This is a genomic window from Cupriavidus sp. UGS-1 (assembly GCF_021213615.1).
In the GTDB taxonomy this organism is placed as follows: Bacteria; Pseudomonadota; Gammaproteobacteria; order Burkholderiales; family Burkholderiaceae; genus Cupriavidus.
Genome location: NZ_JAJQJF010000014.1, coordinates 56304 through 143441 on the forward strand (window position 1 = coordinate 56304; position 87138 = coordinate 143441).

The window sequence follows — 87138 nt, forward strand, 5'->3', positions numbered from 1 at the left end:
CCGGCGTCGATCAGGCACAGGTCGCCGTCACGCAGTTCGGCGGGGCCCGCGCGATAGTGCAGCACGCAGGCATTGGGACCGGCGGCGACGATCGAGTTGTAGGCGACGCTCTGCGCGCCGTTGCGGCGGAATTCGTACAGCAGCTCGGCTTCCAGATGGTATTCGCGCAGCCCGGCGCGGCTGGCCTGCATCGCACGCACATGCGCCTGCGCCGAGATCTGTGCGGCGCGGCGCATGATGCCGAGTTCGCCGGCGTCCTTGAACAGCCGCATCTCGTCGAGCAGCGTGCGGATATCGAGCGCGCTGGATGGCGCCACCACGCCGGCGCGGCCCTGCGTGCGCACGGCATCGAGCCAGCGGCGCACCTGCATGTCGATGCGGGTCGACGCGGCCAGCGGATAGGCGATCAGATTCTGGTTGGCCAGCAGCTGCGGCAGCTGCGCGTCGATCTCCTCGATCGAGTGCGCCTCGTCGAAGCCGAACACCTCGCGCGCGGCTTCGGGGCCGTAGCGGAAGCCGTCCCAGATCTCGCGTTCTTCGTGCTTGGGGCGGCAGAACAGGATGCTGCGGTCGCTGCCGCCGGCCGGCGCGGCGATCAGCACCAGCACCGCCTCGGGCTCGGTGAAGCCGCTCAAGTAATAGAAGTAGCTGTCGTGCCGGTACGGGAAGTCGCTGTCGCGGTTGCGCATCGCTTCCGGTGCCGTGGGCAGGATCGCGACGCCGCCGCCGGCGGCGCGCAGGTGATCGAGCACGCGGGCGCGGCGCGCGCGACAGGCCTGGAGAAGGGCGGAATCTGGTGCGGACATGAGGGGACCGACTCGCATCGGGCAGGCAGTGGGCAATGGCCCGATTCTAACGCCGTCGTAACTGGCGTTGGCCGGCGCGCCAGGCAAACCGGCCATGCCATCTCCCCGTCGTCCCCGCGCTGGCGGGGACCCAGTGACTTCCGGGACCGCTGTTCAAGCCGCTGGGTCCCCGCGTTCGCGGGGACGACAGCATTGGCGACCGCGGCGAGCCCCTACCGCGACAGCGCGGCGTCCAGCGCGGCCAGCTGCGCCGGCGTGCCCACGTTCTCCCAGCGGCCGGCGAAGCGCTCGCCGGTGGCCAGGCCCGCCGCGATGGCGGCGCGGTAGAACGGCGTCATCGCGACCTTCTGCCCAGGCGCGATGCCGGCGAAGGTGCGGGTGTCGTACAGGCCGATATTGCCGAAGGTCAGGCGGGCGGCGCCATCGGCCAGCGGCGCATCGCCGGGCAGCGACAGCTTGCCGTCGGCGCCGAGCGCGAAATCGCCCTCTGGGTGGAACGGCGGATTGGGCACCATCACCAGGTGCATGCGCGGCTCGGGCGCGCCGGCCATTGCGGCGGCGCGCGGCAACAGCGCGCGGAAGTCGTAGTCGCAATAGATGTCGCCCGATACCGCGACGAAGATCTCGCCGCCGCCACCGTTCTCACCGCCACCACCGTCGCCGGCGCCATCTCGCAGCAGCGGCAGCGCCTTGGCGATGCCGCCCGCGGTCTCGAGCGCCTCGCCCTCGGCCGAGTACGCCAGCCGCACGCCAAAGCGGCCGCCGTCGCCGAGCGCCGACTCGATCTGCTGGCCGAGCCAGGCATGGTTGATGACGATGTCGGTCAGGCCCGCGCGGGCCAGCGCCTCGATGGTCCAGACGATCAGCGGCTTGCCGCCGACCTGCAGCAGCGGCTTCGGGCAGCCATCGGTCAGCGGGCGCATGCGCTCGCCGCGTCCGGCGGCGAAGATCATCGCTTTCAAATCAGGGTCTCCAGGACGAGCAGGGTGGCCATGCCGCCGGCGATGGTCCAGCCGACGCTGCGCGTGCGCGCGGCGATCGCGATGGCGACCACGCCGGCGATCAGGCGGGCATTGTCGAGGCCGATGGCAAGCTGGCCATCGCGCATCAGCAGGTCGGGCGCGATGAGCGCCGACAGCATCGCCGCCGGCACGAACTGCAGCGCGGTGCGGAACCACGCGGGCAGGCGCACCTTGCCTTCGACGGCGATAAACGACAGGCGGATCAGATAGGTCGCCAGGCCCGCGGCCGCCATCACGCCGAGCAGCATCCACGGGCTCATGCGGCGTGCTCCTTGCCGGCGGGGCCGCTGCGGCGCGGCAGCAGCAGCATGCCGACCGCGATGCCGCCCAGCGCGGCGGCCATCAGGCCGAGCTTGTGCGGCACGCCAAAGCACAGCACCGCCAACACGCTGGCGGTCACCGCCGCGGCGACGTGCGAGCGATGCTTCAGGCCGGGCACGATGATGGCGATGAAGGTCAGCGGCAGGAAGAAGTCCAGCGGCCAGTGGCGCGGCACCTGCGCGCCGACCAGCACGCCGGCCAGCGTCGACAGCTGCCAGCTGGTCCACAGCGCGACGCCCGCGCCGAAGAAGTACCAGTGGCGGTAGCGCCGTTGCGCCGGGTCGTCGCCGAGCCGCCGCGTCATCGCGGCAAAGGCCTCGTCGGTCAGCAGATAGGCGATCAGCGCCTTCCAGCGGCGCGGCAGATGCGCCAGCGCGGGCGCGACGGTGGCGGAGTAGAGCGCGTGGCGCAGATTGACCATCGCCACCGTGGTGGCGACGATCGCCGCCGGCGTGCCCGCCGCCCACAGTTGGGTCAGGATCATCTGCGAGGCGCCGCCGAACACGATCGCGCTCATCGCGCAGGCCAGCCACGCGGGCATGCCGGCGCCGACCGCCAGCACGCCGTAGATCAGGCCGAACGGCACCACGCCCAGCAGCATCGGCGACAGCGCGCGCACGCCGGCCCACCATTCGCCGCGCCGGGTAGGGCTGCTGGCAGGATCCATCAGAAGGTGTAGCCGGCCGGGCGCTCGACGCCTTCGAGCGTATCGAACAGGCGCACCAGCTTGCGCAGCTCGCCGTAGCGGCCGGCCACCGCGCGCGCGTACTTCAGCACCAGCGGCATGTTGGCGAGGTAGCCGTCCTTGCCGTCGCGGTGGTAGAGCCGCGCGAAGATGCCGAGCACCTTCAGATGGCGCTGCAGGCCCATCCATTCGAAGTCCCGATAGAAGTCACCGAAGTCGGCCGCCACCGGCAGGCTCGCCTTGCGGGCGCGTTCCCAATAGCGGATCAGCCAGTCCAGCTGCAGCTCCTCGTCCCATTCGATATAGGCGTCGCGCCACAGCGAGACCGCGTCGTAGGTGATCGGGCCGATCACGGCGTCCTGGAAGTCGAGGATGCCGGGGTTGCCGCGTTTGTCCTCCCCGTCGAGCACCATCAGGTTGCGCGAATGGTAGTCGCGGTGCACGTAGACCTGGGGCTGGGCCAGGTTGTTGGCCAGCAGCGTCTGCATGACCTCGGTCAGGTCCGCCTGCTGGCCCGCATCGAGCTCCACGCCGAGATGGCGCGCCACGTACCACTGCGGGAACAGGTCCAGCTCGCGCTGCAGCAGCTCGCGGTCATAGGCCGGCAGCGTGCCGGGCCGGGTCGCGGCCTGGATCCTGACCAGCGCCGCGGCGGCGTCGCCGTACAGCGTGCGCGCGGTCGTGATGTCCAGCTTCGACAGATAGGTGGTGTTGCCCAGGTCGGCCAGCAGCAGGAAGCCCTGCGACAGATCCTGCGCCAGCACGGTCGGCACGGTGACGCCGGCCTCGCCGAACAGCGCGGCGACATGGATGAAGGGGCGGCAGTCCTCGCGGGCGGGCGGCGCATCCATCGCGATCACGGTCGGATGCGCCGGGTTGTCGGTGCGCAGGCGGAAGTAGCGGCGGAAGCTGGCGTCGGCCGATGCCGGTACGCACGATTCGGGATCGATGGACCAATCCGGAGCGAGTCCGGACACCCACGCTTTGAGCTGGTCCTGGCGCGGGTCGAGGGGAAGTGCTGCCATGCCGGAAAGGGTCGATAAGTTGCCCCGTATAATACCCGACCAGACCCGGGCGCCGGGCGGCTCCCGGGTGGGCCGTCCTGTGCCTGGCAGCCTGTTTGGACGGTGGCTGCGGCGGTTCCGCGCAACCGTCCCGCCGTCCGACCGACGACCCGACGCATGACCGAACAACAACGATCACCGAATCACACCGCAATCCAGGCGCCGGGCCGCCAGCCCGCGCGCCGGCCAGTCCGGGCCCTGCGCCCGCTGGTGCTGGCCATGGCCGGCTGGTCGCTGGGCGCCCATGCGCAAGGCCAGGCGGTCGGCTCGGCGATTCCCGCGCTGCCGGCTGCGGAGCCGACGGCCGAGGCGGCCGACCCGCGCCAGCCGCCGCGCCCCGGCGAACTGATCCCCTATCTGTCGGAGCCGGCCACCTGGCGCGGCGCGCCGAGCGATCCCAGCGCGCCGACCTATGTCTCCGGCGACAGCATGACCGGCTACAACGAGCGCGGGCTGGAACTGCAGGGCAATGCCGAACTGCGCAGCGACGGCGCGGTGATCAAGGCCGACAAGCTGACCTACGACCAGGACAGCGACGAGGCGCTGGCGACCGGCAATGTCCGGCTCTCGCGCGAAGGCACGCTGGCGGTCGGCCCCGAGGCGAAGCTGCGCGTCGAGGCCAACGAAGGCTACATGCTGTCGCCGGACTACTACTTCCAGCAGACCGGCGGTTCGGGCACGGCCGAGCGCATCGACTTCCTGAACAAGAACGAGAGCACCATCCAGCGCGCCACCTATACCACCTGTTCGCCGGACAACGCGGACTGGTATTTCAGCGCGCGCCAGCTCGATCTGGACAGCGACCGCCAGGTCGGCACCGCGCACGGCGCCGTGCTGCGCTTCTTCGACGTGCCGATCCTGGCGGCGCCGGCGGTGACCTTCCCGCTGACCGACGAGCGCCGCAGCGGCTTCCTGGCGCCGCTGATGGCCTACAGCTCCCGTTCGGGCTTCGACCTGACGGTGCCGTACTACTTCAACATCGCGCCGAACCGCGACCTGACGCTGTATCCGCGCGTGATGAGCGAGCGCGGCGTGCAACTGGGCGGCGACTTCCGCTATATCGGCAACGGCTACGCGGGCCGGATCCGCGGCGAGTTCCTGCCGAACGACCAGAAGACCAACTCGGACCGCTGGCTGTACTCGATCCAGCATACGCAGAACCTGGCCAAGGGCCTGAACGCCTATGTGAACCTGAACCGGGTATCGGACGACCGCTATCCGGACGACCTGACGCGCACGGTCGCGCAGTCGACGCTGCGGCAGTACACGCAGGAGGGCGGGGTCACCTACAACTGGCAGGACTTCTCGCTGCTGGCGCGGGTGCAGACCTTCCAGACGCTGGCGCCGAGCCAGCCAACCTATGAGCGCGTGCCGCAGTTGAACGGCAAGTTCACGCGCTACAACTGGGGCGGCTTCGACGTGCAGATCGAGGCCGACTACACGCGCTTCCGCATCCCGCTGACGACCACCGGCTTCCAGCAGCCGCAGGGCGAGCGCGTGTTCATCCAGCCATCGATCAGCTATCCGATCGTGCGCCCGGGCTGGTTCGTGACGCCCAAGGTCATGTTCAACGCGGCCCAGTACCAGATGGAGCCGTCGACCAACACGCCGGGGGCCAACAACACGCTGACGCGCTCGGTGCCGACCTTCAGCATCGACAGCGGCATGACGTTCGAGCGCGACGCGCCGACCATCAGCCGGCTGTTCGGCACCAAGTACCTGCAGACGCTGGAGCCGCGGCTGTTCTACGTCTACACGCCGTTCCGCGACCAGAGCGCGTTCCCGCTGTTCGACACGGTGCAGTCGGACTTTGGCTACGGCCAGATCTTCAGCGAGAACCCGTTTACCGGCTACGACCGCATCGCCGACAACAACAAGCTGACCGCGGGCGTGACCACCCGACTGATCGAGTCCGAGACGGGCATCGAACGCTTCCGTGGTACGCTGGCGCAGCGCTTCGACATGAGCGGCCAGCGCGTGCAGTTGACCGGCACGCTCGACGATGCGGAGAAGGGCTATTCGGACCTGCTGGGCGCCACCACCATCCAGCTGTTCCGCGGCTACTACATCAATGCCGGGATGCAGTACAACCCGGAAAACGACCGCGTGATCCAGTCGAACATCGCGTTCGCGTGGCGGCCGGAGCCGCGCAAGCTGCTCAATGTCGGCTATCGCTACCGGCGTCCGACCACGGTCACCGACAATACCGCGATCGACCAGTTCGAGATCTCGAGCCAGTGGCCGATCACGCGGCGGACCTACGGCATCGGGCGTGTCGCCTACGACATGAGCGCCAACCAGCTGGTCGATACGCTGCTGGGGCTCGAATATGCCGCCGACTGCTGGGTCGGCCGGGTCGCTTACCAGCGATTCCGCAATACCACGCAGGGCTACACCGGCCGCGTGTTTCTGCAGGTGGAGTTCCGCGGCCTGTCGAAGATCGGCTCCAATCCGCTGGATATCATGAGGTTGAACGTGCCTGGCTACGAGCCTGTCTCGGCCGCGCCGATCCCTCAGACCCAGTTCGACCATTACGAATGACGGACCATGATGAAGCGTCAAGCAGTCTCCGTATTTTCCGTTGCCGCGGCATCGTCGCGGCGTTCGCGCGGCATCGTGCTGTCCGCATTGCTCGCCTGCGCGGCCGTTCCGGCGGCCGCGCAGCTGAAGGCACCTGGTGGGTCCGGCTCCGCGCCGCGCGCCACCGGCATCTTCGTGCCGCAAGGTTCCCAGGCCACGCCGCCGACCTCGCCGACCCAGCCGCGTCTGGGCTCGGGGCAGCGCACCGGCCGCTCGCAGCTGGTCGACGAGGTGGTGGCGATCGTCAACAACACCGTGATCACGCGGCGCGAGCTGCTCGATAGCGCCGACGAGATCGAGAACCAGCTGCGCACCGCCGGCCGCCCGATTCCGCCGCGCGAGGAACTGCTCGGCGAAGTGCTGGAACGGCTGGTGATGGAGCGGGTGCAGACCCAGGCCGCGCAGGACGCCGGCATCCGCGTGACCGACCAGGAAGTCGACCGCGCGATCGAATCGGTCGCGCAGCAGAACCGCATCAGCGTGTCCGACCTGCGCGCGCAGGTCGACCGCAGCGGCATGACGTGGGACAAGTACCGCAGCGAACTGCGCAAGCAGGTGCAGGTGATCCGGCTGCGCGAGCGCGAGGTCGATTCCAAGGTGCAGGTGTTCGACGGCGAGATCGACAACTACCTGGCCGCGCGCGCCGCACGCAGCGGCGCCGCGCCGACCGGCGAGGCGCAATATGACGTCGCGCAGATCTTCGTGCGCGTGCCGGAGGGCGCCAGCGACGCGCAGAAGGCGCAGCTGCGCGCCAAGGCCGAGGGGCTGCTGAAGCAGGCCCAGGGCGGCGCGGACTTCGCGCAGCTGGCGCAGAACAATTCGGACGGCGCCGAGGGTGCCAAGGGCGGTTCGCTCGGCTATCGCGAAATCGGCCGCCTGCCCGCGCAGTTCGCCAACGCCGTGCTCGATCTGCAGCCCGGCAAGGTGGTGCCCGAGGTCGTCGAAAGCCCGGCCGGCTTCCATGTGCTGAAGCTCGCCGGCAAGCGCACCGCGCCCGCCGGCGGCGATGCCGCGCCCAGCCGCATCACGCAGACGCAGGTGCGCCATATCCTGATCCGCACCGGCCCGAACATGCCCGAGGCCGAGGCGCGCCGCCAGCTGTCGACGCTGCGCGACCGCATCCAGCACGGCACCAGCTTCGCCGATATCGCCAAGCGCTATTCGCAGGACGGTTCGGCGCAGAACGGCGGCGAACTCGGCTGGGTGTCGCCCGGCGAGCTGGTCCCCGAGTTCGAGCAGGCGATGAACCGCCTGCGCCCGGGCGAAGTATCCGAGCCGGTCACCAGCCAGTTCGGCGTGCACCTGATCCAGGTCGACAACCGCCGCGAGGTCGAGGTGTCGCCGGAGAAGCAGCGCGACTTCGCCCGCGCCGAGGTGCGCGAGCAGAAGCTGCGCGCCGCCTACGAGGATTGGCTGCGCCAGTTGCGCGAGGCCGCCTATGTCGAATACCGGACCAACCGCGAGGCGACCCGCTAAGGGTCCCACCAGGGCTCCCGCCACGGGAACCGTTTCGCCACCACGATGACCGCGCCGTCTGCCACACCCTCCGCCCCATCCGATGTATCGGATCCGGCCGCATCGGTGCCGATCGCGATCACGACCGGCGAGCCGGCCGGCATCGGTCCGGACATCACGATCCGGGCGGTGCTGGAGCTGGCGGGCGGGAAGGCGGGTCCGCGCTTCCATGTGCTCGGCGACGCGCGGCTGCTGGCCGAGCGCGCCGCGGTGCTCGGATTGGCGCAGGCATGGCAGGACAAGCTCGTTGCGGGCGAGGTCGTCGTCGACGATATTCCGCTGGCGGTGCCATGCCAGCCGGGTGTGCTCGACGCGCGCAACGGCCGCCATGTGCTGGCGCTGCTCGATGCGGCGCTGGCCGGCCTGCAGCCGCCGCCGGGGCAGCCCGCGCGCTATGCGGCGGTGGTCACCGCGCCGGTGCAGAAGAGCACGATCAATGACGCCGGTGTGCCCTTTACCGGCCATACCGAATATCTGGCGGAACGGGCCGGCGTCGCGCGCGTGGTGATGATGCTGGCCGGCCCCCAGCCCGCGCATGCCAATGCGATGCTGCGCGTGGCGCTGGCCACCACGCATCTGCCGCTGCGCGCCGTGCCCGATGCGCTGGACGTGCCGATGCTGCTCGAGACGCTGACGATCGTCGACACCGATCTGCGGCGGCGTTTCGGGCTGGCCCATCCCCGCATCCTGGTGACCGGCCTGAACCCGCACGCGGGCGAGAGCGGCCACCTCGGCCGCGAGGAGATCGACATCATCGCGCCGGCGCTGGCCAAGGCGCGCGAGGCGGGCATCGACGCGCGCGGCCCCTATCCGGCCGACACGCTGTTCCAGCCGCGGCTGCTGCGCGACGCCGACTGCGTCCTGGCGATGTACCATGATCAGGGCCTGGCGCCGCTGAAATACGGCACCTTCGGCCATGGTGTCAATATCACGCTCGGCCTGCCGTTCATCCGCACCTCGGTCGATCACGGCACCGCGCTCGATCTGGCCGCCACGGGCCGCGCCGAACACGGCAGCATGATCGAGGCGATCCGCTGCGCGATCGGCATGGTCGGCCATGCCGCGCAGGACCTGCGCGGCGACCCGCCGGCCGGACACTGAAGAGACATCGATGCGTTCCCCTGTGCACCAGGGCCATACGGCCCGCAAGCGATTCGGCCAGAACTTCCTGGTCGACGACAGCATCATCCACGGCATCGTCAATGCCATCGACCCGCACGCCGGCGACCTGGTCGTCGAGATCGGCCCCGGCCTGGGCGCGCTGACCGAGCCGCTGCTGGAGCGGCTCGATCATCTGCACGTGGTCGAGCTGGACCGCGATCTGGTCGAACGGCTGCGCCGCCGCTACGGCGACCGCATGACGATCCACGCGGGCGATGCGCTCGCCTTCGATTTCGACCAGCTGAAGCAGCCCGGACGCCCGCTGCGCATCGTCGGCAATCTGCCGTACAACATCTCGAGCCCGCTGCTGTTCCATCTGATGGAGTTCGCCGATCACGTGCGCGACCAGCATTTCATGCTGCAGAAGGAGGTGGTCGAGCGGATGGTGGCCGAGCCGGGCAGCAAGGCCTTCGGCCGGCTGTCGATCATGCTGCAGGTGCGCTACCACATGGAGTACGTGCTCGACGTGCCGCCGGAGTCGTTCAATCCGCCGCCCAAGGTCGATTCCGCGGTGGTGCGGATGATTCCGTGGCCGCGCCACGAGGACGGCCGGCTGCGCTCGCCGTACGCCGCGTGCGACATGACGGTGCTGGGCGACCTGGTCACCGCGGCGTTTTCACAGCGCCGCAAGGTGCTGCGCAACACGCTGTCGATGCTGCGCGATCACGTCGACTTCGACGCGATTGGCTTCGACCTGGGCCGCCGCGCCGAAGAGGTGCCGGTGGCAGAGTACGTCGAGCTGGCCAATCGCATCGGCGGGTAAGCCCGATTTTTCTTCCCTTTTCTTCCCTCCGCGGGCCGCTGCAGTCGGCACACTGTGTCGGCGCACTGTGTCCGCGCGCTGTGTCGCCGGCCTGCGCAAGAACTCCACCCGAATGCTAAAGCGCGCCTTCCGGCGCGGATGAGAATCGCGCCGCGACCGGCCCAGGGCCGCGTCGCGCGATCTCTCAACCGCAAAGGAGCGCAGCATGCATGCTAGCCGTATCACGAGCCAGGTCCCGCTGTTCCAGTCCGGCCCCGTACCCGACACCGTTCACGGCGCGCGCCGCGCCACCAGCGATGAACGCACCGGCAGCGCCGACCCCCACCACGCAGGCCGCGAACTGACACTGGCGCTGCGGCGCCACGACGGCCCGGCGGTGCGCGAGTGGCTTCAGCGCGAACCGGCCGCCATTGGCTGGCGCGACGAGCAGGGCAACACGCCGTTGCACACCGCGATCCAGTCGCGTTGCGAACCGGCGCTGATCAATACGCTGCTCGCCCATCGGGCCGATCCCGCCATCGCCAATCGCGACGGCGACAACTGCATGCACCTGGCGCTGGGTCTGCGTCCGACCATGCCCGCGGTGGTGCAGTCGTTGCTGGACCACGGGCGCTGGTACGGCGGCGGCATCGGGCTCGGCGCCCTCGGCAAGCCGAACCGGCACGGCAGGAGCGCGCTGGAGCTCGGCAAGGACGTGGGGGGCGCGCCGGCACTCGGCCATGCGGCGATCCTGCCGGCGCTGGAAGACGCCCTGGTCGACTGGATGAATGGATTTCGGACCAGCGTGCTGTCAGGAATCGAGGCCGACGATGCGGCCGCCGTGCGGCATCTGGTGACCAGCGCCGACTGGAGCCTCGACATGCCGATCAAGGACGGGCTGGACCTGTTGCAGCTGGCCTTGCGCAACAAGGCGCCGCGCGTGGCCTGCGCGCTGATCGACCTGGCGGCGGCGGTCGACAACCGCGCCGTGCTCGAACAAGCGGAGCCCGCCATGGGCATGACGCCGTTGATGACCGCGATAGCGCTCGGCGCGGACGCGCCGTTCGCGCGCTTGCTGCTCCATGGCGTTCCCGTCGATGCCCGGGGCCCACTAGGCATCACGGCGCTGCATCTGGCCGCCGCGTTGGGCCAGCTGCGTGCCGTGCAGCAGTTGGTGGCCTACGGCGCCGACCCGGATGTCCGCGACGATGCCGGCACCTCGCCGATGATGGTGGCGGCGTCGGACGGATACCTGGACATCGTCAAGAGCTTGCGCGATGCCGGCGGCAACATCAATGGCCGCGATACGCTGGGCCGCACGCCACTGATGTACGCGCATATGAGCGACCAGCCGCCGGGCTTCATCTTCAAGATCATCGTGGCGGGGGCGCGGACCGACATGGTGGACGGCAAGGGCGCGACCGTCAGGGACTATCAGCTCGAAAGCAACATGCGTCGCGTGGCGAACGGCAAGAGCGTTTGCACCATCCTTTGAGACCGCGCCTCGCCGCGGTGCGCGGACGGCGCAGCCCCGAGGCCCTGGGGGCCCGGATAGCCCGTTAGGGCCGGCTGGCGTCGCGCGTCGAGTTGCGTTCGATCAGCTCGATCTTGTAGCCGTCCGGGTCTTCGACGAAGGCGATCACCGTGGTGCCGCCCTTCACCGGGCCCGCCTCGCGCGTGACCTTGCCGCCGGCCGCGCGGATGCGCTCGCAGGCGCCGGCGGCATCGTCCGTCTCCAGCGCGATATGGCCGTAGGCGGTGCCCATCTCGTACTTGTCGACACCGTAGTTGTAGGTCAGCTCGAGCACCGCGGTTTCGCTCTCGGGGCCGTAGCCGACGAAGGCGAGCCGGTACTTGTATTCGGGATTGTCGCTCTCGCGCAGCAGTTGCATGCCGAGCACGCGGGTGTAGAAATCGATCGAGCGCTGCAGGTCGCCGACACGGAGCATGGTGTGGAGGAGTCGCATGATGAGCCTCTGTTGGGGATGTTCTATTGACGTCTTGTTGGGGGGTACTGCGGGGTTCCACGCAGGTGTTGCGGGAAAGGCGTTAGTGTAGAACGGATCGGCGCAGCGATCCGAGGGGACGCCGCCGGTGCCCGCCGCGTCAGAACGCCGGCAACGCTTCCGGCGGATGGCTGCGCAATTGCGCGCGCGCGTCGCGGAACTCGGGGAAGATCGATGCCACCGTGTCCCAGAAGCGCGGACTGTGGTTCATTTCCTTCAGGTGCGCCAGCTCGTGCGCGGCCACATAGTCGATCACCGACAACGGGAAATGCATCAGCCGCCAGCTCAGCCGGATCTTGCCGTCGGCGGTGCAGCTGCCCCAGCGCGTATTGGCCGAGCTCAGCGCGAAGGCGCGATGCCGCACGCCGAGCTTCTCCGCATAGATATCGAGCCGCTCGGCCAGCAGGCGCTTGGCCTGGTGCTGCAGCCACGCCTGCACGCGGTCCTTGATCTGCTGTTCGTCGGCCTGCTCGGGCAGCGCCAGATGCAGCACGCGCGCCTGCCCATCGAACAGTAGCGTGCCGGTCGGCGAGTCCAGCCGCAGCGTGATCGGCTTGCCGAGGAAGGGCAGCGTCGCGCCGTCGCGCCACTGCACCGCCGGCAGCACGCGCTGCGCATCGCGCTGTTGCCATTCGGCCAGCTTGCCGAAGATCCAGCGCTGTTTCTCGGCGATGGCCGCTTCGATGTCGGCGATCGTGACCCAGCGCGGCGCGGTGATCGACAGTCCGCGGTCGTCGATGACGAAGCCGATGGTGCGCCGGGACGAACGCTTCAGCGTGTAGTGCAGCGGACGTTCGCCCAGCCGCAGCAGCCGGGCGTTGGGCTGCGGCGCCGGCCACGGCGCCGTGGCCGGGCCGGCCGACGTGGTGCCGTCCAGCGCGCTGGCTGGTGGCCGCGAGCCCGACGTGCCGGCGCCGCAGTCCATCAGCGGCAGCTCCATCTGGCCGTCCACGGGTTCCGGGGCGCGGCGGGCCGGCTTCATGCAGGCTGCCCTCGGAGATAGCTCTCCGGATCGATGCGGCGCATGTCGCGCTCGATCCATTGCTCGACCTCCTGGTTCAGCATGTCGGCGGTCTTGTGGGCCGACGACAGCGGCGGGCCGATCGAGATCGTGATGGTGCCGGGGTACTTCAGGAACGAGTTGCGCGGCCACAGGCGGCCGGAATTGACGGCGATCGGAATCACCGAGGCGCCGGTCTCGACCGCCAGGCGGGCCCCGCCGCTCTTGTAGCGCGGGTTTTCCATGCCGGCCGGGGTGCGCGTGCCTTCCGGGAACATGATGATCCAGGCGCCCTCGGCGAGCCGCTCGCGGCCCTGGCGCACGGCGGAGGCGAACGCCCGCGAACCGTCCTTGCGGTTGATATGGACCATCTTCAGCATGCCGAGCGCCCAGCCGAAGAACGGCACGAACAGCAGCTCGCGCTTGAAGACGAAGCACAGCGGCTTGGGCATCGTCGCCACCAGCGCCACGGTCTCCCACGCCGACTGGTGCTTGGACAGCAGCACCACCGGCTTGTCGATCATGGCCTGCAGGTGTTCGCCGCCTTCGATGCGGTAGCGGATGCCGCAGATCAGCCAGGCGGCGCCGATCACCAGCTTCGGCCAGCCGCGCACGAAGCGGTAGCGCCGGTTGGCGCTCATGAACGGGAAGGCCAGGAAGCAGGCGCAGGCGTAGGGAGGCGTCAGTACCAGCAGGTACAACGCGAACAGCAGGGAGCGTAGAAAGATCATCGAGGGTTCGTCGAGTCAACCGGAGACGTGGCGCGGCCGGCGGATGCCACGGCCGCCGCGCCCGCGTGCGAGGCCGCCGCGGCGCCGTGCCGCGCGCCATCGCCTTCGAGCAGCCAGCGCGAGAACGCGCGCAGATCGTCGTGGACCAGCGTGCCGGGCGGCAGGCCGCCCTTGGCCAGCGTGCCTTCGCCCTTGCCGGTGCGCACCAGGTGCGGCGCGCAGCCGAGGGCGACGCCGGCCTCCAGGTCGCGCAGCGAATCGCCGACGATCGGCACGCCGCGCAGTTCGATGCCGAAGCGTTGCGCGGCCTGCTGGATCAGGCCGGGCTTGGGTTTGCGGCAGTCGCACGCGTCCGCGGCGGTGTGCGGGCAGAAGAAGATCGCCTCGACGCGGCCGCCCAGGCGCGCCAGCGCCTTGTACATCTTCTCGTGCATCGCGTTCAGCGCGCTCATCTCGAACAGGCCGCGGCCGATGCCGGACTGGTTGCTGGCGACCACGACGCGGTAGCCGGCCTCGTTCAGCGCGGCGATCGCTTCCAGGCTGCCGGGGATTGGAATCCATTCGTCCGGCGTCTTGATGAACTGGTCGCTGTCGAGGTTGATGACCCCATCGCGGTCCAGGATCACGAATTTGGGCGGTGTCTGCGGCATGGCGGCGCTTCGGTAACGGGTACGGTCGGTGCGGCTGGTGCGGTGCGTCCGTGCAGGGCGCGGCCGATCAGGCGGCCAGCTTCGAGATGTCGGCGACGCGGTTGGCCAGCGCATGCAGCGAGGCCAGCAGGGCGAGGCGGTTGGCGCGCAGCTGCGCATCCTCGGCCATCACCATCACGCCGTCGAAGAAGCGGTCCACCGCGTCGCGCAGCCGGGCCAGGTCGCGCAGCGCGGCGGTGAAGTCGCCGCGCGCGAACGCCGCCTCGACCCCGGGCCGCACGCTGTCGATGGCGGCGTGCAGCGCGCCTTCGGCGTCTTCCTGGAACAGCGCCGGCGCGACCTCGCCGACCGCCTCGGTATTCTTGCGCAGGATATTCGTGATCCGCTTGTTGGCGGCCGCCAGCGCGTCCGCCTCGGGCAGCGCGGCGAAGGTGCGCACCGCTTCCATGCGGCCAAGGATGTCGTCGAGCCGCTGCGGGCGCAGGCTGACCACCGCCTCCACCTCGTTGGTGGTGTAGCCCTTGTCCTTCAGATAGCCGCGCAGGCGGTCGTACAGGAAGTCGGTGATGTCCTCGCGCGCGGGCTTGACCGCCGGCACGCCGGCAAAGGCCTGCTCGGTCAGCGCCAGCAGCGCGTCGATGCCCACCGGCAGCGGCGTCTCGACCAGCATGCGCAGGATGCCCAGCGCATGGCGGCGCAGCGCGAACGGATCCTTCTCGCCGGTCGGCTGCAGGCCGATGCCCCAGATGCCGACCAGCGTCTCGAGCTTGTCGGCCAGCGCGACCGCGATGCTGACCGGGTTCGACGGCAGCGCATCGCCGGCAAAGCGCGGACGGTAGTGTTCGGAGCAGGCCAGCGCGACTTCCTCGGCCTCGTCGTCGTGGCGTGCGTAGTAGGTCCCCATCGTGCCCTGCAGTTCGGGGAATTCGCCGACCATATCGGTCAGCAGGTCGGCCTTGGCGAGTTCCGCGCCGCGCATCGCCGCCGCCTTGTCGACCGGCACGCCCGCCTTGGCCAGCGCATCGGCGATATGGCCGGCGATCTGCTGCAGCCGCTGCACGCGGTCGAGCTGGGTGCCGATCTTGTTGTGATAGACCACGTTGGCCAGCTGCGGCACGCGCGAGGCCAGCGTCTTCTTGCGGTCCTGGTCGAAGAAGAACTTGGCGTCGGCCAGGCGCGGGCGCACCACGCGCTCGTTGCCGCCGATGATCGACTGCGGCGTGTCGGTGGCCAGGTTCGACACGATCAGGAAGCGGTTGCGCAGCTGCCCGTTGGCGTCGGTCAGCGCGAAGTACTTCTGGTTGGTCTGCATCGTCAGGATCAGGCACTCCTGCGGCACGGCGAGGAAGGCCTGCTCGAAATGGCAGGCGTAGACCACCGGCCATTCGACCAGCGCATTGACCTCGTCGAGCAGCGCCTCGGGCATGATCACGCGATCGGCGCCGGCGGCGGCCAGCAGCCCCTCGCGGATGCGCTCGCGCCGCTGGGCATAGCTGGCCAGCACCTTGCCCTGGTCCTCGAGCACGGCGGCGTAGCGCTTGGCGTGCGGGATCTCGATCTCGCCGGCGGACAGGAAGCGGTGGCCCAGCGTGCGCTGGCCCGCGGCCAGCCCGAGCGCGGAGACCGGCACGACCTTGTCGCCATGCAGCGCGATCAGCCGGTGGGCCGGACGCACGAAGTTGACGGTGCTGCCGTCCGGGCGCTGGTAGCTCATCACCTTCGGGATCGGCAGCTTGCCGATGGTCTCGTCCAGCGCGGCCTGCAGGCCGTCGGCCAGCACCGCGCCACGCGCGGTGTAGCGGTAGAACAGCGCCTCGGCCTTGCCGTCGGAGGCGCGCTCCAGCGTCTGCCAGTCGATCGAATCGGCGCCGACCGATTTGGCCAGCGCGGCCAGCTTCTTGGCCAGCGGCGCGGTCGGCTCGCCGGCCGCGTCGAGCGCCACCGACACCGGCAGCACCTTCTCGCGCTGCTCGCGGTCCGGCGCGCTCTGGCGCACGCCGCTGATCAGCGCGGCCAGGCGGCGCGGCGTCGCGTACGGCGTCACCGTGCTGCCGTCATCGAGCAGGCCGCGCTCGGCCAGGCCGGCGAACAGGCCCTGGGCAAAGGCCTCGCCCAGGCGTGCCAGCGCCTTCGGCGGCAGCTCTTCGGTGAACAGTTCGATCAGCAGCGAATCGGTCAGGGGTTGCGACATGAATCGGTTCCAACGGTTTGTGGCGCACGCCGGCATCGGCGGCGCCGGAAAGGTTCAGCGGCGCTCAACAGCGCGGTTCGACGCCCGACAGCAGCCATAGCCCATGCTGCTGGCGAAACTGCAGCGTGGTCGAGCGGCATGCGGACTGCGTGCTGCCGGCCAGCTTCTCGCTGTTCGCGGAGAAGCGCGCATACAGCCGGTGATGGCGGCGATCGTAGCGGATCTCGTCGATGCGGCCGCCGATCCAGAAGTCGATCCGCGGCGGCAGTTGCGAGGCCGAATGGTAGGTCCGCACCAGGCGCCGTTGGCGGCCGTTGCGGTGCGTGGTCTCGACCCAGGTCAGCGGATAGCGGATCGCGCTCTCGTAGGCGCGCAGCGGCACGCGCCGCCAGCCCAGGTCCCTGGACCCGGACAGGTCGCACGACATCGAGCGCACCAGCTGCGTCCACTGGTCGATCGCGTTGGCGCTCGGCTGCAGATGCTTGTTGATGGACTGCTGCAGCGCCTGCGAATCGCCTTCGCAGACGTTGGCCTGCTCGGCCGACGGGTAGAGCACCTGCGAGGCCTGGGCATAGGCCGAGGGCACGATGGCGTGCGCGCCGCCCGCGGCGGCCACCGCCAGCGCGCAGCACAGCGCACGGCGTGCCATCGAGTTCATGCGGCGGCCTCGGCGGCGGCGGTCCCGGCGGCCGCGCCGCCGGCCGGCCCGCACATCGGGAAGCCCAGCGCCTCGCGCGATTCGTAGTAGGCCTGCGCGACCAGCCGCGACAGATTGCGGATGCGGCCGATATAGGCGGCGCGCTCGGTCACCGAGATCGCGCCGCGTGCGTCCAGCAGGTTGAAGGTGTGGGCGGCCTTGAGTACCTGTTCGTAGGCCGGCAGCGCCAGCTTGGCGCCGGCCGCCTGGGTTGCCGGGTCCGCGCCGGCCTCGGCGCCGACGCCCATCAACCGCTTGGCCTCGCTCTCGTGTTCGGAGAAATGGCGGAACAGGATGTCGGTGTTGCTCTGCTCGAAGTTGTAGGTCGACTGCTCGACCTCGTTCTGGTGATAGACGTCGCCGTAGGTCAGGCGGCGCGTCTTGCCGTTTTCTTCCCACTCGGTCCAGACCAGGTCGTAGACGTTCTCGACGCCCTGCAGATACATCGCGAGGCGTTCGATGCCGTAGGTGATCTCGCCGGTGATCGGCTTGCAGTCGATGCCGCCGACCTGCTGGAAGTAGGTGAACTGGGTCACCTCCATGCCGTTGAGCCAGACCTCCCAGCCCAGGCCCCAGGCGCCCAGCGTCGGGTTTTCCCAGTCGTCCTCGACGAAGCGGATGTCGTTCTGCTTCAGGTCCAGGCCCAGCGCCTCGAGCGAGCCCAGGTACAGCTCGAGAATGTTCTCCGGCGCGGGCTTGAGCACGACCTGGTACTGGTAGTAGTGCTGCAGCCGGTTCGGGTTCTCGCCGTAGCGGCCGTCCTTCGGGCGGCGCGACGGTTGCACATAGGCGGCGCGCCACGGCTCCGGGCCGATCGCGCGCAGGAAGGTATGCACGTGCGAGGTACCGGCGCCAACCTCCAGATCGATGGGTTGCAACAGCGCGCATCCTTGCCGGTCCCAGTAGGACTGCAAGGTCAGGATCATTTGTTGGAAGGTCAGCATAACGAAGACGACGGTTCGCGGAGTGTTGGCCCGGCGGCGGGCCACCGAAGCGGAAGCGGGCAGGGACGGCGGCCGGACAAGCCGGCCCCGTCGTTGCCAAACCCAGAATTCTAGCGGTTTTTTGCCCGGCAGCCGCCGAAGGGAAGGGCACGGCAGCCGGGCGAGGACTTCGGGTAAATCCCGAGGGATCTCAAGTTCCGGAAGCGCCTGCCGTTATCGATTTTTGTATACATTATTGAAAAGCTGTTCGACAGAGGCAGCGGACGGCGCCGCGCGGGCGCCCGTCGGCGCCAAGACAACGGGGACAACAACATGTCGTTTCTTTCGCACAAACCCTATCGGGTCGCCCTGGCGGTGATGGCGGCGGCTGCCGCGGTATCGATCGTCGCGAGCGTGATCCAGTAAGGCTCGGCCGCCCAGGCCGGCGAAACGCTCAGGCGCCGGCGCCGCGCCGGCCCGACGCCGCGCGCCAGGCCACCACCAGCAGCACCAGCAGGCAGCCGAGCACCGCCGGCACATTGCCGACCCGCACATAGGGCGTCAGCCCGCGCGTGCCCTGTACCTGTGCGCTGAGCGTGCCGGTGGTGAAGGTCGCCAGCCGCGCCGGCACGCTGCCGTCCGGCGCGACCACCGCCGTCATGCCGGTATTGGTCGAGCGCAGCATCGGCCGGCGGGTCTCCAGCGCACGCATCCGCGAGATCTGCAGGTGCTGATCGAGCGCGATGGTGTCGCCGAACCAGGCCAGGTTGGTGACGTTGACCAGCACATTGGCCGGCTGCGGCTGGCCGCGCAGCGTGCGCGCGATTTCCTCGCCGAACAGATCCTCGTAGCAGATATTGGGCGCCACCATCACGCCGCGCACCGGCAGCGGCGCCTGCGCCAGTCCGCCGCGGCGGAAGTCCCCCAGCGGCATCTTCATCATGTCGACGAACCAGCGGAAGCCCCAGGGGATGAACTCGCCGAAGGGCACCAGGTGGTGCTTGTCGTAGCGGTACAGCCCCTTCATCTCGGGGCCGATGCCGAACACGCTGTTGGTGAAGTCGACCGGCGAGTCGGCGCCCGCGGCGCCAAACAGCAGCGCGGTGCCGGTGCCGACGCTGAACTGCCGCAGCGCCAGCGCGATCTCCGGCGGCATGTCCTGCAGGATCAGCGGGAACGCGGTCTCCGGCGTGACCACCAGGTCGGCCGGGGCCGCGGTGATCATGTCGCGGTACAGCGCGTTGGAGCGGGCGATGCCGGCCGCCTCGAACTTGATGTCCTGCGGCACGTTGCCCTGCAGCAGCCGCACCGACAGCGGTGCGCCGACCGGCTCGGTCCACGCCCGCCCCGCCAGCAGCCAGCCGGCGCCGAGCAGCATCGCCAGGCCCAGCGGGACCGCCAGCCTGGCCGACAGCGCGGCGGCGCGGCCGCCGGCCGGCATTTCCGGCATTTGCGCCGATGCCGGTCGGACGAGGCGCGCCAGCGCCGCCAGCCAGGCCGCGCACAGCGCGGCCAGCGCGCCGATGCCGTAGACGCCCAGCAGCGGCGCGTAGCCGGCCAGCGGTCCGTCGGTATGCGCATAGCCGCTGCCCAGCCACGGGAAACCGGTGAAGATCACGCCGCGCAGCCATTCGGTCAGGCCCCAGGCGGCGCCGAACGCCAGCGGCGCGGCCACCAGCCCGAACCAGCCGGCGGGGTCTGCGGAAGCGGCGGAAGCGGTGGAAGCGGCCGGACCGAAGCGCCGCGACGCGGTGGCGCGATGCCACGCGGCGGCCGCCAGCGCGGGATAGAGCGCGAGATAGCCCGAGAACAGCAGCACCGCGAGCGCGGCCATCCAGGCCGGCATCTCGCCGTAGACATGCATGCTGATATAGAGCCACCAGATGCCGGACAGGAACCAGCCCAGTCCGAAGGCGTAGCCCAGCGCGGCGGCATCGCGCACGCGGCGGGTATCGAACAGCAGCGCGGCCAGTCCCGCCAGCGCCAGCAGCTGCAGCCACCACCAGTCGCGCGGCGCGAAGGCCTGGGTATGGGCGACGCCAAGCACGCCGGCCAGCAGCAGGCGGCCCCAGCGCGCGCGGCCGCGGCGGGTGTCGGTCAGTGGTGTCTCAAGTTCGGCGGCGGCGGCGCCGTTCCAGCCCTGCGCCAGCCGCTTCATGCGTTGGCCACGGCGTCGGTGACCGCGGGGGCTTCGCGCCGGACCAGCAGCAGATGCAGCTGGCGCGCGTCGGCGCGCAGCACCTCGAAGCGCAGCGGCGGCAGCGTGATGATTTCCCCGCGGTGCGGCACGTGGCCGACGTGGTTGGTCAGCAGGCCGCCGACCGTATCGACGTCGTCGTCGGGAAACTGGGTGCCGAAGGCCTCGTTGAACTGCTCGATTTCGGTCAGCCCGTGCACGCGCCAGCTGCCGTCGGGCAGCGGCACGATATTGTCGTCATCCTCGTCGAGATCGAATTCGTCCTCGATGTCGCCGACGATCTGTTCCAGCACGTCCTCGATCGTGACCAGCCCGGCGACGCCGCCGTACTCGTCGACCACGATCGCGATGTGATTGCGGTTGTTGCGGAATTCGCGCAGCAGGATGTTCAGGCGCTTGGACTCGGGGATGAACACCGCGGGCCGCAGCATCTCGCGCAGGTCGAACTCGCTGTCGGTGTAGTAGCGCAGCAGGTCCTTGGCGAGCAGGATGCCGATGATGTTGTCGCGGCTGCCTTCGTAGACCGGAAAGCGCGAGTGCGCGGTCTCCTGCATGAAGGGAATGAAGGCTTCCGGCGCGTCGGCGATATTGACCGCGTCCATCTGGGCGCGAGGCACCATGATGTCGCGCGCGGTCAATTCCGAGACCTGGAACACGCCCTCGATCATCGACAGCGACTCCGCGTCGATCAGATTGCGGGCGTGGGCATCCTGGAGGACTTCGAGCAATTCGGCCCGCGATTCGGGCTCGGGAGAAATCAGATCGCTCAGTCGTTCGAGCAGGGACCGGGGCCGGTCGACTGGTTTCGAACTAGGGTAAGGGTCGTTCATGGCGCAAGGTGCGCGTGGTGGATACCGGAGCAAGCATACACCAATTGTTTTTCGGTTCCGGCCGGGTGGCCGGCGGCCGGAGCCACCAACCGGGTCCGATGCGGCGCAGAGGTCGCACTGGCTGGTTTCTCCCCTCGTCCGCTTGCGGGAGAGGGGCCGGGGGAGAGGGCAAGCGGGGCCGCACGCCCATCCCCTCGCTGATCATTCAGTGCCCCAGCCGCGGCCCCCCGTCGTCGCGGTACGGGTCGGCAAACCCCAGCGCCAGCAGCGTCTCGGTCTCGATGGCCTCCATCTCCTCGGCCTCGGCGTCGTCCTCGTGCTCGTAGCCCTGCGCGTGCAGTGCGCCGTGCACCAGCAGATGCGCGTAATGCGCCTCGAGCGGCTTGCGCTGTTCGCGCGCCTCGCGCTCGACCACCGGGCAGCACAGCACGATGTCGGCGGTGACCGGATCGTCGTCGTGCTCGGCATAGGCGAAGGTCAGCACATTGGTCGCGTAGTCCTTGCCGCGGAAGCCCCGGTTCAGCGCGCGGCCCTCGTCCTCGTCGACGAAGCGCACGGTCAGCTGGGCATCGGCGAACAGTGCCGAGCGCAGCCACGTCTGCAGCCGTGCGCGCGGCGGCAGCCCGCGCCGGCCGCGGACGCCGTCGCCGTACTGCACGTCCAGCGTCAGTTCGGGCGGCGTGGCCGGCGTGCCGGTGGTGGTCAGCAGCGGCGTGGCGGTGACCGCCACCGCCAGCGCGTCGTGGCTGTCGGGGCGGGCCAGCAGGCCGGCGCGCTGGCGCGGGTCGCTGTGCTCGGCCAGCAGCGACACCACGCCGTCGGCGGCCTGCGACAGGTCCACGGTCAGGCTGCGGCCGTCGGGCAGCTGCACGCGCAGCGCGTGCGCGGCGCTCTTGCGGGCCCGGCCTTCGCCGTCGAACAGGATCAGGCTGGGGGCGGCGCTGGGAGCCATCTTCTTGCTGGTCAAATCAGGTGTCCTTGTGCTGGGCGTGGTATTCGTCGTAGGCCTCGACGATGCGCGCCACCAGCGGATGGCGCACCACGTCGATGCTGGTGAAGCGGGTCGCGGCGACGCCGCGCACGTCGCGCAGCACGTGCTGCGCTTCGATCAGGCCGCTCTTCTGGCCGCGCGGCAGGTCGATCTGCGTGGTGTCGCCGGTGATCACCGCCTTGGAGCCGAAGCCGATCCGGGTCAGGAACATCTTCATCTGCTCCGGCGTGGTGTTCTGCGCCTCGTCCAGGATGATGAAGGCGTGGTTCAGCGTGCGGCCGCGCATATAGGCGAGCGGCGCGATCTCGATCATCTGGCGCTCGAACATCTTCTGCGTGCGGTCGAAGCCGAGCAGGTCGTACAGCGCGTCGTACAGCGGGCGCAGATACGGATCGACCTTCTGCGCCAGGTCGCCCGGCAGGAAGCCCAGCCGCTCGCCGGCCTCGACCGCCGGACGCGTCAGCACGATGCGCTTGACCGCGTCGCGCTCGAGCGCATCGACCGCGCAGGCCACCGCCAGATAGGTCTTGCCGGTGCCCGCCGGGCCGATGCCCAAGGTCAGGTCGTGCGAGACGATATTGCGCAGGTAGTCGCGCTGCGCCGCGGTGCGGCCGACCAGGCCGGTGCGGCGTGTATGCAGCACCGGCGATTCGTCGTCGGCATCCGCGCCGGCGTCGTTGTCCGCCCCGGGCGGGCCGGCGACATGCGCAGCGTACTGGCGCGTCTCGATCAGGCCGAGCTGCACGTCGTCGATCGACAGCGGCGTGCGGGCCTGGTTGTAGAAGCGCTCCAGCGCGGCGGCGGCCTCGTTCGCATTGGCGCCGCGCACCGTCATCTTGTGGCCGCGCCGCTGGATCGTGACGTCCAGCGCCTGTTCGACCTGGCGCAGGTTTTCGTCCAGCGGACCGCACAGGTTCTGCAGCCGGGCGTTGTCGTCCTTGGGCGCCACGAATTCTGCGGAAGGAATTTTCATCGGGAGAGCGCTCCGTTGTTGTTCGTCTTCGGCCGTCGCCGTGCGCGCGGCGCGCCGGGAATCGCGCCTATCCGCGCACCAGGATCTCGCCGCGCAGCGAATGCGGGAAGGCCTCGGTGATCGTGACCTCGACCATCTGGCCGATCAGCCGGTCGCGGCTCGCCTGCGGCACGCCGGGCAGCGCGAAATTGACCACGCGGTTGTTCTCGGTGCGGCCGTGCAGCTCGTTCGGGTCCTTGCGCGCCGGGCCTTCGACCAGGATGCGCTGCACCGTGCCGACCATGCCGCGGCTGATGCGCTGCACGTTCTCCTCGATGGTCGCCTGCAGCCGTTGCAGACGGCGCAGCTTGACCTCGTGCGGCGTGTCGTCGTGCAGGTTGGCCGCGGGCGTGCCGGGGCGCGGGCTGAAGATGAACGAGAACGAGGTGTCGTAGCCGATCTCCTCGACCATCGCCATCAGCTTGTCGAAGTCGGCGTCGGTTTCGCCGGGAAAGCCGACGATGAAGTCCGACGACATCGACATGGTGGGCCGGATCGCGCGCAGCTTGCGGATGATGCTCTTGTATTCGAGCACGCTGTAGCCGCGCTTCATCGCCATCAGGATGCGGTCCGACGCGTGCTGCACCGGCAGGTGCAGGTGGTCGACCAGCTTCGGCACGCGCGCGTAGACGTCGATCAGCCGCGCGGTGAATTCCTTCGGATGGCTGGTGGTATAGCGGATCCGCTCGATGCCGGGGATCTCCGCCACATATTCGATCAGCAGCGCGAAATCGGCGATCTCGCTGGTATCGCCCATGCGGCCGCGGTAGGCGTTGACGTTCTGCCCCAGCAGCGTGACCTCGCGCACGCCCTGGTCGGCCAGGCCCGCGATCTCGGCCAGCACGTCGTCGAAGGGGCGCGAGACTTCCTCGCCGCGGGTGTAGGGCACCACGCAGTAGCTGCAGTATTTCGAGCAGCCTTCCATGATCGAGACGAAGGCGCTCGGGCCTTCGACGCGCGCCGGCGGCAGGTGGTCGAACTTCTCGATCTCGGGGAACGAGATGTCGACCTGCGAATGGCCGCTCTGGCGGCGGCGCGCGATCATGTCGGGCAGCCGGTGCAGTGTCTGCGGGCCGAACACGACGTCGACATACGGCGCGCGCGAGACGATCGCCGCGCCTTCCTGGCTCGCCACGCAGCCGCCGACGCCGATCACCAGGTCGGGTTTGGCGGCCTTCAGCGCCTTCATCCGTCCCAGTTCCGAGAACACCTTCTCCTGCGCCTTCTCGCGCACCGAGCAGGTATTGAACAGGATCACGTCGGCGTCTTCGGGATTGTCGGTCTTCTCCAGCCCCTGGCTGGCGTGCAGTACGTCGACCATCTTGTCGGAGTCGTACTCGTTCATCTGGCAGCCGTAGGTCTTGATGAAGACCTTCTTGACGGGCGTGGCGGGCGCCGCCGCAGGCTGGGTGGCCTCGGTGGCTTGGGGACGTGGATTCATGGTGCCGATCTCAGTGGTTGACCTGGGGGCATCGGATGCTTCAGGGGGCGGAACATGGCCTGCCGCGGCGGCCGGCGCTGGGCGGAATGCCAGGCGGGCGGGGCAAGGCGGGACAGCCCGCTATTCTACCCGCTCGGCTCATGGGGCGTCCGGTGCGAATGCGCCGAGGCTGATACACTACGGGCCTTCCGAACCTGGAGGCGGAGGCAGTCGTTCCGCTTCCCCGGCACCCCGCGTCCCGCCCATGCAGGCGATGACGGCGGCAGCCGGCCAGTCGCCACAATCCATGCCGGCCCCGACGATTGGCGCATCCGTGCGCAAGGGGCGGCCGAAACGAATTCCATGTCTTTTTCCGAACTAGGCTTGTCTGACAAGCTTGTCCGCGCCGTGGCGGAGCAGGGCTATACCACGCCCACGCCGATCCAGGCGCAAGCCATTCCCGCGATCCTGAAGGGCGGCGACCTGCTCGCCGGCGCCCAGACCGGTACCGGCAAGACCGCCGGCTTTACGCTGCCGATGTTGCAATTGCTGTCGCGCGCCGAGCCGCCGGCCCGCGGCGAACGGCCCCGCATCCGCGCGCTGGTGCTGACGCCCACGCGCGAACTGGCCGCGCAGGTCGAAGAGAGCGTGCGCAACTACGGCAAGTATTTGCGCCTGCGTTCGATGGTGATGTTCGGCGGCGTCGGCATCCATCCGCAGATCGATCAGCTCAAGCGTGGCGTCGATATCGTGGTGGCCACGCCGGGCCGTCTGCTGGACCACGTGGGCCAGCGCACCATCGACCTGTCGCATGTCGAGATGCTGGTGCTGGACGAGGCCGACCGCATGCTGGACATGGGCTTCATCCATGACATCCGCAAGATCCTGAACGTGCTGCCGCCCAAGCGGCAGAACCTGCTGTTCTCGGCGACCTTCTCCGACGAGATCCGCGCGCTGGCCGACCGCCTGCTCGACAATCCCGCGTCGATCGAGGTCGCGCGCCGCAACACCACGGCCGAGACCGTGGCGCAGCGCGTCTATGCGGTCGATCGCGAGCGCAAGCGCGAACTGCTGGCGCACCTGGTGCGCGAGCACGACTGGCACCAGGTGCTGGTATTCACCCGCACCAAGCACGGCGCCAACCGGCTGGCCGAGCAGCTGAGCAAGGAAGGCTTGTCGGCGCTGGCGATCCACGGCAACAAGAGCCAGTCGGCGCGCACGCGCGCGCTGTCCGAGTTCAAGGCCGGCACGCTGCGGCTGCTGGTGGCGACCGACATCGCCGCGCGCGGCATCGATATCGACCAGCTGCCCCACGTGGTCAACTTCGACCTGCCGAACGTGCCGGAAGACTATGTGCACCGGATCGGCCGTACCGGCCGCGCCGGCGCCGAGGGCGAGGCGGTGTCGCTGGTCTGCGTCGACGAGCATGGCCTGCTGCGCGACATCGAGCGTTTGATCAAGCGCAAGCTCGAGCAGATCGTGCTGCCGGGCTTCGAACCGGATCCGACCATCGCGCCCGAGCCGATCCAGAAGGGCCGCCAGGCGCGCGGCCAGAATGGCGGCGGCGGACGGGGGCGTCCGCAGGGTGCCGGCAATCCTGGCGGCAATGGTGCCGGTAACGGTGCCGGCAATGGCGCCGGCAATGGTGCCGGTAAGGGCTCAGGCGCACCGTCGGGCGAGCGCCGTACGGAAGCGCGGCCGCCGCGCCAGCCCCGTCCCGCACGGCCGCAGGAAGCCGGCGCCGCGCCGCAGCGCAATGGCAAGCCGGGCGGCCACGCCAACGGCCAGGCGAAGGGCGGTGGCCGCCCGGCCGGCAATGGCGAACGTGCCCAGGCGGCGCCGCGCCCGGCGTCCGAGCCGAACGGTCCGTCGCGCAACCGCCGTCCCGGCCCGCAGGCCGCGCTGCTCGGCGGACAGCGTTCGCGGCAGGGGTCCTGACGCGCGCGTTGTCCTAAGCTAGCGCTTAGCCATGGTGATGTCGCCCGATTCCGCCGCCTCGCCGGACATTCCGTTCGCGGGACTGACGCCCGACCTGATCCTCGATGCGCTCGAGGTTGCCGGCTTCATGCCGGACGGCCGGCTGCTGGCGCTGAACAGCTACGAGAATCGGGTCTGGCAGGCGGGGGTCGAGGACGGCGCGCCGCTGGTGATGAAGTTCTACCGTCCCGGGCGCTGGAGCGACGCCGCCATCCTCGAGGAACATGCCTTCGTACGGCAGCTTGCCGAGGCCGAGATCCCGGCCGTGCCGCCGCTCGACTGCGGCGGCAGCACGCTGCTGTCGCATGGGGGCTTTCGCTTCGCGGTATTCCCGCGCTGCGGCGGCCGCGAGCCAGAGCTCCATCGCGCCGACACGCTGGCCTGGCTCGGCCGTTTCATCGGCCGCATCCACGCCGTGGGCGCGGCCCAGCCCTATCTCCACCGGCCTGCGCTCGATGTCGAGACCTTCGGCGTGGCGCCGCGCGACTGGCTGCTGGCGCACGACTGCATCCCGGCCGATCTGCGGCCGGCCTGGCAGGCCGCGGCCGATCTCGCCATCGATGGCGTGCGGCGCTGCTACGAGCGCGCCGGCGACGTGGCGATGCTGCGGCTGCATGGCGACTGCCATCGCGGCAACCTGCTGTGGATCGAGGCCGATCAGGCCCGTGGCGGCAGCGCCGGGCCGCATTTCGTCGACTTCGACGACAGCCGGAGCGGGCCCGCGGTGCAGGACCTGTGGATGCTGCTGGAGGGGGACCGCGCCGCGATGCAGAGCCAGTTGGCCGATATCGTGGCCGGCTACGAGGACTTCGCCGAATTCCCGATGCGCGAACTGCATCTGGTCGAGGCGCTGCGCACGCTGCGCCTGCTGCACTACAGCGCCTGGCTGGCGAGCCGCTGGAACGATCCGGCCTTTCCGGCCGCGTTTCCGTGGTTCGGCACGGCGCGCTACTGGCAGGACCGCATCCTCGAACTGCGCGAGCAGATCGCGCTGATGGACGAGCCGCCGTTGTGGTCGGCTTGATCGCGGGTTAATCGCGAGTTGATCGCGACTGGATCGGCCGAGCTGCCGATCGTCCCGGGCGCGACCGCGGCGCTCGTCACACTGTGGGCCTTGAATGGCCCGCATCATCAGGCCATCAGGCCATCACACCATCACGCCTTCTCCGGTGCCTTCACCAGGATCACCGGGCACGACGCATGCGCGACCACGCGGCCGGCGACCGAGCCCAGCACCGCGTCGAAGAACGAGCCGCGGCCATGGGTGCCGATCACGATGGCATCGGCGTTGACCGATTTGGCCAGCGCCACGATGCGGTCCGGCGGAAAGCCGCTGAGCGCATGCTTTTCCACGCGCAGTTGCGCGGCGGCCAGGATGTCGCAGACCGAGCGCATCGCCTTCTCGCTTTCCTCGCGATGCCAGTCGTCGATGGCGTCCTTGCTGACGAAGGCGCGGACCTGTCCGGTGACCTCCGGGGCGACGTGCACCACATGCACGGTCCGGTCGCCCTGCAGCAGCTTCCCTTCGGCGATAAAGCGGGCGGCGGCGTCGCTGAAGGCGGAGCCGTCGGTGGCGAGCACGATATGGGTCATGGCGAGGGTTCTCCTATCAGGGCCTTGCAGGCGTTGTCGACGGCCAGGCGGTCGGCGGAACGGCTGGCGTTGCCTTGCCTGGCTGAATTCATGATGGCAGCTAGGCGGCGATCTCGCCATGATTCCGGTCAAAAACTCGGCACTTCGCCCAATTGCATGCCTGATCCGGCACTTACTGCGACAGCAGCATCCCCGTAAAGGTCACCAGCCAGCCACTGGCGAGGCAGGCGCCGATCCACGCCGCCACGATCAGTGCATTGTCTCGAACGCTCATCGCTTGCTCCTTCGCTTCGTCACAACGGGCCGGCTCATTCGCCGATCGGCGCGGGGTAATCGCCGCGGGTGCCGGTACGGGCGCCCTCGCTGTAGACGTCGTGCGTGCGGGCGCCGTCCGCGTAGACGTTGAAGGCGCGCGCGCCACCGGCGAAGCGGTCCACCGAGCGGAACGTGTAGCCGTAGTCGTCGCCGGCATGCGAAGCGCGCACCGGCGCGGCGAACACGCTGTTCAGCGACAGCAGCGCGGTACCGGCGATGGCGGCGCTGAGAACCAGGCGGGTGGTGGTGATCTTCATGATTTTCTCCATTTGTTGAATTTTTGAGAATCGTTTTGCGGCCCGATGTCGTCAGCCGATGTGAGAAGAATAGGCTCACATCCGGGCGGTGACGCGACGCTGCCTCGTATCAGTTATTCAAAGTTTTTAACAATGCGAATGCGTGTGCCGCGCCGGCCTGGGCCTTGCCCACTCCGCGTGCCGGCGGGCATCGCATAGGCTGTTGCTCGCACTTTCGTTTCGGAGGGCCGAAGTGCGTGCCGGGAACCGTCGTTCCTTGTCCATTTCCTTCATTTCCGGACGCCCCGCTTGATAGGCTTCGCTCTCCCCACGGATGACCAACCTCTGATTGCGCTTTATGGCCCAACAGTTCGATTCGCAACTCGACGTTTCCATTCTTTCCGTCCTGCTTGACGACGGCGGTCCCCGGCGCTGGCTGAGCGCCGAGGACGTGGCGCGCGGCCTTGCCGCCCTCGGCGTCGCCGAACCGCCCGCCGAGGTGCTGCAGCAGCGGCTGGTGCTGCTGGTCGCCGACGGCTCGGCAGAGTGCCGCGCGCAGGGGCGCGGCCTGATGTGGCGCCGCGCCGAAGGCGCCGGCCGGATGCTCGCCAACGCCGGCACCTGGCTCAGCGACGAAGAGGCGCTGGCGCTGCAGGTGCTCAAACGGTTCGCCGGCCGCCAGATCACGTCGGTGATGGCGACCCTGCTGCGGCCGTTGTTCGATGCCGCCGAGTCGCAACTGCGCCGGCGCAGCGGCGAGGGCGCCACCGGGCGGATCGCCTGGCATCGCAAGGTATCGGTGGTCGAGCGCAGTTCGCCGCTGGTGCCGCCGCGGCTGCGCGAGGTCGTGCTGCTGCCGGTACTGACCGCGGTGTTCGAGGAGCGTTGCCTGGAAGTCGTTTACCGGCCGCGCTTCGAGCCGGAGAGCAAGCGCGTGTTGATGCCGCTCGGCGTGGTCGAGAAGGCCGGCATGGTCTATCTGGTCGGACTGGAAGACGAGGACCCGGCGCCGCAATGCCTGCGGCTGGACCGCGTCCACGCGGCGCACGCGCTGAAGGAGCGCTTCATCTATCCCGACCATTTCTCGCTGGCCGACTACGTCGAGGAGGCGGCCGAATTCGGGCTGCACGGCGACGGCAATATCAAGCTGGCGGTGCGCTTCGCCAGGGGCTGCGGCGACATCGTGCGCGACGCGCCGATGGCGCCCGATCAGACCGAGGAGATCGGCCCCGACGGTTCGCTGGTGGTTCGCTGCACGGTGGAGATGGCCGACTGGCTGGTGCGCTGGCTGCGCTCGTTCGGCCCGCAGGTCGAGGTGCTGGAGCCGGTGGCGCTGCGCCGCGCACTGGCGCTCGAGGTCAAGACGATGGCGCGGGCTTACTGTCGGAACTGAGGCGGGAACTGAGGCCGCAACTGAGGAGGCGGGGGGTGGGGCTCCCGGCAGCAGCCCCGATCGGGACCCTGGAGGGCGGCGCCAAAACAAAAAGGGGTCAGCTTGCGCTGACCCCTTCGAAATACTGGTGGCGAATCAGGGACTCGAACCCCGGACCTGCGGATTATGATTCCGTCGCTCTAACCGACTGAGCTAATTCGCCGACGAAGACCGCAATTATACGGGCCGTTGGATCGCTGTCAACACTTTTGTGCGGCCCTCCGGCATCCGAAGGAAAAAAAAACCGGCGGCCCTGCCGGACCGCCGGCCTCGCCGCCGGCATCGTAGCCGGCGGGGCGCGATCGAAGATCAGTCGCGCGCGTAGATGTCCACGTCTTTGGTCTCGCGGATGAACAGCGAGCCGACCACCAGCGTGATGCCGGCGATCACGATCGGGTACCACAGGCCGTAGTAGATGTTGCCGTTCTGCGCGACCAGGGCGAACGAGATGGTGGGCAGCATGCCGCCGAACCAGCCGTTGCCGATGTGGTAGGGCAGGGACATCGAGGTGTAGCGGATGCGAGTCGGGAACAGCTCGACCAGCATCGCGGCGATCGGACCGTAGACCATCGTCACGTAGATCACCAGGATCACCAGGATCACCAGCACCATCACCGTGTTCATCTCGGCGGGATCGGCCTTGGTCGGATAGCCGGCGGCCGTCATGGCCGAGGCGACTTCCTTCTTGAAGGCGTCGATCTTCGCCTTGCTGGCCGGATCGAAGCTGTGTCCCTGCGGCACCAGCGCGGCATTGAAGGCCGGGATCTCGCGATCGCCGATCTTGACGGTGGCGGTGGTGCCGGCCGGTGCCTCGACGACTTCATAGCTTGCCGACGACTGCGCCAGCGTGCGCTTGGCGATGTCGCAGGAGCTGCGGAAGTCGATCTCGCGGGCGATCGGGCTGCCCTGGAACGAGCACTGCTTCGGATCGGCGGTGACGACGATCTGGGCCGACTGCTGGGCGCGCTCGAGCGCCGGGTTGGCGTAGTGGGTCAGCGCCTTGAACAGCGGGAAGTAGGTCAGCATCGCCAGCGCGCAGCCGGCCATGATGATCCACTTGCGGCCGATCTTGTCCGACAGCACGCCGAAGAACACGAAGAACGGCGTGCCGATCACCAGCGCGCCGGCGATCAGCAGGTTGGCGGTCTTGGCGTCGACCTTCAGCACCTGGGTCAGGAAGAACAGCGCGTAGAACTGGCCCGTGTACCAGACCACGGCCTGGCCGGCGGTCAGGCCCACCAGCGCCAGGATCACGATCTTCAGGTTGCGCCATTGGCCGAACGATTCCGTCAGCGGCGCCTTCGAGGTCTTGCCCTCGGACTTCATGCGCTGGAACGCCGGCGATTCGGCCATCGACAGCCGGATGTAGACCGACATGCCGAGCAGCACGATCGACAGCAGGAACGGAATGCGCCAGCCCCAGACCTCGAAGTCCGGACCGGTCAGCTGACGGCACACCAGGATCACGATCAGCGACATGAACAGGCCGAGCGTGGCCGTGGTCTGGATCCAGGACGTGTACGAGCCGCGCTTGCCGTGCGGCGCATGTTCGGCGACGTAGGTCGCCGCACCGCCGTACTCGCCGCCGAGCGCGAGGCCCTGCAGCATCCGCAGCGCGATCAGGATGATCGGGGCGGCCCAGCCGATGGTGGCATAGCTGGGCAGCAGGCCGACGATGAACGTCGACACGCCCATGATCAGGATCGTCACCAGGAAGGTGTACTTGCGGCCGATCATGTCGCCGAGCCGGCCGAACACCAGCGCGCCGAACGGCCGCACGATGAAGCCGGCGGCAAAGGCGAGCAGCGCGAAGATGAAGGCCGAGGTCGGATCGAGGCCGGCGAAGAACTGCTTGGCGATGATCGCCGCCAGCGAACCGTACAGATAAAAGTCGTACCACTCGAACACCGTGCCGAGCGACGAGGCGAGAATGACCTTCCTCTCCTCGCGCGTCATCGGCGCATTCTGCGCACTGCCTCCCGGCACTGCGACATTCTGGGCGTTAGCCATTTTGTCTCCTCCTACTGTTCAGGGGTCCTTTCGCACGGCCGCGCTACGCGGGCGGCAACGCCGCGTACCGGCGGAGGCCGTCGAATGTGTGTGGATTCTGGGAGGCGAAACTTACGGTGTTCTGACAGCAAAGGGGGCGCGGTCGCCCTTATTGCTCGGGGTATACGCTAGCGTCGCGCGGCGGCCGAACTCGCCTTCCGCCGGCCGGAGCGATGTTGCGATGCGGGATGCCAGGGTGCGCGATCAGGCGGCGATTGCGCGCTGCGCGCGGTACGCAGGGCCGCGGCGTTCAGCGGTGCCGCGCAGCATCGCCATCGTCGGCGTGCGCGGCGTCGTCGGCCGGCATGTCGGTCGGCACCTGCGCCGGCTCGCCGATCTCGCCAACCTCACGATCGGCCCGGTTCATGCGCCAGGCATAGGCGGCGGCCATCAGCACGTACAGGATCAGCAAGCCTTGTGCGCCGGCCCAGAACGAGAAGGGCCAGCCGAAGAAGTCGAAGCGCAGCTCGCGCGCGAACCAGCTGACGCCGAACGTGCCGGCAAACCACAGGGTCAGCAGCACCGCGGTCCAGCGCAGGTTGGTGCGCCACGCAGCCGCGGCGCGCTGCTGGCGAGCAAGGCGTACCGGATCGGGCGCGTTCATGCCGCCTCCCCGGGCGCCGGACGGCGCAGCGTGACGCGCAGCCGCGCCCCGGCCAGGCGCGGCTGCTGCTGGTAGACGTGGTCCTCGATGGCGACGTCGCCGCCATGCTGCTGCACGATCTCGCGCACGATCGCCAGGCCCAGCCCGCTGCCCTCGGTGCTGGTGCCCAGCACGCGATAGAAGCGCTCCATTACGCGCGGGCGCTCGGCCGGCGGAATGCCGGGCCCGGTGTCCTCCACGTCCAGATAGGCGAACGGCTCGAACGGATCGGCGCTGACGCGCACGGTGGCGTGGCCTCCCGGCGGCGTGTAGCGGATCGCGTTGTCGAGCAGGTTGTTCAGCATCTCGGTCAGCATCAGGCGGTTGCCCTGGACCATCACCGGATGGTCGGACGCATCGAGCCCCAGGTCGATGCGCTTGGCCCAGGCCTGCGGCAGCCAGTCCTTGACGACCTCGCGCGCCAGCGCGGCCAGGTCGAGCGGCGCCATGTTGCCGCTGCCGGCGAAGTTCTCCATGCGCGCCAGCGACAGCAGCTGCGTGACCAGATGCGCGGTGCGCTGCGAACTGCCGGCGATCTGCGCCAGCGATTTGCGCAGTTCCTCGGGCGACTGCTCGCGCTGCGCCAGTTCGGCCTGCATGCGCAGCCCGGCCAGCGGCGTCTTCATCTGGTGCGCGGCATCGGCGATGAAGCGCTTCTGCGTCTGCACCGATTGATCGAGCCGCTCGAGCAGCTCGTTGAACGAGGCGACCAGCGGCGTGATCTCCTGCGGCGCGGCCTGTTCGTCGATCGGGCTGGTGTCGCCCGGATTGCGCGCGCGAATGCGCTGCTGGATCGCGGTCAGCGGCGCCAGCCCGCGCGACAGCCCGAACCACACCAGCAGCACCGCCAGCGGCAGGATCACGAACTGCGGCAGGATCACGCCCTTGATGATCTCGTTGGCCAGCCGCGCGCGCTTGTCGAGCGTCTCGGCGACCTGCACCAGCACCGGATGGCCGCCCGGCACCGCCGGCATCTCGACGTAGGTATACGCCACGCGCACGTCGTTGCCGGTGACCTGGTCGTCGCGCAGCGACACCAGCCCGGCGTGGCCGCGGTCTTCCTCGACCGGCAGCGGCAAATCGCGATCGCCCGCCACCAGCTCGCCGCGCGTGCCGACCACCTGGTAGTACACCGCGTCGGTCTCGTCGGCGCGCAGGATCTCGCGGGCCGACAGCGGCAGCTGCAGCGTCACGCCGCCGTTGACCTCGCGCACCTGCTGCGACAGCACGATCGCGCTCGATTCGAGCGCGCGATCGTAGGGCCCGTTGGCGATCGACTTGGCGACCAGATAGGTGACCGCGATGCTCAGCGGCCACAGCAGCAGCAGCGGCGCCAGCATCCAGTCGAGAATCTCGCCGAACAGCGAGCGCGGCGAAGCGTGCGCGGCGTCGTCTTCCAGATGGGGCAGCGCGTCGGCCAGCATTTCGTCGCTGACCTCGTCCTCGGCGCTGGGTGCGGAGGCGGCGCGGCGGCGCGCGTCGGTCGGCGCCGGCGGCGGGCGTTTCCAGGGCAGGCGCAGCGGATACATGCGTAGGGCGGGAAGGAGCGGGGCGGCCGGTGGCCGGGCAGGGTGGAAGAGAAAGCCGCGGCGTCGCTGGCGTCGGTGTCGGTATCGGTGTCGGCGTCGGTGTGGATGTCGCCGTCTGCTCGATCAGGGGTGCGCCGTGGCCGCAGCCGGCTGGAATTTCTCCAGGCAGTAGCCGAGTCCGCGCACGGTGGCGATGCGGATGCCGCCGACCTCGATCTTCTTGCGCAGCCGATGCACGTAGACCTCGATCGCGTTGTTGCTGACCTCCTCGCCCCATTCGCACAGATGGTCGACCAGCTGCTCCTTCGACACCAGCCGGCCGGAGCGGGTCAGCAGGATCTCCAGCAGGCCGACCTCGCGGGCCGACAGGTCCAGCATCTGGTCGTTCAGATAGGCGATGCGGCCGACCTGGTCGAACGCGAGCGGACCATGCCGCATCAGCGTCGCGCCGCCGCCGGTGCCGCGCCGCACCAGCGCGCGCACGCGCGCCTCCAGTTCGGACAGCGCGAAGGGCTTGGCCATATAGTCATCGGCGCCCAGGTCCAGGCCCTTGACCCGCTCGTCGACGCTGTCGGCCGCGGTCAGGATCAGCACCGGCACCATCGCGCCGCGGGCGCGCAGCCGCTTGAGCACCTCGAGCCCCGGCATGCGGGGCAGCCCCAGATCGAGAATGACCAGGTCGTAGGCCTGCGTCGACAGCGCCGAATCGGCTTCCATGCCGTTGGCGACATGATCGACCGCATAGCCGGAATGGCGCAGGGAACGGGTCAGGCCGTCGGCCAGCACGTCGTCGTCTTCGGCAATCAGAATGCGCATGGTGGTCTCCCCTGGCCTGGCAGGCGTGCGCTGGCGGGCGCCGCTCCCCGTGTCGTCCCGATCGGCATGCGCACTATGGGATGAAATGGGGCTTGCCAAGCATACTGTTTTTTTATACAGTACCCGCTGATTCCAGGCGGGCGCATGGGGCTGGATCGCAACCGAGGCCACGCGTCGGAAATCGCGCCGGTCAACCGGGCATTTTTGAGCCGATGCTGATTCACGGCTGCCATGCTCCGCCTCTAGAATGCGTTGCCGCAGCGCGCTCCGACGATGCAGACCGCCGGGGTGGCGCGGGTCGGGCGCGTGGGTCTGCGTAACGAGTGGCCGCACAATATCGGCTTCGAATAGCAGGCGGCGCGCCGCATGCGGCCTATTTATACACCATTGACGGAAGGACGACCATGGATGACGGCAAGAAGGCAGCTGGCGTGAGCGCCGAGAAGCAGAAGGCGCTGGCCGCCGCGCTGGCGCAGATCGAGAAGCAGTTCGGCAAGGGCTCGATCATGCGGATGGGCGATGGCGAGGTCGAGCAGGATATCCAGGTCGTGTCGACCGGCTCGCTGGGCCTGGATGTCGCGCTGGGCGTCGGCGGCCTGCCGCGCGGCCGGGTCGTCGAGATCTACGGCCCGGAATCGTCGGGCAAGACCACGCTGACGCTGCAGGTGGTCGCCGAGATGCAGAAGCTGGGCGGCACCTGCGCGTTCGTCGATGCCGAGCACGCGCTGGACGTCAACTACGCCAGCAAGCTGGGCGTCAACGTCGGCGACCTGCTGATCTCGCAGCCGGACACCGGCGAACAGGCGCTGGAAATTACCGACGCGCTGGTGCGCTCCGGCTCGGTCGACCTGATCGTGATCGACTCGGTCGCGGCGCTGGTGCCGCGGGCCGAAATCGAAGGCGAGATGGGCGACGCGCTGCCGGGCCTGCAGGCCCGCCTGATGAGCCAGGCGCTGCGCAAGCTGACCGGCACCATCAAGCGCACCAACTGCCTGGTGATCTTCATCAACCAGATCCGCATGAAGATCGGCGTGATGTTCGGCTCGCCGGAAACCACCACGGGCGGCAACGCGCTGAAGTTCTACGCCTCGGTCCGCCTCGACATCCGCCGCATCGGCTCGATCAAGAAGGGCGACGACGTGATCGGCAACGAGACCAAGGTCAAGGTGGTCAAGAACAAGGTGTCGCCGCCGTTCCGCGAGGCCTTCTTCGACATCCTGTACGGCCAGGGCATCTCGCGCCAGGGCGAGATCATCGACCTCGGCGTGGACGCCAAGATCGTCGAGAAGTCGGGCGCCTGGTACAGCTACAACGGCGAGAAGATCGGCCAGGGCAAGGACAATGCGCGCGAATTCCTGCGCGAGAATCCCGATATCGCCAACGAAATCGAGAACAAGGTCCGCGCCGCCCTCGGCGTGGTGCCGATGAACGGCACGCCGGCGCTGGCGGAAGAGTAAAGGGCCAGCAGAGCCAGGGGCGTCCCGGACCGCCCGGCTGTCATCTCTCTCCAAGGGTGTTCTCCCTCTCCCCCTCAGGGGGGAGAGGGTCGGGGAGAGGGGGTGGTTTCCATGCGCGGTAGCATGCCAAGCGCCCCTTGCCCTCTCCCCGGCCCCTCTCGCGCAAGCGGGAGAGGGGAGTCCTCCCGAGCATCGCGATCGCGCTACATCCCAAGCCGTCTTCATGCCCCGTCCCCCGCTGTCCCTGAAAGCGCGCGCGGTCGGCTACCTGTCGCGCCGCGAGCATAGCCGCGCGGAGCTGGCGCGCAAGCTGGCGCCGCATGCCGAGTCGCCGGAGGAACTGGAGCGCCTGCTCGATACGCTCGAGCGCGAGAACTGGCTGTCGAACGCCCGCTTTGCCGAGAGCCTGGTGCACCGGCGCGCCAGCCGCTATGGCGCTTCCCGCGTCATGCAGGAAGCCCGCACCCACCAGCTCGACGGCGAGCAGCTGGCCGACCTGCAGCAGCAGTTGCGGGCCACCGAACTGGAGCGCGCGCGAGAGGTCTGGCGCAAACGCTTCGGCGTCGCGCCGGCCACGCCGGAGGAGAAGGCCAGGCAGCTGCGCTTCCTGACGGCACGCGGCTTTTCCCAGGCGGCGATCAGCCGGGTGATCCGCGACGCCGACCTGCCGCCGGACGAGCAGCCCGAGTGATGGTTCGAATGAACGGCGTGCCGGATCGGCCCAGAGGCAGAGTGTGATGCGAACGCCCCGGTAGCCCGATCATCCGTGCCGACAATCCGGCCCGACACTGCACACATCCGGGTATTCCCGGCCAATGTAGTTCGGCATGTTAAACTCCACGAGTTTTCCGCAAGCGTGCCGCGAATTCGTGCGCCCGCAGCAAATCGCCTTCAGGCGCCGGTTCCGCCGCGCCTTCCCTTGTCACAGCTTGGTGCCATGCCGCTTTCCGCCCCCGTCAATCGCGCCCTGCGTCATCGCCGCGCCATCACGGCCGAGGCGTATCTCCGCGAAGACGGCCTGTGGGACATCGAGGCCCGGCTCACCGACACCAAGCCCCGCGACATTCCGCTCGCAGGCGGCGGCGTGCGGCCAATCGGCCAGCCGCTGCACGACCTGTGGCTGCGCGTGACCATCGACCTGCGCATGAACGTGGTCGACGCCGAGGCCTGCTCGGACTGGGTTCCCTATCCCGGCCACTGCGACACCATCGGCCCGGCCTACCGCCAGCTGATCGGCCTGAACCTGATGAAGGGCTTCCGCAAGGCCGTGCGCGAGCGCCTGGGCGGCGTGGCCGGCTGCACCCATCTGACCGAGCTGGCCGGAATCCTGCCGACGACGGCGATCCAGGCCTTTGCTGGCGACGTCTTCAAGATTCGCGACGGCGCCAGCGACGACAGCAATCCCGAACCGCCCTATCAGCTGCATGGCTGCCATGCGCTGCACTTCGAAGGGGAAGTGGTTCGCCAGTTTTACCCGCGCTGGTACGGACACCAGCCGAAACCGAGAGTCCGGGCCGATGCGCCCGCGGCCTCGCCGCCGCAGTCACCGCGGGCCCCGCAGGCGATTGCCGACGACGACGGCGCCGCCTCGCACCGGTCCACCGGAACGTCCGGGTGAGGTGCCGGGGTCCCCACCGAGATCTCGACCTCTCCCGCTTCATCACCACGCTTTACTACCCGGCTTTTCTACCCATTTACGCCTACCCGAAAGGAAACACGCATGAATATCCATGAGTACCAAGGCAAGGAAATCCTGCGCAAATACAATGTGCCGGTTCCGCGCGGTATCCCCGCATTCTCGGTCGAAGAAGCGCTGAAGGCGGCCGAACAGCTTGGCGGCCCGGTGTGGGTCGTCAAGGCGCAGATTCACGCCGGCGGCCGCGGCAAGGGTGGCGGCGTCAAGGTGGCCAAGAGCCTGGACGAGGTCAAGACCTACGCCAGCAACATCCTGGGCATGCAGCTGGTCACGCACCAGACCGGTCCGGAGGGCAAGAAGGTCAATCGCCTGCTGATCGAAGAAGGCGCCGACATCAAGAAGGAACTGTACGTCAGCCTGGTCGTCGACCGCGTGTCGCAGAAGGTCGCGCTGATGGCCTCGAGCGAAGGCGGCATGGACATCGAGGAAGTCGCCGCGCAGACCCCCGAGAAGATCCACACGCTGATCATCGAGCCGTCGGTCGGCCTGACCGACAAGGATGCCGACGACATCGCCCGCAAGATCGGCGTGCCCGACGCCAGCGTGCCGCAAGCGCGCCAGGCGCTGCAGGGCCTGTACAAGGCGTTCTGGGACACCGACGCCTCGCTGGCCGAAATCAACCCGATGATCCTGACCGGCGACGGCAAGGTGATCGCGCTCGACGCCAAGTTCAACTTCGACTCGAACGCGCTGTTCCGCCACCCGGAAATCGTCGCCTACCGCGATCTGGACGAAGAAGATCCGGCTGAAATCGAAGCGTCGAAGTTCGACCTGGCCTACATCTCGCTCGACGGCAACATCGGCTGCCTGGTCAACGGCGCCGGCCTGGCGATGGCCACCATGGACACCATCAAGCTGTTCGGCGGCGAGCCGGCCAACTTCCTCGACGTGGGCGGCGGCGCCACCACCGAGAAGGTGACCGAGGCCTTCAAGCTGATGCTGAAGAACCCGAACGTGCAGGCCATCCTGGTCAACATCTTCGGCGGCATCATGCGCTGCGACGTGATCGCCGAAGGCGTGATCTCGGCGTCGAAGGCGGTGCAGCTGGGCGTGCCGCTGGTCGTCCGCATGAAGGGCACCAACGAAGACCTGGGCAAGAAGATGCTGGCCGAGTCGGGCCTGCCGATCATCTCCGCCGACACCATGGAAGAAGCGGCCCAGAAGGTGGTGGCCGCGGCCGCGGGCAAGTAAGGAGCAGTCTGGCTACCGGTAAAAATACTGTCGTCCCCGCGTATGCGGGGACCCAGCGTCTTCCCCTGCTATCGTGCGCGACGCCTATTTCGTTTATATGCTGGCAAGTCAGCGAAACGGAACGCTATACACGGGCGTCACGTCGGATTTGTTGAAGCGGGTTTCGGAATACAAGGAAGGCCTGGTCGACGGTTTCACGAAGCAGTACGGCGTCAAGCAGTTGGTCTGGTACGAGGTGCACTCGTCTGCGGAAGCAGCGATTACCCGGGAAAAGCAGATCAAGAAATGGCGGCGTGACTGGAAGCTGAGATTGATCGAAGACAGCAATCCCTACTGGAACGACCTGTACGCAGGCCTGACTGCATAAGACACTGGGTCCCCGCCTTCGCGGGGACGACGGAAAGGAAACGCAAATGAGCATTCTGATCAACAAAGACACCAAGGTCATCACCCAAGGTATTACCGGCAAGACCGGCCAGTTCCACACCCGTGGCTGCCGCGACTACGCCAACGGCAAGAACGCGTTCGTTGCCGGCGTGAACCCGAAGAAGGCCGGCGAGGACTTCGAGGGCATTCCCATCTACGCGAGCGTCAAGGAAGCCAAGCAGCAGACCGGCGCGACCGTGTCGGTGATCTACGTTCCGCCCGCAGGCGCGGCCGCCGCGATCTGGGAAGCCGTCGACGCCGATCTGGACCTGGTGGTCTGCATCACCGAAGGCATCCCCGTGCGCGACATGATGGAAGTCAAGGACCGCATGCGCCGCGAAAACAAGAAGACGCTGCTGCTCGGACCGAACTGCCCGGGCCTGATCACGCCGGACGAAATCAAGATCGGCATCATGCCTGGCCACATCCACAAGAAGGGCCGCATCGGCGTGGTGTCGCGCTCGGGCACGCTGACCTATGAAGCCGTGGGCCAGCTGACCGCGCTGGGCCTGGGCCAGTCGTCGGCCGTCGGCATCGGTGGCGACCCGATCAACGGTCTGAAGCACATCGACGTGATGAAGATGTTCAACGACGATCCGGATACGGATGCCGTCGTGATGATCGGCGAGATCGGCGGTCCGGACGAGGCCAACGCGGCCTACTGGATCAAGGACAACATGAAGAAGCCGGTGGTCGGCTTCATCGCCGGCGTCACGGCGCCTCCGGGCAAGCGCATGGGCCACGCCGGCGCGCTGATCTCGGGCGGTGCCGACACGGCGCAGGCCAAGCTGGAGATCATGGAGTCCTGCGGTATCAAGGTCACCAAGAATCCGTCGGAAATGGGTCGTCTGCTGAAGTCGATCCTGTAATACGGATCGGGACCGGTCCCGCCGGTCCGATCGGCCGGCGCCGCGTTTTCACGGCGGTGTCCCAAAGGCAATGCCCTCGCGCCCTGCGAGGGCATTGTCGTTTTGGCGCCACTGGAGCAGCCAATAGATCATTTTCTGATGTATTTGCCGGTTTGTTGAAATCAAAACGAAAGGTTGCTGCGGTACATCTCCATGTCTTGGGCGTCAGACATCCGAAACGCCGCAGTCGCGCCGTGCGCAGGCCCCCGCGCCGATGTTCCTGACACCCCGTCTTCATTCCAATTCCAATATCGACTTCGAGGAGCCACGCAGTGGAATTGCTGTCGTCCACCACGTTCTGGATCGCACTGGGATCCATCATCCTGACCAATATCGTGCTGTCCGGCGACAACGCCGTCGTGATCGCGCTGGCCTCGCGCAACCTGCCGCCCGCGCAGCAGAAGCGCGCGATCTTCTGGGGCAGCGCCGCCGCGATCATCATGCGGGTGGTGCTGACCGTCGCCGCGGTCAAGCTGCTGAGCCTGCCGTACCTGAAGATCGTCGGCGCGATCCTGCTGGTCTATATCGGCGTGCAGCTGCTGACCGGCGATGACGGCGACGAAGGCCACGACGCCAAGGACAATATCTGGGCCGCGATCCGCACCATCCTGATCGCTGACCTGGTGATGTCGCTGGACAACGTGGTGGCAGTCGCCGCCGCGGCGCAGAAGGGGCCCGAGGGCAGCCAGCTGCTGTTGCTGGTGGTCGGCCTGGGCCTGTCGATTCCGCTGATCGTGTTCGGCAGCACGCTGCTGCTGAAGGTGATGGAACGCTTCCCGGTGATCATCGTCGCCGGTGCCGCGCTGCTCGGCTATCTGGCCGGCGAGATGCTGGTCAGCGATCCGGTCGACGCCGCCTGGTTCGAAGTCCATGTGCCGCACGCCCACCTGGTATTCGGCGCGGTTGGCGCGATCCTGGTGGTCGTGCTCGGCAAGCTGATGCAGAAGCGCGGCGCGCGGACCGCCTGACGCCACGCGCGGCCGTGCTGCCCTGCGGGGGATGCGGCCATGCGAAACGAGCCCGGCACGCCTTGGCGTTGCCGGGCTTTTTTCATGGCGCACTTCGTCGAAGCGAACCCTGCGCGCGAGCGCTGGGCGCGGCGCCCCGATGCCAAATTTTGTGAACGGGCGGCATAGCGCGCTCGGCCGGCTCGATACTGTCGGCCTTCGTACCGTTCGGGAGCCGCTCCATGCCAGTCGCCGCTCGCTTGCCGCAGGGCCGCCGCGCCGATCGCGCCCATCGCCCCTATCGCCCCTATCGCCCCCATCGCGCCTTCACGCTGATCGAACTGATGGTGGTGGTCGCCATCATCGGCATCCTGGCTGCGATCGCGGTGCCGCAATATCGGGACGATACAATTCGGGCCAGGCTGTCGAGCGTGCTGACGGCGGCAGCGCCGTTGAAGATGGCGGTCAGCCTGTGCGCGCAGGAAGCGGGCGGCGTGCTGGACGATTGCAATGGCGACAATGCGGCCGCGGCGATCCCGCGGTTCGCGCCGAACCGCGAAATCGCGCAGGCCACCGTCAGCGGCCCGGGCGTGATCACGCTGACGCTGGCCGCCAGCGGACTGGGAGCCGGCGTCGACGGCAGGGACATCACGCTGCGGCCATCGGTCAACGCGACCTCGGTCAGCTGGGAGATCGCCACCACGATCGAGAACGCGGTCGCCAGGCAGTATGTCCTCAGGAACAGCCAGTCGCCGGCCGATACATCGCAGGCGAGGGCGTAGTCGGGTAGTGGCGCCGGTGTCATCGCGGACGACGCCAACCATGCCCGGCTGCGCAACGATCATCTCGGCGACGCGCCCATGGGCACGTCGCCTTCGTCGGGAATCGAATGTGAATTTGCGCAGGAACATTGCGCTGGAGTGCGCGTGCCCGCTGTTGGCGATGGCCGTCGCGTTGCCGCCGCTGGTGTCCAGACATACGTTGCCGCTGGCGACCTTCTACGGCGAGTGGGCGTCGGCGCTGGCCTTCGTCGCGCTGGTGCTGTGGTCGGCGACCTTGCGTCCGCCGGCACCAGCCACGGGTACTGCCGCCGCTGACTTTGCCACTACCACGCCCACCTCGCCCACCTCGCCCGGCGGCATCCCGCTGGTGACCGCATTCTGCCTGTGGCTGATCGCGCTGGGCGCGGGCGCCACGCTGGCCGGCCAGCCTGACGTGACGGGCAGCCGCGGCCTGACGCTGGCTGCCTTGCTGCTCGGCGCGGGCACCATCTGGGCCGGCCATCGCTATCGCCGCGCGCTCGATGCCGACGCGGTGCTGACCGCGGTCGCCACGGCTTGGCTGGCGGCCGGGCTGTTCGGCACGCTGGCCCAATGGGTGCAATTGTTCCGCCTCGAGAGCGACAGCCTGGGGCTCGTGTCCGACTACTTCTACGAGACCAACCGCCGGTTGTGGGGCAATCTGAACCAGCCCAACCACCAGGCGACCGTCCACGGCCTCGCGCTGGCGGCGTCGGTCTGGCTGGCCTCGCGCGGCAAGCTGCGTGCGGTGCCGTGGCTCGTCGCGGTGGCGCTGATCGAAAGCGGCGTTGTGCTGTCCGGCTCACGCACCGGCGTGCTGCATGTCGGGCTGGCCGCCTGCTATGCGCTGGTCGCGGCCTGGCTGGCGCGCTCGGCGGAGGATGCGCCATCGGCGTCGGCATCGAGACGCTGGAGCCTGCGCGGTCCCGCCGGGCTGGTGTTCGCCGCCGCGGCGCTGGTCGCGATGCTGATGTTGCTGCAACCGGTCATCAAGGCGGCGGGGCAGGCGTTCGGGTGGTCGCTGTTCGACACCATGGCGCAACTGCAGGCCGGCGACCAGATCTCCGCGCGCGGCGCGCTGTGGTCGCACGCGTGGGCGATGTTCGTCGCGCATCCGTGGTTCGGCGTCGGCTGGGGCGAATTCGGCTGGGCACAGTTCGAACAGCTGGCGCGGCTGGGCATCGTCGTCGAGATGTCGCTGCATGCGCACAACGCCGTGCTGGATCTGCTCGCCAAGACCGGCGTCGTCGGCACCGCCGGTGTCGCGGTGTTCCTTGCCGCATGGCTGTGGCGCGTGGTGCGCGCGCGGCTGTGGCGGGCGGATACGGCCGAGCGCGCCCGCACTGCAGCGGCGCTGACCTGGCTGGCGATGCTGTGCGCGCATTCGATGCTCGAGTACCCGCTGCACTACCTGTATTTCCTGCTGCCCTTCTGTTTCCTGCTGGGATGGCTCGAGCCGGCCGCGCTGACGGTGGCCCGGATGCCGCCCGCGCTGGCGACGGCCGGCTCCGCGGTGGTCGGCGTAGCAGCCGCGCTGGTGCTCGCGACCATGTGGCAGGACTACCGCCGCGTCGAGGCCCGCGAGTACGCCAGTTCGGCGCGGGTCGACACCTTGCCGGCGCCGAAGCTGTGGTTCGGCCAGCACGCGGAGGCCCACCGGGCCGAACTGGCTCCGCTGACTGCCGACGGCGCCGATGCCTGGCTGCCGCCACACATCGCCGCGCTCCACCTGTTGCCGACACCGACGATGATCGCGCGCGGGGCCTGGCTGCTGGCGCTGAACGGCGAGCCGGAGCGGGGCCGCGAATGGCTGGAGCGGCTGCGCTACTACTATCGCGGCGACGAGGCCGACCAGTTCGCGCGGGTCGCCGGCTATTGCGACGGCGTCGGTGCCACCCGTCGGCCGCAGGAATTCTGCGAGTGGGTCCGGCAACACCAGGCCGCCGGACCGATACCGCGGTAGGGCGGTAGCCGAAAGGGGGAATGCCGCGCTGCGGCAAGCGGCGGAGGCCGCCGTTTCCGTAGAAGCACGGGTCTGCGGCATTTCATCCGTCGGCACGATTTGTCACGCCAGTTCCGGCCCATAGACTCGCCCGGTGCCTGTGTCACACGGGAGGGACGAATGCGGATTGGCAAGCGCGGGATTCTGACGGCGGCTGTGCTCGCGCTGGTGGCCGTCATCACCACCGAGGTGCTGGCGCGCGCCGGCCTTGGGCTGGGCGATCCGCCGCTGTATCAGGCCGACCCCGAAATCGAATACCTGCTCAAGCCCAACCAGCGCGTGAAGCGCTTCGGCCATCGCTATGTGGTCAACCGCTTCGGCATGCGCTCGGAGGATTTCGAGCCGAAGAAGCGCGCTCCCGGCGAGCGGCGCGTGCTGGTGTTCGGCGATTCGGTCGTCAACGGCGGCGCGCAGGTCGACCAGGGCCGGTTGGCCACCGAGCAACTGCGCGCGCGGCTGGGGCAGGACGGCAAGGTGGCGACCGTCGGCAACGTCGCCGCGTTCAGCTGGGGGCCGGGCAACTGGCTGGCCTATGCGCGGCGCTTCGGCTTTCTCGACGCCGATACCGCGATCATCGTCGTCAACGGCGCCGACTATGGCGATGTGCCGACCTTCGCGCCGCTGCGGCAGGACACCCACCCGTCGCAACCGCCGCTGTCGGCGCTGGTGGAGGGTGCCACCCGCTATCTGCCCGCCTATCTGGGACTGGACCAATCGTCGGGACCGCCGCGCGAATCGACCGATGCCGACCGCGCCGCCTCGCTGCGCGATCTGGCGGAGTTGATCGTGATGGCGAAGCGCGCCGGCCTGCAGGTCCGGCTGGTGCAGCACTACGAGCGCCACGAACTGGACGGCGCCGGCCTGCCCGCCGGTCTGGAAGCCTTCTCGCGGCTGTGCGAGGAATACGAGGTGCCGATCGTCAGCATGCGCGACGCAGAGCGCCGGGCGCGCGACGTGGCCTATCTCGACGAGATCCACCTGAGCCCGGAAGGGCAGGATCTGCTCGCCGACGCGCTGCTGGCCGCGGCCAACATGCCCGTCGGCCGTCACGTCGCGGCCTTCGGCCTGCGCCGCTAGCAGGGAAGCCGGGAAGGCTCGCTTTGCGGGCCCGATACAGCTTGCTCTGCTGCTTGCCGGCCCCTTGCCGCCCCTTGCCGCTGCTGCCGCCTCACTGCGCCACCCAATCCCCCGACTTGCCGCCATGCTTCTCCAGCAGGCGGATGTCGCCCATTACCATGCCGCGGTCGGCGGCCTTGCACATGTCGTAGATCGTCAGCAGCGCGACCTGCACGCCAGTCAGCGCTTCCATTTCGACGCCGGTCTGTCCGCGCGTCTCGGCGCGCACGGTGCAGCGCACGCTGCTGGCCGCCTCGTCGAGCGCGAAGTCGAGCGCGACCTTGGTCAGCGCCAGCGGATGGCACAGCGGAATCAGGTCGGCGGTGCGCTTGGTGGCCATGATGCCGGCGATGCGCGCGATGCCGAGCACGTCGCCCTTCTTTGCGGTGCCGTCGCGGACCAGCGCGAAGGTCTGGGGCGCCATCGTGATGGTGCCGGTCGCGATCGCCACGCGATGGGTGGCGTCCTTGCCGCCGACATCCACCATGTGTGCCTGGCCGGCGGTATCGAAGTGAGTGAGCTTGCTCATGGTTGGCGTCGCAGGGTTCGGGGTTGAAGCGAGAGAGGACCGAGGGAAACGAGGGAAACCGAGGGAATTCTGGAAAGGCCGGACAGCGCGGCAGGCGCGGCGGCGGGCGCGGAACGGTCGCGCCAGGCCGCTATCATAGCAACATGCTGATTTTCCGCCCCGTCGCCCGGCCCGTTCCGCCCGCCGATGCTTGCGCCGATGCTTGCGCCGATGCTTGCGCCGCCGGACGCCCACGCGCGACGCCCGAATCGCGCCATGCCGGTCCCCGCCATCCGGCGCTGCATCGCCCGCTGGCCGCGCTGCTGATGCTGGCGCTTGCCACGCCCGCCTGGCCCCAGGCCGCCTCGGCGCCGGCGGGCAAGGCAGTGCCCTCGATCGCGCCGGCGCTGCCGGGCCTGGGCGGTGACGCCAGCGATCAGGTCTACGACAACCTGAACCGCAGCGTGAAGGCCGGACAGCGGTCCGACTTCGGCCTGCGCAGCGGCAATCCGGTGGTCGAGAGCAACGGCATCCAGCTGCCGGACATGGGCGATCCGTCGACCGCGGCGCTGTCGCCGGACATGGAGAAGCGGCTGGGCGACCGCATCATGCGCGATATCCGCCGCGATCCGCAGTACGTCACCGATGCGCTGCTGGCCGATTATCTGAATGCGCTCGGCTACAAGCTGATCCAGGCCGCCCGCCGCCAGAACCTGGCCGGCACCACCGGCGGCGGCACCTTCGCGACGGGCTTCGAACTCTTCGCCGTGCGCGACCGGACCATCAACGCGTTTGCGCTGCCCGGCGGCTATATCGGCGTGCATACCGGCCTGCTGGTGCAGTCGGAGACCGAGTCGGAACTGGCGTCGGTGCTCGGCCACGAGATCGGCCACGTCACGCAACGTCATATCGCGCGCGGCATCACCAGCCAGGATCAATCGATGTGGATCGCGCTGGCGTCGATGGTGCTGGCCGGGCTGGCGGCGACCCGCAGCCCCGATGCCGCCGCCGCGCTGGCGATGGGCGGGCAGGGCGCGGCGCTGGCCAATCAGCTGTCGTTCTCGCGCGGCGCCGAGCGCGAGGCCGACCGGGTCGGCTTCCAGATCCTGTCGGCCGCGGGCTTCGATCCGCAGGGCATGCCCGACTTCTTCCGCCGGCTGCAGCGGGTTACCGGCATCTCGGAGAGCTCGGTGCCGTCCTATGTGCGCACCCACCCGCTGACCTCCGAGCGGATCGCCGACATGCAGGACCGCGCCAGCCATCTTCCGGTGCGCAAGGTCGGCAGCACGCCCGAGTACGAGTTCGCGCGGGTGCGCGCGCGCATCCTGCAGGAAGCCAATCCCACCGACATCCAGAACGCGCGCGGCGCGCTGCAGGCGCAGCTGTCCAGCGCGTCGCCGATGCGGCTGCCTGCGATTTACTACGGCATTGCCTTCGCCGAGCAGCGGCTGGGCCGGCTGGTGCAGGCCGAGCAGGCGCTGGCCGAGGCGCGCCGGCTGTACGGCAATATCCCGGGCGCGTCATCGGGCAGCCCGATGCTGGACGTGATGGCAATCGAACTGGCGCGCGGGCAGGGCCGCGTGCCGGACGCGGTGCGCCAGGCGCTGGCCTCGATGAAGACCTTCCCCTTGTCGCACGCGGTCGCGCTGTCGTATGCGGAGACGCTGCTGGGCGCCGGCCGCGCCGACGAGCTGGTGACCTTCCTGCGTTCGCGCACCCGCGAGGAAAGCGCGCGCGCCGAATGGTGGGAGCTGCTGGCGCGTGCCTACGCGGCGCAGGGCAAGCGCGTGCAGCAGCATCAGGCGCTGGCCGAGAAATACGCGCGCGACGGCGCCTATCAGGCCGCGATCGAACAGCTGCAGATCGCGCGCAAGGCCGGCGACGGCGACTTCTATACGCTGTCCGAGGTCGATGCGCGGCTGCACCAGCTCGAGCGCCAGTATCGGGAAGAACGCCAGGACAACAAGGGCATCCCGAACTGAGCCGCCGCGGTTGTCCCTGCGGGAACGCGACGGCAAGCGCGGTCAGTTCGGCGGCGGCGGTTCCTGCCCCTGCTGCGGCGCCGGCCGCGGCTGCCGCACGAAGCCGAAGCGCCGCGGCACCTCGGCCTCGGCGATCGGCTCGATCGGCAGATCGCGGCCACCGAAATGAAACATGCCAAGGTCCGTGCCGCAGGCCTCGCCGTGCCAGTCGCAACTGCCGCTGAACGCGTCGAGATCGTGGTCGTGCAGCAGCGCCGCGTGCACACCGGTCTCCCCGTCGATCTCGCCGGCCAGCACCACATTGCCGTGCTCGTCGGCATGGCAGCAGCGCGGCGTGAAGGCCCGCTGCGACGTGGTATGGAACTGGCCCTCGTGCAGGCGCACCACCCACGGCGCATAGGCGAGTTCGACGAATACGCGCTGCGGCCCGTTCTGGAAGAACCACGCGCCATGCTCGTCGCGCAGATAGTTGCGTTCGATGAAGCCGACCAGCGCCGGATGCCGCAGCGGATCGCCGGACAGGCCATGCTGCTGCGCGTATTCGTTGCGCAGGCGCCATTGGCCGCGCCGGTCCAGCGCGAGCCAGCCATAGCAGTAGGGGACATTGGGCCAGCGGGCCATCGCCTGCTTGACGATCTCGTCCATGCTCGTCTCCTGTTGAACTCCTTGCGTGCGCCGCATCTCGCGGGAGGCGCGCGGTACATCGCCGCGATGCCGATTCCAGCGTAGAACCTGTCAGCCCAGGCTATCGAAGAATCGCAGCACCCGCGCCGGCAGCCAGTCGACATGGCCGCCGCCCGGCAGCAACGACGACAGCGGAAGATGCCGCCGCCAGTCGCGCGGCGGTGCCAGAAAGCCGACGTGGCCGCCATGCTCGGGCTGGTCGAGCAGCACCAGGCCGCTGACGTCGCCCGGGCCGGGCAGATAGCGCGCCGGCAGGAAGGGATCGTTGCGCGCGTTCAGCACCAGCGTCGGCACGGCGATATGGCGCAGCACCGGCTTGCTGGCGGCGCGGGCCCAGTAGTCGTCGGTATCGCGAAAGCCGTGCAGCGGGGCGGTGACCACGTTGTCGAAGGCATAGAGATCGCGGCTGGCCAGCAGCGCGGCGCGGTCGAACAGGCCCGGAAACTGGGCCAGCTTGTCCAGCGACTTGCGCTTGAGCGTCCGCAGGAACATCTGCGTATAGACGCGGTTGAAGCCGCGCGACAGCGCCGCGCCGCCGCCCGCCAGATCGAGCGGCGCGGACACCGAGGCGGCGCCGTCCACGAAGCCGGCGCTCGACTGCGCCTCGCCCAGATAGCGCAGCAGCGCATTGCCGCCGAGCGAGATGCCGAGCGCGTACAGCCGCCGGCCGCCGCCCGCATGCCGCTGCGCGAGCCGCCGCAGCACCCAGTCGATCTCTTCGTAGTCGCCGGAATGGTAGAAGCGCGGCGCCAGGTTCAGCTCGCCCGAGCAGCCGCGGAAATGCGGGATCACGCCTTGCCAGCCGCGCTCGCGCAGCGCGGCCATCATCGCCTGCGCGTAGTGGCTGGTCGAGTTGCCCTCGAGCCCGTGGAACAGCACCAGCAGCGGGGCGCCGGGGGCGACCGGATGCGTGGTCCAGTCCAGGTCTATGAAGTCGCCGTCGGGCGTGTCCCAGCGTTCGCGGCGGAAGCTCACGCGCGGCCGGCGCGTCAGCCGGGCCGGGATGATGGTCTGGCTATGGCCGTCGCGCAGCCACCACGGCATGCGCGCGTGGGCGTCGAACCCGTGCGGGTCGGGCAATGGCGAGGACGGATGCCGGATCAGGTCGGCGGGGCGGGACATGGCGGCGGGCGCTCCGATGCCGGGCGCTTCCCGGGTGGTTCAGTGCAGGGCCTGCTTGGCCGTCGCGGTCGAGATCGCGACCTGCGCCGCGTTGGCCGGGCTGCAATGGATATGCGCCAGGCGCCAGCCCTCGTGGTTCTGCATCAGCACGTAGGTGGTGTGCACGTACAGGTCGGCCTCGACGCGGTCGGTGGCGAAGCGCAGTGCCTCGGTCACGTCGAAGATCGAGACGCCCAGCGTCGAATGGCTGCTGCTCTCGAGCACGTCGATCAGCACCGGCTGGCGGTCCAGCAGCTGCAGGAAGGCCTGGCGCAGATGATCGTGGCCGATCAGCCGCTGGCCGTCGGGCATCACGCAGGTGATCGAATCCTCGTCCAGCCACAGTTTCAGCGCGCCTTCGGCATCGCGCAGCTTCAATGCCTCGCGAAAGGCTTCCAGGATGTCTTCGGCGGAATCGAACAGGCGGGCGAAGCGAGGCATGGCGGGATCGGTCGGTGGGCCCCGCCGGCAGGCCGGGCCATGAATCGAAGCCGTCCCAGTCGCCGTGTCGGTCGATCTGTGCGGGACGGCCATCGCGGGTCAATCAGCGGCGCCGGGCCCGCCTGGTGGCGCGGCGCCGGCGCGCGGTGTTCGCTACGGATCAAGGCCGGTGCAGCAGCTTGCGCAGCTCCACGAACACCATTTCCGGCTCGATCTCCCTGAGGCAGCGCAGATGGCCGAGCGGACATTCGCGCTGGAAACAGGGGCTGCACTCGAGCTGGAGCCACATGATACTCGCTGCCTGTGACAGCGGGGGCGTATGGCGGGGATCGCTGGAGCCGAATACCGCGACCTGCGGCCGGTTCAGGGCCGCCGTCACGTGCATCAGGCCGGAGTCGTTGCAGACCGCCGCCTCGGCCAGCGCCAGCAGGTCGACCGCGTCGTCCAGCGAGGTCTGGCCGCACAGATTGCGCACGAACGGCGCGCCGGCGCAGATCTCGGCGGCGATCTCGCCGTCCTTGGCCGAGCCCAGCGTCACGATCTGCGTGTACGGGTACGAGCGGCGCAGCATCTGCGCCAGCTCGGCGAAATGCGCGGCGGGCCAGCGCTTGGCCGGACCGTATTCGGCGCCGGGGCAGAAGGCGATCAGCCGGGTTTGCGGCGCGATGTCGAAGCGCTCGGCGGTCTTGACCACGCGTGCCGGATCGACGCGCAGCCGCGGCTCGGGCAGCGCCTCGGGCAGTCGCGCGCCGGGCTTGAGGGCCAATCGCGCGTAGTGCTCGACCATCGGCGGACGCTTGTCCTTCGGCGGATTGGCGTGCCGGATGTTCAGCAGGCCGAAGCGCGCCTCGCCGCGGTAGCCCACGCGCAGCGGAATGCCGGCCAGCCACGGGATCAGCGCGGACTTCAGCGAGTTGGGCAGCACGTAGGCGACGTCGTAGCCTTCGTTCTTCAGCTGCTGCGCGAACATCAGCCGGGCCGACAGCTGCAGCTTGCCGTGCGCCAGGTCGCTGGGAAACACGCGCCCGATCTCGGGCATGCGCGCGAGCACGGGCGCGACCCATTTCGGCGCGAGCGCATCGATGGCCAGGCGCGGATGGCGTTGCTTGAGCAGCGCTAACAGCGGCTGCGCCATCAGGGCGTCGCCGATCCAGTTGGGCGCGATGACGAGGGCTTTGTTCATAAGCAAGGCGCCGCCGTGCCGCCCCGCGGGTTGGCGGGGCGGCAGAGCGGCGAGAGGAAAACGGGGCGTTCGGTGCCGGCCGGCCACGCGGCCACATCAGCGTGGCCGCCGCCGGCAACGGACGAGCGGGCGATCAGTGGTGGCCCTTCAGCACGGTGCCCGGCTTGAGCTGGTAGACGGTGCCGCAGTACGGGCACTTGGCCTGGCCGGTGTCCGCCACATCGAGGAACACGCGCGGATGGTAGTTCCAGGTCGGCGTATTGGGGGTGGGGCAGTGCAGCGGGAGGTCTTCGGCGCCGATTTCGACGACGTTTGCGGTTTGCGTCATGGTGTTGCGGGGTCAGTCTAGTCAGATGGGGGGTCCGGCTGGTGCTGCGGCAGGCCCGGCGCCGATGGCCGCCGGGCCGCCGGCATCAGACCAGGGTCAGCCAGTGCTGGTACTTCTCGTTGGTGCCGCCGACCGCGGCGAAGAAGGCGTCCTGGATCTGCTTGGTGATCGGCCCGCGGCGGCCTTCGCCGATGATGCGGTCGTCGAGCTCGCGGATCGGCGTGACTTCGGCCGCGGTGCCGGTGAAGAACGCTTCGTCCGCGCAGTACATCTCGTCGCGGGTGATGCGCTTCTCGCGGACTTCGATGCCCAGGTCGCGCGCGATCGTCAGCGTCGCGTCGCGGGTGATGCCGTCCAGGCAGGAGGCGAGGTCCGGGGTGTAGATCACGCCGTTGCGCACGATGAAGACGTTCTCGCCGGAGCCTTCGCTGACATAGCCGTCGGTGTCGAGCAGCAGCGCCTCGTCGTAGCCCAGGCTCGTGGCCTCCTGGTTGGCCAGGATCGAGTTGATGTAGTAGCCGCTGGCCTTGGCGCGTACCAGCGACACGTTGACGTGATGGCGGGTGAACGACGAGGTCTTGACGCGGATGCCGCGCTCCATGCCTTCCTCGCCCAGGTAGGCGCCCCAGGGCCAGGCGGCGATCGCCACGTGGATCGTGTTGCCGCGCGCGGAGACGCCGAGCTTTTCCGAGCCGATCCAGACCAGCGGGCGGATATAGCAGGACTCGAGCTGGTTGGCCTTGACCACCTCGCGCTGCGCCGCCTCCAGGGTTGCCTGGTCGAACGGGATCTCCATCTGGAAGATCTTGGCGGAATTGAACAGCCGGCGGGTGTGCTCCTTCAGCCGGAAGATCGCGGTGCCGGCCGGCGTCTTGTAGGCGCGCACACCCTCGAATACGCCCATGCCGTAGTGCAGGGTATGGGTCAGCACGTGGATCTTGGCGTCGCGCCAGTCGATCAACTTGCCATCCATCCAGATCTTTCCGTCACGATCGGCCATCGACATGCTCGTCTCCCGCAAAAACGTCAAAAAGGTGCAAAGGCGACATTGTAAGCCCCGCCACACCCCGTGCCAACGCGGCGCGGGTGCAAGGAAGCGGCGGGATGGCGGCGGGATGGCGGCGGGAACGCGGCACCAGGCCAACGATGGTGGGGTGTTCCGCCAGCGGTCGGGCCCCGCTTATATCGTCAGGGCATACGCTCAAGCGAACTCAATCGTTTGGAAAGTGGCGATTCGTTGGTATCGTACTTGCTTTGGAATCCGGACCCCGCCGCACATGCCCGCCAGGGACCGCACCTTCCCGTTCTGGTTTTTTGGACTTTCCGCCGCCATGACCCGCACTTCGACCCGCCGCCTCGTGACCCGTCTTGCCGCCACCCTGGCCAGCCTGGGCAGCCTCGCCTGCCTGTCGTTGGCACCGTCCGCGCACGCGCAGGGCCCGGGCAACTGGCCCGACAACAAGCCGATCACCATCCTGATGGGCTTTACCGCCGGCTCGGGCGTCGACATGGTCGGCCGCACGCTGCAGGACTCGCTGCAGAAGTCGCTGAAGACCACGATCCTGTACGACTACCGGCCGGGCGCCGGCGGCAACGTCGCCTCCGAAGTGGTCGCCCATGCCAAGCCCGACGGCTATACGCTGCTGCTGGGCACCGCCGCTACCCATGGCATCAACCCGGCGCTGTACAAGAACCTGCCGTTCGACGCCGAGGCCGACTTCACGCCGATCGCGCCGCTGGTCGAGGTCTCCAACGTGCTGACCGTCAATCCGGCGGTACTCGACGTCAAGTCGGTCAAGGAATTCATCGAGAAGGTCAAGGCCAACCCGGGCAAGTACAACTACGCGTCGACCGGCAACGGCACCGGCACCCATCTGGCCTTCGCCGAATTCAACGCGCGCGCGGGCCTGGACATGGTCCACGTGCCGTACAAGGGCGGCCCCGACGCGCTGCAGGCCGTGCTCAAGGGCGAGGTCTGCTGCATCTTCAACCAGGTGCAGAGCGTGCTGCCGCAATACCGCGCCGGCAAGGTCAGGCTGCTGGGCGTGACCACCGCCAAGCGCGTGCCCGTGATCCCCGATGTGCCGACCATCGCCGAGAGCGGCGTGCCCAACTACAACAGCACGATCTGGTTCGGCTTCTTCGGTCCCAAGGGCCTGGACCCGCAGATCGCCCGCAAGGTCAACGAGGCCGTGCGCGTCGCGCTGGAAAACCCGGCGGTGCGCCAGAAGCTGGTCGACGCGGGCAACACGCCGCGCGTCGAAACCGTCGACCAGTTCCGCGCCACGGTCAAGGCCGACCGCCAGAAGTGGGCGAACGTCGTCAAGACGGTGGGAGCGTCGATCGATTGATGATCAGGACTTCGGGCCGCGCTGCCTGTGCGACGGCCCGTTTCCTGAGGAGCGCCGTTCTTTCTGGAAGTCTGGCGAGCGTTCCGGCTCCACAATCGCCCGCTTGCTGCCCGCGGTCCACTGGCGTTCAATGCGAATGTTGGTAACGGATCGACAGGAGGTAAGCACATGCCATCGGTCACGATGACTTCGAGGGGGCAAGTCACCCTTCCTGCTGAGGTTCGGGACAGGTTGGGCTTGTCGGCAGGCGATCGCGTGGAGTTTGTAATGAACGAAGCCACAGGCAACTACGAGGTAATTCCAGCCAGTCAGTCGGTCAAGCGGCTGAAGGGTGTTTTACCGAAGCCGGACAAACCCGTTTCGGTCGACGACATGAACGCGGCAATCGCGGAACAGGGAGCGTCGGCCGGTGATCGGAATTGATACCAACGTCCTGGTCCGATATTTCGCGCAGGACGATCCACTGCAGTCTCCTGTCGCCAGCGCCCTGCTGGAGGGCTTGAGTCCCGAGCGACGCGGCTACGTGCCGATCGTCGCGCTCGTCGAACTGGTATGGGTAATGACGCGGCGCTTCGAGGTCAAGCGAAACGGCATTGCGGCCATCGTTCAAGGCATATTGGAGTCGCGCGAACTGGTGGTCGAATCGCCCGAAACGGTTCGCAAAGCCCTCCAATCGTATGCGACGTCCACCGCCGATTTTGCGGACTGTTTGATCGAACGGACGTGCCACGCCGCGGCATGCGAATGGGTCGCGACGTTTGATGCCGCCGCAGCACGCACGCCGGGTTTTCGCCTGCTTGCGCAGGGAATGGCCGACGAGCGCGCATGACGTCAAAAGATAGTCGCCTCAGATTCCCTGACCGCCCGACACCTCGATCCGCTGGGCGTTGACCCAGCGGTGGCTCTCCGACAGCAGGCTCGCAATCATCGGTCCGATATCGTCCGGCACGCCGGCGCGGCCCAGCGCGGTCATTTCCGCGAACAGCTTGTTGATCTCGGGATTGTCGCGGACGGCGCCGCCGCCGAAGTCGGTTTCGATCGCGCCCGGGGCGACGGTATTGACCGCGATGCCGCGCGCGCCCAGTTCCTTCGCCATATACCGCGTCAGCACTTCCACCGCGCCCTTGACCGCCGCGTACGCGGCGTAGCCGGGGAAGGACACGCGCGTCAGCCCGCTGGACAGGTTGACGATGCGTCCGCCGTCGCGGATCAGCGGCAGCAGCGTCTGCGTCAGGAAATAGACGCCCTTGAAATGCACGTTGACCAGCGCGTCGAACTGCGCCTCCGTAGTGTCGGCGATCAGCGCATGGTCGCCGTGGCCGGCGTTGTTGACCAGATGGTCGAAGCTGTCGCGCTGCCAGGTCTCGCGCAGCGCAACGCCCAGCGCTTGTGCGAATGCGGCGAAGCTGCCGACGTCGCCGGTGTCGAGCTGCAGCGCGCGGGCCTTGCGGCCCATGGCCTCGATCTCGGCGACGACGGCGTTGGCCTCGTCGGCACGGCGCTGGTAGGTCACGATGACATCGCCGCCGCTGCGGGCAATGCTGATGGCGGTGGCTCGGCCCAGCCCGCGGCTGGCACCTGTCACGAGGGCAATGCTGTTCATGGCGAGAACTCCTGTGGTTCGGTTGGTGGTGCTTCGAATTATTGGAGTTCGCGTCTCGATAGTCTTTGTCAATTCCTCCCGCTTTCTTGCCTGAATCTCCGAGCCGGTTCGCCATCGCGGCGGAGCAACGCTATGCTGCGCGCATGAACGCCGAGCTGCTCGATGCCGTCCGCCGCTACACGGACGCCTACGCCGATCCCGACGGCCTTGCCCAAACGCCAGTGCCGGGCCTGACCACGATCCGGGCGACCTCGCCCAGCGGACTGGTCCATGCGATCGCTCGGCCGCTGGTCTGTCTGGTGCTTCAAGGCAGCAAGCAGGTCACCATTGGCTCGCAGACGTTCACCTTCGAGGCGGGCGACTCGCTGCTGATTACCGCCGACGTGCCGACCGTCAGCCAGGTCAGCCGGGCCAGCCGCGAGGCGCCGTATCTATCGCTGGTGCTGGATCTGGAGCCGGCCGTGATCGCCGAACTGGCGATGCAGATGCAGGCGCTGCCGGCGGCGGGCGGCTTGGCGGTTCGCTACCAGCCTACCGATGCCGAGGTCGCCGACGCCGCGCTGCGGTTGATGCGTCTGGTCGAGCGGCCGGAGGCGGTTCCGGTGCTGCACGCGCAGCGCGTTCGTGAGCTGCATTACTGGCTTCTGGCCGGCCGGCATGGCGCGGCGATCCGCGAACTGGGATGGCCGGAAGGCAATGCGCGCCGCGTGGCGCGCGCCGTGGCGGTGCTGCGCGAGGACTTCGCGAAGCCGTTGCCGATGGAGCGGCTGGCCGCGGCCGCCGGCATGAGCCCGTCGTCGTTCTACCAGCACTTCCGTACTGTCACGTCGCTGTCGCCGTTGCAGTTCCAGAAGCAGCTGCGGCTGATCGAAGCGCGCCGGCTGATGCTGGCCGATGGCATCACGGCCAGCAGCGCGGCCTTTGCCGTCGGTTACGAGAGCGTGCCGCAGTTCACGCGGGAATACCGGCGCCTGTTTGGCGCGCCACCGGCGCGGGATGCGGAGGCGATGCGCGCGGCGCTGCCGGCGGACGTCGCCGAATAGCCGGCCGAACGCTGCACTGGCTGCGTTCCGCGGATTTAAGCAGCCACTTACCCGATGTGCGCCAGGCCCTATAATGGCGCCTTACCCGCCGCGCTCGCGGCGGGGTGTCCGGCGATGCCGGCGCGGCGCCGGGAATGGTGCCGCGCCGTCGCGCGATCGGCCGGATCCTCACCGCATCCGCTCCATGACTTCCCCTCGGCCCCCGGCCTGGTTGCGCCTTTGGCATCGTGCCACGCAAGGCGTCCTGCACCATTTCTGGACCCGTTTCCCGCCCGCCGAGCGCACCGGCTTCCTGGCCGGCGCGCGCCGATTCGCGCCGTCGCTGCCCGCCACGTTCTCGTGGGGGCTGGTAACGGGCGTCGCGATGAGCAAGTCGGTGATGACGGTGCCCGAGGCGATCGGCATGAGCCTGCTGGTCTATGCCGGCTCGGCCCAGCTGGCGGTACTGCCGCTGTTCGCCGCCGGCATGCCGCTGTGGACGATCTGGCTGACCGCGGCCGTGGTCAACCTGCGCTTCGTGATCTTCAGCGCCGCGCTGCAGCCGCATTTCAGCTATCTGCCGCTGTGGCGCCGAACTGTGCTGGGGTCGTTCAACGGCGACCTGCATTTCGTCTTCTTCATGCAGCGCTACCAGGCGCCGGGCTACGAGCCCGGCAAGGAAGGCTATTTCTGGGGCATGGCGCTGGTCAACTTCGTGATGTGGCAGGTGTCGTCGCTGGCGGGCATCCTGCTGGCGAGCCTGTTCCCGGACAGCTGGGGACTGGCGCTGGCCGGCACGCTGGCGCTGATTCCGGTGATGGTGTCGACGATCAATTCGCGCTCGACACTGATGGCGGTCGCGGTGTCCGCGGTGCTGGCGCTGTTCTTCTTCGACCTGCCGTACCGGCTCGGGCTGGTGGTGGCGGTGGCTGGGGCGATCGCGGCCGGCATGGCCAGCGACCAGATGGCGGCCCGCGCCGCGCTGCGCGGCATCGAACGCAAGCGGCGACGGGACAGGGCAGCCGACACGGACCCTCCACACGTCAATCACAAGACAGACAACAACGCTGGCGGCCATGCCAGCCATGCCGCTTCGTCGGCGGAGGACCGGGCATGAGCCACTGGCAGATCTGGATCGCGCTGGTCGGCATGGCGGTGGTGACCATCGTCACGCGGGCCTTGTTCCTGATGGCGGGCGAGCACGTCAGCCTGCCCGACCGGCTGCAGCGGGCGCTGCGCTACGCGCCCGCGGCCGCGCTGGCGGCCATCATCCTGCCCGACCTGATGACCTGGCAGGGCCATTTCACCGTCGGCCTGGAAAACTACAAGCTGATCGCCGGCATCGCCGCCGCGCTGTTCTATCTGGCCACCCGCAGGATGCTCGGCATGATCGCGGTCGGCATGGCGGTCTACACGGCATTGCGGCTGCTGGCCTGATCTCAGGACGCGCCGTTCGGTTCGGCCACTGGCGCCTTCAGCGTGGCGCTCAGCTGGGTCAGCAGGTGCGACAGCTGGGCCTGGCTGTTGGTGCCGGTCTTGATGAACACCGACTTCAGCTGCGTCCTGCTGGTCTCGCGGCCGATCTGCAGCTGCTCGCAGGCCTCGGGCAGCCCGATGCCGGTAGTCAGCAGCGTCGCCAGCCGCATCTCGGCCGGCGTCAGTCCGTAAAGATCGCGCAGTACCTGGGGCAGAAGGGGTGAGCTGCCGCGGGCGTCGTGGATCGCGACCAGCGCGGCCGGCTGCTGCCAGGCCTGGCCCAGCGCGTGCGACGGCGGCAGCGGCAGCACGACGACCTGCGCACGGGCGCCCTGGCGCGATTGCGCCATCGCCGCCTGGGCGGGCACCGGCGCGCTGGCATCGCAGGCGGCGCGGACCATCGCGGCGAACGGGCGCGACAGCGTCCATTCGTCGCCCATGCCCGTACCCGTGCCCGTGCGCGGGGCGGCCGGGTTGGGCACCAGCCGGCGCACCCAGGCCTCGCCCTCGCCGTTGTGCAGCAGCACGCGCGCATCCGCGGTGAAGACGATCACGCCGAACGCCAGCTGGTCCAGCAGCTGCATCGACAGGCGCTGCAGCGCGGTCAGCGCGCTGGTGCGCTCGCGCAGCGCCATCGCTTGCCGGATGTGGGGAATCGCCCAGTCCAGCGCGCGCGCGTCCTCGGGCGCGAACAGCGGGCCGTCCAGTGGCCGCTGCAGCGAGAAAAAGACCTCGTAATAGGGCTGGCGGTCGACCAGGCAGGCCATCACCGAGCCCATGCCGTAGCGATGCAGGAAGTCGCGGTAGAAAGGGTGCCGCGAGAGGGTGCCGACACCGAGCTCGCGCGCGTCGATGTACCAGCCGCCAAGCGGCATCCGCGGCGTAAACGAGCGCCCCGGGTCCAGCGCCTGAAAGGTCTGCTGGTAGGCCTGGGCCAGTCCTTCCACCGGATTGGCCAGTTCGATCACCGACATGCGGTCGCTGCGCTTGTCCAGCACGACCATGCCCATCTGGGTGCTGCCGCTGGCGCGGCGCAGGTTCTGCAGGCTGCGCTGCCACGCCTGCGGATCCACGATGCCCTCGTAGAGTCCGCGGATGGTGTCGTGGATGTCGCTATCGGTCATTGCGGCCTCCGCATTGACCCGAGCGACCCGAACGACCTGGCCGACCCGGTCGATCCGTTGGTGCGGCAGGCGTCGGGCGGCACGTGCAAAGGCTGGCGCCGCCCATGGTTTGCGCCATGGACTTCCCCTTGGTTCATCGACTTCCCCTGTTCCGACGACAAAGCAACGCGCTGCCGGGCTCTAGTGACGGCCCGGTCGGCTTTCCAACTTCTTGTTTCTTCTTGATTGGGATTGGACGGCTTCTCGAGGGCAGCGCGCCGGGGCGTCTGCGGTGGCCGAGCAGCTATGGTACGGCTTTGCCGCAGGGTCGTCAGCACGATGTGATGAGGGTTTCACCTGCCTTTGTGCCCCAGGCGTCGCAACCCCGTTGCAATTGCGCAAAAGGGGGTCCCCCTTCAGGTAAAATGCCGGTTTTTCCGATCTTTCCCGCAAGAGCCATGACCTCTGTCCTGCGTCTATCCGACCTGATTTCCCAAGGCAAACTGTCCGGCAAGCGCGTGTTCATCCGCGCCGACCTCAACGTGCCGCAGGACGACGCCGGCAACATCACCGAGGACACCCGCATCCGCGCCTCCGTGCCCGCGATCCAGGCCTGCCTGGACGCCGGCGCCGCCGTGATGGTGACCTCCCACCTGGGCCGCCCGACCGAGGGCGAGTTCAAGCCGTCCGATTCGCTGGCGCCGATCGGCAAGCGCCTGTCGGAACTGCTGGGCAAGGACGTCAAGCTGGTGCAGAACTGGGTCGACGGCGTCGAGGTCGCGCCCGGCCAGGTGGTGCTGCTCGAGAACTGCCGCGTCAACAAGGGCGAGAAGAAGAACAGCGACGAGCTGGCGCAGAAGATGGCCAGGCTCTGCGACATCTACGTCAACGACGCCTTCGGCACCGCCCACCGCGCCGAGGCCACCACGCACGGCATCGCCAAATACGCGCCGATCGCCTGCGCCGGTCCGCTGCTGGCCGCCGAGATCGACGCGCTGGGCAAGGCGCTGGGCCAGCCGGCCCGTCCGCTGGTGGCCATCGTCGCGGGCTCGAAGGTCTCGACCAAGCTGACCATCCTGAAGTCGCTCGCCGACAAGGTCGACAACCTGGTGGTCGGCGGCGGCATCGCCAACACCTTCATGCTGGCCGCCGGCCTGAAGATCGGCAAGTCGCTGGCCGAGCCCGACCTGGCCGGCGAAGCCAGGGCCATCATCGACATCATGGCCGCGCGCGGCGCCTCGGTGCCGATCCCGGTCGACGTGGTCTGCGCCAAGGAGTTCAGCGCCAACGCCGCGGCCACCGTCAAGGACGTCAAGGACGTGGCCGACGACGACATGATCCTCGACATCGGTCCGCGCACCGCGGCGATGCTGGCCGAGCAGCTGAAGGCGGCAGGCACCATCGTCTGGAACGGTCCGGTCGGCGTGTTCGAATTCGACCAGTTCGGCAACGGCACCAAGGTGCTGGCCGACGCGATCGCCGAATCGAAGGCGTTCTCGATCGCCGGCGGCGGCGACACGCTGGCCGCGATCGCCAAGTACGGCATCGCCGACCGCGTCGGCTATATCTCGACCGGCGGCGGCGCCTTCCTCGAATTCCTCGAAGGCAAGAAGCTGCCGGCCTTCGAAGTCCTGGAGCAGCGCGCCGCGGGCTGACCCCACAGGCCCGCCGTCTGCCGGCCGCCGCGGCGGCGAGCGCCGGCGGACGGCCGCGACACCCCAAGGACAAGGAAACCAGATGACCCGTTCGACCAAGATCGTCGCCACCATCGGCCCCGCTTCCAGCACGCTCGAGATGCTGACCCGCATGATTGCGGCCGGGGTCGACGTGGTGCGGCTCAATTTCTCGCACGGCACCGCCGAGGACCACCTCGAGCGCGCGCGCCTGGTGCGCGAGGCCGCCCAGGCCTGCGGCCGCGAGGTCGCGATCATGGCCGACCTGCAGGGGCCGAAGATCCGTGTCGGCAAGTTCGAGCACGGCAAGGTCACGCTGAAGGCGGGCGACCCGTTCGTGCTGGACGCCAACTGCCAGCTCGGCAACGAGGAGCGCGCCGGCCTCGATTACCGCGACCTGCCGCGCGATGTCGGTCCGGGCGATCTGCTGCTGCTCAACGACGGCCTGATCGTGCTGGTGGTCGACCGCGTGATCGGCAACGAGATCTTCACCACCGTCAAGGTCGGCGGTGACCTGTCCAACAACAAGGGCATCAACCGCCAGGGCGGCGGCCTGTCGGCGCCGGCGCTGACGGCCAAGGACATGGAAGACATCAAGACCGCGATGGCGCTGGGCGCCGACTATATCGCGGTCAGCTTCCCGAAGAACGCCACCGACATGGAGATGGCGCGCCAGCTCGCCGCGGTGGCGGGCCAGCAGTTCGGCCACAAGGCGCGGATGATCGCCAAGATCGAGCGCGCCGAGGCGATCCGGCCGGGCGTGCTCGAGGAAATCCTCGCCGCTTCGGACGGCATCATGGTGGCGCGCGGCGACCTGGCCGTGGAAGTGGGCAACGCCGCGGTGCCGGCGCTGCAGAAACGGATGATCCGGCTCGCGCGCGAGGCCAACAAGCTGACCATCACCGCCACGCAGATGATGGAAAGCATGATCGTCAATCCGGTGCCGACCCGCGCCGAGGTGTCGGACGTGGCCAACGCCGTGCTCGACGGCACCGACGCCGTGATGATGTCGGCCGAGACCGCCGCCGGACGCTATCCGGTCGAGACCGTCGAGGCGATGGCCGCGGTCTGCGTCGAGGCCGAGAAGTCCGAGGTGGTCCAGCTGGATACCGACTTCCTGAACCAGACCTTCACGCGGATCGACCAGTCGATCGCAATGGGCGCGCTGTTCACCGCCTATCATCTGCAAGTGAAGGCCATTGCCGCGCTGACCGATTCGGGCGCGACCGCGTTGTGGATGAGCCGTCACCGCATCCATGTGCCGATCTACGCGATGACGCCGAACCTGGCCTCGCAGCGCAAGATGCAGCTGTACCGCAACGTGGTGGCGCTGCCGCTGGAATCGAGCAGCGACCGCGATACCGCGCTGGAACAGGCCGAGGAGCTGCTGCTTGCCAAGGGCGTGGTGCAGCGCGGCGATTTCATCGTGCTGACGATCGGCGAGCCGATGGGGCAGCCGGGCGGCACCAATACGCTGAAGATCGTCCGGGTCGGCCTGTGATGGGGATCCGCACCCTGACCATGAAGCCGGAGGCGAGGAGGCGATGCCGATGACGCGAACGATCACGCGAACGATGACGCCAACCATGACGGCGCGCACGGTGCGCTGGGGAACACAGCCCGGTGCCGCGGCCCGCGGAAAGTTGCCACGATAGCGGCGGGCCGCGGCGACAGCCCGGCAGCCCGAAGAACATCCAATACCGAGAACCCCATTCTTTTCTTAGGAGTCTGACATGCCACTCGTTTCGATGCGCCAGTTGCTCGACCACGCCGCCGAGAACGGCTACGGTCTGCCGGCATTCAACGTCAACAACCTGGAGCAGGTCCAGGCCATCATGCAGGCGGCCGACGAAGTGAATGCGCCGGTGATCATGCAGGCTTCCGCCGGCGCCCGCAAATACGCGGGCGAACACTTCCTGCGCCACCTGATCGAGGCCGCGGTCGAGGCCTATCCGCATATCCCGGTCGTGATGCACCAGGACCACGGCCAGTCGCCGGCGATCTGCCAGGGCGCGATCGATCTGGGCTTCTCGTCGGTGATGATGGACGGCTCGCTGCGCGAAGACGGCAAGACCCCGGCCGAGTATGACTACAACATCGAGGTGACCCGCAAGGTCGTCGAGATGGCCCATGCGGTCGGCGTGACCGTCGAGGGCGAACTGGGCTGCCTGGGCTCGCTCGAAACCGGTGAGGCCGGCGAGGAAGACGGCATCGGCGCCGAAGGCAAGCTCGACCACTCGATGCTGCTGACCGACCCCGAGCAGGCCGCCGACTTCGTCAAGGCGACCCAGCTGGACGCGCTGGCGATTGCCATCGGCACCTCGCACGGCGCGTACAAGTTCACCCGCAAGCCGACCGGCGACATCCTGGCGATCAGCCGCATCAAGGAAATCCACGCCCGCATCCCCAACACCCACCTGGTGATGCATGGCTCGTCGTCGGTGCCGCAGGAACTGCTGGAGGAAATCCGCAAGTTCGGCGGCGACATGAAGGAAACCTACGGCGTGCCGGTCGAGGAAATCCAGGAAGCGATCAAGTACGGCGTGCGCAAGATCAATATCGACACCGATATCCGCCTGGCCATGACGGGCGCGATCCGCCGCTTCTTCGTCGAGAACCCGAGCAAGTTCGACCCGCGCGAATACCTGAAGCCGGCCCGCGAAGCGGCCAAGCAGGTGTGCAAGGCGCGCTATGTCGCGTTCGGCTGCGAAGGCCAGGCCGGCAAGATCAAGCCGATCGCGCTGAAGGACATCGCCGAGCAGTACAAGTCGGGCAAGCTGTCGCAAGTGGTGCAGTAAGCCGTCTGGGCCTGGCCCCTCCCGCGTTGCACGCATCGGGGGCCGGGTCATGGCCGACGCCATGGCGTGGCCAATGATTCGACCGATGGGGCTTCGCCACTGCACGAAGCCCCTCATTGTTTCTCCCTCTCTCCGGCTCGCCGGCCAATTTCTATGTCTGACGCTCTCTATCAGTCCTCCATCCGCTCGCTGCCGCTGCTCGGCCATGGCAAGGTGCGCGACAACTATGCCGTCGGCGACGACAAGCTGCTGATCGTGACGACCGATCGGCTGTCGGCGTTCGACGTGATCCTCGGCGAGCCGATTCCGGGCAAGGGCCGCGTGCTGAACCAGATGGCCAACTTCTGGTTCCAGAAGCTGGCCCATATCGTGCCGAACCACGAGACCGGCATTGCGCCCGAGACGGTGGTGCAGGCCGACGAGGTCGCGCAGGTGCGCGGCCGCGCGGTCGTCGTCAAGCGTCTGAAGCCGATCCTGGTCGAGGCCGTGGTGCGCGGCTATCTGGCGGGCTCGGGCTGGAAGGACTACCAGGCGACCGGCCGGGTTTGCGGCATCGCGCTGCCGGCCGGCCTGCAGAACGCGCAGAAGCTGCCCGAGCCGATCTTCACGCCGGCGGCCAAGGCCGAGATGGGCGAGCACGACGAGAACATCAGCTTCGCCGAGGTCGAGGCGCGCATCGGCAAGGAACTGGCCGCGCAGATGCGCGACATCTCGATCCGCCTGTACAAGGAGGCGGCCGACTACGCCGCCACGCGCGGCATCATCATCGCCGACACCAAGTTCGAGTTCGGGCTGGATGAGAACGGCACGCTGACGCTGATGGACGAGGTGCTGACCGCCGATTCGTCGCGCTTCTGGCCGGCCGATTCCTACCAGGTCGGCACCAACCCGCCGTCGTTCGACAAGCAGTTCGTGCGCGACTGGCTCGAGGCGGTGCGCATCGACGGCAAGCCGTGGCCCAAGACCGCGCCGGCGCCGGCGCTGCCGGCCGACGTGGTCGACAAGACCGCGGCCAAGTACCGCGAGGCGCTGACCCGGCTGACCGGGCAGGAACTGCAATAACCGGGCGGCCGCGGGCACGCCACGCAAGCAAGGATTGGAAGTGAGCCAGACAAACAAGCCGCTGGTCGGCGTCGTGATGGGCAGCAGCTCGGACTGGGACGTGATGCAGCACGCGGTGGCGATGCTGAAGGATTTCGGCGTTCCGTTCGAGGCGCAGGTGGTTTCGGCGCACCGGATGGCCGACGAGATGTTCCGCTATGCCGAGACGGCACGCTCGCGCGGACTGCGCGCGATCATCGCGGGCGCCGGCGGTGCCGCGCACTTGCCGGGCATGATCGCCGCCAAGACCATCGTGCCGGTGTTCGGCGTGCCGGTGCCGTCCAAATACCTGCGCGGCGAGGATTCGCTGCTGTCGATCGTGCAGATGCCCAAGGGCGTGCCGGTCGCCACCTTCGCGATCGGCGAGGCGGGCGCGGCCAATGCCGCGCTGCATGCGATCGCCACGCTGGCCACCACCGACGACGCGCTGGCCGCGGCGCTGGACGCCTTCCGCACGCGCCAGACCGAAGCGGCGCGCGCGATGACGTTGCCGCTGTGAGCGCATACGGCATCGAATGACTGCATTACGGCTTTACTGATTCACGCCCCCGCGGCCGCCGCCGGCGGCCGCGAACCGTTCTCCTGGAATCCGCACGAGCATGCCCACCGATATCCATCCCCATCTGATCGAAGCGCACACGCCGGAGTCGCGCGCCGAATTCGGCGTCGGCGGCCCGAACGCGCCGATCCTGCCCGGCGCCTGGCTCGGCATGCTCGGCGGCGGCCAGCTGGGCCGGATGTTCACGCACGCCGCGCAGGCGATGGGCTACAAGGTCTGCGTGCTCGATCCCGACCAGGACAGCCCGGCAGGCGCGGTCGCCGACAGGCATATCTGCGCGACCTACACCGACGAGGCGGCGCTGGGCGAGATGGCGAAGCTGTGCCAGGCGGTCTCGACCGAATTCGAGAACGTGCCGTCGATGTCGCTGGAGCGGCTGGAGCAGCTCGGCGCCTTCGTCGCGCCGCGCGGCCACTGCGTGTCGATCGCGCAGAACCGCATCGGCGAGAAGAAGTTCTTCGCCGCCTGCGCCGAGCGCACCGGCGTGTCGCCGGCCCCGCACTGGGTGATCCAGCACGATGCCGACATCGACCAGCTGCCCGACCAGCTGCTGCCGGGCATCCTGAAGACCGCGCGCATGGGCTACGACGGCAAGGGCCAGGCCCGCGTCAAGACCCGCGACGACGTTCGCGCCGCCTGGAACGCGATGCAGCATGTGCCATGCGTGCTCGAGCAGATGCTGCCGCTGGCCTATGAGGTGTCGGTGCTGGCCGCGCGCGGCGCCGATGGCTCGACGGCGACCTGGCCGCTGGCCGAGAACGTCCATCGCGACGGCATCCTGTTCTCGACGGTGATGCCGTCGCGCCAGGTGTCGGCCGAGATCGCCGACCGCGCGCGTGCCGCCGCGGCGACCATCGCCGGCGAGATGGGCTATGTCGGCGTGCTGTGCATCGAATTCTTCGTGCTGAAGGACGGCAGCCTGGTCGCCAACGAGATGGCGCCGCGCCCGCACAATTCCGGCCATATCACGATGGATGCGTGCGAGACCAGCCAGTTCGAGCAGCAGGTGCGCGCGATGGCGCGGCTGCCGCTGGGCAGCACGCGCCAGCATTCGGCAGGCAAGATGCTGAACCTGCTGGGCGACGTGTGGTACGAATACGGGCTCGAGCGCGAGCCGGCCTGGGATGCGGTGGTGGCGCAGCCGGGTGCCAAGCTGCATCTGTACGGCAAGAGCGATGCGCGGCCCGGACGCAAGATGGGCCACGTCAACTGCGTCGGCGAGCGCGCCGAGGACGCGCAGCGCGCCTTCGACGCGGCGCTGCAATTGCTGCATATCGCGCCCTGATTTTCCGCACCGTTTTCCGCACAGTGTGATGACGATGGCCGCCGCTTCCCATCCTTCCCGGATGCCGACCGCCGCCGAACTCGACGAGGCCGCGCGCCTGCTCGAGGCCGGGCAGCTGGTCGCGTTTCCGACCGAAACCGTCTATGGCCTCGGCGCCGATGCCGAGAACCCGGAGGCGGTGGCGCGCATCTTCGCGGCCAAGGGGCGGCCGTCCAACCATCCGATCATCGTCCATGTGGTCGACGGCGCCGACATCGGCCATTGGACCGACGACGTGCCCGAGGCCGCGCAGCGCCTGATCGACGCGTTCTGGCCCGGACCGCTGACGCTGATCCTGAAGCGCGCATCCCATATCCCGGCCGACGTGGCCGGCGGCCAGGACAGCATCGGCCTGCGCTGCCCGTCGCATCCGGTCGCGCAGGCGCTGCTGTCGCGCTTCAAGCGCGGCCGCGGCGGCATCGCCGCGCCTTCGGCCAACAAGTTCGGCCAGGTCAGTCCGACGACGGCGCAGCATGTACGCGAGGAATTCGGCGACAGCGTCTATGTGCTCGAGGGCGATGGCGTCGAGGTCGGCATCGAATCGACGATCGTCGACCTGTCGCGGCTGGACCAGGGTGTCGGCCCGGTGCTGCTGCGCCCGGGCGCGATCACGCCGGCGATGATGGCCGACGTGCTGGGCGTCGCGCCGCTGCCGCCGGACGCCGCGGCACCGCGGGCCTCCGGCACGCTGAAGGCGCACTACGCGCCCCGCACGCCGCTGTATCTGGCCGATGCGCGCGCCCTGGCGCGCGATCTCGCGACGCTGCCGGCAGACGCGCGCGTGGCCTGGGTCTCCGCCGCGCCGGCCGGCGATCCCCGTTGTGTCTGGGTGCAGGCCCCGACGGACGCCAGATCGTATGCCCGGGAACTCTACCGGCTGCTGCGCCGGCTCGACAAGGAAGGCTACGCGCGGCTGTACGTCGAGCCGCTGCCCGAAGGGCATGAGTGGGCGGGCGTGCGGGACCGGCTGCAGCGTGCCGCCGCGGCGTTCCAGGACTGAACGCCCGGGCGCGCTATTCTGCCGCCGCTGCGGCGGCGCCGGCCGACACCGGCGCGCCGCGATAGACCCATTCCAACAGCGCGTCATGCGCCTGCTGCGCCTGCGCGGCGTTCGGATGGTTGATCAGGCTGACCACCACGTAGCGCTTGCCATCGGCTGCATCGACATAGCCGGCGATGGCGCGCACATCCGCCAACGTACCCGTCTTCAGATAGCCATGGCCGGCGGCGCTGCTGCGCGTCAGCCGGTTCCGCAACGTGCCGTCGACGCCAAGGACCGGCAGCGAGTCGACGAAGATCGGCGCCGCCTCGCTGGCCAGCGCCTGTTGCAGCAGCCGCGCGAGGTCGTACGCGCTGATGCGCTCCTGGCGTGACAGGCCCGAGCCGTTGTCCAGCATCAGCCCCGGCATGTCCAGCCCCTGATGCGACAACCAGCGGCGGATCACCGCCGCCGAACGCCTGGTGTTCGCGGGGCCGCGGCGATCGATCTCCGCGCCGATGGTCAGGAACAGCTGGCGCGCCATCACGTTGTTCGAATACTTGTTGATGTCGCGGACGATGTCGGCCAGCGGCAGGCCATGGTGGCGCGTCAGCCGGAAGGCGGGCCGCGGCACGCTGCCGCGCCGGATCGCCGGTGGCTTCGCGAAGGTGCCGCCGGCCGCCAGCCATTGCGCGACAAAGCCGCCGCCGATGAAGTCGTCGTGACTGAGCGCCGCGAAGTTCAGTACCTGCTCGCCGCAATCGGCCGAATAGCTGCCGTCGAACGACGCCACCACGGTACCGTCCGTCTGCGGGGACAGCGTCGGCGTCGCGCCGGCGCGCCAGTCGCCGCAGCGGCCGTTGGTCAGCGCCAGCCGGTTGTCCACGCGCAGTTGCGCCAGCGGCGGCATGACCGACACGCCGACCGTCTGCGTGGCGGCATCCGGGGTCAACGTGAAGGACAGCGTCTTGAACGAATAGAGCAGCGCGTCCGGTGCCACGTTGTAGGCGCGATGGGTCTCGCCGTCGATGGTGCCGCCGTTGTCCAGCCCATTGTCGAAGTAGCTGCGGTCGAGCACCACGTCGCCGGCAATGGTGGTCACGCCGGCGCGCATCGCCTGGGCCACCAGCTTGGCCATCTCCTCCGGTACCAGCTTGGGGTCGCCCTGGCCGCGCAGATAGACGTTGCCGACGACGCCGTCGGCCCCCGGCTCGCGGTCCGCATAGAGCGAGGTCTGCCAGCGATAGCTGGGCCCCAGCAGCTGCAGGCCGGCGAAGGTCGTGATCAGCTTCATCGTCGAAGCCGGGTTCATCGGGGTCTGGGCGTTCCAGCTGACGGTCGCGGCCGGGGCGCCTTGCCGGACGATGTAGAAGCTGGCCGCGGAAAGCGGTACGCCCGCCTGCCGCAAGCCGAGCAGCACCGACGCCGGCAGGCCCGTTTGATCCTGTGACAGGGACAGCAGCCGGGCATGGGAGGGCACTGCCTTTGTCGATGGCGATTGCCGCGATGCCTTCGCGGCGGCGGCTTTTGGCTTGGACCGCTTGGGGGCGGCTTCGGAATTGGCAGCGGGACCGAATGCCAGCGCAAACGCCAGCAATGGCACCATGCTGCGGGCGAGAAGGGGGCGAGCAGGCATGGGCAGCATGGTACCGTAGTCGTCTGCAACGATGCGACCCGATGCCAGCTTCGGCTGCTCATCGTCGCGAGGAAGCGCTGTCAGGTCCCGGCTTCCTGTCGTTGGCCGTCAGAGCTGGCGAAACAGCTGAAACAGCCAGATTCGCTGGTCGTCCCGCGTGTGACGCCACTTTGCCGCAGGACGAACACGGACGCGGGCCGATGACGCAGACGCTGTTGACTGACAGCTGGCGGAAGGACGTCCCGGGCTGCCGAAGGCGGTCCGGTAGAGGGCGCCATCCCGCGCGTTGCGGTTGAAATCGATGATTCGCAGGTCCATCGCGCCATAGAACCGCTTCATCATTTGCGCAAGAGCCGCGGAGTCGGCTCTTGAGCAATGGTAGGCCGCTTCGCGATCGGCGAATCCATCGAGGATCAGAAAGCGGCCGAAGCAGTCCCGATCGCACAACTGATCAAAAGCCAGTCCGAGCAGTCCACGTTCACCGAGCGCGGGCGCGATGCGAAGCAGGACGATATCGAGTTCGGAAACATGGTTGAACGCGTGCTCGTCGGCGTACGGCCGCAGCATGTTCCGATGTTCGGCCAGCTCGCCTTCGCTGAGCAACGGAAAGCGGCGCGAAAACGAGAACGTCAGCGTGTCCTTTTCGCACAGCAGATGGACAAAGGAAGGACACATGGCGTTGTAGATCCGTGGCGTCACCATTCCCAACTCCACCAGATATCGCGCGGCATGACGGATGCCCTCGATTGGGGCGCTCGTCACCTGGTCGAATACCTTCGCCAGGCCCACCAACTGGCCGGCTGTCTTTCCCGAGCGGATACCTGCCTGCAGGAAGGACCGCAGGCGGTCCGGCGAACGCTCGAAGTACTGGAAGAGCGGGCGCAGTGGCCCGTCGCAAACCAGCATCTCGAATTCATGCGTGGTATCCATCAACGCAAGCGCGGCGCCCGGATCGGCATCGATGACCGCGAGCTTCAGTTCCGTCGGCAGGGCGCCCAGATATCCGGGGGGCGGCATGGCCGTGTGCGTGGATCCCGTCGGTACCAATGACATATGCAGTTCCTCCCAGGTTGGAATCAAGGATTGCCCCGATATCGCCGTCGAGCCGATCCGGGCTGCCGTTCGGTGCCCTCGTCGCTGTTCAGCCGCGGCCCGCGGGCGGATCGCCGGGTACCGGAACGTTGCTGCCGGCCGGCTTCTCGTCAAACACAAAATCCTGTGGATTGCCCGACTGCGCCAACCGGTCGACTTCGGGCGCGAACATTTCGGCGCACGCTGCAAGGATGGAGAGCGTTGCGTTGAACGTCAGCGAGGTGACCTTGATGTTCCGGCCTTCCAACGCGAAGGTCGCGACGGCCTGAAGACCGGCGTCTTCCGGCGCCAACATGATTTCGCCGGCCCCCAGCGGCATGATGTACAAGGCGTTGAGGCCGAGTTCGGGCGCCGGCTGGTACAGCTTGTAGGTGATCCTGCCGCCTATGGCCCTCCCGCTTTCGTCGCATGCAATCTGCACGAGGTTGATCTTTTGCCCCGCGGCAGTGCTGAACGCTTCGGAAAGTCCGATGGCCCTGGCCAGCACAGTCATCGCCGCGTTCTCCACCGCATTGCGAGGGCGCTGCGTGATCAGATATAGCAGCGCATCGAACGTGTCGTCGTTGCCATCCGCGGCAGCGCGGATCTTGTTGATCGCGATGTCGATGGCCCCAGGGAGACGCTTGTCGATCTCCCTCTGCTGCTGCTCCGCGGGGAGCGCGGCCAGCCCGTCACGGAAGCCCGGCGGAATCAGGCGCTCGTTGGCTATCTCGCACGGATACAACAGTTCCGACTGATCCCGCGGAAGGTCGGCGTGCAGCTGAGCGGTGATATCGCGCTGCCATTCCGCCCTTCGCTGCGTGACGTCGCCTGCAAACCGATTCAGCGACATCTGCCGCTCGAGAAATTCCTGCAGATCGTCCGTGGTTCGGAGGGTCGCATTCCGCATCAACGCAGGCGCCAATTCGTCGTTGAACCGGGCCTCCAGGGCCCTGGCCTGCTCCAGCGATTGCCGGAGGGCGCCGGACACGTCGCCGTTCGCTCGTTCGAAGCCCTCGTGAGCGGAGGCGGCCTGACAGAGCTTGTGGATCAGATAACCGCCACCTGCGGCGCCGCCGGCAGCGAGCGCTCCGAGCAGTGCGAGGCCCAGGGGAGGGCAGGCGACCGTGACGACCAGCATCGCCAGCGCGCCGACGATGCCGGCGATCCCGATCAACACGATGGCCCTGGTGCCCGGGGCTTCGTTGTCCGGATAATCCCGAACGCTCGTGGCCAACTGATCGAGATCGGCCAGCGCTTCGCCGACCGACTGCGCACACTGCTTGATATCGGCACGCAGCCGCAACAACTCCTGAGGGGAGATGCGTACGTCGTGGCCTTGTTGCAGATCCCAGGCTTCGATGCGCGCGGCGGCCGACTGCGCCTTCGCGATCTTCTTTCCGCATCGCGTCGCGGTGCTCAGGATCTCGTCCTTGCGGCTGGTATCCGGCAGCGAATGCACCGCGCTGGTCAGCTTCTGCCAGGCGGAATCGAGCAGATCGACCACGCGGGGCGCCGGCTGGTTCCGGGCGGCATCGGCGGATGGCGCTGGTTCCGCGCGATGGGCGGCTACTGGACCAACGCTGGCGGGCTGGATATCTTGCGGGGGCTGAGATTGGGCTTCGGTGTGGATCGGGAGATCGGCCGCAAGGGGAGCGGCGGGATGTACGGCAGGGGCTGAGGCAGGGTCTGCGGCAGGGTCTGCGGCAGGGTCTGCGGCAGGATGTGCGGCAAGATGTGCGGCAAGATGTGCGGCAGGGCGAGACGGGGCAAAGATACGGAACATGTCGGCGCGGTGGGTGGGTGGAGAAAGGCCAACGAGGAACGGCAACGTTGGCTGGAGCTTCAGGACAGCGAAGCGTACCCACCGCACTGCGACGACACTATTCAAATGATGGCGGCCACTACAGGATTTGTTACTCTCAGGCGAGTCGCGCCAGCAGTGCTCTCAACGTCTGCTGTTCCTGCGCCGACAGCGCGCGCGCCATCTTCGCGTCATGGTCGCAAACGGCCTCGGTCGCCGCCTCCAGCGTGCGGCGGCCGGCCGCCGTCAACACCAGGCTGAACGCGCGGCGATCGTTTTCCGCCGGCCGTCGCGCCACCAGCTTCATCTCTTCCAGCGCATCGACCAGCAGCACGGCCCCCGAACGTGCAATGCCCATGATCCTGGCCAGGTCGGTCAGCTTCAGGTCCGGGTTGCGCGAGATCAGCACCAGCGCCGAAAAGCGTGGCGGCGTGATATTCCACGGCGCCAGCGATCGCACGAAGTCCTCGTAGAGCCGGATCTGCGCGCGGCGGATCGCGTAGCCGATCAGGTTGTCCAGCACCCCATAGTCGACGTCCGGCAGATGCGGGTCGAAGCCGCCGGCTTCGGTGGCGGGGTCTGGCGCGAGCGTATCGCGGGTCTTGCGCGGAGAGCGGGAAGATGGGGACGAGCGTGAGGAGCGTGACGAAGCGGACATGGAAAAGGGAATGGCGGCGCCGAAGCCCGCCATCCGTTCAGGCGACGCGGAAGTATCGCATCTGCACGCGGTCCGGGAAACGCGCGCCGGTCGCGACAAACGTGTGTTGCATCAGCCAGCGGTAGGCCGGTGCCTGCGTCTCGAAGCGGGGCGCGGTGCGGAAGTAGACCAGCGACGGATCGACCGTCTCGCCGGCGGACAGGCGCGCCAGCACATCGGCGGGACCGCTGCGCAGACCCGCGTTCACGATGTAGATCCGGGCGCCGTCGTCGGTCTGCAGGACGTAGCGCGCCTCGATCTCCGCGACCGTGACGCCGTCGCCCAGGTCCGGACGCACCAGCTGGAAGTCGGCGCCGCCGGGCAGCACGCGGCCGCGCAGCAGCGGGCCGTCGACGATGCCATCCAGAATCGGAATCACGCGCCGCTGCCCGACCGCGCTGGCGCCGACTTCGATCGCCGGATCGAGCCGGAAGCTGAAGTCGGCGACGTGCTCGAGCTTCGGCGTCGGCAAGCCGGGCAGGCCAGGCAACGTCGATTCGGCCGTCATTTCAGCAGCTTCCAGTTGCCGTTGTCGATGGTCAGCATCACGCGGCCGCGCTGGTCGAAACCGAAGTGGTCCTGGCTGGTGTAGTTGAGCACGCCATGCGAGACCACGATCTCGCGCTCGCTCTCGAGCGCCGCCTTCAGCGCCGCGCGGAATTCCGGCGTGCCCGGCCTGGCGCGCTTGAGCGCGACCGGCACGATCCGTTGCAGCACCAGCCCCGCATCGTACGGATGCGCGCCGAACTGCGTGCGGCTTTCCGCGCCGTACTGCTTCTCGTAGCGGCCGACATAGTCGAGGCCCGGCTTCTTCGGCGCGCTGTCGGCGGCCAGTTGTTCGGGCACGATCACCGGACCGGCCGGCAGGATGGCGCCGTCGACCGCCTTGCCGCCGATGCGGATCAGGTCCTTGGTGGCGGCCCCGTGCGTGTGGTAAATCGGCCCGCGATAGCCGCGCTCGCGCAGCGTCGTGTGGGGCAGCGCGGCACCGGTGCCGGCGCCGGCGATCAACATCGCATCCGGGCGCGCCGAGATCAGCTTCAGCGTTTGCGCGGTGACCGCGGTGTCCGAGCGCGCGTAGCGTTCGGTGGCGACGATGCGGATGCCGTTGGCGGCCGCGGCCGTGGTGAACTCCTTCAGCCAGGTCTCGCCATAGGCGTCGGCAAAGCCGATGAAGCCGATGGTCTTGACGCCGTTGGCCTTGGCGGTTGCCGCGACGGCTTCGGCCATCAGCTTGATCGGCTGGGCCAGCCGGTAGGTCCATTCGCCGCGGCCGGGCTTGAGCTCGATCGGCGAGAACGCCAGCTGCACGGTCTTGCTCTCGTCGGCGACTTCGGCGATGGCAATCGACGGTGCCACCGCCGACGAGCCGAGGATGATATCGACCTTGTCCTCGCTGACGAAGCGGCGCGCGACCTTGGTGGCCTGGGTCGGATCGGAGCCGTCGTCGAGCACGACATATCGGATCGTTTCGCCGGCGATCTGCTGCGGCATCAGCCCCAGCGACTGCTTCTGCGGAATGCCGAGCGAGGCCGAGGGCCCGGTCGACGAGATGCTGACGCCGACGGTGACGTCGGCCAGCGCGGCGCCGGACATCGAGGCGGCGGCCAGCGTCAGTGCCAGTGCCGGGGCCAGGCGCGCGAGCGCGGTGCGGCGAAGTGTCATGGCTTGTCTCCCTTTCTTATGATGGTGCGGCCGGTCAACGTGTGCCGCCCTGCACGGACTGCCGGTCGAATCCGGCCAGCTGCTTGTAGCGCAATGCGATCGCCTCCAGCTCGGCGTGTGGAATCACCTGCTCGATATCGGTGAAGCCCTGCGGCGCGCGCAACTCGGCCAGCTGCATGACCTGCTCGGGGCCGTTGAGCCGGTTGCGCAGCACGATCCCGGCGGTGCGCGGCAGCCGTTCTGCCTCGTATTCGCGCAGCGCGTAGCCGGTATCGGGCGTGCCGAGCAGGCAGTCGACCAGATGGCGGGCATCGACGATCGCCTGCGCGCTGCCGTTCGAGCCGATCGGGTACATCGGGTGCGCGGCGTCGCCGAGCAGCGTGACGCGATCGAAGGTCCAGCGCGGCAGCGGATCCTTGTCGACCATCGGGAATTCGTAGATCGCCGCGGCGCCGTCGATCAGCGCCGGAATGTCGATCCAGTCCCAGCGCCAGCCGGCGAAGGCCTCGCGGAACACCGACTTGTCGACCTGCCGGTTCCAGTCGCTGCGCGGCGGCGTGTCCGACGCGTCGTCCGGCACGCGCAGCTCGGCAATCCAGTTGATCAGCGAGCGGCCCTGCCGGCGCAGCGGCTCGGAGATCGGATAGGCGACGAACTTCTGGTCCTGATGGCCGGCCATGAACATCGAGCGGCCGTCCAGATAGGGCGACGCCTCGGTGACCGCGCGCCACAGCATCCGCCGCGAAAAACGCGGGTCGTCGCCGCTCGGATAGAACTGCCGCCGGACCGCCGAATGGATGCCGTCGGCGCCGACCAGCACATCGGCGCTGGCCGGCACCTGCGCGCCGTCCGCGCGCCGCCGCAGCGTGAATTGCACCGGCGACCCGGGCCGCGCGCCGGTGTCGTGCACCGCCTCGAAGGCGTGGCCGGTATGGACGCGATCGGCGCCCAGCCGCTCGACCGCGGTCCGATACAGCAGCATCTGCAGCTCGCCGCGATGGACCGAGAACTGCGGATACGGATAGCCGGCGGCAAGCCCGCGCGGCTCATGCCAGATCCGTTGGCCGAACTTGTTGTAGTAGGACAGCGAACTCGTTTCGATCGCGATCTGCGCGAGCGCCGGCTGCAGGCCGAGTTCGGCGAGTTCGCGGACCGCATGGGGCAGCAGGTTGATGCCGACGCCCAGCGGCTTCAGCGATTCGCTGGCTTCCCAGACTTCGGCGTCGATGCCGTGGCGATGGCACAGCAGCGCGAGCGTCAGCCCGCCGATGCCGCCGCCTGCGATGGCGATGCGCATGGTGTCTCCTGCGGCGGACCTGCGCGCGACGGGCGGTCCGCTCTGTGTTGGATGTCTGCTTGGCGTCTGTTCGACGTCCGTTCGACGAATTGTTATGGAGTATAACTAAATCGCCGAACCGCGCAAGGGCGGGTCGACACGGCTGCGTTCTGGCTTATTTTCCCCAGCTTGGAGACAGCAGCCGCAGGCCGACCGACACGAAGCGCGTCTCGCGCGGCTGGTTCAGCTGCGTGCCCCAGGTCATGTCGACCTGGACGCGCTGCGGCACGATCCACACGCGCGCGCCGAGCTGGATCCACGGGCGGTCGCCGCTCTCGCCGAAGGTCTCGGCGATCATGGCCCAGCGCTCGCTGATCGTCGCCTCGCCGGCCACGCCCCAGGTCATGCGGGTCTGCCGCTCGGCGCGATCGTGCGTGGCGCCGACGTTCGCATGCAGCAGCAGACGGTCGTCGCGCATCGACACCGTCAACGGCAGGTTCAGGTAGAGTCCGCCCGGCGTCCTGCGCGGCGAGGCCTTCGGGTATTCGGTCATGCCGACCGTCAGCGCGACGCCGTAGCCGTTGGTCTCGACGGGCTTGAGCACCGTCTTGCCCTGCAACTGCAGATCGGTGATCGCGTTGCCCGGTCCGTCGCCATATCGCTGCACCGAACCGCCGAACGTCCATTCGAAGTTGCCGGTGAAGTTGCAGCCCGGCAGCGCCCAGCGTTCGGTGCCGTCGCGATTGAAGCGCAGCCACGATTCGAGCTGGCACGATTGCGGATCGACGATGCGCGCGTCGTCGGTGACGAGCGGCCGCGCCGCCCATGCCAGCGGGGTCAGGCAGAGCAGCAGCATTGCCGCGAAGACGCGGTACAGAGGGGAGAGGCGGGCGGAAATCGGCAGCATGTGTTGGCTCGCAATGGCGCCCGAAGTCTAACGCGCACCGATGACATGGTGTCGCACGACGCCGTCACGACGTGAGGACGCGCGGCCGATGTGGGATTTATCTGACAGCGGTATAGGTGGCGGTGGTCTGCCCGCCCGGTGCGATGGGGCCGCACAATCGAGCTGTCTCTCGCCCGTACAAGGAGCTTTCGATGCGTACCCTTACCCTGTCGTTCGCGCTGGCCACGCTGCTCGCCACCGCGGGCTGCGCCGACATGACCGCCAAGCAGCGCAACACCGCCATCGGTGCCGGTGTGGGCGGGGTCGCCGGCGCGACCCTGATCGGCGGACCGGGCGCCACGCTGGGCGGCGCCGCGCTGGGCGGTGTGGTCGGCAATGTGCTGACCGACGACAAGAAGAAGTAAGGGTCGCAGAAGTCAGGGCCGCAGCGGTCAGGGCCGCAGCAGTCAGCGTCGCAGCAGTCAGGCGGCACCAAGACAGGACGCCCCGGCCAATGGCCGGGGCGTCGTCGTTTGATGCGTCTGGGTTGCGTCGGTGTTGCCGCTGCTCTGGCGCGGCGCCGGTCAGGCCGGCTCGCTGCCGGACGCCTCGGCGGCGACCGTGCGGCCCGGCACCGGGAACACGATGTCGTAGGCCCAGTTGTAGACGAAGGCGTAGACCACGTAGAAGCCGGCCACCGCCAGGTCCATCAGCAGCGCATCGAGCAGGCTGATCTTCAGGTACCACGCCACCGAAGGCAGGAACACGATCAGCAGGCCCAGCTCGAACAGCAGCGCGTGGCAGACGCGTACCGCCGGCGACTTGCGCACCGACCCGGTCAGCCGGACCATGGCCTTGTCGAACATCAGGTTGTAGACGTAGTTCCAGACCGCGGCGATCAGCGAGGCCACCGCGGCGATCACGCCCATCTGGTGCAGGGCGTAGCCGAATACCCAGCTGCCCAGTGGCGCGAAGATCAGCAGGCCGATCAGTTCGAAGCCCACCGTGTGACGGATTCTGTCCAGCGTACCGCGCATTGTGTCGCTCCATCGAAGACAATGGCGCCAGTCTATCGGGTAGGGCAGCAGATACAAGTTGGGAAGTATCTGTTATCCAGATGGATGTGGCGGAGATGTGGCACCATGGGGATTCCGTTCCGCTACCGCCGTTCATCCGACGGCCGACCCGCGCCATGAGCCTGTCCCTCGAACAACTGCAAGCCTTCGTCGCCGCGGCCGAGACCGGCTCGTTCTCGGCCGCGGCGCGCCGCCTCGGCAAGGCCCAGTCGGTGGTCAGCACCGCCGTCTCCAATCTCGAAATCGATCTCGACAATGCGCTGTTCGACCGCAGCGGACGCTATCCCGCGCTGACGCCGGCGGGCGAGCGCCTGCTGGTCGAGGCCCGCGTGATCCTGGAGCGCTGCGAGCATTTCCGCGGCGTCGCCAAGAGCCTGGGCGAGGGCGTCGAAAGCCGGCTGGTGCTGGCGGTCGACGAGCTCTATCCCGAGGAGACGCTGGGCGTGCTGCTCGAGGAGTTCTCGCACCGGTTTCCTGCGGTCGAGCTGGAGTTGCTGTTCCCGGTGATGGAGGACGTCAGCCGGCTGGTGCTCGAGGGCGGCGCTGACCTCGGCCTGATGTGGCGGCAGGAGGTGCTGCCGCCCGCGCTGGCCTTCCGCGGGCTGGGCTGGGTGCCGATGCAGATCATCTGTGCGCCCGACCATCCGCTGGCGGCGCAGCAGCGCGTCGGCTGGGAAGAGCTCAAGCGCCATCGGCAGCTGATGGTGGCGGTGCGCAGCGACAGCGAGGAGAAGATGCGCCTGCGCGTGGCAGCCGAGGTCTGGTGGGTCGAGAGCCACTGGGTCATCGTCGAGCTGGTCAAGCGCGAACTGGGCTGGGCCTTCGTGCCGTGGCACGTCGCCGCCAACTCGCCGGCCGCCGCGCAGCTGGTTTCACCGGAGCTGGACTTCGACGACCAGGACTGGCCGGTGGCGATGGAGCTGGTCTGGCACAAGCAGCGCCCGCTCGGCAAGGCGGGCGCCTGGCTGCAGGAGCGGGTCAGCCACCAGCCGCTGCCGCAGCCGTCGCTGCGGCGGCGCAGCAGCGGTTGATTCGGCGAGGGCTGCGGCAGACCACCGCCGCGGCGCCTAGCGCGACACCGCAGCTCCTGCCTCGGATCCCGTCGCCACCGCCGTCCCGGGGCCTTGCCATCCCCCGCCCAGCGCCTTGATCAACACCACGCTCGCGCTCAGCTGCCGGCCCGCGATCGACAGCGCGGTGCGCTCGGCCGTATAGGCCGCGGTCTGCGCCGTCAGCACGTCGAGCAGGCCCGCGGTACCAGCGCGATAGCGGTTGTTGACCAGCGACAGCGCCTCGCGCGCCGAGCGCAGCGCCTCGTTCTGTACCACCGCTTCCTGCTCGAGCAGGCGCGCCGCGGCCAGGTTGTCCTCGACCTCCTGGAACGCCGTCAGCACCGTCTGCCGATAGTTCGCCACGGTCTGGTCGTAGACCGCGATCGCCTGTTCCTTGGCCGCGCTGCGCGCGCCGAAGTCGAGCAGCGTCATGGCCAGTTCGGGGCCGAACGACCAGATCCGGTTCGGCAGCGACAGCCAGCGCTCGAGCGAGCTCGAGGTGAAGCCGCCCGCGGCCGACAGGCTCAGCGTCGGGTAATACGCGGCCTGCGCCACGCCGATCTGCGCGTTGGCAGCGGCGACCCGGCGCTCGGCCGCGCTGATGTCGGGGCGGCGCTCCAGCAGCTGCGACGGCACGGCCACCGGCACGCGCGGCACCGTCTCGGTGAAGTCGATCGGCGCCAGCGAGAATGCCGCCGGCGGTTGGCCGGTCAGCACCGCGATCGCATGCTCGTATTGCGCGCGCTCGATCTGGATGTCGATCAGCTGTGCCTGCGCGCTTTTCAATTGCGTCTCGGACTGCAGCACGTCGGAGCGCTGCGCGATGCCGGCCTGGTACTGGTTGCGCACCAGCTGCAGCGATTTTTCGTAATCGGCGACGGTCCGCTGCAGCAGCGCCTGCTGCGCATCGGCGACGCGCAGCAGGAAATAGGTCTGCGCCAGCGTGGCCTGCGTCGACAGCAGCGTCGAGGCCAGGTCGGCCTCGCTGGCCTGCGCGCTCGCTTCGCTGCTCTCGACCTGGCGCCGCACGCGGCCCCACAGATCGACCTCCCAGCTGGCAGACAGCGTTGCCGTCTGTCCGCTGGTGATATTGCCGTTGCCGCTGCGCGAGCGGTCCACGCTGGCCTGCGCGCCGACCACCGGGAAGTAGCCGGAGCGTGCCGCGCGCAGGATCGCGGTGGCCTGCCGGTACTGGGCCTCGGCGGCGGCGATGGTCTGGTTGGAGACCTTCACGCGCGCCATCAGCGCGTCGAGCTGCGGATCGCCGAACACGGTCCACCAGTCGCCGCGCTCTCTGGCGTCGCCGGGCTCGGCGGGCTTCCAGTGGCCCCATTCGGCCGGCGCCTCCTTGAAGGTGGGTGTCAACGGCGCATCGGGCCGCTGGTAGTCGGGCCCGACCGCGCAGGCGCCGAGCAGCAGCGCGCAGGCCATCACGACGCAGCCGGGCAGGGAGGAGGGGCGGGTCATCGCTTTCTGGTTCATCGTCACGAATCGAATCCGGCAGGCGTGGGCGCGGACGGCGTGCCGCGGCCGCTGTCGCGACGTGCATGGCGGCGGTTGCGCCAGGCCTGCCACTTCAGGCGCCAGCGGTCCAGCGTCAGATAGACCACCGGGGTGGTGTAGAGCGTCAGCAGCTGGCTGACCAGCAGGCCGCCGACGATCGAGATGCCGAGCGGCGCGCGCAGCTCGGCGCCGTCGCCACGGCCGAGCGCCAGCGGCACCGCGCCGAGCAGCGCCGCCATCGTCGTCATCATGATCGGCCGGAAGCGCAGCAGGCAGGCCTGATAGATCGCCTCGCGCGGCGTCAGCCCTTCGCGCCGTTCGGCATCGATCGCGAAGTCGATCATCATGATCGCGTTCTTCTTGACGATGCCGATCAGCAGGATCACGCCGATCAGCGCGATCACGCTGAACTCGGTGCCCGAGGCCAGCAGCGCCAGCAACGCGCCGACGCCCGCGGACGGCAGCGTCGACAGGATCGTCAGCGGGTGCACATAGCTTTCGTACAGGATGCCCAGCACGATGTAGATCGTGATCAGCGCGGCCAGGATCAGGATCGGCTGGCTGCGCAGCGACTCCTGGAAGGCGCTGGCGGTGCCGGCGAAATTGGCCTGCAGCGATTCGGGCGCGCCGATCCGCGCCATTTCATGCTGGATCCGCTCGGTGGCCTGCGACAGCGACACGCCCTCGGCGAGGTTGAACGAGATCGTCGACGCGGCGAACTGGCCCTGGTGGTTGACGCCGAGCGGCGTGCTGGTCGGCACCACGCGCGCGAACGCGGACAGCGGCACGCGATTGCCGGCACCGGTCACCACATAGATGTCCTTCAGCGCGTTCGGCCCCTGCAGGTATTCCTGGCTCAGCTCCATCACCACGCGATACTGGTTCAGCGGATGGTAGATCGTCGACACCAGCCGCTGGCCGAACGCGTCGTTCAGCAGCGAATCGACCTGCTGCATCGTGACGCCGAGCCGTGACGCGGTGTCGCGATCGACGATCACCGAAGTCTGCAGGCCCTTGTCGTTGGTGTCGGTGTCGATGTCCTCCAGCTCCTTCAGGTTCGACAGCGCATTGCGGACCTTGGGCTCCCACGCGCGCAGCACCTCGAGGTCGTCCGAGCGCAGCGTGAACTGATACTGCGAGCTGCTCTGCCGGCCGCCGATGCGGATGTCCTGCACCGGCACCAGGAACAGGCTCGCGCCGGGTTCCTTCGCCAGCTTGCCGCGCAGCCGCGCGATCACCTCGTTGGCCGTCTCGGTGCGCTCGGTCAGCGGCTTGAGCGTGACGAACATCTGCCCGGTATTGCGCTGCGAACCGCCGGTAAAGCCGGTCACGTTGACCACCGCGGGGTCGGACTGCACGATGCGGATGAAGCTGTCGAGCTTCTGGCGCATCGCCTGGAACGAGGTGGCCTGGTCCGCGCGGATGAAGCCGATCAGCCGGCCGGTGTCCTGCTGCGGGAAAAAGCCCTTCGGCACGATCACATAGAGCCAGACGTTCAGGCCGATCGTCACCAGCAGGATCAGCCAGACCAGGCGGCTGTGCCGCAGCGCCACCGACAGCGAGCGCGCATAGCGCTCGCTGATCCAGCCGAACGCGCGCTCGCTGGCGCGATACCAGCGGCCGGGCGGGCGCTGGTGCCGCGGCTCGCGCAGCAGCCGCGCGCACATCATCGGCGTGGTCGTCAGCGAGACCACCAGCGACACCAGGATCGCCACCGACAGCGTGATCGCGAACTCCTGGAACAGCCGGCCGATGATGCCGCCCATCAGCAGCAGCGGGATGAACACCGCGATCAGCGACAGGCTCATCGAGATCACCGTAAAGCCCACCTCGCGCGCGCCGCGCAGCGCCGCCTGCACCGGCCGCATGCCGGCCTCCAGATGGCGCGAGATGTTCTCCAGCACCACGATCGCATCGTCGACGACGAAGCCGGTGGCGATCGTCAGCGCCATCAGCGACAGGTTGTTCAGCGAGAAGCCGGCCAGGTACATCACGGTGAAGGTGCCGATCAGCGACACCGGCACCGCGACGCTGGGAATCAGCGTGGCGCGCACGTTGCGCAGGAACAGGAACACCACCATGATCACCAGCGCGACCGAGATGATCAGCGTGTGCTCGACCTCGCGCAGCGACGCGCGGATGGTCGGCGTGCGGTCCATCATCACGTCCATCGAGATCGCGGCCGGGATCATCTGGCGCAGCGTCGGCAGCATCTCGTTGACGCGGTCGACCGTCTCGATGATGTTGGCGCCGGGCGAGCGGTTCAGCACCAGCAGCACCGACGGCTCGCCATTGGCCGAGCCGGCGTTGCGCACGTCCTGCACCGAGTCGGTCACGGTGGCGACGTCGGATAGCCGCACCGGCACCGCGAAGGAATTGGGGCCGCTGGTCGCCGCATTGCTGCCGGCGGCATTGTTGACCGTGGTGGTGGTCGTGCCGCCCGCGGTCACCGTGGTCGTGGTCACGCCGTTGACGGTGGTGGTGCGCACCGTACCGCCCGAGGTCGCGCTCGACGTGCTGGCGATCAGCGCGCCGGCGGTGGTGGTCGAATAGCTGCCCGGCGTCGCATAGCGGATGATCAGCGGCATGTAGTCTTCCGCCTTCATCGCCTGGTCGTTGGCATAGATCTGCCATGCCTTGCTGTCGTTCTCGACCACGCCGAGCGGCCGGTTGGCATTGGTCGCGCTGATCGCGTTGCGCACGTCGGACAGCGCGATGCCGTACTTGTTCAGCGCGGTCGGATTGAGCGAGACCCGCACCGCCGGCAGCGAAGCGCCGCCGATCGTCACCTGGCCGACGCCCTCGATCTGCGACAGCTTCTGCGCGAGGATGGTGGAGGCGGCGTCGTACAGCTGGCCGCGCGTCATCGTCGGCGAGGTCAGCGCGATGATCATGATCGGCGCGTCCGACGGGTTGACCTTGCGATAGGTCGGGTTGCCCGGCAGGCTGCTCGGCAGCGTCGCGCGCGAGGCGTTGATCGCCGCCTGCACGTCGCGGGCGGCGCCGTCGATGTCGCGCGACAGGTCGAACTGCAGCACGATCCGCGTCGAGCCGAGCGAGCTGCTCGAGGTGATCTCGTTGACGCCGGCGATCGAGCCGAGCGCGCGCTCCAGCGGCGTCGCCACGGTGGCGGCCATCGTTTCGGGGCTTGCGCCCGGCAGCGAGGCCGACACCGAGATGGTCGGGTAGTCGACCTGCGGCAGCGGCGACACCGGCAGCATCCGCAGCGCGGCCAGTCCGGCCAGCAGGATGCCCAGCGTCAGCAGCGCGGTCGCGACCGGCCGGTGGATGAAGATGGCCGACAGGTTCATGGCGCCCTCGGCGGTTCGGTACCCGGCGTGCCGCCCGGGCCGAAGTCCGCATCCCGATCGGCGTCCGGATCGCCGAAGCGGCGCCGGCGCCAGCCCTTGAGCCGGCCGGCGACCCGGTCGAACGCCAGGTAGATCACCGGCGTGGTGAACAGCGTCAGCACCTGGCTGACCAGCAGCCCGCCGACCATCGTGATGCCCAGCGGCCGGCGCAGTTCCGAGCCGATGCCGGTGCCCAGCATCATCGGCAGCGCCGCCAGCAGCGCCGCCATCGTCGTCATCAGGATCGGGCGGAAGCGCAGCAGGCAGGCCTCGAAGATCGCGTCGCGCGGCGCCATGCCGCGTTCGCGCTCTGCCTCCAGCGCGAAGTCGATCATCATGATCGCGTTCTTCTTGACGATGCCGATCAGCAGGATGATGCCGATGATCGCGATGATGCCCAGGTCATGGCCGGCCAGGAGCAGCGCCAGCAGCGCGCCGACGCCGGCCGACGGCAGCGTCGACAGGATCGTCACCGGATGGATCGTGCTCTCGTACAGCACGCCGAGCACGATGTACATCGTGACCACCGCGGCCAGGATCAGCCACAGCGTGTTCGACAGCGACGCGCTGAATGCCAGCGCCGCGCCCTGGAAGGTGGTCTGCATCGAGATCGGCAGGCCGATCTCCTGCTCGACCTGCTTGATCTTGTCGACGGCGTGGCCCAGCGACGCGCCCTGCGCCAGGTTGAACGAGATCGTCGCGGCCGGGAACTGGCCCTGGTGGTTGATCACCAGCGGCCCGGTGCGCTCGCTGATGCGGGCGAACGCGCCCAGCGGCACCTGGCCGCCGGACGACGAGGGCAGCCGCAGCTCGGCCACCGCCTGCGGGTTGTCGCGGAATTCCGGCATCGCCTCCAGCACCACGCGGTACTGGCTCGACTGCGTGAAGATCGTCGACACCAGCCGCTGGCCGTAGGCGCTGTACAGCGCGCTGTCGATCACCGCGGTGGTGATGCCGAAGCGCGCGGCCGCGTCACGGTCGATGTCGACGTAGACGCGCAGGCCGTTGTTCTGCTGGTCGGTGGCGACGTCGCGGAATTCGGGTTCCTCCTTCAGCCGCTCGACCAGCTTCGGCACCCAGGTCGCCAGCGTCTGCGGATCGGGGTCTTCGACCGTGAACTGGTACTGCGTGCGCGAGACCCGGTCTTCGATCGTCAGGTCCTGCACCGGCTGCATGTACAGCGAGACGCCGCCCATCTCCTCGACCGCGGCCTGCAGCCGCTCGGTGACCGTCGCGATGTCGTCGCGCTCGCCCTTGGGCTTCAGGTTGATCAGCATGCGGCCGGCGTTCATCGTGGTGTTGGTGCCGTCGACGCCGATGAAGGCGGACACGCTCTGCACCGCCGGATCCTTCAGCACGACTTCCGACACCGCGCGCTGCTTCTGCGACATCGCCTGGAACGAGATGCTCTGCGAGGCCTCGGTGACGCCCTGGATCACGCCGGTGTCCTGCACCGGGAAGAAGCCCTTCGGAATCGCCAGGTACAGCACCACGGTCAGCGCCAGCGTGCCGATCGCGACCAGCAGCGTGGCGCGCTGCCGGCCCAGCACCCAGTTCAGCGCGCGGCCGTAGCGCTCGATCACGCGGTCGAAGAAGGCGCCGGTGGCGCGGTGAAAGCGCGGCAGCTGGTCCTCGGGCACGTGGCGCAGCATCCGTGCGCACATCATCGGCGTCAGCGTCAGCGAGACCACCGCCGAGATCAGGATCGACACCGCCAGCGTGACCGCGAACTCGCGGAACAGCCGGCCGACCACATCGCCCATGAACAGCAGCGGGATCAGCACCGCCACCAGCGAGAAGGTCAGCGAGATGATGGTGAAGCCGATCTGCTTCGAGCCCTTGAGCGCCGCCGCCATCGGCGATTCGCCCTTCTCGATGTAGCGCATGATGTTTTCGATCATCACGATGGCGTCGTCGACGACGAAGCCGGTCGCGATGGTCAGCGCCATCAGCGTCAGGTTGTTGATCGAGAAGCCCGCGAGGTACATCACGCCGAACGTGCCGACCAGCGACAGCGGCACCGCCACGCCCGGAATCACCGTCGCCGGCACGTTGCGCAGGAACAGGAAGATCACCATCACCACCAGCGCGATCGCCAGCAGCAGTTCGATTTCGACGTCGTGCACCGACGCGCGGATCGTGGTGGTGCGGTCGGTCAGCACCTCGGCCTTGACCGAGGCCGGCAGCGAGGCCTGCAGCTGCGGCAGCATCGTCTTGATGCGGTCGACCACCGCGATCACGTTGGCCCCGGGCTGGCGCTGGATATTGACGACGATGGCCGGCTTGCCGTTGGCCCACGCGGCCAGGCGCGAGTTCTCCGGGCCGTCGACGATGGTGGCCACGTCGGTGATGCGGATTGGCGCGCCGTTCTGGTAGCCGATGATGATCTGGCGATATTCGTCGGCCGAGCGCAGCTGGGCGTTGGCGTCGATCGTCGAGGCACGCGCCGGGCCGTCGAAGCTGCCCTTGGCGCCATTGACGTTGGCCGCGCCGATCGCGGTGCGCAGGTCGTCGATCGACATGCCGAGCGCGGCCAGCGCGGTCGGATTGGCCTGGATGCGCACGGCCGGGCGCTGGCCGCCGCTGATGGTGACCAGACCCACGCCCTGGATCTGCGAGATCTTCTGCGCCACGCGCGTATCGACCAGGTCCTGCAGCTTGGGCAGCGGCAGCGTGTCCGAGGTCATCGCCAGCGTCAGGATCGGCGCGTCGGCGGGATTGACCTTGCTGTAGACCGGCGGCATCGGCAGGTCGCCCGGCAGCAGGTTGCTGCCGGCATTGATGGCGGCCTGCACCTCCTGCTCGGCGACGTCGAGCGGCAGCGTCAGGTCGAACTGCAGCGTGATCACCGACGCGCCGCCCGACGAGGACGACGACATCTGCTTGAGCCCGGGCATCTGGCCGAACTGGCGCTCCAGCGGCGCGGTCACCGCCGAGGTCATCACGTCGGGGCTGGCCCCGGGATACAGCGTGGTGACCTGGATGGTCGGGTAGTCGACCTCGGGCAGCGCCGACAGCGGCAGCATCCGGTAGGCGACCAGCCCGGACAGCAGGATCGCGAGCATCAGCAGCGCGGTGGCGACCGGCCGCTCGATGAATAGGCGTGACGGGTTCATGCAGCGTCCTCGGTACGGCTACGGCGCGGGCTCATTGGCGCGGTGCCGGCGCG

78 protein-coding genes and 1 tRNA gene (1 of these 79 cut by a window edge) are annotated in these 87138 nt (G+C 68.5%); 34 read left to right on the forward strand and 45 right to left on the reverse strand.

Features of this window, described 5'->3' with window-relative positions:
• From LRR16_RS17730 to LRR16_RS17750, 5 genes are all read right to left on the reverse strand, one after another.
• A protein-coding gene (locus tag LRR16_RS17730; protein ID WP_064576456.1) for an aminopeptidase P N-terminal domain-containing protein crosses the window boundary here: on the reverse strand, positions 1 to 806 show its 5' portion. Its footprint begins 580 nt before the window's first position; the window shows 806 of its 1386 coding nt (coding positions 1-806); its start codon is at positions 804 to 806; its stop codon lies beyond the left edge, outside the window.
• A gap of 212 nt (positions 807 to 1018) precedes the next feature.
• Positions 1019 to 1768, reverse strand: coding sequence for an N-acetylmuramate alpha-1-phosphate uridylyltransferase MurU (murU, locus tag LRR16_RS17735; protein ID WP_232206706.1), 750 nt, complete (start codon positions 1766 to 1768; stop codon positions 1019 to 1021).
• Entirely contained in the window at positions 1765 to 2088 is a 324-nt protein-coding gene (locus LRR16_RS17740; protein WP_043439412.1) for an AzlD domain-containing protein, read from the reverse strand. Before LRR16_RS17740 ends, murU begins: the two co-directional genes overlap by 4 nt.
• Positions 2085 to 2816: an AzlC family ABC transporter permease gene (locus tag LRR16_RS17745; protein WP_064576454.1), complete on the reverse strand. Its 732-nt coding sequence runs from the start codon at positions 2814 to 2816 to the stop codon at positions 2085 to 2087. The genes LRR16_RS17740 and LRR16_RS17745 overlap by 4 nt, the downstream gene beginning before the upstream one ends.
• Positions 2816 to 3859: an aminoglycoside phosphotransferase family protein gene (locus tag LRR16_RS17750; protein ID WP_023264254.1), complete on the reverse strand. Its 1044-nt coding sequence runs from the start codon at positions 3857 to 3859 to the stop codon at positions 2816 to 2818. Before LRR16_RS17750 ends, LRR16_RS17745 begins: the two co-directional genes overlap by 1 nt.
• Positions 3860 to 4015: 156 nt before the next feature.
• Between LRR16_RS17750 and LRR16_RS17755 the strand changes: the two genes are divergently transcribed.
• The 5 genes from LRR16_RS17755 to LRR16_RS17775 all read left to right on the forward strand — a co-directional run bounded on the left by LRR16_RS17755 (position 4016) and on the right by LRR16_RS17775 (position 11391).
• Positions 4016 to 6439: an LPS-assembly protein LptD gene (locus LRR16_RS17755; RefSeq protein ID WP_232206707.1), complete on the forward strand. Its 2424-nt coding sequence runs from the start codon at positions 4016 to 4018 to the stop codon at positions 6437 to 6439.
• A gap of 9 nt (positions 6440 to 6448) precedes the next feature.
• Positions 6449 to 7954, forward strand: coding sequence for a peptidylprolyl isomerase (locus LRR16_RS17760; RefSeq protein WP_006576858.1), 1506 nt, complete (start codon positions 6449 to 6451; stop codon positions 7952 to 7954).
• A 45-nt stretch (positions 7955 to 7999) separates the two neighbouring features.
• The gene (pdxA, locus tag LRR16_RS17765) at positions 8000 to 9094 is read left to right on the forward strand and encodes a 4-hydroxythreonine-4-phosphate dehydrogenase PdxA (RefSeq protein ID WP_232206708.1); all 1095 of its coding nucleotides are present in this window, start codon (positions 8000 to 8002) and stop codon (positions 9092 to 9094) included.
• A 10-nt stretch (positions 9095 to 9104) separates the two neighbouring features.
• Positions 9105 to 9917 carry a 16S rRNA (adenine(1518)-N(6)/adenine(1519)-N(6))-dimethyltransferase RsmA gene (rsmA, locus tag LRR16_RS17770; RefSeq protein WP_053823188.1) on the forward strand — a complete coding sequence of 271 codons (813 nt, stop codon included), beginning with the start codon at positions 9105 to 9107 and terminating at the stop codon, positions 9915 to 9917.
• 205 nt (positions 9918 to 10122) lie between these two features.
• A complete protein-coding gene (locus LRR16_RS17775; RefSeq protein ID WP_232206709.1) occupies positions 10123 to 11391 on the forward strand; it encodes an ankyrin repeat domain-containing protein in 1269 nt (422 codons plus the stop codon).
• A gap of 64 nt (positions 11392 to 11455) precedes the next feature.
• Here LRR16_RS17775 and gloA read toward each other — a convergent pair whose 3' ends face one another.
• From gloA to miaB, 12 genes are all read right to left on the reverse strand, one after another.
• On the reverse strand, positions 11456 to 11863 hold the full coding sequence (gene gloA / locus LRR16_RS17780) for a lactoylglutathione lyase (protein WP_006576854.1): 408 nt from the start codon (positions 11861 to 11863) through the stop codon (positions 11456 to 11458).
• 139 nt (positions 11864 to 12002) lie between these two features.
• On the reverse strand, positions 12003 to 12884 hold the full coding sequence (locus LRR16_RS17785; protein ID WP_232206710.1) for a M48 family metallopeptidase: 882 nt from the start codon (positions 12882 to 12884) through the stop codon (positions 12003 to 12005).
• Positions 12881 to 13633 carry a 1-acyl-sn-glycerol-3-phosphate acyltransferase gene (locus LRR16_RS17790; RefSeq protein ID WP_006579167.1) on the reverse strand — a complete coding sequence of 251 codons (753 nt, stop codon included), beginning with the start codon at positions 13631 to 13633 and terminating at the stop codon, positions 12881 to 12883. Before LRR16_RS17790 ends, LRR16_RS17785 begins: the two co-directional genes overlap by 4 nt.
• A complete protein-coding gene (gmhB, locus tag LRR16_RS17795) occupies positions 13630 to 14283 on the reverse strand; it encodes a D-glycero-beta-D-manno-heptose 1,7-bisphosphate 7-phosphatase (RefSeq protein WP_082928583.1) in 654 nt (217 codons plus the stop codon). The genes LRR16_RS17790 and gmhB overlap by 4 nt, the downstream gene beginning before the upstream one ends.
• A gap of 67 nt (positions 14284 to 14350) precedes the next feature.
• A complete protein-coding gene (gene glyS / locus LRR16_RS17800; protein ID WP_232206711.1) occupies positions 14351 to 16474 on the reverse strand; it encodes a glycine--tRNA ligase subunit beta in 2124 nt (707 codons plus the stop codon).
• A gap of 64 nt (positions 16475 to 16538) precedes the next feature.
• The gene (locus tag LRR16_RS17805) at positions 16539 to 17132 is read right to left on the reverse strand and encodes a hypothetical protein (RefSeq protein ID WP_006579596.1); all 594 of its coding nucleotides are present in this window, start codon (positions 17130 to 17132) and stop codon (positions 16539 to 16541) included.
• On the reverse strand, positions 17129 to 18115 hold the full coding sequence (gene glyQ / locus LRR16_RS17810) for a glycine--tRNA ligase subunit alpha (protein WP_232206712.1): 987 nt from the start codon (positions 18113 to 18115) through the stop codon (positions 17129 to 17131). The genes LRR16_RS17805 and glyQ overlap by 4 nt, the downstream gene beginning before the upstream one ends.
• A 433-nt stretch (positions 18116 to 18548) precedes the next feature.
• Complete coding sequence (gene lnt / locus LRR16_RS17815; RefSeq protein WP_232206713.1) at positions 18549 to 20252, reverse strand: apolipoprotein N-acyltransferase; 1704 nt, start codon at positions 20250 to 20252, stop codon at positions 18549 to 18551.
• Positions 20249 to 21121 carry an HlyC/CorC family transporter gene (locus LRR16_RS17820; protein WP_043440367.1) on the reverse strand — a complete coding sequence of 291 codons (873 nt, stop codon included), beginning with the start codon at positions 21119 to 21121 and terminating at the stop codon, positions 20249 to 20251. Before LRR16_RS17820 ends, lnt begins: the two co-directional genes overlap by 4 nt.
• Positions 21122 to 21326: 205 nt before the next feature.
• Positions 21327 to 22088 (reverse strand): rRNA maturation RNase YbeY, encoded by a 762-nt coding sequence (ybeY, locus tag LRR16_RS17825; RefSeq protein WP_082928582.1) that lies wholly within the window; start codon positions 22086 to 22088, stop codon positions 21327 to 21329.
• A 1-nt stretch (position 22089) separates the two neighbouring features.
• Positions 22090 to 23085, reverse strand: a complete 996-nt coding sequence (locus tag LRR16_RS17830) for a PhoH family protein (protein WP_064576447.1) — start codon at positions 23083 to 23085, stop codon at positions 22090 to 22092.
• Positions 23086 to 23152: 67 nt separating this feature from the next.
• Positions 23153 to 24565: a tRNA (N6-isopentenyl adenosine(37)-C2)-methylthiotransferase MiaB gene (gene miaB / locus LRR16_RS17835; RefSeq protein ID WP_006579846.1), complete on the reverse strand. Its 1413-nt coding sequence runs from the start codon at positions 24563 to 24565 to the stop codon at positions 23153 to 23155.
• A gap of 342 nt (positions 24566 to 24907) precedes the next feature.
• Between miaB and LRR16_RS17840 the strand changes: the two genes are divergently transcribed.
• Together LRR16_RS17840 and LRR16_RS17845 are read left to right on the forward strand one after the other, a co-directional pair.
• Positions 24908 to 26482 (forward strand): DEAD/DEAH box helicase, encoded by a 1575-nt coding sequence (locus tag LRR16_RS17840; RefSeq protein WP_232206714.1) that lies wholly within the window; start codon positions 24908 to 24910, stop codon positions 26480 to 26482.
• Positions 26483 to 26513: 31 nt separating this feature from the next.
• Positions 26514 to 27545 carry a serine/threonine protein kinase gene (locus tag LRR16_RS17845; RefSeq protein WP_232206715.1) on the forward strand — a complete coding sequence of 344 codons (1032 nt, stop codon included), beginning with the start codon at positions 26514 to 26516 and terminating at the stop codon, positions 27543 to 27545.
• Positions 27546 to 27676: 131 nt separating this feature from the next.
• Here LRR16_RS17845 and LRR16_RS17850 read toward each other — a convergent pair whose 3' ends face one another.
• Both LRR16_RS17850 and LRR16_RS17855 read right to left on the reverse strand, forming a co-directional pair.
• Positions 27677 to 28114 (reverse strand): universal stress protein, encoded by a 438-nt coding sequence (locus LRR16_RS17850; protein WP_232206716.1) that lies wholly within the window; start codon positions 28112 to 28114, stop codon positions 27677 to 27679.
• Positions 28115 to 28422: 308 nt separating this feature from the next.
• Positions 28423 to 28686, reverse strand: a complete 264-nt coding sequence (locus LRR16_RS17855; protein WP_232206717.1) for a hypothetical protein — start codon at positions 28684 to 28686, stop codon at positions 28423 to 28425.
• A gap of 337 nt (positions 28687 to 29023) precedes the next feature.
• Between LRR16_RS17855 and LRR16_RS17860 the strand changes: the two genes are divergently transcribed.
• Complete coding sequence (locus LRR16_RS17860) at positions 29024 to 30058, forward strand: YafY family protein (RefSeq protein ID WP_064576441.1); 1035 nt, start codon at positions 29024 to 29026, stop codon at positions 30056 to 30058.
• 125 nt (positions 30059 to 30183) lie between these two features.
• Here LRR16_RS17860 and LRR16_RS17865 read toward each other — a convergent pair.
• The 5 genes from LRR16_RS17865 to LRR16_RS17885 all read right to left on the reverse strand — a co-directional run bounded on the left by LRR16_RS17865 (position 30184) and on the right by LRR16_RS17885 (position 35134).
• Positions 30184 to 30260 (reverse strand) — tRNA-Met (locus LRR16_RS17865).
• A 146-nt stretch (positions 30261 to 30406) separates the two neighbouring features.
• The gene (locus LRR16_RS17870) at positions 30407 to 32107 is read right to left on the reverse strand and encodes an MFS transporter (protein WP_064576440.1); all 1701 of its coding nucleotides are present in this window, start codon (positions 32105 to 32107) and stop codon (positions 30407 to 30409) included.
• Between the two features lie 289 nt (positions 32108 to 32396).
• Positions 32397 to 32750 (reverse strand): DUF4212 domain-containing protein, encoded by a 354-nt coding sequence (locus tag LRR16_RS17875; protein WP_232206718.1) that lies wholly within the window; start codon positions 32748 to 32750, stop codon positions 32397 to 32399.
• On the reverse strand, positions 32747 to 34318 hold the full coding sequence (locus LRR16_RS17880) for a sensor histidine kinase (RefSeq protein WP_232206719.1): 1572 nt from the start codon (positions 34316 to 34318) through the stop codon (positions 32747 to 32749). Before LRR16_RS17880 ends, LRR16_RS17875 begins: the two co-directional genes overlap by 4 nt.
• Positions 34319 to 34441: 123 nt before the next feature.
• Positions 34442 to 35134, reverse strand: a complete 693-nt coding sequence (locus LRR16_RS17885; RefSeq protein ID WP_006576704.1) for a response regulator transcription factor — start codon at positions 35132 to 35134, stop codon at positions 34442 to 34444.
• Positions 35135 to 35538: 404 nt separating this feature from the next.
• Between LRR16_RS17885 and recA the strand changes: the two genes are divergently transcribed.
• The 10 genes from recA to LRR16_RS17940 all read left to right on the forward strand — a co-directional run bounded on the left by recA (position 35539) and on the right by LRR16_RS17940 (position 45638).
• On the forward strand, positions 35539 to 36591 hold the full coding sequence (gene recA / locus LRR16_RS17890) for a recombinase RecA (RefSeq protein WP_006576703.1): 1053 nt from the start codon (positions 35539 to 35541) through the stop codon (positions 36589 to 36591).
• 223 nt (positions 36592 to 36814) lie between these two features.
• On the forward strand, positions 36815 to 37282 hold the full coding sequence (gene recX, locus LRR16_RS17895; RefSeq protein WP_064576437.1) for a recombination regulator RecX: 468 nt from the start codon (positions 36815 to 36817) through the stop codon (positions 37280 to 37282).
• A gap of 246 nt (positions 37283 to 37528) precedes the next feature.
• On the forward strand, positions 37529 to 38209 hold the full coding sequence (locus LRR16_RS17900) for a DUF2889 domain-containing protein (RefSeq protein ID WP_232206744.1): 681 nt from the start codon (positions 37529 to 37531) through the stop codon (positions 38207 to 38209).
• A 102-nt stretch (positions 38210 to 38311) separates the two neighbouring features.
• Positions 38312 to 39478 carry an ADP-forming succinate--CoA ligase subunit beta gene (sucC, locus tag LRR16_RS17905; protein ID WP_006576700.1) on the forward strand — a complete coding sequence of 389 codons (1167 nt, stop codon included), beginning with the start codon at positions 38312 to 38314 and terminating at the stop codon, positions 39476 to 39478.
• Between the two features lie 73 nt (positions 39479 to 39551).
• Positions 39552 to 39845: a GIY-YIG nuclease family protein gene (locus tag LRR16_RS17910; protein WP_082928581.1), complete on the forward strand. Its 294-nt coding sequence runs from the start codon at positions 39552 to 39554 to the stop codon at positions 39843 to 39845.
• Positions 39846 to 39891: 46 nt separating this feature from the next.
• Complete coding sequence (gene sucD, locus LRR16_RS17915) at positions 39892 to 40773, forward strand: succinate--CoA ligase subunit alpha (RefSeq protein WP_006576698.1); 882 nt, start codon at positions 39892 to 39894, stop codon at positions 40771 to 40773.
• Positions 40774 to 41084: 311 nt separating this feature from the next.
• Entirely contained in the window at positions 41085 to 41780 is a 696-nt protein-coding gene (locus LRR16_RS17920) for a TerC family protein (RefSeq protein ID WP_006576697.1), read from the forward strand.
• Between the two features lie 221 nt (positions 41781 to 42001).
• Entirely contained in the window at positions 42002 to 42541 is a 540-nt protein-coding gene (locus LRR16_RS17930) for a pilin (RefSeq protein WP_304524542.1), read from the forward strand.
• A 160-nt stretch (positions 42542 to 42701) separates the two neighbouring features.
• A complete protein-coding gene (locus LRR16_RS17935; protein WP_232206745.1) occupies positions 42702 to 44522 on the forward strand; it encodes a PglL family O-oligosaccharyltransferase in 1821 nt (606 codons plus the stop codon).
• 159 nt (positions 44523 to 44681) lie between these two features.
• Positions 44682 to 45638: a hypothetical protein gene (locus LRR16_RS17940; protein ID WP_232206720.1), complete on the forward strand. Its 957-nt coding sequence runs from the start codon at positions 44682 to 44684 to the stop codon at positions 45636 to 45638.
• A gap of 91 nt (positions 45639 to 45729) precedes the next feature.
• Here the strand turns inward: LRR16_RS17940 and moaC are convergent, their stop codons facing one another.
• A complete protein-coding gene (gene moaC / locus LRR16_RS17945; RefSeq protein WP_064576433.1) occupies positions 45730 to 46206 on the reverse strand; it encodes a cyclic pyranopterin monophosphate synthase MoaC in 477 nt (158 codons plus the stop codon).
• Positions 46207 to 46349: 143 nt separating this feature from the next.
• Between moaC and LRR16_RS17950 the strand changes: the two genes are divergently transcribed.
• Complete coding sequence (locus LRR16_RS17950) at positions 46350 to 48167, forward strand: M48 family metalloprotease (RefSeq protein ID WP_370646847.1); 1818 nt, start codon at positions 46350 to 46352, stop codon at positions 48165 to 48167.
• A 42-nt stretch (positions 48168 to 48209) separates the two neighbouring features.
• Here LRR16_RS17950 and LRR16_RS17955 read toward each other — a convergent pair whose 3' ends face one another.
• The 6 genes from LRR16_RS17955 to LRR16_RS17980 form a co-directional block, all read right to left on the reverse strand.
• Positions 48210 to 48812 carry a DUF2946 family protein gene (locus LRR16_RS17955; protein WP_232206721.1) on the reverse strand — a complete coding sequence of 201 codons (603 nt, stop codon included), beginning with the start codon at positions 48810 to 48812 and terminating at the stop codon, positions 48210 to 48212.
• 90 nt (positions 48813 to 48902) lie between these two features.
• Entirely contained in the window at positions 48903 to 49895 is a 993-nt protein-coding gene (locus tag LRR16_RS17960; RefSeq protein ID WP_023263742.1) for a YheT family hydrolase, read from the reverse strand.
• A gap of 117 nt (positions 49896 to 50012) precedes the next feature.
• Positions 50013 to 50453, reverse strand: coding sequence for a nuclear transport factor 2 family protein (locus tag LRR16_RS17965; RefSeq protein ID WP_023263743.1), 441 nt, complete (start codon positions 50451 to 50453; stop codon positions 50013 to 50015).
• A 160-nt stretch (positions 50454 to 50613) separates the two neighbouring features.
• Entirely contained in the window at positions 50614 to 51636 is a 1023-nt protein-coding gene (waaF, locus tag LRR16_RS17970) for a lipopolysaccharide heptosyltransferase II (protein WP_232206722.1), read from the reverse strand.
• 133 nt (positions 51637 to 51769) lie between these two features.
• The gene (locus LRR16_RS17975; protein WP_006575845.1) at positions 51770 to 51964 is read right to left on the reverse strand and encodes a zinc-finger domain-containing protein; all 195 of its coding nucleotides are present in this window, start codon (positions 51962 to 51964) and stop codon (positions 51770 to 51772) included.
• 85 nt (positions 51965 to 52049) lie between these two features.
• On the reverse strand, positions 52050 to 52970 hold the full coding sequence (locus tag LRR16_RS17980) for a branched-chain amino acid transaminase (protein ID WP_006575846.1): 921 nt from the start codon (positions 52968 to 52970) through the stop codon (positions 52050 to 52052).
• Between the two features lie 325 nt (positions 52971 to 53295).
• On the opposite strand from LRR16_RS17980, the gene LRR16_RS17985 reads away from it, so the two are divergent.
• From LRR16_RS17985 to LRR16_RS17995, 3 genes are all read left to right on the forward strand, one after another.
• Complete coding sequence (locus LRR16_RS17985) at positions 53296 to 54315, forward strand: tripartite tricarboxylate transporter substrate binding protein (protein WP_006575847.1); 1020 nt, start codon at positions 53296 to 53298, stop codon at positions 54313 to 54315.
• 168 nt (positions 54316 to 54483) lie between these two features.
• Positions 54484 to 54738 (forward strand): AbrB/MazE/SpoVT family DNA-binding domain-containing protein, encoded by a 255-nt coding sequence (locus LRR16_RS17990; protein WP_006575848.1) that lies wholly within the window; start codon positions 54484 to 54486, stop codon positions 54736 to 54738.
• Positions 54725 to 55144: a type II toxin-antitoxin system VapC family toxin gene (locus LRR16_RS17995; protein ID WP_232206723.1), complete on the forward strand. Its 420-nt coding sequence runs from the start codon at positions 54725 to 54727 to the stop codon at positions 55142 to 55144. Before LRR16_RS17990 ends, LRR16_RS17995 begins: the two co-directional genes overlap by 14 nt.
• 18 nt (positions 55145 to 55162) lie before the next feature.
• Here the strand turns inward: LRR16_RS17995 and LRR16_RS18000 are convergent, their stop codons facing one another.
• Entirely contained in the window at positions 55163 to 55918 is a 756-nt protein-coding gene (locus tag LRR16_RS18000; RefSeq protein WP_232206724.1) for an SDR family NAD(P)-dependent oxidoreductase, read from the reverse strand.
• A gap of 143 nt (positions 55919 to 56061) precedes the next feature.
• Here LRR16_RS18000 and LRR16_RS18005 point away from each other — a divergent pair, with 143 nt between their 5' ends.
• From LRR16_RS18005 to LRR16_RS18015, 3 genes are all read left to right on the forward strand, one after another.
• On the forward strand, positions 56062 to 56961 hold the full coding sequence (locus LRR16_RS18005) for an AraC family transcriptional regulator (RefSeq protein ID WP_232206725.1): 900 nt from the start codon (positions 56062 to 56064) through the stop codon (positions 56959 to 56961).
• A 184-nt stretch (positions 56962 to 57145) separates the two neighbouring features.
• Positions 57146 to 58057 carry an AzlC family ABC transporter permease gene (locus tag LRR16_RS18010; RefSeq protein WP_043437886.1) on the forward strand — a complete coding sequence of 304 codons (912 nt, stop codon included), beginning with the start codon at positions 57146 to 57148 and terminating at the stop codon, positions 58055 to 58057.
• Positions 58054 to 58377, forward strand: a complete 324-nt coding sequence (locus LRR16_RS18015; RefSeq protein WP_006575853.1) for an AzlD domain-containing protein — start codon at positions 58054 to 58056, stop codon at positions 58375 to 58377. Before LRR16_RS18010 ends, LRR16_RS18015 begins: the two co-directional genes overlap by 4 nt.
• Before the next feature lie 2 nt (positions 58378 to 58379).
• On the opposite strand, the gene LRR16_RS18020 is transcribed toward LRR16_RS18015, so the two are convergent.
• Positions 58380 to 59540, reverse strand: a complete 1161-nt coding sequence (locus LRR16_RS18020; RefSeq protein ID WP_232206726.1) for a helix-turn-helix transcriptional regulator — start codon at positions 59538 to 59540, stop codon at positions 58380 to 58382.
• Between the two features lie 437 nt (positions 59541 to 59977).
• Between LRR16_RS18020 and LRR16_RS18025 the strand changes: the two genes are divergently transcribed.
• The 7 genes from LRR16_RS18025 to LRR16_RS18055 all read left to right on the forward strand — a co-directional run bounded on the left by LRR16_RS18025 (position 59978) and on the right by LRR16_RS18055 (position 67974).
• The gene (locus LRR16_RS18025; RefSeq protein WP_232206727.1) at positions 59978 to 61174 is read left to right on the forward strand and encodes a phosphoglycerate kinase; all 1197 of its coding nucleotides are present in this window, start codon (positions 59978 to 59980) and stop codon (positions 61172 to 61174) included.
• 82 nt (positions 61175 to 61256) lie between these two features.
• A complete protein-coding gene (gene pyk / locus LRR16_RS18030) occupies positions 61257 to 62693 on the forward strand; it encodes a pyruvate kinase (protein ID WP_232206728.1) in 1437 nt (478 codons plus the stop codon).
• A gap of 232 nt (positions 62694 to 62925) precedes the next feature.
• Complete coding sequence (fba, locus tag LRR16_RS18035) at positions 62926 to 63990, forward strand: class II fructose-bisphosphate aldolase (protein WP_023263746.1); 1065 nt, start codon at positions 62926 to 62928, stop codon at positions 63988 to 63990.
• A 153-nt stretch (positions 63991 to 64143) separates the two neighbouring features.
• Positions 64144 to 65052, forward strand: a complete 909-nt coding sequence (locus LRR16_RS18040; protein ID WP_006577367.1) for a phosphoribosylaminoimidazolesuccinocarboxamide synthase — start codon at positions 64144 to 64146, stop codon at positions 65050 to 65052.
• A gap of 40 nt (positions 65053 to 65092) precedes the next feature.
• Positions 65093 to 65590 (forward strand): 5-(carboxyamino)imidazole ribonucleotide mutase, encoded by a 498-nt coding sequence (gene purE / locus LRR16_RS18045; RefSeq protein WP_006577368.1) that lies wholly within the window; start codon positions 65093 to 65095, stop codon positions 65588 to 65590.
• 100 nt (positions 65591 to 65690) lie between these two features.
• The gene (locus tag LRR16_RS18050; protein ID WP_232206729.1) at positions 65691 to 66935 is read left to right on the forward strand and encodes a 5-(carboxyamino)imidazole ribonucleotide synthase; all 1245 of its coding nucleotides are present in this window, start codon (positions 65691 to 65693) and stop codon (positions 66933 to 66935) included.
• Positions 66936 to 66996: 61 nt separating this feature from the next.
• Positions 66997 to 67974 (forward strand): L-threonylcarbamoyladenylate synthase, encoded by a 978-nt coding sequence (locus LRR16_RS18055; protein WP_232206747.1) that lies wholly within the window; start codon positions 66997 to 66999, stop codon positions 67972 to 67974.
• Positions 67975 to 67987: 13 nt separating this feature from the next.
• Here the strand turns inward: LRR16_RS18055 and dacB are convergent, their stop codons facing one another.
• The 8 genes from dacB to LRR16_RS18095 form a co-directional block, all read right to left on the reverse strand.
• Entirely contained in the window at positions 67988 to 69598 is a 1611-nt protein-coding gene (gene dacB, locus LRR16_RS18060; RefSeq protein ID WP_232206730.1) for a D-alanyl-D-alanine carboxypeptidase/D-alanyl-D-alanine-endopeptidase, read from the reverse strand.
• A 99-nt stretch (positions 69599 to 69697) separates the two neighbouring features.
• Positions 69698 to 70642 carry a hypothetical protein gene (locus tag LRR16_RS18065; protein ID WP_157071927.1) on the reverse strand — a complete coding sequence of 315 codons (945 nt, stop codon included), beginning with the start codon at positions 70640 to 70642 and terminating at the stop codon, positions 69698 to 69700.
• An 88-nt stretch (positions 70643 to 70730) separates the two neighbouring features.
• Complete coding sequence (locus LRR16_RS18070) at positions 70731 to 72167, reverse strand: hypothetical protein (protein ID WP_232206731.1); 1437 nt, start codon at positions 72165 to 72167, stop codon at positions 70731 to 70733.
• Between the two features lie 415 nt (positions 72168 to 72582).
• Positions 72583 to 73122: a MarR family winged helix-turn-helix transcriptional regulator gene (locus LRR16_RS18075; RefSeq protein WP_232206732.1), complete on the reverse strand. Its 540-nt coding sequence runs from the start codon at positions 73120 to 73122 to the stop codon at positions 72583 to 72585.
• Between the two features lie 37 nt (positions 73123 to 73159).
• Positions 73160 to 73669: a DUF3237 domain-containing protein gene (locus LRR16_RS18080; RefSeq protein ID WP_232206733.1), complete on the reverse strand. Its 510-nt coding sequence runs from the start codon at positions 73667 to 73669 to the stop codon at positions 73160 to 73162.
• The gene (locus LRR16_RS18085; RefSeq protein WP_232206734.1) at positions 73666 to 74826 is read right to left on the reverse strand and encodes an ABC transporter substrate-binding protein; all 1161 of its coding nucleotides are present in this window, start codon (positions 74824 to 74826) and stop codon (positions 73666 to 73668) included. The genes LRR16_RS18080 and LRR16_RS18085 overlap by 4 nt, the downstream gene beginning before the upstream one ends.
• Before the next feature lie 34 nt (positions 74827 to 74860).
• Positions 74861 to 76123, reverse strand: coding sequence for a flavin-dependent oxidoreductase (locus LRR16_RS18090; RefSeq protein ID WP_232206735.1), 1263 nt, complete (start codon positions 76121 to 76123; stop codon positions 74861 to 74863).
• 154 nt (positions 76124 to 76277) lie between these two features.
• Entirely contained in the window at positions 76278 to 77009 is a 732-nt protein-coding gene (locus LRR16_RS18095; RefSeq protein ID WP_232206736.1) for a hypothetical protein, read from the reverse strand.
• Positions 77010 to 77200: 191 nt separating this feature from the next.
• Here LRR16_RS18095 and LRR16_RS18100 point away from each other — a divergent pair, with 191 nt between their 5' ends.
• Positions 77201 to 77413, forward strand: coding sequence for a glycine zipper 2TM domain-containing protein (locus tag LRR16_RS18100; RefSeq protein ID WP_006579879.1), 213 nt, complete (start codon positions 77201 to 77203; stop codon positions 77411 to 77413).
• A gap of 159 nt (positions 77414 to 77572) precedes the next feature.
• On the opposite strand, the gene LRR16_RS18105 is transcribed toward LRR16_RS18100, so the two are convergent.
• Positions 77573 to 78025, reverse strand: a complete 453-nt coding sequence (locus tag LRR16_RS18105; RefSeq protein WP_232206737.1) for a PACE efflux transporter — start codon at positions 78023 to 78025, stop codon at positions 77573 to 77575.
• Positions 78026 to 78180: 155 nt separating this feature from the next.
• Here LRR16_RS18105 and LRR16_RS18110 point away from each other — a divergent pair, with 155 nt between their 5' ends.
• The gene (locus LRR16_RS18110) at positions 78181 to 79095 is read left to right on the forward strand and encodes a LysR family transcriptional regulator (RefSeq protein ID WP_232206738.1); all 915 of its coding nucleotides are present in this window, start codon (positions 78181 to 78183) and stop codon (positions 79093 to 79095) included.
• Positions 79096 to 79131: 36 nt separating this feature from the next.
• On the opposite strand, the gene LRR16_RS18115 is transcribed toward LRR16_RS18110, so the two are convergent.
• Genes LRR16_RS18115 through LRR16_RS18125 form a run of 3 tightly spaced genes read right to left on the reverse strand, consistent with a single transcriptional unit; the run spans position 79132 to position 87085 of the window.
• Positions 79132 to 80598, reverse strand: a complete 1467-nt coding sequence (locus LRR16_RS18115; protein WP_370646848.1) for an efflux transporter outer membrane subunit — start codon at positions 80596 to 80598, stop codon at positions 79132 to 79134.
• 2 nt (positions 80599 to 80600) lie between these two features.
• Positions 80601 to 83930, reverse strand: a complete 3330-nt coding sequence (locus tag LRR16_RS18120) for an efflux RND transporter permease subunit (protein ID WP_006579840.1) — start codon at positions 83928 to 83930, stop codon at positions 80601 to 80603.
• Positions 83927 to 87085 (reverse strand): MdtB/MuxB family multidrug efflux RND transporter permease subunit, encoded by a 3159-nt coding sequence (locus tag LRR16_RS18125; RefSeq protein WP_232206740.1) that lies wholly within the window; start codon positions 87083 to 87085, stop codon positions 83927 to 83929. The genes LRR16_RS18120 and LRR16_RS18125 overlap by 4 nt, the downstream gene beginning before the upstream one ends.
• Positions 87086 to 87138: the final 53 nt, after the last annotated feature.

Coding starts and splice junctions, on each gene's coding strand:
- LRR16_RS17740 (WP_043439412.1), bottom strand. CDS start 2,088: ATGAGCCCGTGGATGCTGCTCGGCGTGATGGCGGCCGCGGGCCTGGCG.
- LRR16_RS17745 (WP_064576454.1), bottom strand. CDS start 2,816: ATGGATCCTGCCAGCAGCCCTACCCGGCGCGGCGAATGGTGGGCCGGC.
- LRR16_RS17750 (WP_023264254.1), bottom strand. CDS start 3,859: ATGGCAGCACTTCCCCTCGACCCGCGCCAGGACCAGCTCAAAGCGTGG.
- LRR16_RS17755 (WP_232206707.1), top strand. CDS start 4,016: ATGACCGAACAACAACGATCACCGAATCACACCGCAATCCAGGCGCCG.
- LRR16_RS17760 (WP_006576858.1), top strand. CDS start 6,449: ATGAAGCGTCAAGCAGTCTCCGTATTTTCCGTTGCCGCGGCATCGTCG.
- pdxA (WP_232206708.1), top strand. CDS start 8,000: ATGACCGCGCCGTCTGCCACACCCTCCGCCCCATCCGATGTATCGGAT.
- rsmA (WP_053823188.1), top strand. CDS start 9,105: ATGCGTTCCCCTGTGCACCAGGGCCATACGGCCCGCAAGCGATTCGGC.
- LRR16_RS17775 (WP_232206709.1), top strand. CDS start 10,123: ATGCATGCTAGCCGTATCACGAGCCAGGTCCCGCTGTTCCAGTCCGGC.
- gloA (WP_006576854.1), bottom strand. CDS start 11,863: ATGCGACTCCTCCACACCATGCTCCGTGTCGGCGACCTGCAGCGCTCG.
- LRR16_RS17785 (WP_232206710.1), bottom strand. CDS start 12,884: ATGAAGCCGGCCCGCCGCGCCCCGGAACCCGTGGACGGCCAGATGGAG.
- LRR16_RS17790 (WP_006579167.1), bottom strand. CDS start 13,633: ATGATCTTTCTACGCTCCCTGCTGTTCGCGTTGTACCTGCTGGTACTG.
- gmhB (WP_082928583.1), bottom strand. CDS start 14,283: ATGCCGCAGACACCGCCCAAATTCGTGATCCTGGACCGCGATGGGGTC.
- glyS (WP_232206711.1), bottom strand. CDS start 16,474: ATGTCGCAACCCCTGACCGATTCGCTGCTGATCGAACTGTTCACCGAA.
- LRR16_RS17805 (WP_006579596.1), bottom strand. CDS start 17,132: ATGAACTCGATGGCACGCCGTGCGCTGTGCTGCGCGCTGGCGGTGGCC.
- glyQ (WP_232206712.1), bottom strand. CDS start 18,115: ATGCTGACCTTCCAACAAATGATCCTGACCTTGCAGTCCTACTGGGAC.
- lnt (WP_232206713.1), bottom strand. CDS start 20,252: ATGAAGCGGCTGGCGCAGGGCTGGAACGGCGCCGCCGCCGCCGAACTT.
- LRR16_RS17820 (WP_043440367.1), bottom strand. CDS start 21,121: ATGAACGACCCTTACCCTAGTTCGAAACCAGTCGACCGGCCCCGGTCC.
- LRR16_RS17830 (WP_064576447.1), bottom strand. CDS start 23,085: ATGAAAATTCCTTCCGCAGAATTCGTGGCGCCCAAGGACGACAACGCC.
- miaB (WP_006579846.1), bottom strand. CDS start 24,565: ATGAATCCACGTCCCCAAGCCACCGAGGCCACCCAGCCTGCGGCGGCG.
- LRR16_RS17840 (WP_232206714.1), top strand. CDS start 24,908: ATGTCTTTTTCCGAACTAGGCTTGTCTGACAAGCTTGTCCGCGCCGTG.
- LRR16_RS17845 (WP_232206715.1), top strand. CDS start 26,514: ATGGTGATGTCGCCCGATTCCGCCGCCTCGCCGGACATTCCGTTCGCG.
- LRR16_RS17850 (WP_232206716.1), bottom strand. CDS start 28,114: ATGACCCATATCGTGCTCGCCACCGACGGCTCCGCCTTCAGCGACGCC.
- LRR16_RS17855 (WP_232206717.1), bottom strand. CDS start 28,686: ATGAAGATCACCACCACCCGCCTGGTTCTCAGCGCCGCCATCGCCGGT.
- LRR16_RS17860 (WP_064576441.1), top strand. CDS start 29,024: ATGGCCCAACAGTTCGATTCGCAACTCGACGTTTCCATTCTTTCCGTC.
- LRR16_RS17870 (WP_064576440.1), bottom strand. CDS start 32,107: ATGGCTAACGCCCAGAATGTCGCAGTGCCGGGAGGCAGTGCGCAGAAT.
- LRR16_RS17875 (WP_232206718.1), bottom strand. CDS start 32,750: ATGAACGCGCCCGATCCGGTACGCCTTGCTCGCCAGCAGCGCGCCGCG.
- LRR16_RS17880 (WP_232206719.1), bottom strand. CDS start 34,318: ATGTATCCGCTGCGCCTGCCCTGGAAACGCCCGCCGCCGGCGCCGACC.
- LRR16_RS17885 (WP_006576704.1), bottom strand. CDS start 35,134: ATGCGCATTCTGATTGCCGAAGACGACGACGTGCTGGCCGACGGCCTG.
- recA (WP_006576703.1), top strand. CDS start 35,539: ATGGATGACGGCAAGAAGGCAGCTGGCGTGAGCGCCGAGAAGCAGAAG.
- recX (WP_064576437.1), top strand. CDS start 36,815: ATGCCCCGTCCCCCGCTGTCCCTGAAAGCGCGCGCGGTCGGCTACCTG.
- LRR16_RS17900 (WP_232206744.1), top strand. CDS start 37,529: ATGCCGCTTTCCGCCCCCGTCAATCGCGCCCTGCGTCATCGCCGCGCC.
- sucC (WP_006576700.1), top strand. CDS start 38,312: ATGAATATCCATGAGTACCAAGGCAAGGAAATCCTGCGCAAATACAAT.
- sucD (WP_006576698.1), top strand. CDS start 39,892: ATGAGCATTCTGATCAACAAAGACACCAAGGTCATCACCCAAGGTATT.
- LRR16_RS17930 (WP_304524542.1), top strand. CDS start 42,002: ATGCCAGTCGCCGCTCGCTTGCCGCAGGGCCGCCGCGCCGATCGCGCC.
- LRR16_RS17935 (WP_232206745.1), top strand. CDS start 42,702: ATGGCCGTCGCGTTGCCGCCGCTGGTGTCCAGACATACGTTGCCGCTG.
- LRR16_RS17940 (WP_232206720.1), top strand. CDS start 44,682: ATGCGGATTGGCAAGCGCGGGATTCTGACGGCGGCTGTGCTCGCGCTG.
- moaC (WP_064576433.1), bottom strand. CDS start 46,206: ATGAGCAAGCTCACTCACTTCGATACCGCCGGCCAGGCACACATGGTG.
- LRR16_RS17950 (WP_370646847.1), top strand. CDS start 46,350: ATGCTGATTTTCCGCCCCGTCGCCCGGCCCGTTCCGCCCGCCGATGCT.
- LRR16_RS17955 (WP_232206721.1), bottom strand. CDS start 48,812: ATGGACGAGATCGTCAAGCAGGCGATGGCCCGCTGGCCCAATGTCCCC.
- LRR16_RS17960 (WP_023263742.1), bottom strand. CDS start 49,895: ATGCCGTGGTGGCTGCGCGACGGCCATAGCCAGACCATCATCCCGGCC.
- LRR16_RS17965 (WP_023263743.1), bottom strand. CDS start 50,453: ATGCCTCGCTTCGCCCGCCTGTTCGATTCCGCCGAAGACATCCTGGAA.
- waaF (WP_232206722.1), bottom strand. CDS start 51,636: ATGAACAAAGCCCTCGTCATCGCGCCCAACTGGATCGGCGACGCCCTG.
- LRR16_RS17975 (WP_006575845.1), bottom strand. CDS start 51,964: ATGACGCAAACCGCAAACGTCGTCGAAATCGGCGCCGAAGACCTCCCG.
- LRR16_RS17980 (WP_006575846.1), bottom strand. CDS start 52,970: ATGTCGATGGCCGATCGTGACGGAAAGATCTGGATGGATGGCAAGTTG.
- LRR16_RS17985 (WP_006575847.1), top strand. CDS start 53,296: ATGACCCGCACTTCGACCCGCCGCCTCGTGACCCGTCTTGCCGCCACC.
- LRR16_RS17990 (WP_006575848.1), top strand. CDS start 54,484: ATGCCATCGGTCACGATGACTTCGAGGGGGCAAGTCACCCTTCCTGCT.
- LRR16_RS18000 (WP_232206724.1), bottom strand. CDS start 55,918: ATGAACAGCATTGCCCTCGTGACAGGTGCCAGCCGCGGGCTGGGCCGA.
- LRR16_RS18005 (WP_232206725.1), top strand. CDS start 56,062: ATGAACGCCGAGCTGCTCGATGCCGTCCGCCGCTACACGGACGCCTAC.
- LRR16_RS18010 (WP_043437886.1), top strand. CDS start 57,146: ATGACTTCCCCTCGGCCCCCGGCCTGGTTGCGCCTTTGGCATCGTGCC.
- LRR16_RS18015 (WP_006575853.1), top strand. CDS start 58,054: ATGAGCCACTGGCAGATCTGGATCGCGCTGGTCGGCATGGCGGTGGTG.
- LRR16_RS18020 (WP_232206726.1), bottom strand. CDS start 59,540: ATGACCGATAGCGACATCCACGACACCATCCGCGGACTCTACGAGGGC.
- LRR16_RS18025 (WP_232206727.1), top strand. CDS start 59,978: ATGACCTCTGTCCTGCGTCTATCCGACCTGATTTCCCAAGGCAAACTG.
- pyk (WP_232206728.1), top strand. CDS start 61,257: ATGACCCGTTCGACCAAGATCGTCGCCACCATCGGCCCCGCTTCCAGC.
- fba (WP_023263746.1), top strand. CDS start 62,926: ATGCCACTCGTTTCGATGCGCCAGTTGCTCGACCACGCCGCCGAGAAC.
- LRR16_RS18040 (WP_006577367.1), top strand. CDS start 64,144: ATGTCTGACGCTCTCTATCAGTCCTCCATCCGCTCGCTGCCGCTGCTC.
- LRR16_RS18050 (WP_232206729.1), top strand. CDS start 65,691: ATGCCCACCGATATCCATCCCCATCTGATCGAAGCGCACACGCCGGAG.
- LRR16_RS18055 (WP_232206747.1), top strand. CDS start 66,997: ATGCCGACCGCCGCCGAACTCGACGAGGCCGCGCGCCTGCTCGAGGCC.
- dacB (WP_232206730.1), bottom strand. CDS start 69,598: ATGCTGCCCATGCCTGCTCGCCCCCTTCTCGCCCGCAGCATGGTGCCA.
- LRR16_RS18065 (WP_157071927.1), bottom strand. CDS start 70,642: ATGTCATTGGTACCGACGGGATCCACGCACACGGCCATGCCGCCCCCC.
- LRR16_RS18075 (WP_232206732.1), bottom strand. CDS start 73,122: ATGTCCGCTTCGTCACGCTCCTCACGCTCGTCCCCATCTTCCCGCTCT.
- LRR16_RS18080 (WP_232206733.1), bottom strand. CDS start 73,669: ATGACGGCCGAATCGACGTTGCCTGGCCTGCCCGGCTTGCCGACGCCG.
- LRR16_RS18085 (WP_232206734.1), bottom strand. CDS start 74,826: ATGACACTTCGCCGCACCGCGCTCGCGCGCCTGGCCCCGGCACTGGCA.
- LRR16_RS18090 (WP_232206735.1), bottom strand. CDS start 76,123: ATGCGCATCGCCATCGCAGGCGGCGGCATCGGCGGGCTGACGCTCGCG.
- LRR16_RS18095 (WP_232206736.1), bottom strand. CDS start 77,009: ATGCTGCCGATTTCCGCCCGCCTCTCCCCTCTGTACCGCGTCTTCGCG.
- LRR16_RS18100 (WP_006579879.1), top strand. CDS start 77,201: ATGCGTACCCTTACCCTGTCGTTCGCGCTGGCCACGCTGCTCGCCACC.
- LRR16_RS18105 (WP_232206737.1), bottom strand. CDS start 78,025: ATGCGCGGTACGCTGGACAGAATCCGTCACACGGTGGGCTTCGAACTG.
- LRR16_RS18110 (WP_232206738.1), top strand. CDS start 78,181: ATGAGCCTGTCCCTCGAACAACTGCAAGCCTTCGTCGCCGCGGCCGAG.
- LRR16_RS18115 (WP_370646848.1), bottom strand. CDS start 80,598: ATGAACCAGAAAGCGATGACCCGCCCCTCCTCCCTGCCCGGCTGCGTC.
- LRR16_RS18120 (WP_006579840.1), bottom strand. CDS start 83,930: ATGAACCTGTCGGCCATCTTCATCCACCGGCCGGTCGCGACCGCGCTG.
- LRR16_RS18125 (WP_232206740.1), bottom strand. CDS start 87,085: ATGAACCCGTCACGCCTATTCATCGAGCGGCCGGTCGCCACCGCGCTG.